Origin of the sequence: Paenibacillus montaniterrae, assembly GCF_018403185.1 — a bacterium.
Taxonomy (GTDB): Bacteria; Bacillota; Bacilli; order Paenibacillales; family Paenibacillaceae; genus Pristimantibacillus; species Pristimantibacillus montaniterrae.
Genome location: NZ_BOSE01000010.1, coordinates 115,344 through 228,882, shown reverse-complemented (window position 1 = coordinate 228,882; position 113,539 = coordinate 115,344). Strand labels below are relative to the sequence as shown.

92 protein-coding genes, 1 other RNA gene, 2 pseudogenes and 1 other annotated feature are annotated in these 113,539 nt (G+C 47.4%); of the genes and pseudogenes, 21 read left to right on the top strand and 74 right to left on the bottom strand.

The features are described 5' to 3' along the window. Nucleotides 1–302: 302 nt before the first annotated feature. From KJS52_RS22300 to rpoE, 13 genes are all read right to left on the bottom strand, one after another. Nucleotides 303–566, bottom strand: coding sequence for a pro-sigmaK processing inhibitor BofA family protein (locus KJS52_RS22300; RefSeq protein WP_213519499.1), 264 nt, complete (start codon nt 564–566; stop codon nt 303–305). Then, nucleotides 563–853: a hypothetical protein gene (locus KJS52_RS22295; RefSeq protein ID WP_213519498.1), complete on the bottom strand. Its 291-nt coding sequence runs from the start codon at nt 851–853 to the stop codon at nt 563–565. Before KJS52_RS22295 ends, KJS52_RS22300 begins: the two co-directional genes overlap by 4 nt. A gap of 213 nt (nt 854–1,066) precedes the next feature. Continuing rightward, the gene (recR, locus tag KJS52_RS22290; protein WP_213519497.1) at nt 1,067–1,666 is read right to left on the bottom strand and encodes a recombination mediator RecR; all 600 of its coding nucleotides are present in this window, start codon (nt 1,664–1,666) and stop codon (nt 1,067–1,069) included. A gap of 61 nt (nt 1,667–1,727) precedes the next feature. Continuing rightward, nucleotides 1,728–2,039 carry a YbaB/EbfC family nucleoid-associated protein gene (locus KJS52_RS22285; protein WP_213519496.1) on the bottom strand — a complete coding sequence of 104 codons (312 nt, stop codon included), beginning with the start codon at nt 2,037–2,039 and terminating at the stop codon, nt 1,728–1,730. 21 nt (nt 2,040–2,060) lie between these two features. Then, on the bottom strand, nt 2,061–3,803 hold the full coding sequence (dnaX, locus tag KJS52_RS22280; RefSeq protein WP_213519495.1) for a DNA polymerase III subunit gamma/tau: 1,743 nt from the start codon (nt 3,801–3,803) through the stop codon (nt 2,061–2,063). Between the two features lie 196 nt (nt 3,804–3,999). Further along, nucleotides 4,000–4,267: signal recognition particle sRNA large type (gene ffs / locus KJS52_RS22275), an RNA gene on the bottom strand. A 192-nt stretch (nt 4,268–4,459) separates the two neighbouring features. Beyond that, nucleotides 4,460–4,657 (bottom strand): 50S ribosomal protein L31, encoded by a 198-nt coding sequence (gene rpmE / locus KJS52_RS22270; RefSeq protein ID WP_213519494.1) that lies wholly within the window; start codon nt 4,655–4,657, stop codon nt 4,460–4,462. A 106-nt stretch (nt 4,658–4,763) separates the two neighbouring features. Further along, nucleotides 4,764–6,020 carry a radical SAM family protein gene (locus KJS52_RS22265; protein ID WP_213519493.1) on the bottom strand — a complete coding sequence of 419 codons (1,257 nt, stop codon included), beginning with the start codon at nt 6,018–6,020 and terminating at the stop codon, nt 4,764–4,766. Between the two features lie 108 nt (nt 6,021–6,128). Next, nucleotides 6,129–7,502, bottom strand: a complete 1,374-nt coding sequence (rho, locus tag KJS52_RS22260) for a transcription termination factor Rho (RefSeq protein ID WP_213519492.1) — start codon at nt 7,500–7,502, stop codon at nt 6,129–6,131. Nucleotides 7,503–7,604: 102 nt separating this feature from the next. Next, on the bottom strand, nt 7,605–8,858 hold the full coding sequence (gene murA, locus KJS52_RS22255; protein ID WP_213519491.1) for a UDP-N-acetylglucosamine 1-carboxyvinyltransferase: 1,254 nt from the start codon (nt 8,856–8,858) through the stop codon (nt 7,605–7,607). A 306-nt stretch (nt 8,859–9,164) separates the two neighbouring features. Next, on the bottom strand, nt 9,165–9,548 hold the full coding sequence (locus KJS52_RS22250; RefSeq protein ID WP_213519490.1) for a response regulator: 384 nt from the start codon (nt 9,546–9,548) through the stop codon (nt 9,165–9,167). 136 nt (nt 9,549–9,684) lie between these two features. Continuing rightward, a complete protein-coding gene (gene pyrG, locus KJS52_RS22245) occupies nt 9,685–11,283 on the bottom strand; it encodes a CTP synthase (RefSeq protein ID WP_213519511.1) in 1,599 nt (532 codons plus the stop codon). 259 nt (nt 11,284–11,542) lie between these two features. Beyond that, nucleotides 11,543–12,100 (bottom strand): DNA-directed RNA polymerase subunit delta, encoded by a 558-nt coding sequence (gene rpoE, locus KJS52_RS22240; protein ID WP_213519489.1) that lies wholly within the window; start codon nt 12,098–12,100, stop codon nt 11,543–11,545. A gap of 385 nt (nt 12,101–12,485) precedes the next feature. Here rpoE and KJS52_RS22235 point away from each other — a divergent pair, with 385 nt between their 5' ends. Beyond that, on the top strand, nt 12,486–13,382 hold the full coding sequence (locus KJS52_RS22235; RefSeq protein ID WP_507763535.1) for a S8 family peptidase: 897 nt from the start codon (nt 12,486–12,488) through the stop codon (nt 13,380–13,382). Nucleotides 13,383–13,451: 69 nt separating this feature from the next. Here the strand turns inward: KJS52_RS22235 and argS are convergent, their stop codons facing one another. The 7 genes from argS to KJS52_RS22200 all read right to left on the bottom strand — a co-directional run bounded on the left by argS (nt 13,452) and on the right by KJS52_RS22200 (nt 19,936). Beyond that, nucleotides 13,452–15,173, bottom strand: a complete 1,722-nt coding sequence (argS, locus tag KJS52_RS22230; RefSeq protein WP_213519487.1) for an arginine--tRNA ligase — start codon at nt 15,171–15,173, stop codon at nt 13,452–13,454. Continuing rightward, complete coding sequence (locus KJS52_RS22225) at nt 15,173–15,616, bottom strand: YwiB family protein (protein ID WP_213519486.1); 444 nt, start codon at nt 15,614–15,616, stop codon at nt 15,173–15,175. Before KJS52_RS22225 ends, argS begins: the two co-directional genes overlap by 1 nt. 210 nt (nt 15,617–15,826) lie before the next feature. Beyond that, on the bottom strand, nt 15,827–16,630 hold the full coding sequence (locus tag KJS52_RS22220; RefSeq protein ID WP_213519485.1) for a tyrosine-protein phosphatase: 804 nt from the start codon (nt 16,628–16,630) through the stop codon (nt 15,827–15,829). A 20-nt stretch (nt 16,631–16,650) separates the two neighbouring features. Then, complete coding sequence (phnE, locus tag KJS52_RS22215; RefSeq protein WP_213519484.1) at nt 16,651–17,409, bottom strand: phosphonate ABC transporter, permease protein PhnE; 759 nt, start codon at nt 17,407–17,409, stop codon at nt 16,651–16,653. After that, nucleotides 17,410–18,204: a phosphonate ABC transporter, permease protein PhnE gene (gene phnE, locus KJS52_RS22210; RefSeq protein ID WP_213519483.1), complete on the bottom strand. Its 795-nt coding sequence runs from the start codon at nt 18,202–18,204 to the stop codon at nt 17,410–17,412. Continuing rightward, entirely contained in the window at nt 18,204–18,983 is a 780-nt protein-coding gene (gene phnC / locus KJS52_RS22205) for a phosphonate ABC transporter ATP-binding protein (protein ID WP_213519482.1), read from the bottom strand. The genes phnE (KJS52_RS22210) and phnC overlap by 1 nt, the downstream gene beginning before the upstream one ends. Before the next feature lie 44 nt (nt 18,984–19,027). Next, nucleotides 19,028–19,936: a phosphate/phosphite/phosphonate ABC transporter substrate-binding protein gene (locus KJS52_RS22200; protein ID WP_213519481.1), complete on the bottom strand. Its 909-nt coding sequence runs from the start codon at nt 19,934–19,936 to the stop codon at nt 19,028–19,030. Nucleotides 19,937–20,112: 176 nt separating this feature from the next. On the opposite strand from KJS52_RS22200, the gene KJS52_RS22195 reads away from it, so the two are divergent. Next, nucleotides 20,113–20,748, top strand: coding sequence for a GntR family transcriptional regulator (locus tag KJS52_RS22195; protein ID WP_213519480.1), 636 nt, complete (start codon nt 20,113–20,115; stop codon nt 20,746–20,748). 123 nt (nt 20,749–20,871) lie between these two features. On the opposite strand, the gene speE is transcribed toward KJS52_RS22195, so the two are convergent. Further along, a complete protein-coding gene (gene speE, locus KJS52_RS22190) occupies nt 20,872–21,699 on the bottom strand; it encodes a polyamine aminopropyltransferase (RefSeq protein ID WP_213519479.1) in 828 nt (275 codons plus the stop codon). Nucleotides 21,700–21,847: 148 nt separating this feature from the next. Here speE and KJS52_RS22185 point away from each other — a divergent pair, with 148 nt between their 5' ends. The 6 genes from KJS52_RS22185 to cyoD all read left to right on the top strand — a co-directional run bounded on the left by KJS52_RS22185 (nt 21,848) and on the right by cyoD (nt 28,492). Next, a complete protein-coding gene (locus KJS52_RS22185) occupies nt 21,848–23,959 on the top strand; it encodes a transglycosylase domain-containing protein (RefSeq protein ID WP_213519478.1) in 2,112 nt (703 codons plus the stop codon). Between the two features lie 109 nt (nt 23,960–24,068). After that, nucleotides 24,069–24,356: a hypothetical protein gene (locus KJS52_RS22180; RefSeq protein WP_213519477.1), complete on the top strand. Its 288-nt coding sequence runs from the start codon at nt 24,069–24,071 to the stop codon at nt 24,354–24,356. A 240-nt stretch (nt 24,357–24,596) separates the two neighbouring features. Continuing rightward, nucleotides 24,597–25,520 carry a ubiquinol oxidase subunit II gene (gene cyoA / locus KJS52_RS22175; RefSeq protein ID WP_213519476.1) on the top strand — a complete coding sequence of 308 codons (924 nt, stop codon included), beginning with the start codon at nt 24,597–24,599 and terminating at the stop codon, nt 25,518–25,520. Between the two features lie 41 nt (nt 25,521–25,561). Beyond that, nucleotides 25,562–27,556, top strand: a complete 1,995-nt coding sequence (locus tag KJS52_RS22170) for a cbb3-type cytochrome c oxidase subunit I (protein ID WP_213519475.1) — start codon at nt 25,562–25,564, stop codon at nt 27,554–27,556. Further along, entirely contained in the window at nt 27,556–28,161 is a 606-nt protein-coding gene (locus KJS52_RS22165) for a cytochrome (ubi)quinol oxidase subunit III (protein WP_213519474.1), read from the top strand. Before KJS52_RS22170 ends, KJS52_RS22165 begins: the two co-directional genes overlap by 1 nt. 1 nt (nt 28,162) lies before the next feature. Continuing rightward, complete coding sequence (gene cyoD, locus KJS52_RS22160) at nt 28,163–28,492, top strand: cytochrome o ubiquinol oxidase subunit IV (RefSeq protein ID WP_213519473.1); 330 nt, start codon at nt 28,163–28,165, stop codon at nt 28,490–28,492. A 381-nt stretch (nt 28,493–28,873) separates the two neighbouring features. On the opposite strand, the gene KJS52_RS22155 is transcribed toward cyoD, so the two are convergent. From KJS52_RS22155 to KJS52_RS22060, 20 genes are all read right to left on the bottom strand, one after another. Continuing rightward, entirely contained in the window at nt 28,874–29,440 is a 567-nt protein-coding gene (locus tag KJS52_RS22155) for a hypothetical protein (RefSeq protein WP_213519472.1), read from the bottom strand. A 23-nt stretch (nt 29,441–29,463) separates the two neighbouring features. Then, complete coding sequence (locus KJS52_RS22150) at nt 29,464–30,207, bottom strand: spermidine synthase (RefSeq protein ID WP_213519471.1); 744 nt, start codon at nt 30,205–30,207, stop codon at nt 29,464–29,466. 201 nt (nt 30,208–30,408) lie between these two features. Then, nucleotides 30,409–31,614: a glycerate kinase gene (locus KJS52_RS22145; RefSeq protein WP_213519470.1), complete on the bottom strand. Its 1,206-nt coding sequence runs from the start codon at nt 31,612–31,614 to the stop codon at nt 30,409–30,411. Nucleotides 31,615–31,658: 44 nt separating this feature from the next. Next, nucleotides 31,659–32,687, bottom strand: coding sequence for a Gfo/Idh/MocA family protein (locus KJS52_RS22140; RefSeq protein ID WP_213519469.1), 1,029 nt, complete (start codon nt 32,685–32,687; stop codon nt 31,659–31,661). 17 nt (nt 32,688–32,704) lie between these two features. Beyond that, nucleotides 32,705–33,613, bottom strand: a complete 909-nt coding sequence (locus KJS52_RS22135; RefSeq protein ID WP_213519468.1) for a sugar phosphate isomerase/epimerase family protein — start codon at nt 33,611–33,613, stop codon at nt 32,705–32,707. 30 nt (nt 33,614–33,643) lie between these two features. Next, complete coding sequence (locus tag KJS52_RS22130; RefSeq protein ID WP_213519467.1) at nt 33,644–34,522, bottom strand: NAD(P)-dependent oxidoreductase; 879 nt, start codon at nt 34,520–34,522, stop codon at nt 33,644–33,646. Between the two features lie 17 nt (nt 34,523–34,539). Further along, nucleotides 34,540–36,558 (bottom strand): alpha-amylase family protein, encoded by a 2,019-nt coding sequence (locus tag KJS52_RS22125; RefSeq protein ID WP_213519466.1) that lies wholly within the window; start codon nt 36,556–36,558, stop codon nt 34,540–34,542. 62 nt (nt 36,559–36,620) lie between these two features. Beyond that, entirely contained in the window at nt 36,621–38,636 is a 2,016-nt protein-coding gene (locus KJS52_RS22120) for a family 10 glycosylhydrolase (RefSeq protein WP_213519465.1), read from the bottom strand. A 23-nt stretch (nt 38,637–38,659) separates the two neighbouring features. Then, on the bottom strand, nt 38,660–40,297 hold the full coding sequence (locus KJS52_RS22115) for a response regulator transcription factor (RefSeq protein ID WP_213519464.1): 1,638 nt from the start codon (nt 40,295–40,297) through the stop codon (nt 38,660–38,662). After that, a complete protein-coding gene (locus tag KJS52_RS22110; protein WP_213519463.1) occupies nt 40,294–42,054 on the bottom strand; it encodes a sensor histidine kinase in 1,761 nt (586 codons plus the stop codon). The genes KJS52_RS22115 and KJS52_RS22110 overlap by 4 nt, the downstream gene beginning before the upstream one ends. A 68-nt stretch (nt 42,055–42,122) precedes the next feature. Next, on the bottom strand, nt 42,123–43,001 hold the full coding sequence (locus KJS52_RS22105; RefSeq protein ID WP_213519462.1) for a carbohydrate ABC transporter permease: 879 nt from the start codon (nt 42,999–43,001) through the stop codon (nt 42,123–42,125). Between the two features lie 15 nt (nt 43,002–43,016). Further along, nucleotides 43,017–43,970 carry an ABC transporter permease gene (locus KJS52_RS22100; RefSeq protein ID WP_213519461.1) on the bottom strand — a complete coding sequence of 318 codons (954 nt, stop codon included), beginning with the start codon at nt 43,968–43,970 and terminating at the stop codon, nt 43,017–43,019. Between the two features lie 85 nt (nt 43,971–44,055). Continuing rightward, nucleotides 44,056–45,795 (bottom strand): extracellular solute-binding protein, encoded by a 1,740-nt coding sequence (locus tag KJS52_RS22095; protein ID WP_213519460.1) that lies wholly within the window; start codon nt 45,793–45,795, stop codon nt 44,056–44,058. Between the two features lie 196 nt (nt 45,796–45,991). Then, nucleotides 45,992–47,917: an asparaginase domain-containing protein gene (locus KJS52_RS22090; protein ID WP_213519459.1), complete on the bottom strand. Its 1,926-nt coding sequence runs from the start codon at nt 47,915–47,917 to the stop codon at nt 45,992–45,994. A 21-nt stretch (nt 47,918–47,938) separates the two neighbouring features. Beyond that, nucleotides 47,939–49,303 (bottom strand): asparaginase, encoded by a 1,365-nt coding sequence (locus tag KJS52_RS22085; protein WP_213519458.1) that lies wholly within the window; start codon nt 49,301–49,303, stop codon nt 47,939–47,941. A gap of 360 nt (nt 49,304–49,663) precedes the next feature. Next, nucleotides 49,664–50,383, bottom strand: a complete 720-nt coding sequence (locus KJS52_RS22080) for a YidH family protein (RefSeq protein WP_213519457.1) — start codon at nt 50,381–50,383, stop codon at nt 49,664–49,666. Next, the gene (locus KJS52_RS22075) at nt 50,383–51,510 is read right to left on the bottom strand and encodes a hypothetical protein (protein ID WP_213519456.1); all 1,128 of its coding nucleotides are present in this window, start codon (nt 51,508–51,510) and stop codon (nt 50,383–50,385) included. The genes KJS52_RS22080 and KJS52_RS22075 overlap by 1 nt, the downstream gene beginning before the upstream one ends. A gap of 44 nt (nt 51,511–51,554) precedes the next feature. Next, the gene (locus KJS52_RS22070) at nt 51,555–52,055 is read right to left on the bottom strand and encodes a hypothetical protein (RefSeq protein ID WP_213519455.1); all 501 of its coding nucleotides are present in this window, start codon (nt 52,053–52,055) and stop codon (nt 51,555–51,557) included. Continuing rightward, nucleotides 52,052–52,612, bottom strand: a complete 561-nt coding sequence (locus KJS52_RS22065) for an RNA polymerase sigma factor (RefSeq protein WP_213519510.1) — start codon at nt 52,610–52,612, stop codon at nt 52,052–52,054. Before KJS52_RS22065 ends, KJS52_RS22070 begins: the two co-directional genes overlap by 4 nt. A 180-nt stretch (nt 52,613–52,792) precedes the next feature. After that, nucleotides 52,793–53,317: a YwhD family protein gene (locus KJS52_RS22060; protein WP_213519454.1), complete on the bottom strand. Its 525-nt coding sequence runs from the start codon at nt 53,315–53,317 to the stop codon at nt 52,793–52,795. A 103-nt stretch (nt 53,318–53,420) separates the two neighbouring features. On the opposite strand from KJS52_RS22060, the gene KJS52_RS22055 reads away from it, so the two are divergent. Then, nucleotides 53,421–55,451 carry a M1 family metallopeptidase gene (locus KJS52_RS22055; protein WP_213519453.1) on the top strand — a complete coding sequence of 677 codons (2,031 nt, stop codon included), beginning with the start codon at nt 53,421–53,423 and terminating at the stop codon, nt 55,449–55,451. Nucleotides 55,452–55,627: 176 nt separating this feature from the next. After that, a complete protein-coding gene (locus KJS52_RS22050) occupies nt 55,628–56,458 on the top strand; it encodes a hypothetical protein (RefSeq protein WP_213519452.1) in 831 nt (276 codons plus the stop codon). 160 nt (nt 56,459–56,618) lie between these two features. On the opposite strand, the gene KJS52_RS22045 is transcribed toward KJS52_RS22050, so the two are convergent. From KJS52_RS22045 to KJS52_RS22030, 4 genes are all read right to left on the bottom strand, one after another. Then, on the bottom strand, nt 56,619–57,374 hold the full coding sequence (locus tag KJS52_RS22045) for a response regulator transcription factor (protein ID WP_213519451.1): 756 nt from the start codon (nt 57,372–57,374) through the stop codon (nt 56,619–56,621). After that, nucleotides 57,356–57,748, bottom strand: coding sequence for a Fur family transcriptional regulator (locus KJS52_RS22040; protein WP_213519450.1), 393 nt, complete (start codon nt 57,746–57,748; stop codon nt 57,356–57,358). Before KJS52_RS22040 ends, KJS52_RS22045 begins: the two co-directional genes overlap by 19 nt. Nucleotides 57,749–58,432: 684 nt before the next feature. Continuing rightward, complete coding sequence (gene cls / locus KJS52_RS22035; RefSeq protein ID WP_213519449.1) at nt 58,433–59,884, bottom strand: cardiolipin synthase; 1,452 nt, start codon at nt 59,882–59,884, stop codon at nt 58,433–58,435. Between the two features lie 32 nt (nt 59,885–59,916). After that, complete coding sequence (locus KJS52_RS22030; RefSeq protein ID WP_213519448.1) at nt 59,917–60,801, bottom strand: M15 family metallopeptidase; 885 nt, start codon at nt 60,799–60,801, stop codon at nt 59,917–59,919. A gap of 214 nt (nt 60,802–61,015) precedes the next feature. On the opposite strand from KJS52_RS22030, the gene KJS52_RS22025 reads away from it, so the two are divergent. Beyond that, nucleotides 61,016–62,896, top strand: coding sequence for an LTA synthase family protein (locus KJS52_RS22025; RefSeq protein ID WP_213519447.1), 1,881 nt, complete (start codon nt 61,016–61,018; stop codon nt 62,894–62,896). Between the two features lie 72 nt (nt 62,897–62,968). On the opposite strand, the gene KJS52_RS22020 is transcribed toward KJS52_RS22025, so the two are convergent. From KJS52_RS22020 to KJS52_RS21995, 6 genes are all read right to left on the bottom strand, one after another. Then, complete coding sequence (locus tag KJS52_RS22020) at nt 62,969–64,030, bottom strand: asparaginase (protein ID WP_213519446.1); 1,062 nt, start codon at nt 64,028–64,030, stop codon at nt 62,969–62,971. A gap of 15 nt (nt 64,031–64,045) precedes the next feature. Beyond that, nucleotides 64,046–67,168 (bottom strand): MMPL family transporter, encoded by a 3,123-nt coding sequence (locus KJS52_RS22015; protein ID WP_213519445.1) that lies wholly within the window; start codon nt 67,166–67,168, stop codon nt 64,046–64,048. A 19-nt stretch (nt 67,169–67,187) separates the two neighbouring features. Continuing rightward, nucleotides 67,188–67,637 carry a MarR family winged helix-turn-helix transcriptional regulator gene (locus tag KJS52_RS22010; protein ID WP_213519444.1) on the bottom strand — a complete coding sequence of 150 codons (450 nt, stop codon included), beginning with the start codon at nt 67,635–67,637 and terminating at the stop codon, nt 67,188–67,190. A gap of 222 nt (nt 67,638–67,859) precedes the next feature. Next, entirely contained in the window at nt 67,860–69,857 is a 1,998-nt protein-coding gene (locus tag KJS52_RS22005) for an ABC transporter ATP-binding protein (protein WP_281425675.1), read from the bottom strand. A 21-nt stretch (nt 69,858–69,878) separates the two neighbouring features. After that, nucleotides 69,879–71,624, bottom strand: a complete 1,746-nt coding sequence (locus tag KJS52_RS22000; protein WP_213519443.1) for an ABC transporter ATP-binding protein — start codon at nt 71,622–71,624, stop codon at nt 69,879–69,881. A 473-nt stretch (nt 71,625–72,097) separates the two neighbouring features. Continuing rightward, nucleotides 72,098–72,625, bottom strand: a complete 528-nt coding sequence (locus tag KJS52_RS21995) for a YceI family protein (protein WP_213519442.1) — start codon at nt 72,623–72,625, stop codon at nt 72,098–72,100. Nucleotides 72,626–72,832: 207 nt separating this feature from the next. Between KJS52_RS21995 and KJS52_RS21990 the strand changes: the two genes are divergently transcribed. Further along, entirely contained in the window at nt 72,833–75,130 is a 2,298-nt protein-coding gene (locus KJS52_RS21990; RefSeq protein WP_213519441.1) for a sensor histidine kinase, read from the top strand. A 106-nt stretch (nt 75,131–75,236) separates the two neighbouring features. Further along, a complete protein-coding gene (locus tag KJS52_RS21985) occupies nt 75,237–75,806 on the top strand; it encodes a beta-class carbonic anhydrase (RefSeq protein WP_213519440.1) in 570 nt (189 codons plus the stop codon). Between the two features lie 73 nt (nt 75,807–75,879). Here the strand turns inward: KJS52_RS21985 and KJS52_RS21980 are convergent, their stop codons facing one another. The 3 genes from KJS52_RS21980 to KJS52_RS21970 all read right to left on the bottom strand — a co-directional run bounded on the left by KJS52_RS21980 (nt 75,880) and on the right by KJS52_RS21970 (nt 78,118). Continuing rightward, the gene (locus tag KJS52_RS21980; RefSeq protein WP_213519439.1) at nt 75,880–76,806 is read right to left on the bottom strand and encodes an NAD(P)/FAD-dependent oxidoreductase; all 927 of its coding nucleotides are present in this window, start codon (nt 76,804–76,806) and stop codon (nt 75,880–75,882) included. A 66-nt stretch (nt 76,807–76,872) separates the two neighbouring features. Then, complete coding sequence (locus KJS52_RS21975; RefSeq protein ID WP_213519438.1) at nt 76,873–77,484, bottom strand: alpha/beta hydrolase; 612 nt, start codon at nt 77,482–77,484, stop codon at nt 76,873–76,875. A 169-nt stretch (nt 77,485–77,653) separates the two neighbouring features. Further along, entirely contained in the window at nt 77,654–78,118 is a 465-nt protein-coding gene (locus KJS52_RS21970; protein ID WP_213519437.1) for a MarR family winged helix-turn-helix transcriptional regulator, read from the bottom strand. 134 nt (nt 78,119–78,252) lie between these two features. Continuing rightward, nucleotides 78,253–78,505, top strand: a binding site (T-box leader). Nucleotides 78,506–78,556: 51 nt separating this feature from the next. Between KJS52_RS21970 and trpS the strand changes: the two genes are divergently transcribed. Then, entirely contained in the window at nt 78,557–79,540 is a 984-nt protein-coding gene (gene trpS / locus KJS52_RS21965) for a tryptophan--tRNA ligase (RefSeq protein ID WP_213519436.1), read from the top strand. Nucleotides 79,541–80,221: 681 nt separating this feature from the next. Here the strand turns inward: trpS and rlmN are convergent. The 8 genes and pseudogenes from rlmN to KJS52_RS21930 form a co-directional block, all read right to left on the bottom strand. Then, nucleotides 80,222–81,286 carry a dual-specificity RNA methyltransferase RlmN gene (rlmN, locus tag KJS52_RS21960; protein WP_213519435.1) on the bottom strand — a complete coding sequence of 355 codons (1,065 nt, stop codon included), beginning with the start codon at nt 81,284–81,286 and terminating at the stop codon, nt 80,222–80,224. 135 nt (nt 81,287–81,421) lie between these two features. Beyond that, entirely contained in the window at nt 81,422–82,729 is a 1,308-nt protein-coding gene (locus tag KJS52_RS21955; protein ID WP_213519434.1) for a DUF4179 domain-containing protein, read from the bottom strand. Continuing rightward, nucleotides 82,729–83,232, bottom strand: a complete 504-nt coding sequence (locus KJS52_RS21950; protein WP_213519433.1) for a sigma-70 family RNA polymerase sigma factor — start codon at nt 83,230–83,232, stop codon at nt 82,729–82,731. The genes KJS52_RS21955 and KJS52_RS21950 overlap by 1 nt, the downstream gene beginning before the upstream one ends. Nucleotides 83,233–83,830: 598 nt before the next feature. Next, nucleotides 83,831–84,274, bottom strand: a complete 444-nt coding sequence (locus KJS52_RS21945; RefSeq protein WP_213519432.1) for a DinB family protein — start codon at nt 84,272–84,274, stop codon at nt 83,831–83,833. 3 nt (nt 84,275–84,277) lie between these two features. After that, nucleotides 84,278–84,769 (bottom strand): annotated as a pseudogene (locus KJS52_RS27945) (HugZ family pyridoxamine 5'-phosphate oxidase); the annotation flags it as partial. A 209-nt stretch (nt 84,770–84,978) separates the two neighbouring features. Beyond that, nucleotides 84,979–85,603, bottom strand: a pseudogene (locus tag KJS52_RS27940) (ABC transporter ATP-binding protein); the annotation flags it as partial. A 1-nt stretch (nt 85,604) separates the two neighbouring features. Further along, nucleotides 85,605–86,600: a FecCD family ABC transporter permease gene (locus KJS52_RS21935; protein WP_246563868.1), complete on the bottom strand. Its 996-nt coding sequence runs from the start codon at nt 86,598–86,600 to the stop codon at nt 85,605–85,607. Nucleotides 86,601–86,752: 152 nt separating this feature from the next. Continuing rightward, a complete protein-coding gene (locus KJS52_RS21930; protein WP_246563866.1) occupies nt 86,753–87,499 on the bottom strand; it encodes an HNH endonuclease in 747 nt (248 codons plus the stop codon). A 106-nt stretch (nt 87,500–87,605) separates the two neighbouring features. Here KJS52_RS21930 and KJS52_RS21925 point away from each other — a divergent pair, with 106 nt between their 5' ends. Continuing rightward, a complete protein-coding gene (locus KJS52_RS21925) occupies nt 87,606–88,178 on the top strand; it encodes a DoxX family membrane protein (RefSeq protein ID WP_213519430.1) in 573 nt (190 codons plus the stop codon). 82 nt (nt 88,179–88,260) lie between these two features. On the opposite strand, the gene KJS52_RS21920 is transcribed toward KJS52_RS21925, so the two are convergent. From KJS52_RS21920 to KJS52_RS21895, 6 genes are all read right to left on the bottom strand, one after another. Then, on the bottom strand, nt 88,261–90,420 hold the full coding sequence (locus KJS52_RS21920) for a family 78 glycoside hydrolase catalytic domain (RefSeq protein WP_246563864.1): 2,160 nt from the start codon (nt 90,418–90,420) through the stop codon (nt 88,261–88,263). Between the two features lie 63 nt (nt 90,421–90,483). Then, a complete protein-coding gene (locus KJS52_RS21915) occupies nt 90,484–91,881 on the bottom strand; it encodes an ABC transporter substrate-binding protein (protein WP_213519429.1) in 1,398 nt (465 codons plus the stop codon). 118 nt (nt 91,882–91,999) lie between these two features. Then, on the bottom strand, nt 92,000–93,628 hold the full coding sequence (locus tag KJS52_RS21910) for a response regulator (RefSeq protein ID WP_213519428.1): 1,629 nt from the start codon (nt 93,626–93,628) through the stop codon (nt 92,000–92,002). Next, nucleotides 93,628–95,466, bottom strand: coding sequence for a sensor histidine kinase (locus tag KJS52_RS21905; protein ID WP_213519427.1), 1,839 nt, complete (start codon nt 95,464–95,466; stop codon nt 93,628–93,630). Before KJS52_RS21905 ends, KJS52_RS21910 begins: the two co-directional genes overlap by 1 nt. A 147-nt stretch (nt 95,467–95,613) precedes the next feature. Next, nucleotides 95,614–96,447, bottom strand: a complete 834-nt coding sequence (locus KJS52_RS21900; protein ID WP_213519426.1) for a carbohydrate ABC transporter permease — start codon at nt 96,445–96,447, stop codon at nt 95,614–95,616. 16 nt (nt 96,448–96,463) lie between these two features. Continuing rightward, a complete protein-coding gene (locus KJS52_RS21895) occupies nt 96,464–97,372 on the bottom strand; it encodes a carbohydrate ABC transporter permease (protein WP_213519425.1) in 909 nt (302 codons plus the stop codon). Nucleotides 97,373–97,652: 280 nt separating this feature from the next. Between KJS52_RS21895 and KJS52_RS21890 the strand changes: the two genes are divergently transcribed. Further along, entirely contained in the window at nt 97,653–98,339 is a 687-nt protein-coding gene (locus KJS52_RS21890; protein ID WP_213519424.1) for a hypothetical protein, read from the top strand. 27 nt (nt 98,340–98,366) lie between these two features. On the opposite strand, the gene KJS52_RS21885 is transcribed toward KJS52_RS21890, so the two are convergent. From KJS52_RS21885 to KJS52_RS21865, 5 genes are all read right to left on the bottom strand, one after another. Next, a complete protein-coding gene (locus tag KJS52_RS21885) occupies nt 98,367–99,203 on the bottom strand; it encodes an SPL family radical SAM protein (protein WP_213519423.1) in 837 nt (278 codons plus the stop codon). Between the two features lie 144 nt (nt 99,204–99,347). Next, the gene (aguB, locus tag KJS52_RS21880; protein WP_213519422.1) at nt 99,348–100,229 is read right to left on the bottom strand and encodes an N-carbamoylputrescine amidase; all 882 of its coding nucleotides are present in this window, start codon (nt 100,227–100,229) and stop codon (nt 99,348–99,350) included. Between the two features lie 527 nt (nt 100,230–100,756). Next, nucleotides 100,757–101,800, bottom strand: a complete 1,044-nt coding sequence (locus KJS52_RS21875; RefSeq protein WP_213519421.1) for an agmatine deiminase family protein — start codon at nt 101,798–101,800, stop codon at nt 100,757–100,759. 58 nt (nt 101,801–101,858) lie between these two features. Next, nucleotides 101,859–103,601 carry a sensor histidine kinase gene (locus KJS52_RS21870; RefSeq protein ID WP_213519420.1) on the bottom strand — a complete coding sequence of 581 codons (1,743 nt, stop codon included), beginning with the start codon at nt 103,599–103,601 and terminating at the stop codon, nt 101,859–101,861. Nucleotides 103,602–103,605: 4 nt separating this feature from the next. Further along, entirely contained in the window at nt 103,606–105,153 is a 1,548-nt protein-coding gene (locus KJS52_RS21865) for a response regulator transcription factor (RefSeq protein ID WP_213519419.1), read from the bottom strand. A 256-nt stretch (nt 105,154–105,409) separates the two neighbouring features. Between KJS52_RS21865 and KJS52_RS21860 the strand changes: the two genes are divergently transcribed. The 5 genes from KJS52_RS21860 (at nt 105,410) to KJS52_RS21840 (ending at nt 111,252) form a co-directional block, all read left to right on the top strand. Beyond that, nucleotides 105,410–106,720 (top strand): ABC transporter substrate-binding protein, encoded by a 1,311-nt coding sequence (locus KJS52_RS21860; RefSeq protein ID WP_246563862.1) that lies wholly within the window; start codon nt 105,410–105,412, stop codon nt 106,718–106,720. 23 nt (nt 106,721–106,743) lie between these two features. Further along, on the top strand, nt 106,744–107,619 hold the full coding sequence (locus KJS52_RS21855) for a carbohydrate ABC transporter permease (protein WP_213519418.1): 876 nt from the start codon (nt 106,744–106,746) through the stop codon (nt 107,617–107,619). Then, nucleotides 107,616–108,422 carry a carbohydrate ABC transporter permease gene (locus KJS52_RS21850; RefSeq protein WP_213519417.1) on the top strand — a complete coding sequence of 269 codons (807 nt, stop codon included), beginning with the start codon at nt 107,616–107,618 and terminating at the stop codon, nt 108,420–108,422. The genes KJS52_RS21855 and KJS52_RS21850 overlap by 4 nt, the downstream gene beginning before the upstream one ends. Before the next feature lie 26 nt (nt 108,423–108,448). Further along, the gene (locus tag KJS52_RS21845; RefSeq protein WP_213519416.1) at nt 108,449–110,500 is read left to right on the top strand and encodes a beta-galactosidase; all 2,052 of its coding nucleotides are present in this window, start codon (nt 108,449–108,451) and stop codon (nt 110,498–110,500) included. 188 nt (nt 110,501–110,688) lie between these two features. Beyond that, nucleotides 110,689–111,252, top strand: a complete 564-nt coding sequence (locus KJS52_RS21840; protein WP_213519415.1) for a GNAT family N-acetyltransferase — start codon at nt 110,689–110,691, stop codon at nt 111,250–111,252. Nucleotides 111,253–111,279: 27 nt separating this feature from the next. Here the strand turns inward: KJS52_RS21840 and KJS52_RS21835 are convergent, their stop codons facing one another. After that, nucleotides 111,280–113,430, bottom strand: coding sequence for an ABC transporter transmembrane domain-containing protein (locus KJS52_RS21835; protein WP_213519414.1), 2,151 nt, complete (start codon nt 113,428–113,430; stop codon nt 111,280–111,282). Nucleotides 113,431–113,539: the final 109 nt, after the last annotated feature.

The following is a 113,539-nucleotide window of genomic DNA, read 5'->3' as shown; positions in this document are numbered from 1 at the left end:
CAATGTTGACCGACGGGGCGGCAACATTGATGGCAGTTCTTACTCGTTGTTCAGTTTTCAAGGATCAATTTCTTTTCCCTCGTCACCAGCAATCTCTCGCGGCGACAAGAAATAATATATCATAGGGCTCGCCCATTGCGCAACCCCCTTTTTAAACTTTTTTTATTTTTATTTAAAAAATGATTTCCAATGCAAAAGGTATCTCCAGAATGTCCACATTCCACAAAGGAATAGAAAGTCCTGGCGATACCTTTTTTATCTGCCTTATCCATGATTAGTTATACCCGCAACGGCTTGCTACGCTATACAATAAACTGCTGCACGCCAAGCAGCAAAGCTAGCCCGGGAACGCCAAGCACGGCAGCAGTCCCTATCGTAAGTGGATTAATTGGCAATGCGTAAGCCTGTGTAAACTCCAAATAATTCAATAAAAATAAGGCCGTCGCTGCAAATATCCAGTGAACAATTACTTTTTTCAAGCTAATGCGCGAGAGCGGCCGTCGCAGCAGAACGAACAACAATGCTAATGTAGAAGCTGCGAAAACAATGAGCCAAACCAGCTTCATATTACAAACCCCCGAATCTTTGTCCAGTCGACATCCATTGCTCTCGCTTTATTCAGCAGCATACGATAGCGCTGTTCTGCAGCAAGCTGTTTTAATATAGCCCACTCAACCTCGTCATTGCCTTTTGCATAATGAAACATTTGCTCTGTCGCCCTTTTATCAGCCAGCGCTTGCTTGATTTCCTGACGCAGCTTGTCCATTTCGCGTCTTTTCAGTATCGAATAGCTCCTATCTTCCGCTTTAACTCCTTGATCCCTATGCCATCTTCCCATTATGTCTCGCAACATCCGTAACGCCTCCTTGCATGAACTTTCTTGTTACATATGTATGTCCAAGCATGCAAATTAGAACAACAAATTGGTTTAGCAGGGCTTCGAGCCAGCAATATCCATCCGAGCTCAAAAAAAGGGTCCGCCTAGCTCACAAGCTAGACAGACCCTTTAACCTTATGCGACACGCAACATATTAATCACTTAATATTTAATGCCATTCATATGAAATTATAATAATTCACGTCTTCCTTCAAGCGCTTTGGATAAGGTGACTTCATCAGCATATTCCAAATCTCCCCCTACAGGCAGGCCATGGGCGATTCGCGTCACCTTTAAACCAAATGGTTTGACAAGTCGGGAAATGTACATAGCTGTCGCTTCGCCTTCAATATTGGGGTTCGTCGCTAAAATGAGCTCCTGAACAGTATCATCGCCCAGCCTCTTTAATAATTCAGCTATGCGAATCTGGTCAGGACCAATTCCTTCCATTGGAGAAATTGCCCCTTGCAGCACATGATAGTAGCCGTCAAATTCCTTTGTACGCTCCATTGCAATTAAATCCTTTGATTCCTGTACAACGCAAATCACTTCAGCATTTCTGCTTTTATCTTGACAAATGCGGCAAGGATCGGTATCCGTAATATTGCAGCATACAGAGCAGTAAAACAAATTGCGTTTGACGCTAACTAGCGCTTTGGCAAAATCAATAACCTCATCTTCCTTCATCCGCAGCACATGAAACGCAAGGCGTGCAGCTGTCTTAGGACCAATCCCAGGCAAACGAGTAAATGAATCAATCAATTTGGCAATAGGCTCTGGGTAATGCACGTTGTAGGTACAGCTCCTTTCGAATAGCTAGAGCTATCCTATCTATCCGCCATGTGGAATATTAGAACAAGCCTGGAATTTTCATACCGCCTGTGTATTTACCCATATCCGCATTGGCCAGCTCTTCTGCTTTGTTAATGGCATCATTAACAGCAGTAAGCACAAGATCCTGCAGCATTTCGATATCATCCGGATCTACTACCTCTGGCTTGATTTCAATGCTAAGCACTTTTTTATGTCCATTCGCTACGACGGTAACGACACCGCCACCCGCGCTGCCTTCAACTGTTTTTTGCTCCAGCTCTTCCTGTGCCTTAAGCATTTGCGCTTGCATCTTTTTAACTTGCTTCATCATTTGATTCATATTGTTCATTTTTCTTCACCTCATAAAAATTTATTCTTTGACAACAACTAGCTCCTCACCGAACAGCTTATATGCCTCTTCGATCCATTCAGGCTGATTATTGCCATTCTGATTATTGCCTATATTGGCTTCTGGCCCAGCAATATGCTCAGGCTCCAGCTCAAGCGACTCTACTGCCGGCTCTTGATTGCCGTCAACCGCTGCTTGCCAATCCTTCAGCATTACTGTGACCAATTGATACGGACGGTTCATTACTTCCGAGGCCACCTGCTCAATAATTTCACGATGAGAAGGGCGCTCGGTCATTTCGCGATGCATATCATTTTTGAAGGTAAGCAGCAGCTGTCCCTCAACAGCAGCAACCAGCTCACTGTCCTTCAGCCATGCCTGCACCGTTACTTTGCGATCCTTGACCCGCATCATAATGTCGCCCCACTTCATGCGGGCTTCTTGCGTCTCCTGCCCCTGCAGTGCTGAAATAAAGCGGTCCAGCTTAACTTTGGGACGATTGATTCCGCTTGCAGCAAAGCTTCGCCGCGGCGCTTGCCGCTCTTGCTGCTGCTGTGCCGGAGCAGCGACAATCCCTTGCTTTAACAGCTTGGCCAGTTGGCTCTCCAGCTGCTGCACCTGCTGACGAAGCTGAGCAATCTCCTCAGAGCCCGCTTCAGCAGCGCGCTGAGCACCACCATCACTTGAAGCACATAGCTTTAATAGCGCTACTTCGAGCAAGGTTTGCGGCTGTGCGGCATGCTTAAGCTCCTGCTGATAATGATTGAGAATTTCAATCATTCGAAACAGCTCGTCAGCCGAGTAAGCTGAAGCCATCGCGCGAAAGCGTTCAGCATCGACAATCCGTTCAGTCGCAGTATCTCCGCCATTTGCTAGCTTGAGCACTAACAAATCACGGAAATAATACATTAGGTTTTCCAGGCATTTGTCCGGGCTTTTGCCAGCCTGCATCAAGCTTTCTACAAGAGACAGCATTGAGGCGGCATTTTTATGCTGTATCGCCTCTGCCAGCTCGTAAAATTGCTCAGCAGCAATTCCGCCAGTGACATCAACTGCAGCTTCAAGGGTAATTTGCCGATTGGCGAAAGCCGAGGTTTGCTCCAGCAAGCTGATTGCATCACGCATTCCACCTTCAGACAGACGAGCAATATACGATAGAGCCTCGTCTGTCGCTTCAATGCCTTCCTCCTGGCAAATCTCGCGCAAACGAGCTACCTGCTCCTCTGTAGATACCTGCCTAAAATCAAAGCGCTGACAACGAGAGATAATCGTAGCAGGCAGCTTGTGCGGCTCGGTAGTTGCTAAAATAAAAATAACGTGTGCGGGCGGCTCCTCCAGCGTCTTCAGCAAAGCATTAAAAGCCTCCGCTGTGAGCATGTGAACCTCGTCAATAATGTATACCTTATACCGCACTTCTGTTGGCGCATAGCGTACCTTATCGCGAATATCTCTTATTTCATCAATACCACGGTTGGATGCTGCATCAATTTCTACTACATCCATAATATGTCCTTCAGTAATTCCAATGCAAGTTGCACATGCATTACATGGCTCAATCGCTGGACCGTGCATACAGTTTACAGCTTTAGCCAACACTTTGGCAGTCGTAGTTTTTCCAGTACCGCGAGGACCATTGAACAAATAAGCATGTGACACACGCTGTTCACGTATCGCATTTTGTAGCGTCTGTATAATATGCTGTTGTCCGACCATATCCTTGAACATCTGCGGACGCCAAGAACGATATAGAGCTATATGTGACACGTTACGATCTCCCTTGCTTCTGGTTCAATAGCGAATGCTATTGCGCCATTTTATTATACTACATGTTGTTAATGTACGCGAAGTGACATTTTCGATTAGTGCAATTTGGTTAAATAATAGCAAAATACCTGCCCAGACAAGCAGCGCTTGCACCCGGGCAGGTAGTATGAACTTTACTATGATCATTATGTAGGAACCGTGCACCTATCGTCGATAGAAACGATCCGAGCGACCTTCCTGCTGCATAGCTCGAGCAAGGCACTCCCTCGGCACATGAACTAACTTACTTATGGCTGCTTCCTTCCGGACCTGACCAGGTTCATAAGCGTCCATTGCGAAGGACCCCACTGTCAACACTACTTGCAGACGTCAAACCTCACATCGACAACACCTAAGATAGGAATTCAACCTCGCTATAGCGGATTGCGAGTTACAGGGCACCGCTACCTCCCCATCTAGCACGGCAAGAAACAGTATATTACAATATGACTAAAAGTGCAACCTTTCATCTGTTGTTACATATATTTGGCTAGCTTGAACCAGGATAAAAGCCCGCCAAATATGCTGGCTTGTCCAACAACAAAAAGCCTTTAGCTCATCATAGAGGACTAAAGGCTTTTTTATGTCGCCCGATTCAGGCACACTTACGAAATCTATTACATTCCGTATTTCTTTTTGAAACGATCTACACGGCCGCCCGCGTCTACAAACTTTTGCTTACCAGTGAAAAATGGATGACATGCGGAACAGATCTCTACACGAATGTTCTGTTTAACAGAACCTGTTTCGAACGTGTTGCCACAAGCGCAAGTAGCTGTAACGGCGTTGTATGTCGGATGAATACCTTGTTTCATCTCGTTCACCTCTTTCTGCCCTGGATCTCATGCGGACCAGAGTTATATGCACATAAAAATATATTAACAGAACGGTCATGCAATTGCAATGAAAAAGATGAGCCGCTTATTTCCTTCTAAACTGTGCTGGCGGTACATGGGAATAAGAGCCAATAACGACATCAGGCAGCTCCTCGCGGAAAATTTGCAGCATTTGCTTCATGCCATAAATTTCGCCTTGTGCCTTCGGAATAAGGCTGAGATAGCTCTCCGGATCAATATTCAAATTCCGCATCTGAATAAGCTTAAGCTTTGTTCGCTTGCAGAAATCAATCATCGCCTCCATCTCTTCCTCACGATCTGTAACACCCGGGAAGATCAAGTAGTTGATAGAGGTATAAACCCCTTGCTCCGCAGCATAAATAAGCGATTTTTCCACATTTTTCAGCGTATAGCCGCGCGGACGATAGTAAGCGTTATAATGCTCCTCGATTGCGCTAATGGTACTTACGCGCATTAAATCAAGGCCCGCATCGACGATTGCCCGAATAAAATCAGTCAAGCCTGCATTGGTATTAATATTAATATAGCCCATCTGAGTCTGACTGCGTACCTGCTTCATCGCTTCCACGATTATTTTAACCTGTGTGCTCGGCTCGCCCTCACAGCCTTGTCCAAAGCTGATAATCGAATCCGGATGCTTGAGATGCTCCAACATAACCTGGGCAACCTCCTCAACGCTTGGACGAAAGTTCATCCGCGTCTGGGGAGCCGGAAAGCCGCTATCATCCGGCTGCTCGGAAATGCAGCCAAAACAGCCCGCGTTGCAGGAATAGGATACGGGCACGCCGCCTTCCCAACGATTGAGAAAGGTATTGGAAGCCGTCAAGCATTCATACCCCAACGCACAGTTGGACAAATGCTGATACAGCCGATTTTCAGGATAAGTCGTAAGCAAGCGATCGACTTCCAGCTTCAGCTCCTGGCGATCGCAATTTTCGGGATCCCATTTCTCAGGATCATCGCATTGCTCTGCTGTGACATAAAACTGGTCATCCTTCCATACAACAGCTGTGTAGCCGAATAACGGAAGCTTCTCGTTCGGGTCGGATTTTACATACGCTGGCACATTCAAGCGAGTATAGCCTTGCGGCAGCAGCGCGCCGACAGCTTGCACATCATCCTCAACAACCTGCATCTCACCCGTCTCAGGGTCAAGCGCAATCGGCTTGCTGAAGGGCAGGCTTACCAGTGTAGCGCCATCCGGCAACGGAATCAGCTCATCCTCCATAATTTCAACGATCATATCACCGCTGCGAGCTAACCCGACATAATAGGGATGATCATATACATTTCCTTGCTTATCTGCATATACGAGATTCATGTTGCCCTCCTAAACATCCACCGCAAATATGCATGGCAGCGGCAGACGGCATTTAAACAACAACCATCAGAAGAGGCATGTCGGCATATGCCCGTTCGTTCAAAGCGACTACTTCGTTGAATGAGTCGATGATGTTGTTTTTGTTGTTGTTGTCGTTTTGCGTGCAGTCGTTGTAGTTGGCCGCTTCAAAGCCGTAGCATCTGTCTTTTTCAAGCTTTCTACTTTAGGGCCGTCAGAGGATACATCCAATGACATTAAAAACTGCTCGTTGTTTTCCGAGTCTCTCATCTTCTTCAAAAATTGATCGACAAACTCGAAGGAGTCGTTCATATTTTTACGAATCGCCCACACTTTATCCAGCTCTTCCTGGGTAAGCAGCATCTCCTCACGACGCGTGCCTGAACGACGAATATCGATTGCAGGGAATATACGGCGCTCCGCCAGCTTGCGATCCAAATGAAGCTCCATATTGCCCGTGCCTTTAAATTCCTCGTAAATGATATCGTCCATACGAGAGCCCGTCTCAATCAAGGCTGTTGCTAGAATCGTTAAGCTGCCGCCTTCCTCGACGTTGCGCGCCGAGCCGAAAAAGCGCTTCGGACGGTGAAACGCCGCTGGATCAATTCCACCGCTAAGCGTACGTCCAGATGGAGGCACATGCAGGTTGAACGCTCTTGCGAGCCTCGTAATACTATCAAGCAAAATAACGACATCCTTTTTATGCTCGACAAGACGAAGCGCTCGTTCAAGCACAAGTTCAGCTACCTTAATATGATTTTCAGGCAGCTCATCAAAGGTAGAAGCAACTACTTCACCTTTTACAGAACGCTGCATATCTGTAACTTCTTCTGGACGCTCGTCAATAAGCAATATAAAAAGCTCGATATCTGGATGGTTGGTTGAAATACTGTTGGCAATTTCTTTTAAGAGTAGTGTTTTACCTGCTTTTGGAGGAGCCACAATGAGTCCGCGCTGTCCGAGGCCTACAGGGGCAAGCAAATCCATAATCCGCGTGGAAAGATTACTCTTTTTCGTTTCCAGCACTAGCTTCTTCTCCGGATAGAGAGGTGTAAGCGCAGGGAAGTGCAACCGTTCTGCCGCGGTTTCCGGACTTTCACCGTTAACTGCATTTACTTGAAGCAATCCGTAATAGCGTTCAGATTCTTTAGGCAATCTGCATTTACCTGAAACCAGGTCGCCATTGCGCAAGTCAAACTTTTTAATTTGCGAGGCTGAAATATAAATATCTTCTTTACTTGGCAAGTAATTGATAGGACGCAAGAATCCATAGCCGTCTGGCAATACTTCCAGTATGCCTTCCATAAATAAAAAACCGCTCTTCTCTGCCTGAGCTCGAAGAATTGCAAAAATAAGTTCCTTTTTCTTTAATTGACCATAATAAGGAATCTGGTATTGTTTTGCGAGCTTATACAGCTCCGTCAACTTCATGTTCTCCAAATCCGCAATTTGAAGATCTGACATGCTCTCACCACTTTATAATAAAATATAAAACTTGTTACTGCTGTTTAAATAGCATTGCCCGAATCTATGAAATCTATTCGGGCAATACCAATTCAAGCTAGATTAATCGTGCTCGCGCCATACGTCTGCACCCAGATTTCTTAAATTTTCTACGAGCCGATCATAGCCGCGATCAATATACTCTACATTAGTTATTTCGGTAACTTCATCCTGAACTGTTAGTGCCGCCACGACAAGTGCAGCACCCGCGCGCAAATCAGCCGCCTTTACCTTGGCTGCAGACAGCTTTCCGCCTTCGATGATCGCTGTACGGCCCTCTACGCGAATGTTAGCGCCCATAAGCGTCAGCTCCGGCACATGCTTAAAGCGCGTGCCATACACATAATCCGACAGCAGGCTCGTCCCTTGCGCACAAGTGAGCAGCGAAGTCATCGGCGACTGCAAATCAGTTGGAAAGCCCGGGTAGACTAGCGCCTTGACATCGACAGCATTGTAGGACGGCTTGCCGATAATGCGAATCGACTCATCGTACTCCTGTACCTCAACGCCCATCTCTTCGAGCTTGGCTGTCAAAGCCTCAAGATGCTTCGGGATCACATTATCTACCAATACATTGCCGCGAGTTGCAGCAGCCATAATCATATAAGTGCCTGCTTGAATTCGATCTGAAATAATAGAATGACGACAGCCTTTCATTTCCTTAACGCCTTCAATACGAATCGTTTCAGTTCCTGCGCCTTTTATTTTAGCGCCCATTGCTGTTAAAAGTGTAGCAACATCAACGATTTCAGGCTCCTTGGCAGCATTTTCAATGACGGTTACGCCATCTGCTCGCGATGCAGCCAGCATAATATTAATTGTAGCACCGACACTTGCTACATCCAGGTAAATTTTAGCGCCGCGAAGCTGCTTTGCCCTGATATGTAGCGCGCCCTGCTCATTGGTTACGACTGCGCCAAGCGCCTCGAAGCCTTTAATATGCTGATCAATTGGCCGGGGCTCAAAATTACAGCCACCAGGCATGCCAATTGTTGCTTCCCCAAAGCGCCCTAGCAGCGCTCCCATCAAATAATACGATGCACGCAGCTTTTTTACTTTGCCATTGGGCATCGGCTTGGATACAAGCTGTGATGGATCAATGCGAATCTCATCATCTCGGCGCTTAACCTTGGCGCCTAACTCTTCTAATAGTTCACTATAAATCGCAACATCGCTAATATTCGGCAGGTTGTCAAGAATTACCTCTGTATCAGCCAGTACTGCGGCAGGCAGTAGAGCAATCGCGCTGTTTTTGGCACCGCTAATGGTTACCGTTCCATGTAGTGGCTTTCCGCCGCGTATCATTAATTTCTCCATTAATCTATTGGTCCTCCCGTTAGCCTGGAAGTCAACATAGTAAAAACCGCCATAAAGCGTGCTCCACGGTCAACTTAACGAGACGAATGAGGCAGCGCGCTGACAATAGGCGGTTTACATGTATCCCTTGTCCTTGTTTCTATTACACATATATCTATCGAAAAATAGTCTATTATTTCGCTCTATTTTATTTCAACGATATTATAGCATAGTGTGTTGCGATTTCCTACCGCTTGTTGTCCCAAAATGACAAAAGCATCGCTACGATCAATGTAGCGACGCTTCTCACCATGACCTTTCAGCTATTCAAGAATTCAGCTTGCTTCGTCCGCTTAGCTGATAATTTACTTCCAGACGAAGCTCATCGATGTCGAACGGTTTCGTGAAATGCTTGACTGCACCCAACTCTGTCGCTTGATTGATCATATCAAGCTCCCCGTATGCTGTCATCATAATGACAGTAATGGTCGGGTCGAACAATTTGATATGCTTGAGTATTTCCAAGCCATCCATTCCAGGTATTTTCATGTCCAACAGCACTAGATCCGGGCGCTCATTGCGTACAATCTCCAAAGCCATCCTGCCGTTGGAGGCTTGATAGGTCTGATAGCCTTCACTATTAAATACTTCCATCAGAAGAAGTCTGATTCCGTTCTGATCATCGACGATGAGTACTCTTTGCTTTTCCAAACAAATTCTACCCCCTAAGCTTGCACAGCCCGTGTACCACTAAGTGGCTATAATACGAAACACGTTATAATAAGTGTATTCGCTGCCCAATGGTAGAATCCTTCTTAAATGGAAATTACTCTTGAATTTTAAATAATTACTGCTGATTTAACGAAGCCTCTACAAATCGGTGGAAAAGTCGCTGAGGACGATTCGGTCTTGATGTAAATTCCGGATGGAATTGCACAGCTAGAAACCAAGGATGATCCTTCACTTCAACCATCTCGACAAGACGACCATCTGGAGATGTTCCGGAAATGACTAGCCCTGCTTCCTCGAGTGCTTCACGATACTCATTGTTGAATTCGTAGCGATGGCGATGACGCTCGTATACAAGCTCTTCATTATAAGCAGTAAAAGCATTGGTGCCTTCCATCACTTTGCACGGATACAAGCCCAAACGCATTGTTCCGCCCATATCAGCAATATCCTTTTGGTCCGGCAGCAAATCAATGACCGGATAAGGCGTTGATGCGTTAATTTCCGAGCTGTTCGCACCGGACAAGCCAAGTACATTGCGAGCAAATTCGATGACCGCTACCTGCATGCCAAGGCAAATGCCAAAGAAAGGAACCTTCTGTTCACGCGCATGGCGAATCGCAGTAATTTTCCCTTCGATTCCTCTGTCGCCGAAGCCGCCAGGCACAAGAATGCCGTCTACGCCGTTCAGCAGGTCAGCAACGTTGTTATCGTTAACTTCCTCTGCATCAACCCAGCGAATCGACACATCGGCATCAAGCGCTATTCCAGCGTGGCGCAGCGCCTCTGCAATACTTAGATAAGCGTCATGCAGCGCAACATATTTGCCGACAATCGCAATCTCTACATTGTTTTTAAGCGATTTTACACGCTCAACCATAGCAGTCCATTCCGTCATATCAGCTTGTGGAGCCTGGATTTTCAAATGATCAAGCACGATTTGATCGAGCCCCTGAGCCTGCAGCATCAATGGAACCTCATAAAGAGTTGAAGCATCGAGACATTCAACAACTGCATTCGCATCAATATCACAGAAAAGCCCGATTTTACGCTTAAGATCTTCCGCTAGCGGATATTCTGAACGGCATACAATTACATTTGGCTGAATGCCGATTGAACGCAGCTCTTTTACGCTGTGCTGGGTCGGTTTTGTTTTCACTTCGCCAGCCGCTTTAATATATGGAATCAAGGTAACGTGCACGTACATAACATTGTCGCGACCAATATCGCTCTTAATTTGACGAATTGCTTCTAGGAAAGGCAGGCTTTCGATATCGCCCACAGTGCCGCCGATTTCAGTAATGACGACATCTGCACCCGTTTCTTTGCCAGCACGGAAGACACGCTCTTTAATTTCATTCGTAATATGAGGAATAACCTGTACCGTTCCACCCAAATAATCACCACGACGCTCCTTCGTAATGACATTGGAATAGATTTTCCCTGTAGTTACGTTGCTGTTTTTCGATAAGTTAATGTCAATAAAACGCTCATAGTGACCAAGGTCAAGGTCAGTTTCCGCGCCATCATCTGTTACGAAAACCTCACCATGCTGGTATGGACTCATTGTTCCCGGATCCACATTAATATAAGGATCAAATTTTTGAATCGTAACCTTGAGTCCTCTATTTTTAAGCAGCCTGCCCAGAGAAGCGGCAGTAATCCCTTTTCCTAATGACGAAACAACGCCACCCGTTACAAAAATATATTTGGTCACTGTGATAATACCCTCCATGCTTTCATTATGTTTTAGCTTTTCCCAAATGCAAAAAAATCAAGCCAAACAAAAAAAGTGACACCCGTAGCACGGGGGCACTTTTCTCATTTGGTATATAAATGAACGAATAATATGTTAAGCTGTTTCTTTAGCCCATAGGATAGTTTACTCTGCCCTATAGCTTGTGTCAAGCCTATCTGCGAACAAGTCACACAATCGAAAAGTTTTATTGCTGAAGTCAATCAACAGGGATGGAAAGCTACTTTTCTTCCTCTTCCTCGAAGTCCTCGTATTCTTCCTCTTCTACCTCTTCAAGCGAAAGATCTTCCTCTTCCAGCTCATCCTCGTCAATTTCTTCTTCATCAATTTCCACATCGTCTTCGACTTCTGCGTCTTCATCACTGAATACTTCATCATCGTCGTAGCCATCGAAGCCGTCTTCTTCGCTGTCATATGTTTCCTCTTCGTCTACATACAACTCATCGTCTTCATCGAGATCATCATCATCGTTAATGATGCGAGTACGCTTTGTATTGCCAACCGGATCCTCAGCACGCTCTACTGGATACCAGCGTTTCAAGCCCCATACATTGTTGCCGACACAAGCAAAGCGGCCGTCAATGTTAATTTCCGTATAGACTTGCGCTATAAACTGGTTAAGATCTTCTGCGCCAACACCGCGAATTTTGGCAACCTCCATAATGAGATCACGGTAGTAGTATGGAGTATTCGCAGACTTCAATACCTCAAAAGCCAGATCAACCAAAGGCATTTCACGAATTCGCTCCGGATCTAGTTTCAAAGTGATACCGCTCATCCTGACACATCCTCTCTTGCTAACTGAATAAGTTAAACATCGTCATCGTAGTAACATTAGTCAAACTATAGTAAACATTATTTCCTATAAAAATGCAAGTTGTATCATGGAGATGAAAATATTTTTTTGAAAGATCCGGCAATCACACAAAAGCGGCAGGAAAATTCCTGCCGCCTTGACTGTATCCTTTTGCCAGCGTCTGGCCCGATCTGGCAAAGTATAGGAGCTTGCTGCTCTTCCTTTATGTTATGAAACGATCAATAAAATGACACGGCTATCTGCCTAATCTTTGCAAAAAAGGCAGCTGCATATACACGCTTTGCCTGCCCCTCATACAATAAGTGAACATTGTACTGAGGAGGATTACTATGCCATGAGAACAGATATGCAAGATGAATCGAAGATTCAGCTTCAAACCTCCGCAATCAATAGTAAATTAGTTCATAATGGCATTCCCTGGGGAGTTGAAAAAATAAACGCTCCGCAGGCATGGCAGTATACGACTGGGCGCAATGTTAAAATCGGTGTCATTGATACAGGCATCGATTTTCATCACCCTGCATTAAATGGATCTATTTTGCCTGGCATTAATTTCGTAGAGCGCAATCGCCCGCCGATCGACGACAACGGACATGGCACACATATTTCAGGGACGATTGCAGCCTCTAATCCAAATCACGGCATGATTGGAGTTGCTCCACACGCAATGATCGTGCCGGTCAAAGCTTTCGATCAGCAGGGAAGCGCCTATGTATCCGACATCGCGCATGCAATTGATTGGTGCGTCCGCAACAAAGTTAATGTCATTAATATGAGCTTTGGCATGCGAACAAAAAGCAAATCGATGCTTAGCGCCGTTAATCGCGCCTACCAAAAAGGCGTGATCGTGATCGCTTCTTCAGGCAATGACAGCAAGCGAAAAGCGATTGACTATCCTGCCCGCTACACCAACACCGTAGCCGTCGGCGCCACCAATTCATTTCGAAAAATTGCCCCCTTCAGCAATCGAGGTATATATATTGACATCTATGCACCAGGAGACCGAATCGTGTCAGCATGGCTCAACAACAGCTATAATGAAATGAACGGCACCAGCATGGCTACCTCGCATGTAAGCGGCGCGATAGCCTTATTGCTCGAGCTCTACCCTTCGCTGCGTCCTAGCGAAATTAAAGCCGTTCTAAGGCGTTCTATGCAGCCGTTAAAGTACGCTAAAGCTCGCAAGGCAGGCGAGCTGGATGTAATGAAGATGCTGTATGCTGCTAAAGAGCTGTATGGTTAAGCTGATTAACAACTAAAAGGCTATCGTCCGCGGACGATAGCCTTTGCTGCTACAGATGCTTCAACCATATTACTGCTGCTCTGCTCCGTCTTCTGTCGCATCCGGCTGCTTGTGCATTTGCTCTGGCGCTGATACGCCAATTAGCGTTAACGCATTAACAAGCGTCGTTTTAACAGCTAGCAAAAGCAGCACACGAGCATCGGTCAGCTCTTTATTGTCAGTTAAAACCTTTTCAGCGCGATAGTAGCTGTGGAATTCAGCCGCCAGCTCATATACGTAGCGCACAATGCGATGCGGAGCAAAATTAGCCGCCGCTTCGCTAATTTCCTGCGGGAATTGTCCCAGCTTGCGCAGCAAATCATACTCCTGTTCAACAGCAAGGACGTCCAGCTTCACATTTGCCGGGCTAGGAATTGCAATTCCTTGCTCCTGTGCTTGACGCAGCACGCTGCAAATACGCGCATGTGCATATTGAACGTAAAACACCGGATTTTCGTTCGAGGTGGCAACAGCCAAATCCATGTCAAAATCAAGATGCGAGTCCATGCTGCGCGAGGTGAAGTTGTAGCGAATTGCGTCTACGCCTACCTCGTCCATCAAGTCCTGCATCGTTACTGCCTTACCGGTACGCTTGGACATCTTTACTTTCTCGCCGTTTTGGAACAGGCTGACCATTTGCGCAATGAGCACAGTAAGCTTCTCAGGATCGTTGCCGAGCGCCTCCATAGCTGCCTTCATACGCGGGATATAGCCGTGATGATCGGCTCCCCAAATATTGATCATGCGGTCATAGCCGCGGCTGTACTTGTCCAGATGATAAGCGATATCAGGCGTCAAATACGTATAGGAGCCGTCGTTTTTAATAAGCACGCGGTTTTTATCATCGCCAAATTGCGTCGTGTTCAGCCATGTCGCGCCTTCCTCCTCATATACATGCCCCGAAGCCTTCAGCTTCTCCAGCGCCGCTGTAACCTTGCCGTCCTCATACAACGAAGTTTCGCTGTACCAAATATTAAAGCCGACACGGAAACGCTCAAGATCACGCTTAATTTTATCCAGCTCGCGCTCCAGCCCATAGCTGCGATAAAAAGCGAACTTTTCCTTATCCTCAAGCTGCAGCAGCGAGTCGCCTTTTTCTGCTACTAGCGCTTTAGCAAAGCCTATAATGTCGTCTCCATAGTAGCCATCCTCAGGCATCGCCGCATCCTGGCCCAGCTCCTGCAAATAGCGTGCTTCGATTGATAGCGCAAGGTTTTCAATCTGCTTGCCTGCATCATTAATATAATATTCGCGTGTTACCTCATAGCCGGCAAAATCGAGCACATTGCACAAGGCATCGCCAACTGCTGCACCACGTGCATGCCCCAAATGCAGGTTGCCGGTCGGATTAGCGCTGACGAACTCAACCTCAACGCGCTTGCCCTTGCCATCCTCGACTCGCCCATAGCGATCATTGCTGCTTAGCACCTCGTCAATGACCCCATATAAATAGCGATTGTCCATACGGAAGTTAATAAAGCCTGGCCCGGCAATTTCCGCACTTTGAACCGACGCTGCTTCCAGATCGAGATTCTCAATAATCGCCTCGGCAATTAGACGAGGATTTTTTTTGGCGATCTTTGTCAGCTGCATCGCAGCATTGGTAGCCAGATCACCATGAGCTTTGTCCTTCGGCACTTCAAGCACAATCGAAGGCAGCTGTCCCTCTTCTACAAGTCCCGCCTTCAACACAGCACTTGCAATTGCATCCTTCAGCGCCGTATAGGTACGCTCCAACACATAGCTTGTCATTACTTTGTTGCCTCCTTTAATAATAAACGAAGTTTGAACCTTCCTGTCGCCTGCTCGCCAACAAACAAGTCATATTCCCAAATGAGCGAAAACGGCAGCTTGCTCGGCAAGCCCAGCACGACTTGATCATATTGATCGCGAATAGCAAGCTGATGCGTATAAGCCTGCAGCTCCAGCTTTACAATGCGATTGTCGTAATAGCCTTGCCGCCGCTCGTGCATACGGTAAATTTGCTCCGACTCCAGCGCTCCCTTGCGCATCACCTTCAGCTCCGATGGCTCATAGCGCAGCAGATGCCTGATCGTCCCCGCTTCAGTCTGCTCCTCATACGTTATGTAAAAGGCTTTCCCTTTTATATACCATTCCCCTGCCATTTGCTGTGAAACCTTCTCGTTGTCCTGCGTGCTGTCAAATTCGATCCATACATGCTGCTTGTGATTCATACCGGAATCTCCATATCCTTACTCAATTATATGTATAACTATATACAGGAACCATAGCAATTTCAATGTTCCTGCTTCTATTTATTGCAGCTTGCAGAAGTTGGCATTGTGCCGATCAACAAATATTAAGGCTGTCCAAGTCAGCTGGCGGCAGCCAACAGCTTGAACAGCCTGGTTCATTCACTATCTAGTTTTTGAAGCTCTTGCAAGCTATTCCACATACCAAGTGCGCAGCTGCTGCAGCTCAACCTCTGTGAAGCCCAACGTCTGCTGCCAGTAAAGCTCAAAGCCGCCGAAGCGCTGGTCGATTTCATCCATTGCCGCTGCGATATAAGCTTCTCTCGCTTCCATTAATGCCTGAATGATGGCAGGCGACATTTGCTTCATCATCTCAAGCTGGCTGTCGTTGGCTTGCAGCAGCCCTTTCGTATTCAAATATACATTGGTCAACGCATAGTCCTGCTTGATTTGCTCAAGCGGCACGCCCAGCGCTCGCAAAATAAATGCGCCGATAAAGCCTGTGCGGTCCTTGCCAGCCATACAATGAAACAAAAACGGTTTGCCTTCAAGCGACAGCCAGCGCTTCACAAAGCTTCTAATCACCTCAATACGATGCGCCATTTGTCGATTCAGCTCGACCAGCAGCTCCTCGCTTAAAGCCTGCTGTGATTTCAGCATGGCATTAGGATCGGCAGAGTCCAGAAAGGAGAGATGCTCATTCACCTCCGCTGCAAATACTGGCGTCACATTGCTTGTGCGCTCTCCAAGCGTGCGCAAATCACAAATCCAGGCAAGCTGCAGCGAAGCAATTTTTTCAATATCTTCAGCTGTTGCTCTGCTTAAATCGGCCGAACGAAACAGCTTCCCCCATTTCACTGTACGCTGATCTTCGGTTTCATAGCCGCCCATATCGCGAAAGTTCGATACCCCTTGCAGAGCAACTACTCTCTCTGCTGCTGGCGTTATGTGCTCAGCATGAGCTTGCATAGCGTCTGTATTCGATTGTGGTTGCATTCTCTATCTATCCTCTCAACTTATAATCGTTTAGCCATTTTTAATTTTAAACGGTTGGCAACCAGCTCTACACTGAACACCATTACAAATATAACAATACCTACAAATAATGCCTGATCATAGCGGTAGCCACGCATCGCATGCGACAGCTCGTAGCCGATCCCTCCAGCACCAACTGTACCTAAAATCGTTGATTCCGCCAAGTCGCCTTCAAAGCGCATTACGCACCAAGCCAACAAGGCAGTTAGCGCGCATGGCAGCACACCTTGTATAACGATGCCCAGCCAGCTGGAGCCTGTCGCACGCAGCGCTTCGATTACTCCCTCATCCACTTCTTCAATGCTTTGAGCGAATACTTTAATCAGACTGCCAATCGCACCAATCATTATCGCCAGAACGCCTGGCAGCGGCCCCAGTCCTACCGCGACAATAAAGATCAGCACCCAGATTAATGTCGGAATCGAGCGCAGCAAGGAACAGATGCCGCGAATCGCCCAGCTTAACGCTGGATGAGGCGTAATATTGCTTGCCGCCAAAAATGATAGAAAAAAGGAGCATACGATTGCCAGCACAGTACCAATTATCGCAACCTGCACCGATTCAATCGCAGCCGACAATACATACTGCCACTGTGAAGCATCGGGCGGCAGCATTAGCGAAATGGTATTGCCCAGCTTGAACAGCCCTGACCATAGCTTGCTGTAGTCAAACTGCAATTGCAGCAGGCATAGTACAAATACGACTAGACAAGCAGAGAAATAAAGCTTTAATTTCCCCATTTAGATCAACCTCTCTCTTACGCGACCTGTTAGCCATTCTGTAGCAAGCACGATTACGATAACAAGGATAATCGCCATACTTACCTGCTTGTATTGAAACAGCTTGATGCCTGACTGTATCATAAATCCCAGGCCTCCGCCGCCAACCATGCCAACGATCGTCGAGGCGCGAATGTTGATTTCCAGATTAAATAACGACCAGCCGATAAAGCTTGGCATAAATTGCGGCAACACGGCACTCGTAATCATTTGCAAATGAGAAGCGCCTGTCGCCTTTAACGCTTCAAGCTGGCCGCGATCAATTTCCTCCAGCGCCTCGGCAAAGCATCTGACGAGCATTCCGATCGATACAATAAGCAGCGACAGCGTACCGACAAGATTGCCAAGCCCAAAGCCGGAAACAAGAATAAGCGCCCATATAAGTACAGGAATATTTCTTAGCAAGGCGGTCGCAGCGCGAAAAAAGTAGCGAAGCCGCGGAAATGGTGTCGTCGTTACTGCTGTAAACATCGCAATAACTGCCGCGATGATGCTGCCCAAAATCATCGCGACAAAGCTCATGCAGATCGTATCCAGGGCAGCGTCAAGCAAGCTTGGCAAAGTGGCCGGGCTTGGCGGCAGCAAATCATGAAATAAGAAGCTGAAGCCTTCCGACAGTCCGGAAAAGAGCACAAACAAATTGAAATTGGTGCCGATTGCTGCCCATACCGTCAACGCCAGCAGCACAACAATAAATACAAACCATTGGATTCGCTGCTTGCGCACCTTTTGCATATACTGCTGCTCGATATTCATTAAGCCGTCTCCTTTCGGCCTACTGCTTCCTCATGCTTTGCACCTTCGTAAATATACGAGATCATTTCGTCGGTCAATTGCTCAGGCGCACCATCGAACACCTTTTCCCCGGCACGAATGCCAATAATGCGCGTTGCAAACTTTTTCGCTACCTCGACCTGATGCAAATTGCACAAACAGGCTATCCCATCCGCTTTACATGCTTCATAGAGCGTCTGCATTACCGTTTGCGAGGCGGCAGGGTCCAGCGAGGCAATTGGCTCATCCGCCAATATAAGCGCAGGACGCTGAGCGAGGGCACGCGCAATGCCTACACGCTGCTGCTGCCCGCCGCTTAGCTCATCGGCACGCTTGTACATTTGCTCCGACAAGCCAACCTTGTTAAGCAGCGCTTTCGCCAGCTCGGTATCCTGCTTGTTAAACAAGCCTAGCGCTCCTTTCAAGCTGTTCATATAGCCTAATCGCCCATGCAGCACATTAGTCAGCACCGTAGAACGCGCGACTAAATTATAGCCCTGAAAGATCATTCCCATTTTTCTGCGTACGGCTCTCAGCTGCTTGGCCTTTACCTTCGTAATAGTATTCCCCTGCAATGTAATCGTCCCTGATGAAGACTCTACCATGCGGTTCAGGCAGCGCAGCAGCGTGCTTTTGCCGGCTCCGCTTGGCCCAATCACCGCAACAAATTCTCCCGCCTCCAGTTCAAAGCTGATGCCCTTCAAACCAACTGTCCCGTCTGGATATACCTTTTTCAGCTGTTCCACTTGCAGCAATGTCATCGCATTTTTCTCCCTTCTATTCCGTTTGCTTGCCAGATGTCCGATTATTGGCTCAGCATTTCCTCTGGAGACATATCCAGCAGCTCGGCAACCTCGCGAACTCCGTCAAAATCCGAATCTGCAGCCTCATAGAAGCCTGTTGCACCCAAGCTTGTAAAATAGTCCGGATTAACCTCATTGTAGGACAACGCGAATTCCTTAATCGCCGCAACAAGATCCTCTGGCAAACTTTCACGATAGGCTAGCGCTCCACCGCCTGGAATCGGATCAGAGTAGCCAATAACCTTTACCTTGCTGGCATCAACAAGACCAGCTCCCGCAATCATATCTATACATGTACCGCAAACTGCTGCTCCATCTGCATCGCCATTGGCAATTGCCAGAATCGACTTGTCATGTCCACCTGAAAACGATACGTTGCTAAAATACGTCAACACTTCCTCAGAGGTTATGCCCAGCTCCTTCATCAGCTTGGCGCGCGGGAAAAGATGGCCCGACGTTGAAGCCGGATCTGCAAACAAGAACGTTTTGCCCTTCAAATCTTGAATCGATTCTGCCTCTGAATCGCTTGGTACAATAAATGCGCTGCCGGTACTGGGAGCTGAGTCATTGCCCAAGGAAGCCATTAGCTTGGCGCCGCTTCTTTCAACTGCAATAATATATCCGAAAGGTCCGTAAGTCGTTAAGTCGATTTTACCTGAACGCATCGCCTCAATCATCGTGTTGTAATCTTCACCTTCGAACAGTTCAACATTTATGCCAAGATGTTTGCTTAAATCCTCGGTAAATTGATTACCGCCGCGGCCCATCTCTCCATCCTCCATTGGCAAGCTTCCAAAATAGATCGTCGTCGGCCATCCCTTTTCATTAACCTCTTCATTTTTCTCGGCACTGCAGCCAACGATAAGCATCATTAATCCTGTTAATACTAGCAACCACTGCTTTTTAAGCATAATTTTCGTAGCCCCTCCCAAATTGGAATATCATTTGTACACAACTAGGATACAAGCGATATGTTAATAGAGCATTTTCCCGGGTTTGAGTTTTTGTAAACATGTCTAAAATTGTTTTACCTCAGCCGCATTATCCTGTTAAGATAAAGTAAATTTGCTGTATGGAGGTCACATCGATGTCAGAGCATTTATTGTCTCAACAAGCGTATGAGATGATTAAGCATCAAATTATTACGATCCAAATCAAGCCAGGCAGCCTGATCTCGGAAAATGAACTGGCCGAGCAATTAAATATGAGCAGGACGCCGATCCGCAAGGCGACAGCAAGACTGGAAAGCGAAGGATTTATCGAGACGATTAAAAACCGCGGGATGTATGTGAAGCTGTTTACAGAGCAGGACATGAGGCATATGACAGAAACGATTCTCTCCTTCCTTTTCTATAGCATTTTGCTGCACCGAAAAACGAATGTGGAGTACAACTATGAGAAGCTGAAGGCAATTCTCGACCTGCAGATGAAGGCTGAAGAAAATGACAATTATTTAGACTATATTCATGCGCATTTGCAATTTCAGCGAGCGATTATTTCGATTACTCAGAATGAGGTCTTTCTGCAAGTATTCGATCAGCTGACCGATAAAATTGTACTGACGACCTATAACCGCTACCTCAACACGCCGTACTTAAAGCATTACAGCGCTAATCAATTCAATAAGCGGCTTTTGGAAGCGTTGATGAAGCAGGATATAGAGGAAGCGCAAACACTCATTTTGAAAATGGGCTCATTATATCAAATGAACGTCAAAATTTAGTCGAGCTGCGCACTTGTACGGGGAAAAACAAAAAAGCTTGCGTCGGGCACAATAGAGAAATTCTGTGCCAAGCGCAAGCTTTTTATTATATGCTAAATCATACGCAATGCTTCCAGCAGTTGATTACTTTACTAAATCCTCGACAAACTTCGGCAAAATAAAAGCTGCTTTATGCAAGCGAGGTGTATAATATTTCGTATCCAGCTCAGGAATGGCCGCAGTATCCACTTCAAGCGGATCATACTTTTTGCTGCCGATCGTAAACGTCCACAAGCCACTTGGATAAGTAGGAATATTCGCCCCATATACGCGAACAATCGGAAATACTTGCTTCACGTCGCGGTTTACTGTTTGAATAAGCTCTGCCTTGAACCATGGATTGTCCGTTTGCGCAACGAAAATACCGTCTTCCTTAAGCGCTTCGTAAATCCCTTGATAGAAGCCGCGAGTAAACAGATTAGCCGCAGGGCCTACAGGCTCAGTAGAGTCGACCATAATGACATCGTATGTATTTTTATGGTCATGAATATGCATAAAGCCGTCATTCACGATGACTTCCACACGCGGGTTGTCCAGCTCGCAAGCAATGGTTGGCAAATATTTTTTGGAATATTCAATTACCTTACCATCAATATCGACAAGCACTGCCTTCTTAACCTTCGGATGCTTCATAATTTCACGAATAACACCACCGTCGCCGCCACCTACGACAAGCACATGCTCCGGATTCGGATGGGTGAACAGGATGGGATGAGCAACCATTTCATGGTATACAAACTCATCTTTAACCGTTGTCATCACCATACCGTCAAGAACAAGCATCGTACCGAATTGCTCGGTTTCAATCATATCCAGCTGTTGAAACTCTGTTTGCTCATCAACATATGTTTTCGTAATTTTCGCTGTAATGCCAAAGCTTTCGGTTTGTTTCTCCGTATACCATAGTTCCATGTCCAATACCTTCTTTCTATCAGTGGTTCACCCTGTAATTATAATGATTATTTTTCTCTTTTGTAAATGCTTTTTGAATATCCTCGGGCCGATCGCTCCATACTAATTTAGTAGAGCTAATATTTGGCAAACAGCGAGGTGAGAAGCTATGTTGAAATCGTCCCATTCAAAAAAAAGGAAGAGACCGCGCTTTCCGCTGCTGGCCGAGCGCTTCCTGTTTTTTATGCTCCGCTTCAATCGCTGGCTGCGCAGAGGCATCATTGCACTGCTAATCGTCATGGTGCTGCTGTTTGGCGGATTATATTATTTAAAGCAGCAGGAGCTGCCTGTATCAACGATTAGTCAGTCCAGTCAATTGGTGGATCGCAACGGTGAATTGCTTGGCTTCTTCCATACTGGTGTTAACCGGCGGGCTGTAGCGCTCAATGAAATATCTCCTTATGTGCAGCAGGCTACGCTGGCGATAGAGGATCGACGGTTTTACTCGCATTTTGGCTTCGATCTGAAAGGCCTTGCCCGCGCCGTATTGGTAAATATAAGCAGCCTGTCCGCCAAGCAGGGCGCCAGCACGCTAACGCAGCAGCTGGCACGAAACCTGTACCTGACGCATGAGAAAACCTTTGAGCGCAAAATAAAGGAAGCCGTATATACAGCCCAACTGGAAATGAAATATTCCAAGGATGAAATTTTGGAAATGTATTTGAACCAAATTTATTACGGGCACGGCGCCTACGGGATCGAAGCTGCCGCGCGCTATTATTTCAACAAAGGGGCTAACGAGCTAAGTCTCGCTGAAAGCACCATGCTGGTAGGCATTCCCAAAGGTCCGAAATATTATTCCCCGTTGAACAATATGCATAATGCCAAACGCCGCCAATCGCTCATTTTGCAAGCGATGGTTGATAACGGATATATAAGCGAGCAGCAAAAAGAAGCTGCATACAATGAGGTATTGAGCTTTACAACCTATGAAGAAACAGAATCTGCCAGCGATGCTTCCTACTTTAAGGATTATGTGATCAACGAGGCGATTCATAAGCTGGGCATTGACGAGCAATTGCTCTATGAGGGCGGCGTAACGATTTATACTACGCTTGATCATACAATGCAGCAGCTTGCCGAGCAAAAGGTTGCCGAAGGCATTCCGTCCAGCAGCGAGCAGCAGGCTGCTCTTGTTGCCATCGACCCGCGCAACGGCCACATTAAAGCAATGGTTGGCGGACGGAGCTACGAGCAGAATCAATTCAATCGCACGACTGCGACAACGAGGCAGCCCGGTTCGACCTTTAAACCTATTTTATATGCGACTGCGCTCGGTCAGCGCAAATTGACCGTCATGTCCACCTTCAAAAGCGAGCCGACCGTATTTACATATGATGAGGGCCGCAAAACGTACGAGCCGCAAAATTATGGCGACAAATATGTCAATGACTTCATCGCGATGCGCAAGGCGATCGCCAGCTCGGACAATATCTATGCTGTGCATGCAATGATGGAGGTGGGTCCGGAAGCGGTGATCGACACGGCACGCAAGCTTGGCATAACGTCCAAGCTGGAGGCAGTACCATCCTTGGCACTTGGCTCCTCGCCAATTAGCCCGCTTGAAATGGCATCTGCATACGGTGTTTTTGCCAATCAAGGCATTTATTATAAGCCAACCTCGATTTTGAAAGTCGTCAACAAGCAAGGAAAAACGATTTATGAAGCAGATTACGAGCCGCAAGCGGTTTTAAGCGAGGAAGAGGCATTTTTAATGACGTCGCTACTGGAGGATGTATTTGAGGTAGGAGGAACAGCACATCGCGTGCAATCGATCATCCACCGTCCTGTTGCAGGCAAAAGCGGCACAACGCCTGTCGACGCCTGGATGATTGGCTATACGCCAGAGCTTAGCGCCGCCGTATGGGTAGGCTATGACAAGGATCGCTACTTGACAGTAGCCGAGGCGCATCGTGCAGCACCGATCTTTGCCCACTTTATAGAGGATGCCTTAAAGGATGTTCCTCCAAAAATGTTTCCGATTCCTGAGGGCATAACGGCAGTATATATAGATGAAGCGACTGGTTTGCTCGCATCAGAAGCATGTCCATCCGAGCATCTTGAATATTTTCTCGATGGAACACAGCCAACGCAATATTGCGAGCCGCAGCCTGAGCCGCTTGAACCCGAGGGTGTAAATGTGCCGCAGGAGCTGGAATTGAAGGATCATAAAAGCTATCGCAACTGGTGGGAGCAAATCAAACAATGGTGGCTGAATTAAACTTTTGTCCAAATTTTGATGAAAAAGTGAAAAAAGTTTGAACAAAGTGACAATTTTGTGTTATATTAATACCAAGAAAACCCTTACAAAGTGTTGAGGAGTGATTGGTATGAGTTCCAATACAAAATCAGTTCATATAAACGAATTAAAATCGTCTCCGCCCGATGCTAGCCGCATCGTGAACATTATGACCATTATCGCCTGGCTTGTGTTGGGCATCGGCGTTGTTATGTGCCTAGCCAATATCGCCGATTTTAATGACCGCAATTGGGGGTTAATGATCGGAATCGGATTCCTGGTAGGAAGTGTTCATATTTATGTCATTGGCACTGCTATCGGGCTCGTTCACAAGCGCGCTGTAAATCAATACAGCAACAAGTCGGATGACGCCAACTAAATTTAGCTCATAACCTTCATATTAGGAGGCAAAGCATCCCTTTTATTGGGAGCTGCTTTGCTTCCTTTTTTTGTGTTTTATCATTGATTTCCCGCAATTGAAGGATGTTATGTCTAACTAGTGAACGATATTTGACGAATATAAGACGAATTATTTACGGAATAGTAAACCATAAGGTCTTTTGACAAAAGATTTGCTATCTTTAGACGTAAGTCAACTAATTCAAGGAGTGAAAATGTCATGAGACCTGTTTTTCGCAAGCTGTCGGCTTTACTAAGTGTTGCGTTCTTGCTTGTCCTCTCAGGCTGCAGTGAGCAATATTTGGTGCTTGATCCAAAAGGTCCAATAGCCTCAGCGCAAAAGGATTTGATCCTGATAACCGCCTTAATTTGCGCCGTGATAGCAATTCCGGTTTTTGCTATTACTGCAGTTATTGTTTGGCGCTATCGCGATCGTCCAAATCGTAAAGCTTCCTACAAGCCAGAATGGGAGCATAGTACGAAGCTGGAATTAACGTGGTGGGGGATTCCAATCATTGCGATTGCTATTTTGGCAATTGTTACTGTCAACTACACATACAAGCTGGAACCTTCCGTCGCCATTGAATCGGAGAAGGAACCAATTGAGATTCAAGTGACTTCACTCGACTGGAAATGGTTATTTACGTATCCTGAGCAAGGCATTGCAACCGTCAACTATTTCAAAATGCCAGTAGACACGCCTGTGCGCTTTAAACTGACTTCTGACATGACAATGAATTCATTCTGGATTCCGAATCTTGGCGGTCAATTATATACAATGAGCGGAATGGCAATGACATTGCATCTAATGGCTGATGAAGAAGGAAGCTATTACGGTTCCGGAGCAAACTTCACTGGACTTCATTTTGCGCAAATGACCTTTACGGCCGATGTGACATCTCAAGATGAATTTGATGCTTGGGTAAATGAAGTGAAGACTACGGAGGAGGAATTGACTGAAGCAGGTGTTGAGCAACTTAAGATGAAAGGTTCGCATCAAGTCGCACAATATTCCAGCTTCCCGGACAATCTGTTCTACGACATCATGCTGCAGTATGTTGAGGAAGGCGAAACAGGCGCGCACGCGCATCATATGTCTTCTGAAGACAGCGGTCAAGATGCAAGTTCCGAGCACAACCATTAATGCTTAAAATTATGAACGTTTCTGAAAGGAGTTCTTACTCGATGTTAGATACGGTGAAAGAGTTTGCATCCGAGTTTTTCGTCACGGGCGATCCGCTGATTCTTGGTGCACAAGTCTCGATTGCTCTTGCTCTCGTCGCTATTGTGTTCGTGCTGACCTACTTCAAAAAATGGCGGTGGCTTTGGACAGAATGGCTGACGACAGTTGACCATAAGAAAATCGGGATTATGTACATCATTTGTTCGATTCTGATGCTGTTCCGTGGCGGTGTGGATGCACTGCTCATGCGCGTGCAGCTCGCTGTACCAAATCTTGAATTTTTGCATGCGGATCACTATAACGCCATCTTTACAACACACGGCGTCATTATGATTCTATTTATGGCAATGCCGCTCATGTTCGGTTTGTTCAACATTATAGTGCCATTGCAACTTGGCGCGCGTGACGTTGCCTTTCCATTTTTGAACTCACTCAGCTTCTGGCTGTTCTTTGCTGGAGCGATGCTGTTCAACCTGTCCTTCGTTATCGGAGGCTCGCCTGATGCAGGCTGGCTGGCTTATCCGCCGCTTTCTGGAATTGAGGGAAGCCCTGGCGTTGGCCAAGACTTCTATATTTGGGGGATCCAGATATCCGGTATCGGTTCCTTGGCATCAGGAATTAACTTTGTCGTCACGATTTTGAAAATGCGCGCTCCTGGTATGAAGCTGATGAAAATGCCGATGTTTTCCTGGTCGGTGCTTGCTTCATCCGTTACCATTATGTTCGCATTCCCGATTCTAACCGTTACTTTGTTCCTGCTGTTCCTGGACCGTTATCTGGGCGCGCATTTCTTTACTGTAGATGCTGGCGGTAACCCGATGATGTACTTGAACCTGATTTGGATGTGGGGACATCCTGAGGTTTATATCGTTATTCTTCCAGCGTTCGGGATCTTCTCGGAGGTTGTTGCGACCTTCTCGAAGAAGAAAATTTTCGGATACAAATCAATGGTATTCGCGCTTATGTCGATCAGCTTTTTCTCTTTCTTTACATGGGCGCATCACTTCTTTACGATGGGCTCCGGTGCAAACGTCAATGCGTTTTTCGCGGTAACGACGATGATTATCGCCATACCTACCGGGGTAAAAGTGTTCAACTGGCTGTTTACGATGTATCGAGGCAAGCTGTCGTTCCCTACACCGATGCTATGGGCTGTTGCGTTCATCCCGTGCTTCGTTGTCGGCGGGATGACGGGAGTGATGCTGTCGGTAGCGCCTGCGGACTTCCAGTTCCATAACAGCTACTTCCTGATCGCGCATTTCCATCAGGTGTTGATTGGTGGCGTCGTGTTCGGTTACTTTGCAGGTCTGTACTACTGGTGGCCGAAAATGTTCGGCTTCAAGCTGCATGAAGGGCTTGGCAAATGGGCATTCTGGTTCTGGAATATCGGCTTCTATGTCTGCTTCATGCCGCAATATGCGCTTGGCTTGATGGGTATGACACGCCGCTTTAACGAGTACAATTTTGATATGGGCTGGCAGCCGCTTAACGTTGTGTCCACCGTCGGCGCATTCTTGATGGGGATCGCGTTTATCTTCCAGGTATGGCAAATTGCACACAGCATTCGCTTCCTGAAGAAGGACAACAGTGGAGACAACTGGGGACAAGGTCGTACGCTTGAATGGTCTACTGCTTCACCTGCACCATTCTATAACTTTGCACGCATTCCACAGGTTGTTGCACAGGATGACTGGTGGGAGAAGCAGCAGCGCCGCGAAAGAGGCGAAGCAGAGCCGGCGGAAGTCGCTGCAGCAGAAGCTGCGCCGCTTGAGCCAATCCATATGCCGAAAAACTCCGGCATTCCGATCATTATGTCAGGCTTCTGGTTTCTTGCAGGCTTCGGCTTCGTATGGGATTGGAAATGGATGATTGTGCTTGGTCTTGCTGGCGTAGCCGTAACGATGCTTGCTAGATCCTTTAATTACAATGATGACTATTATGTACCGGTCGAAGAAATAGAACGTATTGAAGCCGCTGCAGCAAGGGGGGCTAACTAATGGCACAAGCACATTCACATTCACATTCTCATGATCACGGCCATCATGACCAAGAGTCGTTGAAGCAGTTTGGCTTCTGGCTGTTCATGATTACTGACGTAATTCTATTTGCAACCTTGTTTGCTACCTTCATCGTATTGCGCGACAATACGGCGAGCGGCCCTGTCGGGGCTGATTTGATCGAGATGAACGGCATTATTATTTCGACGTTCATCCTGCTTACGAGCAGCTTCACAAGCGGTCTTGCACTGCTGTCAATGAATAAGGGGGATAAAAGGGGACTCATTTTATGGCTTGCTGTTTCAGCGCTGCTTGGTCTTTCCTTTATCTATCTTGAAGTAAATGAGTTCATTCATCTCGTTCATGAAGGTGCAAAAATTTCAACCAGCGCTTACTGGTCTGCGTTCTATACACTTGTAGGCACGCACGGACTTCACGTTTCGATCGGTATCGTCTGGATGACGGCAATCATTATCCAGCTTGCCAAACGCGGCATTACACCGGTAACGAAGCGCAAAGTCAATATCATTAGCTTGTACTGGCATTTCTTGGACGCAGTGTGGATTTTCGTCTTCTCGCTCGTCTACCTTATGGAGGTGATGTAGTATGGCATCTCAAAATCAATCTCATGAAGAAACGGGCCATACTCATGGCTCATTGAAATCCTATATAATCGGGTTTGTGTTATCGATTATTTTAACGATTATTCCGCTTGTAGCGGTATTGAACGACTTGTTTAACCGCAGTACAACGATTGCTGTTATTTTGGTTACGGCAGCGTTGCAGTTTCTCGTTCAGCTTATTTTCTTCATGCATATTCGCGAAGAGGATAAGCCGCGTTATAACCTGATCTCGCTTATTTTCGCAGTGCTTATCCTGCTAACGATTGTAATCGGCTCGATCTGGATTATGACTTACAACAAAGTCGCTATTTAGAAGTCAATGTTAGTAGGCAAATAGGAAACGGCTAACCTATGATAGCCGTCACATAAAGGCAAGGGGCGTATCCTTTAGTCATAAATATGACAGGATACGCCCCTTCGTTGTAAAGAATGATCCTTGTCTGCCCGCCATGACGCGTATTATAATAAGTTTGCAACAAATGTTACGGTAGATGTATAAATTGTTATAGCTCCTGCGTATCATGCAAAAAGGAGCCGTGCTGCTAACACGACTCCCGTTGCAATAGCCGCTTTTAAGGGCGGTAGGCTTCACTTAAAGGACAGATCAAGTAGACCGAATCCTTCCCTAGGGCGGTCTATTTGTCTTTTGAGAACAGTATCATCACGATAAGCGTACCGAAGGTAAGCATTAATATTAGTGCTTAGAGTAAGCAGCGAGCGTATGCTGGAACAAGGCTTCAATTTCCAGTGCTTGAATAGCTAAAAGCAGCTGTTGCATGTCTTCCGCAAAAGTCGAACTCTCCTTAACAAGCTCAACAAATTGCTCGCTGCTCCAGCCTCCGTTTTGGAACGACTGCAATATGCTTGATGCGCGCGATCCATCTGTCTGGCCGTTCCAGTGCTGCTGAAGCCACTCGGCGATGCGCTGCTTGGCCTGCTGCATAGCGGGATGCTGTCCGGCCTGCCAAAACCAGTATTTAGCGTTAGAAAAGTCGCCTTCCATGCGATGCATAATGCCATGCCAGTAAGCTCCCGTAGCGTCATGCTCGATCTTCTGTGCGTAAGAATGCGATAAGTCCAGGCTGTCATTGCGCAGATGAAGAGCAGCGATTAACGTGATCATTTCTATGCTGCTGCCCAAATTGTTCAAAGCTTCAATTTTCCCTTCCAATGAAGCATTCCAGGTTTTCTTAGGAAAGAGCGGCTGAGGCTCGCTTCTTTGCTCTAACCATTCAATAATAGCTTTAATATCCGAATTCATCGTTATGCTCCTTTCATACTAACCTAATCATACATCACATATCCCGCTTCAGGAATATAGGGCACAAAGCCTGCCATGCTCCGCAAGCGATAGCGCATTATGACGTTGCTGCCGATTAATATGCTGTTGCGAATATCGCGTTCTTTTGCTGACTGTAGTGTAAACGCATATGTATGCGGAAAAGCCGATTGCAAGGTACTGTAAACTGCATTGCTTCTTACATCCTGTTTTCCTTTGCTTGTAACATTAATAAGCAATGCCCCATTTTGTTTCAGCTTGGAGCTAGCCAGCTCAAAAAACTGCACCGTGGACAAGTGCTGCGGAATGCCTTTACTTGTGAAGGCATCCAGTACAATATAGTCATACTGTCGCTGCTCTTGCTCCAGCAGCAATCGCCCGTCACCGATCAGCATATGATTTCCGTTCCAGCCAAAATACTCTCGGCTTAGCTGCACAACTGTTTCGTTAATTTCAGCTGTGACGCAGCTTTGCTTGGAGAAATAGCTCGATATCGTACCTACACCATGACCGATAATAAATAGATCGCTGCTTTCATGCTTATGATTGCGATTATGCTCGATTAAGTGAATCAAAGCGCGCGGGTATTCAAACAGAATGCGCTCAGGCTGCCGCAAATCAATTGCCCCCTGCACGGCTTCATCAGCAAATTGCAGGACACGAAAGCTGCCCTTTTCATCGAATAGTGTATTGGTTTCATATACAAGTATCTGTTCTTCTCCCGTTCCGTGTGAGGCTAGCAGATTCATAACAGCCCCCTTTCCATATTCAAGTCTATCAACCCTTTACAGCTATTATTATGAAAAGCAGCACAAAGCACAACACTTTTATTAAATAAAAAAGCGAAGCGTCCCCAGCTGCGCTTGCAGCTATGAAGCGCCTCGCTCCAAAGTTTATTAGTCGCACCAGACTGCGACTGCACGCCCTTGTCTTTTCCCTCTCGCCTGACTTCATCTATTCAAAAAATGAATAAGCCGAAAAACTTCACGGACGGTTCGTTCCAGGAGCGGCTCAGCCAGCTCCATGCAATGCTTTAGCTCGCTTGGCTCCTGTACAATCGAGAAGCAGCCATGAAAGTAAGGCGCAAGCTGCTCGATGCCGTCACCGAGGCTGCCGGATATAAGAATGCAGCCTGTTCCTGCTCTTTTTGCTGCCTCAGCAACCTTAAGCGGCAGCTTGCCGTACAGCGTCTGATGATCGCTTCGGCCTTCGCCGGTAATTACCCAATCCGCTTGAGCGGCCCGATCTGCCAGTTGAGACGTCTCGATGATCCAATCAGCACCGCTGACTGCCACGCCTCCAATTGCCATTAGAGCAAAGCCTAGACCGCCAGCTGCGCCTGCTCCCAATCTGTTCTGCAAGTTGGAGCTGACCTCTTTTCTAGCGGCTGGAAAGGCTCCAGTGAGCTGCTGGAGCGTGTGATGCTGATTCTCGGTTAGCGCCCGCTCCACCATTTGAGCATAGCGATTCATCGCTTCATCTAACGCAATCTCCAGCTCATCTGTAACACCCTTTTGGCGGCCGTACACCATCGTTGCGCCCTGCCGACCGCAAAGCGGATTGCTGACATCGGTAGCGATCGTGAAGCGACACTCCGCAAGCCTCTCATCCAAGCGATCAAGCCTTACTGAATCAATTCGCAGCAAATCACCGCCTGAACCAGCCAGCCTCACTCCGTCAGCATCGCGAAATTCCGCGCCAAGCGCAGCCAGCATTCCCATACCTCCATCATTCGTCGCGCTTCCTCCCAGCCCTATGACAAAGCGTCGCAGACCCTTATCCAGCAAATGTACGATAGCCTCGCCAACGCCAGACGAGCTTGCCGCCAGCGGATTAGGTCCACTCTCGCCGACCATCGTTAAGCCGCATATGCCGGCAACCTCGAGTACCGCAGTAAGCTGACCTTCCTTATCGCAAATAAGGCCGACTCGCGCATCAGCCTCCTCGCCAAGCGGGCCGCTAATGCGGATCGTCTCGTACTTGCCGCTTGTCGCTCGGACGACCGCTTCTACAGTTCCTTCGCCTCCGTCAGCCATCGGCACAATTTCACAATCTGCATCTGGCACAACCGAACGGATCGCCTGTGCAGCGACGCTGCCGGCCTCCCAGGAAGCAAGGCTGCCCTTATATGAATCAAATGCCAGCAGCACCTTCATGATGCCACCTCCTTATTTCATCGCTTCTCGTTGGCTTGATTATACTATTCGTTCAAAAGCTCGGATAGCATGATCTTCGTTTGCCGCTTCGCGCTTTCTATCGCACCAAGCATCATCGACACACTATAAATGTTATCGCGAATATCCGTTTCAGACCGCTTGCCCGACTGCAGAGCGGCAAACATCTCATTCAGGCATGCTTCGCGGCGCTCCTGCCCTTGCCAATGAATGACACCCTCGGATGTAGAGAGTGCATCTGCGCTTGCATCAGCCTCCAACTGCTTCACTTGATATAGCGCCGGATGATTGCCGTCCCATAGAGCTGAGCCCCTTGAACCATGTATGCGCCATTCGCCTTCCCAGGATGTTGCATGGCCAAGTGCACTCCAGCTTCCATTGTAGGAGAACACCGCGCCGTTGCTGAATTCGAATATGCATATGACGGATGCATTCCCCTCATACCAGCTGCCCTCAGGGTTGAATTCGTGACAGTATACGGATACGGGATCTGCGCCAATCAAATATCTGGCTGCATCAAAGGTATGAATCGCCATATCCAAAATTAGCGGATGCTCCATCAGCTCGCGAAAGCCGCCAAATCGGGGACCAAGAAAAAAATTAGCCGCAACAAATCCTGGCTTGCCAATTATTCCTGCGTCCAGATCCTGCTTGAGCGATCTGATTTCCTTCGTATACCTTCTGTTCTGCATAACAGCGCAGAAGCGGCCTGTTTGCTCGGACACTTCGATCAGACGCAACGCATCCTCCATTGCGACGGCCATCGGCTTTTCCATCATCACGTTTGCTCCGCGCTGCATCGCGGCAATCGCATTGCTCGCATGGGCATCTGGAATCGATGTATCGAGCAGCAGCTCTGCTCCTGTCCCCTCGATTGCCTCAGCTACCGAGCTGTACACAGGGAGCTGCAGACCGTGGCGCTCATTCATCGCTTGCGCATTGGCGGCAAATATATCAACGAGAGCAACCATTTCCACATCCTCGCGGTCAAGCGCGTACTCCAGCCAACGATTGCCCATGCTGCCGCAGCCAGCAAGCACTGCTCTAAGCTTCATTCGACTGTCTCCTCCTTCTACAGCATCCCATTCCCGTACTGAATGCGCGGATTCGGCACATAATCGCCACCGCGACAACGCTTCAAATAGTGCAGCGCGCTGACTTGAGCGCTCATTTCAAGCTCGTCTCTGAATACTGGATCATGCCGACCTTCGATGTCGATACTGCCTTCATAGCCGTTTTGCATTAGAATCGTTACGACATCACTCCAATTGGTATCGCCAAAGCCAGGCGTTCGGTGCCAGACGAACGGATGCGGGCCATGAATGCCATGCTCGCGCACGACATCCCAGGCGATTGTTGCGTCTTTGCCGTGCACGTGAAAGATTTTGCCTGCCCATTTGCGCAGCTGGGGAATCGGATCAATCAGGCTCACCATCTGATGGCAAGGCTCCCATTGCAAGCCGATATTGTCGTTCGGCAGCGTATTGAACATCATTTCCCAAGCCGCAGGATTATGGGCGATATTCCAGTCGCCTTTCTCCCATGTTCCATGCATATCACAGTTTTCGAATGCGAGACGGACACCGCGATCCTCTGCACGACGTGCAAGCTCGCCGAATACTTCACCAAACTTCGCCAAGGAAGTCGGAATCGGCTCATCTGTAAGTCTTCCAGTAAACCCGGATACGAGATCAGTGCCGAACAAATGCGCATGATCAATCGCGCGCTCCCAGCTTGCCACCGTGTCTGCATTATCGCCCGTACCAGTCAATGGATTGCCGAATACCGTCAGGCTGGAAATGGTTGCGCCGCTGTCGCCGAGCAGCTCTCGTACCCGCTTTGCTTGCTCCGCCAAGTCGATTGTGCCCGTCGTCTGCCAATACGTAATACCAAAGCTTTCAAAGCCATGCTGCAAATAATACGGAATTACTTCTTCTGCATAAACTCCCTTGATCAGTGCGCCAATCGGCAGCTGCTTCATCTTGTTTCCCTCCGCTCCAAGCGATTCGAATTAGTCCCAGGCCAAATACAGTGCATGCGTCCCTTTGTCTGCCAGACCAGCATCAGCGATTCGTCCATACAGCTCTCTCGCCAACGACAAGCCCGGCAGGTCAATCCCCATCTCTGCGGCTGCATCCAATGCAATGCCCATATCCTTAATAAAGTGCTTCACATAAAATCCCGGTTCAAAATTTCCAGCGATAATGCGCGGAGCCAAATTACTCAGCGACCAGCTGCCCGCTGCGCCCGACTCAATGCTGCGCAGCACATTGTTCAGATCAAGCCCGGCATTTTTCGCGTAAATTAGCGCTTCGCACACGCCGACCATACCCGATGCGATGGCAATTTGGTTGACCATCTTCGTATGTTGCCCCGCTCCCGGACCGCCCTGAAGCACAATATTCTTTCCCATTAACGCCAGCAGCGGCTCAATTGCGGCAAACGCCTGCTGATCGCCGCCCACCATAATTGACAGCGCCGCATTGCGCGCGCCAACGTCTCCGCCCGATACAGGAGCATCAAGTGCAAACTGGCCTTTTGACGCTGCCGCTTCGTGAATACGGACTGCCAGCGCAGGGCTGGACGTCGTCATATCAATCAAATACGCGCCGCATTGCGCGGATTGTATAATGCCGCCCTCGCCCAAATAAATCGCTTCAACATCACTTGGATAGCCAACGATTGTAAAAACAACATCGCTTGCCGCCGCGACCTCGCCAGGTGTATCATGCCATACCATGCCCAGCTCCAGCAGATCCTGGGCCTTTGCTTTCGTTCTGTTATAAATATGAAGCTCATAGCCCCCGCCCATCAAATGCTTGGCCATGCTGCTTCCCATTACACCCGTACCGATAAAACCAACCTTTGTCTTACTTGGATCAATCGCCATTATGCTCTCTCCTTTGCCTAGATAATTTTAATCATTTCCCATACATCGATTTTCGGCAGCATAAATACTAATTCCTCTTCGTTCACCGTGAAAGGCAGCTCCCCATTTTCAAGCATTCCTGCAACTGAAGCCGTGTTCGGCAATAACGAGCGCGACAAGCGAACCTCGATATTGTGAAGCGGCACTGCATTAGTCAGCGGCCTTCTGCCTGTACCGTTAACGAGATGCAGCAGCAGAGCATCACCATTACGGTAAAGGGTTGCCTGTAAACCTGTAATCGGCGTTACTCTCATTAGCCTTTCCTTGCCCGCAGTCATGTCCACTATATTATCAAGCAACTGGTAATGCTCCCCAAGCTTAAATTCATCAATCAGTTCGCTTAGCGAGAAAGGCAAATAAAGAACGCTGCCGCTTCCTTTGTCGTGCTGAACAGCAAGCGGAATATCGGTCCGTTCAACTGACATGGAGGCTCGCTCTGGCGGAGCGCCGACACTTTCCAGCGGCGAGAATGGCGGGACAAGCGTCGCAAGCACGCGCGAGCCTGCAGCTGGCTTGCAATAAACAACATGACCTCTATGCGGAATGAGCTCTGTATCCTCCATCCCTTTCTGCAGCGGATTGTCCACCCCTTCGAATCTTAAGTAGCTGGCTGCAAGCCGCTCGCTAATCGTGACACGCGGCTGAATGCCCAGCAGCTCGGCTAACTGCTCCTTGTCGCCGCCCGACAGTCTGCCTTCTACGATTAGACGACCGCCTTGCTCAACATATGAGCGCCAGCGGGACAGCACATCAGCGCCGACCGGATAATGCTCAGGAACAATGACGACGCGATATCGCTTCAGCACTTCGAGCTCCGCATTTTCCTCCGGAATAATATCAAATGGCACCTGACGATTAACCAAGCCGTCCGCCCAGCCTTCTGTCGACTTGCCGCTGCGCCATAGCAGCGCGATTCCGGCAAGCGACTCGGCGCCATGCATCTCACCAGCAAGCTTCGCTTCCTTGCGGTTATGCTCTGTTACAGTTTTCAATATCCGCTTGTCGCGTATCGTATCCGGCACGCCAGTAAGCGAGTGCCAAATTTGCCCGCCATAGGCCGGAATTTGCGCCAGCCAGAAAGCATAGTCTGCCGGCGGCAAGCCAGTATGGCGCCAGTCCATGCCCGGACAGGAGTGGACAATGCCAAGCGGTGCCGCTTCCTCCGCTCTGGAGCGGCCAAGCTTGATGCTGAGCGCCGGCTTCCAAAACTCCGGAATATTTTGGTGACCTTGCGACAACACATTTTGCGGTTCTGTACAGAGCAGATCAGTGCCCGCTTTGCGGTCAGCCAGCCGTTCGTTAAATAAATTATAGTAGCCAAGCACAGGTACATCGTGCCGCACGCTTTTGATTGCATCGTTCAGCAGCTCAATATTATGACGCATACATACTGACCACCAGGAGCGGTCATACTCCGCGCGCTGCTCCGGCATCTCCTTGCCGAACATCGCCTTGTATTTGTCGCGACAGCTGCCGCATTGGCAGGTGATCGTACCGGGATTATTGAAGAACACGCCGTCAATGTCATAGCGGCTTAGCGATTCCTTCAGCACGGGCACCGCCAGCTCTTCGTTGCGATAACCGGTATTGATGCAGGTCGACATTAGCAGCGACCAGTTGCCTGGCCGCTTGGCGCCGATAATTTCGGGCTCGCCATTTGTGTCTCTAACGAACCATTCCGGTCGCTTCTGGTAGACATAATCGTCTGCCTTGCTGAAATCATATCTGGCGACAAAGCGAAGACCTTCCTTATGGAACGCCGTAATCATTTCCTCCAGCAAATCTCTGTTCTCCGGCAAATATTCATTAATATGATGATACGGAACCTCTGACCGATACCAGGCGTAAATGCCCCCTACGTTGAACACAACGGTATTAGCATGCATCTCCTTCAGCTGTCGCGCTAATCGCTGCGGATCTATTTGATCAGTATCCCTCACCTGCATGTTGGGCTGTATAATTCGAAGCGGATATTTCCACCAGCTTGCGCTGCTCATTGGCTGCAACCTCCTATTTGGAATATTCGATACCAAGTCCTGCTTTTGAACTACTACCTTTACTAAATCAGATGATAGGCCGCGTACGTTTCGAGCCTTGGAATATGCAGCTTGACTGAACAGCCCTCCTGTCCCTGCTGTTGCGACAGCTCCTCCAGCGTTGCTTCAGCCGCATTCCCAAGCGCATGTGCCGCTGTGACCGAGTCGATCCGTGCAAGACGAACCTCGATATCGCTGATCGGCAGCGGTTCCTCGTAAGTAACGCCGTTAAAGCCTGATAAATTAAGCAGCTGCAGCATGTACGATCCGTCCGGCAGTCGATACAATGTCATCTCTACACTCGGATGCGCAGATGAGAACAATGTTCGCTCGCCACGCAATCCGTGATCGATTGCAGCAAGCACAATCTGTTTGTGATCGGCAAAGCCATGCTCATAGTAAAGCTCGCCGACACTCCAGGCAATATATGCGCCGATACCGCCGCCTTCCTTACGTGCCGGAGCAATACCCAGACCATAATGCGGCGTTCGCTCATGCCCATAGGCGCGCTCTGGCGGGCCAAAGCTCGCCGCCGCTATATACGGCAGCTTGCGAGCTGTGTTAGCAGCAAATTCAACAGCGGCAAACGGGCCATGCACGATCACCCAATCCCTTTGCTGCAGCTCGGGAAACATCATCTTATCATCGGTCAGCACATAGGAAGCGGTCGTATCTTCAATCCATGTTCCAGGCTTGGCAGCAAACAGCGCTGCAAGCGCCTCTTCCTGTGCTGCCAGCGCTCCCCCTGTAGCCAGTACAGACATGCCGCGGTTTTGAGCAGACTCAACAATGCGCAGCTCTTGCTGCGAAAGCTGCTCAATGCCAGGCAAGATCACAAGCCTTGCCGAGCTGTCTGTAAGCCGCTCCAGCCGCTCCTGCTTGATCACCTCGAAGGTTATATGAGCTTCCTTCAGCATTTTGAACACGCCTAAATATTCCTTCTGCGCATTGCGGATTGACGATGGCGAAGGCTTGACGAGTACAACATCGGCCATCGCTTGAAAGCGGCCGAACAAATGCTCATATTGCTTGTGAAAACGGAATACTTTGGCTACGCTTGCCAGGTTTTCCTTGTCGGGATAGCCTTCAAATGCGCCGATAATGCAGAAATCAAGGCCAGAGCCATTGGCGATATTTTCATATAAACGAATTTCCGTCTCATAACGCGACACGCCGGTAAAGCGATAGGTTAAATCAATCGCATTAATCGAGCAATTGCTGGTCAGCTTACCTTCATAGCTGCCGCTAATCGGCATAATGTTCTCCGCAGCGGAATACAGCCATTTCGGATGCGGCCGGTTCAGCGCCGTATTTGATTCGTGGCGCACGATATCAACCTTGTGCGGATGGTAGGTGCTAATCGCGGCATTCGGCTTCAACCGCTTAATATGCGCGTGAATTTTCTCTAAAATGTCAACGGATGTTACTTCCTGAAATTCACGATACTTGCGAAACTGTTCCGAACGGTGATCATCATTGTCTGGCAGCTCCATGCCGTACATTTCCTTGAAGCGTGTACGGCAGCTGTCACAATAGCAAATGCCGTAGTAGTTGCCGCTGTAATCCCAGTTTTGATAGCCGAACATGTTGAAAAATACGCCGTCTACGTCGTATTGCGTTAGCACTTCCGTCAATATATCGAGCGAATACCGCTGCTGATACTCCCCATTCAAGCAAGTATGCACGATGCCGTAGTAATTGACTTCACGACCATCCTTCGAGCGATAAAACCATTCCGGCTTCTGCTCGAAAATCGTTTCATGGGCCTTGCTGAAGTCAAAACGAGCGATGAAGCGAATCCCGTTCTCATGAGCTTTCCTGATCGTTTCGCCCAGCAAGTCCTTTTTCAAGTAAGGCGTGACATATTGATATGGCAGCTTCGATGGATGAAAGGCAAATATGCCTCCGGCATTCATCATCAGCACATTCGCCTGCAAATCCTTGAGCTGTTTCATTAACAAATCTACGTCCATATCCGCGTCGATCTCACGCAAATTATTTTGCACAAGACGCAGCGTATTGCCGCTCCACCAGGTCATAGCTCTCTCTCCTCCCGATTGGCTTATGGCTGCCGCTTGCTGCCGATTTGGCGGTTCCGATACTGCTGCGGCGTTACGCCATAAAAATTTTTGAACAGCTTAATGAAATAATGAGTTGTCTGGTAGCCGGTCTGCTCCGCTACCTCATAAATTTTGCAATCCGTTTTCCGCAAAAGATCCGCTGCATGCTCCATCCTTCTGTTCAGCAAATAATCACTTAGCGTTTGGCCCGTTTCCAGCTTGAACGCCTTGGACAAATAGGCAGGATGAAAGCCAAGCTCTTCTGCAATCATCGGCAATGATAAATCCTCATGCAAATGGCTCTCCACAAATTGCCGCACACGCTTTGACAGCGACAATGCAGCATTTCGGTGGGCTGGTGCCTCTTCCTCGGCAATTTTGCATAAAGAGCGAAGCGCCCACTCGCGAAAGGTTGGCAAATCCCAGCTTTCATGCTTTTCCAGCATGCCTTTGTACAGCGGTCCGATGGTCTCCTGCAGCTGCTTGCCGCGCTTATGGGTAACAAACTGATAGGACCCCGCAATAACAAAAAATACCTCCTGCGCATACTCCGTGGAATCGGTCCATTTCTCCTCCAGCTCCTGGAATATTGCTCGCAGCTTCTTCTCAGCGTCGTCCCACCGCCCCATCTCCATCAGATTAGCCAGCGAAGGCGGCTGATATAGCGAGTCGATAGAGCCGGACAGCCTCGGCTGTGGAAGGTCGCTGATCGTGGCAAATAAGCCTGCAACCTTGTCTTCTCGATTGCGGAACAGCAGTCTGCTTTTTTGAAATGCCTCGTGCAGCTCGTCGGGGAAGGCGACCGGACTGTTGACGATGCCAACCGATATCATATGCTTCAAATAGCGGTAGACGCTGCGCTGCATTTCCTTAGCGCGCCGCTCCATCCGCTCAAGTGCATAATTGCCTTTATGCTCCTTTGGCTTCAGGACAAATACGGTGTTGCGCTCGCCGATTGCAGCATGCCAGACATGGAACGAATCCTGCAGCAGCTCTTCGCCGATATTGGCCATGGCGTAATTAATTAACGTCTTGTCATGCTCGTTGTAACCGGACAAATCGTCCTCCATCTGCACCGCCAAAAACAAAACATTATCGCCAATTGCAAAGGGAAGCTCCAGCGTGGCTAGCCGCCGCTCCAAATCTCGTCGCATAATCGCTTTTCCCTGCACCAAATCCTGCAGCAGCCCGCCTTTGACGAGCGGCATATGCTCGCGCATCGCATCGATCGTCCGCTCCTGCTGCTGAAGGCTTCTTCGTTCCGCCGCAATTTCTTCGCTTAACGACTCCAGCGTAGCCAGCAGCTCGGCCTTCTGCACAGGCTTCATCAAATATTTCGAGGTTTGCAGCTCCATCGCTCGCTGCGCGTATTCAAATTCCGCGTAGCCGGACAATAAAACGCATTTAACCGCGCTCGACTTTTCCCGCAGCTTCTCAATCAGCTCGACACCGTTCATTTCAGGCATGCGAATATCGGTTATGACAATATCAATCGGATCACTGGCAAAGCGCGCCAATGCCTGTTCAGCGGAATACGCTTTGTAAATCGCGCCCATAAACGGCAAACGCGCCTCCGCAACTACATGCTCGATGCTGTCGGCTTGATGTGGATGATCATCTACAATTAACAGCGATATCATGCTGATCCCTCCGATTCATTGATGTTGTCAGATGGTCCATTATCCTTTATGCGAAAGAACAGCTCCACTTTAAGTCCGCCGAGCGCGGATGCTCCGAATGCGAGCCCTTGACCGTCTTCATTGTACAGAAGCAGCCGCTGATGAATGTTCCACAGCCCGAAGCCCATTTCATCCTGCATCGGCCTTGCCATCGCAGCACGAAGCTTCTCAAGCTCCTCCTCCCGCAGCCCTTTGCCATTATCCTCGATCACGATAACCGCATACGGCCCATCCTCCTTGCCTGTTACACGAATAAGGCCGGACTTCAGCGACCTTTCGATGCCGTGCACGATTGCGTTTTCTACAGCAGGCTGGATGATCAGCCGCGGAATTTCCAGATCGAGCAAGGGCTGCGGCACATGAATGTCATATTCCAGACGGAGCATTTGCATTTGTTGAATTTCAAGATAGTTTTGAATCAGGTTCAGCTCTTCATAAAGCACCGTCGAAGTCATTTCTGTACGTGTCGTGTAGCGGTAATATTGACTAAGATGCTGCGTAAAGGCAATGACCGCATCCTTGTTGCCCATCTGCGTCATGCTTTGAATAAATGCAAAATTGTTGTATAAAAAATGAGGATTGATTTGCGATTGCAGCTGCTTAAGCGTAGCGTCTCTCACCCTTAGCTGACTGACAAACACTTTCTCGATCAGCTGCTGCGTCTCTTCGCTCATCCGATTGAATTCAGAAAACAAATAGTGAAACTCGCTATGCTCCTTAACGGCGATCCGAAACGAATAATTGCCTTGCTTCAGTCGCCGCACACCTTTTATAAGCTCAACAATTGGTATTTGCACGCTGCGGTAAATGACGACCGCGAATACAACGCCAATCAGCATAAGCAAGCCCATAATGTAATAAAACGAGCGCAGGCTGTGATCCAGCGGCGCTACAACCGACTTGAGCGGTACGAAGTCGATCAAATACCAGCCATGCCAGGTCGATTCCGTATAGTTCATAAGATACTGCTCGCCTGAGGCGCTTACAATATCGTAGCCTCTTGATCCCAGCTCGTGAGCCTCCAGCACTTCCTTAAATGCAACCGTTAGCTCGTGGTCGGCCTCCTCAAGCGCAATCATGCCTTCCTGTGGATGATAAAATAGCGGCTCGCCTGTTCTGCCCGTCGTAAATTGCTCCAGCAAATAAGCAATATTGCTTGCCGGAATCGCGACCTCCAGAATAAGGCCCAGCTCCTCCGGGTTATGCTCCAGCGAGAATGGCTTAGTCATATGGCGCACGAAGTAATAATCGTCGCTGTCTCCATGCTCCAGCTTTACATAGGACCAGTTCGTATAGAAATGCCGCTGGAAATAGTCCAGATCGAATTTGCGCTCATCTGTCGTAATGTACGCCCCCGTCACAGGTGAAAACAGTGTCAGCTCGTATTGCCAGCTGTAAGACGTGCTTTCAAGGCGCAGATGATGCTCCAGCGCCTCGATAATTTTGAAGTTGTCATACCCGGGCGTTGTAATCGAATCATGCTGCAGCATAAGCGCATTCGTATCCGACATCGTAATGTATGCAGATTTCCATAGCTGCTCGCTGATCATATCCAGCTGCTCGACGAGAAAGTCCTGCTGATTGAGTGTCAGCTGAATCAGCTCGTTCTTGATGATCTCCATACTATTGCGATTTGAATACGTATAAATCAAAATGACGGGCAGCAGCAAAATCGACAGCATTATAATAATTTTCTGGAATGTATTGAGCCGCTTCATAGTAAAACCTCCGCTCCTCGTAGATGTTCAAGTCTAGTTTACATGAAAATCGGCGAAGAGCGTTATGCTTACCCTTTTACTGAACCCATTACGATGCCCTTCACAAAATATTTTTGTAAAAACGGATAAACAAGCAGGATTGGCAGCGCTCCGATAAAGATTTGCGATGACTTAACGGTGCGGTTCGAAATTTGGTTTAAGGCCGCCAGGTCAACTCCGACCTCGGAAAAGTTCTCCTTTACAACAATCGTATGAAGAAATGATGCAAGCGGATAATCCTGTATTTTCGTCATATAAATAATGCCATCAAACCAGGAGTTCCAGTGCATAACCATCGTAAACAGCAGAATAGTTGCGACTGATGGCATCGAAACTGGAATAAATATGGAAAATAATGTACGGAAATGCCCCGCGCCATCGATCAGCGCTGCTTCCTCCAGCTCCGGCGGCAAATTACGGAAGAAGTTGAGCATCAAAATCATATTCCATACATTTACCGCTGTCGGAACAACAAGCGCCCAAATCGTGTCCATCAAGCCAGTATTGCTTACAACCAGATAGGTCGGAATAAGACCGCCGTTGAACAGCATAATGACGATGAAGTACCAGGAATAAATGTTTCTGCCGCGGAACCGATAATTTTCCTTGGATAATGAGTAGGCCGCCATCATCGTAATTCCGATTGACAGAACGGTGCCAAGCACAGTGCGCTGTACGCCGATCCATAAGGCGCGCAGGAAATTGTCGTTGCCCAGCGTCTCCTTATAAGCCGCCAGCGTGAAATCTATTGGTATAAAGTTGACGATATTGGCTGTTGCCGCATCGCGAGAGCTGAGCGACACCGCCAAAATATGAACGAGCGGCATAATGCATGCCAAGCTGAGCAGTCCAATAAAAATATAGTTGAACACTTGAAATACTTTGTACGTATTGGAGTAATATCGCATGTCGCACCTCCCTGTCTAGAAGATTCGGTAATTCGCCAATTTATAAGCGAGCCGATAACTGATTACGATCATAATGAAGCCGATAATCGATTTAAAGAAGCCGATTGCCGTCGCAAAGCTGTACTGGCTGCCCAGCAAGCCGACTCGATAGACGAACGTATCAATAATATCGCCTTTATTGTAGACAAGCGGATTGTACAGGTTGAATATCTGGTCAAAGCCTGCATCCAGCACTCGACCGAGTGACAGAGTGGCCACTACGATAAAAATTGGCGTAATTGCAGGCAGCGTAACGTGAATGACCTGCTGCCAGCGGTTCGCTCCATCAATTTCAGCCGCTTCATACAAGGAAGGACTAGTTGCAGCAATCGCCGCAAGGAAGATGATCGCAGAGAAGCCGAAGTCCTTCCACGCGTCGGACACGACCACTGTAACGCGGAACCAATCGCCATTAGATAGGAATGAGATCGGGTCGATGCCAAACATACCTAAAAATCGATTGACAATGCCGCCGCGAATCGACAATATGTCGACGAATATGCCGCCGAGAATAACCCAGGACAGAAAGTGAGGCAAATATACGAAGGTTTGAGCGGTACGCTTAAACCATTTTATTCGAATCTCATTTAGCAATAAGGCAAAGATTACGGGAATAAACATTTGCGTAACGATTTTGGCAAACGCGATAATCAATGTATTGCGAATAATTTGCATGCCGTCGGGATATTCGAACAAATATCGGAAATGATCGAGACCTACCCACGGCGAACCACCGAGACCAAGCCACGGCTTGTAATCTTTAAACGCGATCACAATTCCCATAATCGGGATGTAATTATAAATGAATGCAATAACGACTGCAGGCAGCAGCAGCACATGAAGCGGCCATGTTTTGCGTATATACGATTTGAATCTGCTCCGCTTCGGTTGTCGCTTAAGCGTATCGGCAGCAACTGTTGGATTGCTCATCCTCTTCCACCTTCCAATCTCTAGCAGTTCTTATGAATGGGGAGGGGGATATCCCCCTCCTGTCTATCTATTAGCGAATATTTCGTTACTGCGTCACGCTCTTATACCATTCATTTACTTCTTTCGTTATTTCATCTCCGCCGTTTTTCTTCCACTCCTGCACGAATGTATCAAAGTAGTCGATCGGTTCGTTGCCGTAAATGATTTTCAAATAGCTTTCAGTCATCAGCTTAATTAGCAGCTCGCCTTTAGATACCATCGTTTTCGTAGGCGGGCCGTTGAAGTAGTTGACGATTGTATTTTCATTTTGCGAAATACGTACAAGACCAGCCTCCAGCATGCGCGGTTTTGCTTTCGATACGCTAATTTCCGCCATATTGGCCGGCTCTGCATCCGGATTATCGAGGAACTTCTGGAATGCAGCGTCACTTTGGAAAGGCACAATTCCGTTCAGAAACGGCAGTGTCAAACCGTACGTTACGGTGTCATCGCCAGGCTTCGGCCATTTCTCGCTTGGCACGCCATGCTCGGCAAAATTGCTGCGATAAACCTTTCCTTCATGCGTTACGTAGTCGTAGCCTTCCATCCATCCGTGACGCAGCGATTCATCGAAATGAGGATCCTCCTCGCCGAAGTACGCAGCATAAATCTTGTTAATGTAGCCGAAGATCGCGTCCACATTTTTGAAGTCCTTGTTGAAAATGAGATAGTCTCTAACCATCGTTTTTTCAGCACGCGCTTGCTGTCCGTCAGGACCTGACGGAAGCGGATATGCCTTGAAGCCTTCTACGCCGCCTAGCGGATAACCGTCCATCCATGGCGGTCCGAATATAATTCCGGCTTGACCGCTTGCCGCAATCTCACTCGCTTTACCTGCATCCTTAATGCCCGCTTCCGGATCAATATATCCTTTGGACATCCAATCTCTCATTTGTGCCAGAAATTGTTTAACACTCGGTTGGATGGCATTGTACACGAGCTCGCCATTTTCATCAGGATTCCAATACTCCCAAATATACTTGGAAGGCATATGATTGCCGAATGCGCCGACAAGTCCATCTGCCGTAGACATCCAGTTATATGGACCTTCCTTCAAGGAAACGGCCATGCCAAGCGTGTCGTCCTGATTGTTGCCGTCAGGGTCATCCTCCGTGAAGGCGCGCAGCACCTCTGTCAGCTCATCAATCGTTGTAGGCGCTTCCAAGTTTAGATTTTGCAGCCAATCCTCGCGCACCCACATAACTGTGCCTTCGTCCATCGCGTACAAGTTTGGCAGTCCGTAAATTTTGCCGTCACGCGTAACAGGATACAAGACATCCGGATATTTCTCGTAAATCGCTTTCAGATTGTCGGACAAGTATTGATCAATATATTCATCAAGCGGCTGAATTTTGTCAGCAGAGATCATATCGCTTACCATTTCAACCTTCGAGGTGAACACATCCGGCAGCTTCTGGTTGCCTGCCATCATCAAGCGAAGCTTCGTCTCGTAATCTTCCAAATTAGGCACGACAAAGTCAAAGCTCAGGTTAATGCCCATTGAATCGCGCATCCAACGTGTATGAAAGTTGTCCTCGATCGTTTCCCCTTCCTTGAATTCATTTTCTCCTTGTGCCGACCAGCGAATTCCTGTCGATACATTTACAGGCGGATCAAATTTGAAGTCTTTCGGATTCGTCAGAACTGGACTTTCAGTCGTTGCGTCTCCTTGATTTGAAGCGGATTCATTGCCCGCATTGTTTGTACCGCCGGCGCAGCCTGTAACAGCCAGCGCCACAGCCAGTGCAGCAACAACCGTCTTCGTTCCTTTAACAGTTCGCTTCATTATTGCTACCCCTTTCTTGTATATGTCTTGCTTGCATCCTTATTGTATGGACTAATGAAACGACATCAAATACAACAGTTTTTAGATTATAACAATAATTTAATGTTACCCTATCCGCATCAATCTATAAAAAAATCGTCCTTTCTTTGAAATGGAAGCATATTGCAACCATTTTGCGAAAGGACGATTCTATGCGTTATCGTGCGTTGTTTATATTTAGTATAATCGTGATGGCTTCAGCGCGGGTTGCTGTGCCGGTCGGGTCAAAGCGATTATTTGCTTTGCCTTGAATAATGCCCTTGCTAGTTGCAGCGGCTACCGCTGGCTTGGCCCACGCCGCAATTTGCTGATCATCGGCAAATGTGGTCGAGCTGAATGACGAGCTATCCAGCTCCATCGCTCTTGCAGCCATCAGGACAAGCTCCATGCGGTTAATATTGCGATTCGGCTGGAATGAGCCGTCGCTGTATCCGGTAATAATTCCTTTGCTTACCGCTGCAGCTACCGCCGGCTTCGCCCATGGACCGATTGCTGTCTCATCAGTAAATGCGGTTGGTGAGACGGAGTCCTCTGTCGTGCCCAGCAGACGCATCAGCATAACTGTATACTCGGCTCGAGTAACATCGCCGTTCGGTCTAAAGCTGCCGTCGGCATAGCCTTCTACAATTTTTAAACTGACCGCTTCAGCTATCGCTTGTTCAGCCCAGTGCCCCTTCGTATCCGTAAAGACTATATCCGGGATTTCTTCTCCTGGATCAGGGCTTGCTGTTGGCGTTGAGGTCGGCGTTGGCGTCGGCACTCCTTCACCAGGGGTAGTCGGTGCCGGGCTTGTCACTGGCGGACTCGTAACAGGTGGACTCGTAACAGGCGGAGCAGTCGGCGTTGGCGTTGGCTCTTCTCCCTGCTCGACATTAACTTCCACCTCCTGTGTTCCTACAGTGGCAAACCATGCTTTCATTTGCTCAAAATCATCGGTAAACGCCAAAGTTAACATTAGCATAATCCGTGCATGCTGCGGATCCAGATTGTCGCCGGAAATGATGCCATTGCCGGAGCTGTACACGGAGCCTGAGCCCGTCCGCGAGGTAGAGACGAATACGACGCCATTGTCGCGAACAGCGGCTGCGCGTGCTGCTGAAAGCGCGGAGCTGATGCCGCCTGCTCCTGTTCCAGCAGTAACAATTCCTTTTGCACCTTCCGCAACAAGCCCTTTTATCGCTCCACCACCTGCTTCCTGATAGTTGTACACAATCCCTACTAGCGGCAACTCACTTTTATTAATTGTCTTCAAATTAAACGGCGTCTTCCATTCCTCAGTGCCCGCTTTCATCGCTCGTCCGTTCAAGCGATACATGCGTACACCTGCGTCATCCACATAGCCAAGCGCGCCGAACATAGCAGTTTCGAATGTATCCATGCGATGCGTATTGGACTTGGTAACCTCACGTGCTGCATGAATGGTATCATTCAGCATAATGACAGTGCCATACCATTTGGTTTTGCCGCTTGCTGCTGTTTTAATCGCTTGATACAAATTGGCAGGCCCGTCTGTGCCAATCACATCCCATGGTCTCATTGCGCCCGTCACAACGACCGGCTTTTCACTTTGCACCGTCAGATCAAGGAAATAAGCGATCTCCTCCATCGTATCAGTGCCTGTTGTCACAACAGCGCCATCGTACGTTTCCAGCGCCTGCTCGACCGCTAGCGACAAATCGTACAAATCAGCGATCGTGTAGCCGCCTGAGCCTTTGTTGCCAAATTGATAAGTCGAGACATCAGCAATTTTTTCCTTGCCCGGAAGCTGATCCACCATATCCTGAATCGGATACGTACCGGCACGATAGCTTTGAAAGCTTGTTTTATCTCCATTCGTTGCCGCACCAGCCAATGTGCCGCCTGTGCCGATTACGATCACGTTCGGATTTTCATTGGCTTGATGCTGGGCGCTTATTGCCGGAATTGGAAAGGCGGGTACCGTCACCTCCGCTTCCGCTGCTGCTGTGTCTGTTGCTGCAAGTACGTCGCTAACTTTGCCAACGCTCCATGTAGCTGCTAAAAGCGCAGCGACGAGGAGAGAAAGAAAGAGACGCTTCCTAACGCTTGTGCGAGTCATGCTCATTTCCTTCACGCTCCTCTTTCATTATGGTGCTGCCGGCGCTTCTGCTTGCTCCTCTTCTACAGCAGGCTGCTCGCTTTCCTCGGCTTCAGTTTGCTGCGAGCCTTCAGCTTCAGGAGCCGTCTCTACCGCTTCAGCCTCTGGTGTAACAAGAACCGTAGTTTCCGCGTCAACCGAAATTTCAACCTCTTGCGTGCCAAATGTCGTGAACCATTCACGAACCTTCGTTACTTTATCAGCATAAGGAAGCTCATTCGTAAAGGCCAGCGATAGCAGCAGCATCATGCGCGCATGCTGCGGATCAAGATTATCGCCTGAAACAATGCCGTTTCCAGAGCTGTACACGGAGCCTGAGCCTGTGCGGGAAGTCGATACGAACACGACCTCATGCTCACTGATAGCTGTCGCTCTAGCTGCGCTAAGCTTGCTGGAAATACCGCCTGCTCCTGTTCCCGCAGTGACAATCCCTTTTGCTCCTTCAGCAACAGAGCCTGTAATAGCTCCGCCACCTGCTTCCTGATAGTTGTATACAATTTCTACTGCCGGCAAGTCCTCCTTGCTAATTTGCGTCAAATCAAAAGGCGAGGACCATTTGTCCGTTCCTGCATGTACGGCGCGTGCTGGTGCGCGGTAAATGCGAACGCCGGCATCGTCTACATAGCCAAGCGCGCCTAGCATCGGAGAATCAAATGTATCCATGCGATGCGTGTTGGACTTCGTTACATCGCGAGCTGCAAAAATAACATCATTCAGCATAATGACCGTACCGAACCATTCTGTTTTGCCGCTGGCTGCTGTTTTGATCGCTTGGTACAGATTGGCTGGGCCGTCGGTGCCAATGACATCCCACGGTCTCATTGCGCCTGTTACGACAACCGGTTTTTCACTTTGTACCGTTAGATCAAGGAAATAAGCGATCTCCTCCATCGTATCGGTGCCTGTTGTGACAACCGCTCCGTCGTACATTTCCAACGCTTGATCAACCGCTAACGAAAGATCGTACAAATCAGCGATTGTGTAGCCGCCTGAGCCTTTATTGCCGAACTGATAGGTCGATACGTCCGCAATTTTTTCTTTGCCTGGGAGCTGATCCACCAAATCCTGAATCGGATACGTGCCAGCACGATAGCTTTGAAAGCTTGTTTTATCTCCATTGGTTGCTGCACCAGCCAATGTACCGCCCGTACCGATTACGATTACGTTCGGATTTTCATTTGCTTGATGCTCTGCACTAACCGCGGGAATTTCAAAGTTTGTTGAAGCTGGACTGGTTGCTGCCTTTACATAGCTGCTTATTGCAGAAAAGTTCATCGATACAACTAAAGCGGCCGCTAAAACTGCTGGAACGACCGCCTTCTTCACCCATGATTTTTTACCGATACTTTCCATAATCTGAGTCCTCCCATTGTCTAGTAATCTATCAATCTGAGGAGTACTATAAATTATGTTAGATAAGTTAACAAAGTTAAATAACCATCAAATAAGCGTATTCAAATGATATTATCTTTCATTTTCTATATTTTTCTTTAAATTAATACGCTTTTTATTTTTGTATTCGGCTTATAATCATTAAGAATTTATTTATTAACACTTAACAAATCTATTAATTTGCGTTATATTAATTGACACACACTTTACTTTCTATTAGGTCAGGATAAAAAAAGAGCGGCTGTCCAGAAAATCCCTAAAAAGGCTACAAGTGAAGGTTGCACTAGCCTCTCGATTTTCAGACAGCCTCAACAGGCACAACTACTCTTCTACTTCCAGGTGGTCAGGCAAGTTCAACACAAGCTGACTGCGAACATAGCTGGAAGCAAAGTGATTGCTTTCATACTCCAAATTTTGAATGAAAATGTACAGCACATTGCCGACCTGTTTAGTCTTTAGCAGCTGCTGATCGGCCAGCTTAACCGGATCACGCGCTTCATACTGTACAGTGCCGAGCAAGGAAATTTCATTAATGTCAGGCTGCTGCCGAACTTCATAGCCCAGCTGACTTCTTATGACAACCTTTTCTATCGACTGATCGCTCAGCTCTGCGCTTTCTTCGATATAAATGCTGCGATCTTTTATGTTAAATGCCTCGTTAACCTCATCCAGCACACCCGTTGAAAGAACAGCAGCCAAAATAAGTGCTCCTACCCCTACACAGCCAACAAAAAACAAGCTGAGCCAGTTGTATTCTATTTTGTATTTGCGTGAAAATCGTGGAGCATGGATAATCATCAGCTCTAGTCCCAGAACAATAAATATAATAGGCGCCAGCCACAGCAGCAGCTCGTAGGCTGTTACAGCCTGCCATAATGAAGCTGCAAAGGCAAGACCAATCCCGATTAATGTTATCCCCATGGAGTAGGTGCCAATTTTCCATACTCTGTCCTTGAGCAGTATATTTTTATCATCTTCCATTGTATGGTGCCCGGATGTTTGCTGCCGGGAAGTATGCTGCTCCGAATAAGAAGTCTGCATTACTGTTCCCCCTTATTCCTATATTTTTTGCTGGAGCCGGATGTTCCAAACAACAGCTTGATGCCCAGCAAAATTAATATAAACGCGATCACGACCGTCGGCAGCATATATTTAATTTCGTAATATTGCGACATCCATGCAGGAAAGTAGTGTTCGATCCAGCTTCTTGCCACCCGATCCAGCAAATAATAAATGCCGACTACTAACAGTCCGGCGCCAATCCAGCGCTGATATGGAGCAATTGACATAACGATAGGATCGTCCTTGATCTGATCTTCATCAAGCCTGCGCAGTTGAACCATTACATCAAAAAATGCATAGCACCACAGCATCGGCAGCAAAAATAAAAATAATGTCAAGCGAAGCTGATCCATAATAAATACCCCTAGCAAAAACAAGCCCATTAGCTGCAGGCCGCGCTGCTGCAAGCCGATATATAAATGTCCCGCGCCGGGAAAAATCGACAACACCATCGCTGCGCCGCGGCTTTTTTTGCCGCTTGCCAGGTGCTGCTCAATGTATACAAATAGCGACTGGTCTACCAAATCTTCTCCTTTTTGCTTGCGGTTAAGCAGGCTCATCGCATCAAATATGCCGTAAATCCATATGATGGGCAGTGCCAGCCACAGTATAAGGAGTATTGGCGCGTCCAGCACAACAGCGGTAAACAGTACAATACCAAAGCTTGCTGCGAATGTAATCAACAGGGTGATGCCGCGCTGTAAAAGCCCCATATACATATGACCCAGCCCCGGCACAATGGACAGCATCATCACCTTCGCTTTTTCCTGCTGCTCAATATAGGTCAGCGGGTCGGCCTCCACCATTATGCCGTTGTGCAGCTCAGCTTGCGGTCGAAAGGCGCTATGCTTGCCGCCTGCAATGGTAACCAGCATGTCGAGAAAATTAATCGCGCCGAAAAACACCGAAATCAATAGCATCACAAAAATGAATGTTTCATCAGTATAGCCTTCCATTAATGCGATGAGCAGCAGAAAAGCGATTGGAGCCGAGAATCCGCCCGCATATAATATAAAGCGAAATACTCTGCCGATATAAAGATGCCCGACTCCGGGAATAAAAGATAGCAAAAATGCTACCAGTGGGCTTTTCGCCTCCGTTCTCATAATTCACTCTCCTTGTCTACATGTTATCTTTATTCATTCTCAAGCTATTTATCAAAGCGGATCGAATGAAGCTTTTCAATCCAGCTCTTCGCTTTGTTCATCCAGCGCTCTGAATTGGAATGCTGATCGAGCTCCTCTTCAGATATTGGATTCTGCTCATCATCAATTTTTTGCTCAATCTGATGCTGCAGCCGTTGTTCTTCCAGCATTGATAAAGAGGACGAAATATAGCTTAAAGCACCCGAACCAACAAGCAGTAATGTGATGGCGGCTGCGACTGCAACTTGAGCAAATGGATGCTGAATCCATTTTCGCTTCCCGCGCTTTTGCTCGGTTTGAATGATTAGTGAAATCTGTTCAGCAGCATGTTCAGACTGAGGAATAGAAGAAAGCTCCTCATGGCAATTCCAATATATAAATCGCTCCAGACAAGTCTCGCACAACTGAATCTCCAGCTCGACCCGCTGCCTGTGATGATCGGATAATTTATTCCTAATATATAATTGCATTTCTTCATCCGTAATGTGCAGCTTCGCTTCCTTCATTCAAAGTCCTCCCTTCTCCAATGCCGCTTTAACCATAATCTCGCACGATAGAGGCGCGATTCAACTGATTTCTTTTCCAAGCCATGCTGAACTGCAATTTCCTCGTAGCTTTTTTCTTCCATATAAAAGGATTGGATCACTTCCCTGTAATGCTCGGGCAAATGCTCCAGCTCCTCCTTTATCATCGCTTTTCGTTCCTGCAGCAGCACCTGCTGCTCGAGCGAAAGCGCTTCATTCCATTGCTCTTCTGCCTGCGTATGGAAATCTTCCTCATCCTTTGCAACGATCACCTTTTGCCTGTTCTGCTTTCGGCGTGCATCAATCGCACGATTAACGGTTATACGCGTAATCCATGTTTTCAAGCCTTGATTGCGATACTCGGGGAGAGCACGATAGATTTGAACAAACACTTCCTGCGCCACATCTTCAGCATCCTGATGATGATGCAGCACTGCATAAGCCGTTCGGTATACATAGTCATAGTATGACTTAACAAAATCTTTATAGGCTGCCGCACCACCTGTAAAAATTTTGTTTAACCACTCCTGCTCATTAATCTTGCTCTCCCCCCTTTCTCATCGTAATAGACGAATCTCAACACGAGTACCACTGCGCATTTTTTCAAAATAAATAAAAAAACTTCTTTTGCTTAAGGCTGCTTGTGCTTTCCTTAAGCAAAAGAAGAAGTAGAATGCGCTATGATGATACAAAACGATACGAATGCTGGACGAAACAGATTATTCGGCAAGCAAGCTTTTAAGCTCCTCTGGCGAACGATCCCACCATTCAATATTATGCTCCATTAGCAGCTTGCGCAGTGCTGCTTTTTCCTCCGGGCCTATATTATCAAGCATAAAGCGGCGCTTAATCGCAGCATCAAGGCGATTGACATGGTCGGCAAGAATTTTCCAGCCTCGTCTAGCCTCGCTGTCAATTAGCATTTCACAGGAAGTTGCGCCAGCATAGTAGGCACCTTCCTCTGAACGTTCAACCGCTACCCATACAATCCAGCAAGGGCGGCCATTGGGCGTATCCTCTTTGTTGGGCGTAAACTTAATGCCGCGCTCGATTTTGCTTTTGGCATGCATAGCGCCAACATCAATATAAGCAACGCCTTGATCAATCATAACACAAGCTACATCACTTAAATCGATAGAGCCTGCTCCAAAGCCTTTATGTTTTTTATTGCCCACTACGTTCAGAGCAAGATTTTTCTTTTCCTTTTTCTCTGGTTGTGCGGATTGATTTTTATCTTCAGTCACTTTTCTCACACCTTCCCATACAATAATTCTATTTTAGCTAATATTATTGGAAAAGCCAACATATACATGCTGTAGATGCTTGTCAACGGGAGGGAATCATACGATGTCTGAAAAGCCACACTCTTTTCTATTGCTTGGTTTACTCATTGTTGTATTCTTGTTTGCTACTTGGCCGTATCAATTTCAGCATGCATGGCAATCAGGATATACGTATGCGCTGACGCCAGTCAACATAGAAGCGGCGCCTGCAATGGCTGCTGTTGCTTCCAATGAGTCCAAGCCCTCTACCTCGCTGCCGATTAACCATGAATTAGGAACTATTAGCTCTCAACCGGCGCTAAGCGAGCGTATCGTTAACTATCACATACAAGTCAGTCTGAATGAAGAGCAACGCATGTTAGAAGGAGAAGAAATTTTCACCTGGCGCAATCCAGGCAAAAAGCAGGTAACCGATCTCTACCTGCATTTATATGCCAATGCCTTCCAATCATCAGAAACGACCTTCATGAAGGAGTCTGGCGGCAAGCTTCGTTCTGATCAGGCAACGGCAAACAGCGAGGGCTATATTAACCTGACAAGCCTTGAAACGCTTGAAGGGGAAAACCTGCTGCCGCGACTAAAATACGTTTCGCCTGATGATGCCAATGAACAAGATCGGACCGTCGCTACCTTCCGCCTGATCGAACCGCTTGCGCCTGGCGAGGAGGTTACGCTGCGGCTCAAGTTTGAGGTCAAGCTTCCAGAAGTTTTTGCGCGTATGGGCTATTTCGGAGATTTTATTATGGCCGGACAATGGTTCCCTAAAGTTGCCGCATATGAAACTGCCGGCACGAGAAACCGCGCAGAGGAAGGCTGGAATGTACATCAGTATCACGGGAATTCAGAGTTCTACAGCAATTTTGGCGTCTACAGTGTAAAAATCCACGTTCCTGAGCATTATGTCGTAGCAGCGACAGGCATGCAGACAAAGGTTGCCAATCTTGGACAAGGACGCAAGGTTGTTCATTTCTATGCCGAGGACGTGCATGATTTTGCTTTTGCGCTTTCGCCTGACTTCATTACGCATGAAACCTCCTTCTCAACTGAAAGCATACCGGGCGTAAAGATCAAGCTTTATGTCGATCCGGAGCATGAATCGTTGGCAGAGCGGTATTTGCACGCCGCCAAATCAGCACTCGCTTATTACGGCAAGCATTACGGCAGCTACCCATACAACACGCTTTCGATCGTGGTTCCGCCACGAGGCGCTTCCGGGGCAGGTGGCATGGAGTATCCGACACTCGTTACAGCACTGGCTGCTGACGAAAAAAGTCCAGGCTATGAGCTGGAGCGGACGGTTGTGCACGAAATCGGACATCAGTACTGGTATGGCATCGTCGCCAACAATGAGTTCGAGGAAGCTTGGCTGGATGAAGCCTTCACATCATACGCCGAGGAAAAGGTTATGGAAAATGCGTATGGCGTCACTACCAATCATCGTATTGAAGCCGTCTATTTGACTGACCCTGCACCGCTGAAGCTCAATGCATGGGAATATAAAGACCATCAGCATTATGCTGAAAATGTGTACATGCGTGGCAAGCTGCTGCTGCTCGACATTGAACAAATCATCGGCTCTGATCAAATGAACCGGGTCATGCGCAGCTATTTCCAGGCCTACCGCTTCAAGCATCCAACAACTGCGCAGTTCCAGGCGCTGCTTGAGCAAGTAACGAAGCAATCATGGCAGGACTATTTTGACCGTCATGTTTACTCCAGCGAAACCAATGATCTGGCTGTTACGAAAATCGAAGCGCGGCAGAAGGAAGAAATGAACAAGCAGTTTTATGAATACACCATCCTGCTGCAGCAAAACAGTGCAGTGAACCGCAATGTGCCGATAGAACTGGTATATGCCGACGGCTCGATCGTACGCAAGGCGTGGCAAATTGGTGAGGAAGCTAATGTTCACTTTGTCGAGCGTTCAGAGGTGCCATTACTTTATATTCAACTCGACCCTGACCAAAGCAATATGCTGGACACTAAGCTTAATAACAATTTTATTCGTGCAGAGCTGCCGGAAAAGGAACGCAAGTCGGTAGCCATTACTACGACTTCCTTGCTCGATGCTCTTCTTCGCTTGTTAAGCTGGTAGAGCATATCCAAAGGATTACATGAAAAGTTTAAGCTTATGCTTCCGATGTACTTTTCATTTACAGGAAGCATATCCAGTTGATTACATGAAAAGTTTGAGCTTATGCTTCCGATGTACTTTTCATTTACAGGAAGCATATCCAGCTGATTACATGAAAAGTTTAAGGAGGTGATTATATGTCTCAAAAGCTGCGTCAGGGCTGGAGCATTACAAGGCGGCATTTCAAAATTATTGTGCTGAACTTTATGTATCAAGCAATCTGGGGCATTGTGCTGTTTCGAGCTATCGACCATATCGTAACGCCGCTGCTACAGCGTTATCCAGCTGTCTCGATGAATGCAGACGCGCTGCAGTTATTTTGGGCGGAGATTCAATTCCAGCTGCTGAAAACAGATATGATTGTGCCTTATTTGTACGCATTAATCGCGCTGCTGGCGTTGCGTATGCTTATTACTCCAATTCTACAAAGCGGGATTTACTATAGCATACATGGAATGAGCAGCGGCGAGCCGCATACCCGATTCCGCAAAGGAATTGCCGCTTGCTGGAAGCCAATGACAATCATCTATTGGATAAAGAGTGTTGCAATTATCGCGCCATTCCTATGGCTTATTCGTCCCTTGTTCTCCATTCAAGCCAATCCATCAGCCGTGTACGCGATTTTACAGAAGCCTGGCTGGGTTTGGCTGCTGTTTCTGCTGTGGGTTGTCACAATTAGTCTAATTAGCTACTTAATTCAGCTCGGCATCGGTGCCCAGCTGTCGCTGCTGGAATCGCTGCAAAAAGGCATGAAGCATGTCGTTAAGGTAGTTGTCATTGGCGCTGTTATTGTGATGATGTACGGCCTGATTAGCCTGTCCGTCCATGCTCTTTCGATGATATGGATTAGCTTGATTAGCTTTATTCTGTATCAGCTGCTGCCACTGCTGCGCTCTATCTTTAACTTCTGGCTCGTATCCTCGCAATATGCGACGATTGGCCATGATCTTAATTCTTCACCGCAATAAGCAGTATTCCTCATATATAGCAAATGATCAGCATAATTCCGCTTATACAGTAAAAAGAGCATTTCTTATCCGCGGCCGCGGGCAAGAAATGCTCTTTTTCGTATTTGAGCAGCTGCTATGGAGTTGCAGCTGAGAAATGGCTATTGCGCCGCTCTGCATTTTATTGATCAGCCAAACGGTAGCCGACACCTCGCACCGTCGCGATATACTTCGGATCTACAGCACTGTCCTCGAGCTTTTTACGCAAGCTTTTAATATGCACATCCACAACATTGCTGCCCGCATAAAACTGCAGCCCCCAAATAATATCTAGCAGCAGCTCTCTTGTTTGCACGGAGCCGTCCGAGGTTAGAAAGTGCACGAGCAAATCATACTCTGTTTTCGTCAATTCAATTCGCTCGCCTTCCTTGCTGACAATCATCCGCTTCAGATCGACCTTAAGATCCTTATACAGCAGCACATCCTGCAAGCTGGTCAGGCTGGCCTGGCTCTCAAGCAATCGATTGATCCGCTCTATTGCCTGTTCAGCCTCAGCTGGCCATACCAACCACTCGCTTCCCGTCACCCCTAGCTGCTCACGCTCGTTAAAGGCATGCTCATCCAGCAAAATAAGGAGTGGAATATGATTGTTAACCACATTGCGCAGCAGCGCTTGATCTCGCTTCAGCTGCTCCAGCTCATGCGAGGAGTTCATCATCGGCAAGGCATCATAGATGATCAGCTCCGGCTTGAGCGATGACAGCAAGCTCTCGTTAAATTCATGCAAGGAAAAAACATCAAAGCAAGCAATCGAAAGCGAAACGAACAGACCATTCACTCGTTCAGGCAGCGGACTAACGAGCATAACTCGCTTCGTCAAGTTGCATACCTTATTGTCTTCGAGAAGTCGATCAGCGTCTATTGCTTGGTCGCGCATTGCTCACACAACCCTTCCATCACAATATGGGGATGCTGAATGCGGTATTTCGTTTGCTCGGAAACTTGATCAAGCCATGCCTGCGGAATATCTACAAGAACCTCCTCTACCTTGCCGCAGGAGGTGCATACAATATGCTGATGCTCCTCCGTACGCGCATCATAACGACTTACCGATTCGCCCAGCTTCAACTCCTGGATCAACTGAACCTCAGTTAAATAGCGTAAAGAGTTGTATACCGTACCATAGGCAAAGTTAAAGCCTTTTTCGCGCAAACGCTCAATAATATCAGCCGCAGTAGGATGATCATGTGATTCCTGAACGACTTCAAGAATTGCTCTTCGCTGTACCGTCAAATTGAGTTTTTGAGCCATAGTTTTGCCGCCTTTCAAAATATTAGACTTAGTATAAATCTAATTAGAGGTCACGTCAATGCAATAAACTTCCTGAATGCATCATTCGACATCATTTCCCAGGAAATAGTATAAAAGCTGCGTCAATCGCCATATTTTGCGCGACAATTGACAGCAGCATATCAGCGCTCCGGAGCTAAGCATCCTACAGTCGCTTTTTAAATCGTAATGCTCTCATATTGGAATTTGTAAGGTAGCATTACGATGTTAAAGGCGACCCACTGCGTTTTTCGGATGCTTAGCTCCTCCGCTGTAGCTTTTGAGTGCTGGACCAAGAAGATGGTACGATACTAGATGGAGAGGAGCGCAGCGTAGGCACAAAGCTACGTGAGCACCTAAAATGTTTCCGTAGGAAACATACTACAGAAGCATAACCTTTCGCTAGCGTCCAAGATTCGCCGCCGACTAAGCGACAGAGAAGTTACATCGTCATCAAAGTCGGATTTTTAAACATCCTCTCTTCCAATAAAAGTTTAAAAATTCGGCTTTCAGGACCAAGAAGCTTGGACGCTAGTAGAAAACGAGGAGCGCAGCGTAGGCACAAAGCTACGTGAGCACCGGAGTTTTCGCTAGCGTCCAAGATTCGCCGTCGAATCCACGACAACGCAATTACATCGTCATCAAAGTCGGATTTTTAAACCACCTCTAAAGGATTGGGCTTAATAGTCTTGATATCGACTCCTTAAACCGATTAAACAGCGGCCTCCGCTGATACTCCTCTAGAGTAAGCAAATGAGAGGCCTTCATGTCTTCGATAAAGATATTTTCCAGGCGGGTGGCTACCTCTTGATTATAAATAAAGGCGTTCATTTCAAAGTTGAGCTTAAAGCTTCGTATGTCCAGATTTGCCGTGCCGACTGAGGCGACCATGCCATCGACAACCAAGGTTTTGGCATGGAGAAAGCCAGCTTCATACAAATAAATTTTAATTCCGCAAGAAAGCAAATCCTCCAAATAAGACTGCGTCGCCCAAAATACGAAGAAATGATCCGGCTTGCTAGGAACCATAAGCCGAACATCCTTGCCGGACAGTGCCGCCGTTCGCAAGGCGTTAAGCAGGCTGCTGTCGGGAACGAAGTATGGCGTTTGCAAATATACGGTCTGCTTTGCTGCGTAAATCATTTTTATATAGGAGTTTTTAATTTCCTGATATTCAGAATCAGGTCCGCTGGCGACAACTTGAATGCCGATATGATTGGAAGGCTGTGGATAATCACTTGGAAAATAAGCAGGGCTAAATTCAATCTTGTTGGAAGATGCCATGCTCCAATCAATAATAAATTGGGCCTGCATTTGCAGAACGGCCTCTCCTCTAATCCGCAAATGAGTATCTCTCCACTTGCCAAAGTGCTTGTTCAAGCCCAAGTACTCATCGCCAATGTTAAACCCTCCGATATATCCAACCTGTCCGTCCACCACGACCAGCTTGCGGTGATTGCGGAAATTTATTTTAAAGTTCAGGTAAGGAATGCGTGACGGAAAAAACGCAGCATCCAGCCCGCCCGCCGCACGAAATTCTTTAAAGAACTTTTTAGGCAGATTAGAGCTTCCTATATGATCATACAAAAACCTGACCTCTATGCCTTCCCGCGCTTTTTTCGTCAACGCTCCCATAAGCCGTCGTCCCAGCTCATCATCCCGAACGATGTAATAAACGAGATGAATATGATGCTGGGCTTGTTCAATATCTTTAATTAAAGCATCAAATTTTTTATTGCCATCGGTGTAAATATCGACTTCATTGCGCGAAGTGAACAGCGAGTAACCCGTTGTAAGATTCATCGAAATAAGGTCCGCATAGTGCTCAACCTCAGGCCCTGCAAAATCCAATTCGCCCGATTTGAGCTGCCGATGCTGCTCCTTAACCAAATCACTGATCATGCTTGGCGTAATCCCTAACAGCTTGGCGAGCTTGCGCTTTTTAAATTTCTGACCAAGGATAAGGTAAAGAATGAAGCCTACAACAGGAATAAAAAATAATACCATTACCCATGCCCATGTCGAACTAATATTGCGTCGCTCAAGAAAAATGATGGCCATGGCAAGAATAATATTAAGAATTGTAATGATCATATAAATCTGCTGCCAGATAATCATTCACTAATTCTCCTTCACAGGTAGGATGCAGTTCAACGCTTTACTGGCTCGGCACCGTAATACTCTTCCAAGGTTAAACCTTCTTCATCAATTTGCTGTGCCAGCTCCACTCCTACATAACGCAAATGCCAAGGCTCATATTTATAGCCTGTTATATCCTCTTTGCCCTTAGGATAGCGAATGATGAATCCGTAGTCGGCAGCATTGTTTTCCAGCCAGATCGCTTCTACTGTTCCGCCGAAGCAATCCTGCGCCGCGCATTTGCCGTCGCTGCTTGTTACGTCAATTGCCAGTCCTGTCTGATGTTCACTGGTGCCAGGCTCTGCACTGTAGGTTTTTGCTTTATCATAGCCGTCTCGCTCGACATAGCGATTGAACAAGGCGGTTTGCGTGCTCTGTGAACGATAGCCGGATACACCAGCCAAATAGATGCCGTCCACCTCGGCTGCTTCAAACAGCTTTTCGAGCGCCTCTGCTGCTTCCTCGCGCAACATTCGTTTTTCGATCTTTTCTTCAAAAATAAAGCGGACATTCGGATAAACGAGATCCTCTGGCTCGTAATTATCTGGCAGCTTGTAATTCGGATTAACGATTACACTTATGCTTTCTGCATCTGTATCCGGTTCAATCTGCTGCGGCTGATCCGGTTCTTCTGTTGCTGGCTGCTCCGTAGAATCAGGTTCATTAGTTGCTGGCTGCTCCTCCTGCTTGCCTGAATCAACTGAATCAGTAGGCGTTGGATTATCTTGTCCATCAGGTGAAACTTTATCAGGCGTTAACTCGTTATTAATATTATCTTCCGACTCACTTACAGGAATATCTGCCGTTTGTTTCTGTTTTTGATCTACAAAATAAACCACTACTGCGATTAATATGGCTAGAGATAGTAAAAATAATAATAGCTTGCCTAATTTCATGTCTATGTTGCCTCCTTGTGCGATCACCCGAAAAGCCGAGCACATTTAAGAAAAGTGCGGCGATTCTTATTATTTCGTTGCTTGCTTTGCTAAATTGTGAGCAATTTACAATTAATTGATTTTGACATTGCCGACACATAACAGCATAATAAGTAAGTATTATATCATCTATGAAGCTTTCATGAATATATAAGTTAGATGAAGGGTAGGATGTATGGTGTTAAACGATAGCTATAAACGCCTTCTTAGTATGCGGCCGATTTTATTCTTTTCGTTGATCATGCTGCTAAAAAGTGCTTTGGCTTGGTTCGTCATTTTTGAGAATGGCGCGTCTTGGGCACTGCTCTTAAAAGAGCTGCCATTTGTGCTTATTGTTTTCTGTTTAATTGAAGCTTTCGCGAAGAAGAGAAAGATGCTTTATTATTTGATCGCGAATTTGCTCATGACTACTATTTTATTTGCCGTGATCATGTATTACAAGTACTATGGTGTCATTGTAACATACTTTGCACTTGCACAAGTCAATCAAGTAACTGCGGTAAAAAATAGTGTGTTTTCATTGATGGATCCATACTTCTTATTTATTTTTACAGATATCGTATTTTTCGCTGTCCTCTTGTTTAAGAAAAAAGGCGATATGGACTGGAAGATGAAGGTTAACAAGCCTAGCAGCCGCAAGGTAGCGCTGTCGATTATGACTGTTTCGCTAATTGCTTGCTTATTTAATATCGTGCCAAACCGCGCAAGCATGAATGAAATCGTAAAAGCTGAGCAAATGGGCATTCTAAACTACGAAGCATATATGATCTTTTCTAACAAGGATCAGGAATTTGTTGAACCAGAAAAAATTACCCAGCAAACTATTTACGACATTAAAAACATTAAGCCGTCTGAGCAGCCAATACTAAAGGGCTCGGCCAAGGGCAAAAATCTTATTATCATCCAAATGGAATCATTGCAAAATTTTGTTGTTAATCTTAAGGTTGAAGGACAGGAAATTACTCCGAATTTCAACAAGCTGATCAATGAGAATTATTATTTTAATAAGTTTTATCAGCAGGTAGGTCAAGGCAATACATCCGATGCTGAGTACGTTGTCAATTCGTCGCTTTATATTCCGCCTCGCGGCGCTGCTACTCAAATGTATGCCGATCGCGAGCTGCCTAGCTTGCCAAAATTGCTTAAGCAGCACAATTACGAAAGCGCGACGTTCCATACGAATGTCGTAGAGTTTTGGAATCGCGGCGAGCTGTACGAATCACTAGGCTTCGATCATTATTATGATGCTAAATTTTTCGGCGAGGAAGATACCGTATTTTTCGGTGCATCCGATGATGTGCTTTATCGCAAAACCGTCGACAAGCTTGTGGAAATGGATGCAGCAGACAATCCGTTTTATGCTCAGGTCATTTCGATGACTGCGCATCATCCGTACACAATGCCGGACGACAAAAAGCTGATCACATTGCCAGAGCGATATGAAGATACGCTTGTTGGCGACTATCTGATTGCACAAAATTATGCCGACAAGGCGCTTGGCGAGTTCGTCGAGGATTTGAAGGAAAAAGGCTTATGGGAAGACAGCTTGATTGTTATTTATGGCGATCATCTCGGCTTGCCAATTTACTCGCTTAATTCAGGCGAGCTTGAGCTAATGAAGGAAATTTATGGACGTGACTACACGTATACCGATATGATTAATATTCCGCTCGTTGTCATTAATGATGGTGTTACGGAAGGCAAGGTTTTTGAGCAAATTGGCGGCCAAGTCGATCTATTGCCGACAATTGCCAACTTGATGGACATTTCGCTTGAGGATCAAATTCATTTCGGACAGGATATATTCAATAACGAGGATAATCTATTGCCACAGCGCTACTATTTGCCAACAGGCTCATTCCTGACTAGCGAGGAGCTGTTCCTGTCAGGCAGCGGCTACGATGATGGCAAGCATTATTCGCTTTCTGGCAGCAGCTCAGAAAACGGAATCGCAACCGAAGAGGAATTCCAGCGCGCGCTAGAGCTATTGCAGCTGTCAGACAGCTACGTCAACAGCCTGCCGCTTAAGCCGGATGAAGTGAAAAACACAGATTAATAGGATGCAAAAAAACGGGGTGTTCAAAGAGTCAGTGAAAGCTGACTTTCTGAACACCCCTTCTTCTTTAAGCTACGACTGTTGCTCGCGATGCAGCTCGTAGTAGAGCTCCTCGCCTATCATAAAGGCTTTAATGTCATCACTGCTTGACAGCAGGGAGTATCCCAGCATGAGCTTGGTCAGTGCCGCTTCAGGCCCGATGCCTGGCAGCAGCACAGCACCCGCTTCCAGCAGCGCAGTGGTCGAAGCATACTGCGCTTCACTTTCGCTTTTGACCGGCGTCAAGTACACGTCGATGCCCTGCTGCTTGCAGCGGCGGATAAAAGCGGGCAAGGATGCCGAGCCTTGCGGCAGCGAGCAAGCCGTAGCCGAGTGGTACAGATCATGTACGATCGCCTGCGGTTTCCGCTGCTCCCATTGATAGTAGTCATAATTCAAGCCCGGATAAGGCTTAATATAAAGGATATCGCTAGCCAATTGCTGCAATTCAGCAAGCTCATCGACCCAGCGATGCTGAGCCGGCGCCAGCTGAGCAAGAGAAGGATTGCGCGCGTCTGCCTGTGGAAGCAGTTTGCCTTCCTGCAGCGTGCCAAGCGTCAACTCGTACGGGCTGCGAAACTGGTCGGTAAAGGTCTCGCATTGCATCACTCTTGTCGCCAGGTAGAGCTTGCTCTCGCCTTTGTCATTTTCATATACGACGAACACGCCAGCAGGCGCCTCCTGCTCGATCCATTGCACCGCCTGTCTGAAATTGCGCATGCCGTTGGCGCGCTCATCCTCCAGCGGATAGTTGCTTGCTATTAACACAATCGGAATTTGCGTCGCTGACAATAAGTAGCCAAGCATCGCCGCACTGTATGCGAGCGTATCGGAACCATGCGTAACAATAATGCCCGCATATTGTTCCTGCGGTATGCTGCGAATGCTTTGCGCCAAGCTCAACCACTGCTCTACCAGCAAATTTTCACTTAAAATGTTCATTGGCTGCATCGAATCGAATGCCGCCTGCCCATCATACAGCTCCCTATACTGCTCAATGATCGTATAAGAGCCTGAGCTATTCACATCAATGGCATGCTCTTGTTTCGTGCTGCCAATCGTTCCTCCAGTAAACACAACCATGACTGGTTTCATCCATGCAACCCTCTTTTACTTTTTGCCTACAAACGGCCACCAGTTATATTTCCCAAATAGCTTTACGGCTACAGGTATAAATAATGGTAGCATAATTAGCGCGTACAATAAAAGTCCGCACAGGACAAGCGTCGCAATTTGCAGTAAGCTCATAACTCCCGAAGGCAGCATCGCTGCGAATGTACCGCCCAAAATAATCGCCGCAGACATAATGACTGAGCCCATGCTTTTCATTGCCTCGTGAATCGCTGTTGCAGGCGGCATATCGGCATTTTCCTTAAAGCGATCCATGAGGAAAATACTGTAGTCAACACCTAGCGCGATCAGCATAACAAAGCCGAAGAACGGCACGGCCCAGCTTACGCCTGACAAGCCGGCAATATCTACAAAGATTAGCTCGGTTACAGCCAGCGAGGTCGTATACGTAATAAGCAGTGACAATACGACATAAATCGGAATAACAACAGAACGGAACAATAGCAGCAAAATAATAAAAATCCCGATCAGCATTAACGTTACAGTACGGGAATAATCCTCGCCGCTCATTTCCTTCAAGTCATGGTTCATGCTCGTCACGCCGCCGATCTGAACCTCAGCGTCTTCATGCTCAGTTCCAGCCAGCTGCTGCTCTACAGTTGCAGACAGTCCTTCAATTACATCAATGGAGGCCAGTGAATAAGGATTATCCTCCATAATGACATCTAGCGTAATAATACGGCGATCCTCGGACATATACTGTGCCAGCACTGGCTCGAAATCTTCACCTGTAATGACTTCAGGCGGCATATACCACCCAGCCAGCTGCTTGTCTGGAGCCTCAATCAATCCTTGCAAATAAGCCTCCGCCGAGCTAAAGCCGTCCGTGACTTGACCCAGACCATCAACGCTTTGCGCCAAGCCCTCAGTCAATTCCTCGAGCTGCGTTTGGATATCGACAAAGCCCTGCTGCAGCTGCTCGCCGCCAACAGCTATGCCGCCAAGCCCTTCAGCTAATTGCGGTACTTGCTCGCTGCCCTGCTTGGAGCCTGCCGCAAGCTGCTGCAGTCCTTGACGCAGTGCGCTCATCCCGCTTGTCACTTGCTTCATGCCCTCTGAAAAGGCCTGCTGTCCGCCGCTAGCAGCCTCCAGGGCTGTATTCGCCTCGCTAAAGCCGTTGAGAATGCCCTTCAAGCCTTGATTCAGCTCGTTCATGCTAGCTGATAACGCAGCCGCGCCGCTTGACAGCTCTTGCAGCGAGCTCGCAAGAGCAATGTAGGTTGGATCCTGCTCAAGCTCAGGATGCTGATCCTTCAATGCTTGCATGCCTTGCTGCACCCCAGTTAGTCCTGTAGCGAGCGCTTCCTGCTGCTGTGCAATTGCGGTATAGCCAGTTGACAGCTCCTGCGTGCCGGAATAAAGCTCACGATAGCCCTGCAGCAATTGATCGCTTGCATTGGCCAGCTGAGCCGCATTAGTTTCCAGCTCTTTAAGACCTGCTTCCAGCTGCTCGGCAGACTGTGTGCCTTGCTGCATGCCTGTGCTCAGCTCAGTCAGTCCCTTCGACAGCTCATTAACGCCTGCCTGCAGCTGCTTGCTGCCTGAAACAAGCTCATCCGCTCCTGTAATTGCCGTATCCAGCTGCGGCGTATGCTCGGATAGCGCCGTTTCTGCTTCAGCCAAGCCATCTCTTATTTCCACCAGGCCGTCCTGGCCTTGCGCCAAGCCGTCCTCAAGCAGCTCCACCTGATCGGCAACAAGGAATTCTTCCATCTCCTCGCCTAACGGTCGCGTTGCACTGCGCACAGCGGATATGCCTTCCTGCTGCAGCAACGCGCGTGATGTCCGCTCAATAATCGACATGCCTGCTGAGTTGTCAAACGGCTTATCGCTTTTAATGACAACCGTTGTTGGCATCACTTCACCAGGTGCAAAATTGTCGGCGATAATGTTAAAGCCTTTAACCGAATCGTATTTTTCACCGATTTCATCGAGTGAATTGTATGAAACAAGATCATCCTTCGTTAACAGCAGCGGCACAATAATAATCGCTACAATTAATAAGGCTGCCATTGGCCTGTTTAACGAAAATGCGCCTACTTTATCCCATAGCTTGCTGTGGCCATGCTCCAGCTTGCCCTTCATCGGCCAGAACAGCTTGCTTCCGAGTACATAAAGGAAGAATGGAACAACCGTATAGATCGCAACCAGCATAACGGCAATGCCGACTGCTACCGCTACAGCCGAGCGGTACAATATAAATGTAGAAAATCCGATCGCACTGAAGCCAACGAGCACCGCAATGCCAGAAACGATAACGGTGCGCCCAGCTGTGCGATATGTCACTAATATAGCTTCCTGCTTGTCGCCATGCTTGCTTAGCTCTTCCTTAAAGCGACTAATAATGAGAATGCAGTAGTCGGTTCCAATCCCGAACATAACCGCCATCATAAAGATTTGAGTAAACGTCGATAGCGGAAAATCTGCGCGATCTGCCAAAAAGGAGACTACGCCTTGCGATACAAGATAAGACAAGCCCACTGTCAATAGCGGCACGATTGGCGCGACGAGCGAGCGGAATACAAGGAATAATACAATTAAAATAAATACGATTGTTATCAGCTCGGTACGCTTAAGTCCTTCCTCCGAGCTAAGCACAACATCCTGGTTAATGAGCCAGCTACCTGTATAGTAATGTTCAACCTCGATCGAGCTTAATGCCTCATAAAGCTGCTCGACTGCTACTTCTATTTCCTTTTCCCCCAGCTGCACATCAAGCAGAACAATAATGGTCGACTCATCCTCTGACATCATCTGACTGGCTAACTGCTCGTCGTCAAAATGCGTCGTGATCGACTGTATGCCCAGCTCGTTCTGCTGTGATTCCAGCAGCTTTATAGCCTGCTTGACCTCCTCCTGCTGACCGCTCGACAAGCCGCCCTGCTCATAAAAAACTAGCGCCGTAGAGTTGCCGCCACTTGCGTCGCCGCCTTTTTCCTGCAGCAGCTTTTCAGCTAACGAGGAAGAATACTGCTCAGGTACTGTAATCTGTCCTTTTTCTCTAACCAGCTCTGCCAGGTTAGGTGCTGCGAACAGCATGACAACCGCTGCAACCAGCCAAGCGGCAAGCATTAACCATCTCGCTTTTAATATTGCCTTCAATCCTTTGCCCTCCTATCTCCTATTCCACATCATACTTCAACACTTCAGCGACATATTCAAGCACCGCAATAAATTCAAACCCTTTTTGCTCCCCGATTCTGTCCAAATAAGGCTGAATGATGTCGTAGATCGCTCTTTCTATTACTTCGCATTCACTGTAGCCTGCCTCCGTCAGCGCCAAATAGAGCACGCGCCGATCCTCCTGACTCGGGATTCGCTTAATGACGCCTTTGTCGACCAGCCTGTTACAGATGGAAGTAATTGTGCTCCTGCCAACACACAGCATATCGGCAAGCTCTGACGAAGTTACAAGCTCATTGCGCATCAGATAGCGAATAATAAATAGCTGTTCCGGCGTCATATCATTGGGCAGTGCATCTTTAACCTTGCTAAAGAGACGCCTTTCAATTAAAAACGTGGCTCGTTCATACCGCTCGACAATTTCAGCCATTACGCGATCTGACGTCATGTTCAACACCTCCTTCAAAATTAGTTTGATAATGAAACTATTCTATCACCGAATAGTTTGTTTATAGAACTATATTTACTTAGTTTTCACAAACCATTCACAATTTCAAGTGGCAAATAGGTATAGCATTCCCCGCCAAACGAAGCTTTAATATGGTTAACATATGACAAAAGCTGCTTCAAGCCTCGCACAGCATGCGATGCTCAAAGCAGCTCCTTCTGTTTATGATGAAGTTAGCGCGGGACTGCCCGCCTGCAATTGATACATTAAATAGTACTTGCCGCGCTGCTCCATAAGCTGATCATGATTGCCGCGCTCAACGATCACTCCACGGTCAAGCACGAGAATTTGGTCAGCAGCACGGATGGTCGACAAGCGATGGGCAATGACAAATGTTGTCCGTCCACGCTTTAATACATCAAGCGCAGCTTGAATAATCGCTTCCGTTTCGGTGTCAATACTTGCTGTCGCTTCATCAAGAATGAGAATAGCAGGGTCATAGGCAAGCGCTCTTGCAAATGAAATAAGCTGGCGCTGTCCTGCCGACAAGGTGCTGCCCTTCTCGATGACCTCGGTGTCTATCCCTTTAGGAAGCGACATGAACATATCGTACGCGCCAACATCTTTAAGCGCCTTAATGACACGCTCGCGACTTATCGCCGGATTGTTCAAGCTGACATTGGAAGCGATCGTGCCTGTAAACAGAAAAGGATCCTGCAGCACGATGCCCATATGCTCGCGCACCTGCTGCTTGGAATATTCGCGCAGGTCGACTCCGTCAATCGTTATGCTTCCTTGCTTAATGTCATAGAAGCGGAACAGCAGGTTCAAGATCGAGCTTTTGCCTGATCCCGTATGGCCTACCAGCGCAATCGTCTCACCTTGCTTGGCTGAGAAGTTTATATTTTTTAACACATACTCATCATCTTTATAAGCAAAGGTTACGTCGTTAAAGGCAACATCTCCACGATAGCGAGGCATATGCTGCTCATCCACCTCAAGCCCTGGCTCATCCATCAGCTTGAAGACGCGCTCTGCTGAAACGCGAGCGACCTCAAGATTGGACAGTTGGTTAACGATGCCGACAATCGGGTTAAACATCCGATTAATATAATCGACATAGGCAAACAAAAGACCTACTGTAATTGCTGCGCTAAATTGATTGTTGAAAAATAGTACAATGACAACGATATAAATAATATTACGCAATACATTAAGCAAATTATGCGAGGTAAGCGAGTTAAGGCTAAGCATCTTATTCTGATACTTGAAATAGTAAGCATTCAGCTCATCAAATTCCTTTTTCATCGCTTCTTCCTTGCGAAATGCTTGAATAATCGACATGCCTTGAATCGATTCATTGACATTCGCATTAATCTCGCTCAGCTTGGCACGCAAAACCCGGTTGTACTTCGCTGCATAACGGCGATAAATGTAAATCCAAAGGATAAGAATCGGAATAAGCGGCAGCGTAATTAAACCAAGCTGAACATCCATTATAAAGATAGCTGCATAAATCCCGATTACATAGACGATCCCCATGCTGAAGTTGGCGATAACGCCAACGTAAAGCTCGCGAATCGCTTCGGTATCATTCGTTACGCGCGAGACGATTTGGCCCGCTGCAAAATGATCATAGTATTGCACCGGAAGCCGCTGCGTATGAGCATAAACGTCACGGCGCAGCTTTTGCACAATGCGGTTGGCCGCGGTTTGCAACAGCAGGCGCTGACTGTATACAAAAATGGCCGACACGGCAAGCAGCGCCAAATAAATTAGCGCCAATCTAATAATCGGCTTAATTTCCGGCTTGTAAAATTGATAAAGCTCCTCTTTAGTCAGCTTCGTTCCTTGCTCAGATGAGCTTCCTTCATCTACAAGATAGAAGGTTAAGCCTTTCTGCTCAAAGCTTGCACGTCCCAGTGATTGCTGCTGGTCCGCAAGCTTATCCTCGCGCACCAGCCATTTATCCTGATAAGGAACAGCCTCGGCAGTTCCTTCTGCAACATAATGCCATGCTTTATTAATGCTGGTCACGTGCTGGTCAATCATTTGCTTCGCTATCAATGGACCAATAACCTCTGCACCAACTGCGATAATTAGAAATAGTAGTGCTACAATAATCGTTTTCTTATATAGCAAGCCGTACTCCAGCAGCCGCTTTCCTGTGCTGGACGCTTTAACCGGCGTTTGCTTGTGATGCTGTTCATGCATCGTCATGCATTCTTCACCTCTCTACCCCTATGAGCTCAGCTCCAGCTCAATTTGCTGACGATCAAACTGTTCTTTGTACCAGCCGCCTAAGGCTAATAGCTGCTCATGTGTTCCTTCTTCTATAATGACGCCTTCGTCAAGCACAACAATCCAGTCCGCATGCTGTACCGCTGACAGGCGGTGAGTCGTAATAATCGTCGTTTTCTGCTGACGCTCCTGCTTAATGCTATTAATAATTTCAGTTTCTGTTTTAGCGTCAACAGCCGACAATGCATCGTCCAGCAGCAGGATTTCAGGGTCTGCGATTAACGCGCGTGCTATGCTGACACGCTGCTTCTGCCCACCTGAAAGCGCCACGCCACGCTCTCCGACCATTGTTTCAAGTCCTTCAGGCAAAAAGACGATGTCCTTGGCGAACGAAGCGCGCTCCAGCGCATGCTGCAGCTCATCTTCTGTCGCATCTGCCTTGCCGAACAAAATATTATCGCGAATCGAGCGGGAAAACAAAAACGGCTGCTGCGGCACGTAGCCCATATAGCCAATCGCGTCGTTGAGCTTCAGCTCATCAATGCGGTGCTCCCCAAGCTTTAGCTCCCCTTGGCCAAGCGGGTATTCACGCAGCAGCTGCTTCAAAATGGTCGTTTTGCCGCTGCCCGTCTTGCCTACAATGCCAAGCGTTTGCCCTTGCTTGATCCGGATATTTAATGCGCTTAAATTAACCTGAGACGAGCTTGGATATTGGAATGAATACTGGTCAAAGGCAACTTTGCTTGGAGCATGATCAGCTGTAGTATGCTCTTTATCCTGCACATCCGCTTTATGGGCCAGCGTTTCGTTGACACGATCTAGCGAGGCATTACCGCGCTGCATAATATTAATAAGCTCGCCCATCGCAATCATCGGCCAAATGAGCATGCCTAAAAACATATTAAAGGTAACGAGCTGCCCTAACGTAAGCTCACTGTTGAAGACGAGATAAGCGCCATAGCCGATCCCGATCAAATAGCTGATTCCAACAATGATTTTAATAGCCGGCTCAAACAAAGCATCGATTCGCACAACGGCGAGGTTTTTATCGAGCACTTCCTCTGTTTTCGCATGAAACTTGCGCTCGCTTGCCTTCTCCTGCACATAGGCGCGAATAACGCGTACGCCCGATACCGACTCCAGCACATCATCATTCAGCTCGCCAAATGCATCCTGAGCTTCCGTAAAGCGTTGGTGAATTTTGCTGCCCAATACTGAGAGCACTAATGCGATAAAAGGCAGTGGCAGCAACGCGGCAAGCGTCAGCTTCCAGCTAATCGCTACCGCCATCATCACAACGATACAAATCATAAAGATTGTAGAATCGAACAACGTCAATATGCCGAAGCCGGCCGTATTGGAGACTGCCCCTAAATCATTGGTCGCTCTCGCCATCAAATCGCCAGTACGGTTGCGCTCGTAAAAGGATGGCTTCATCCGCAAAAAATGGACCATCAGCTTCATCCGCAATGTGCGTTCCAACACAAACGCGCCGCCAAACAATAAATAATGCCAAATATAATTTACGCCATAAGCAATAATGGTAATGGCGATCCAGCCCGCAATCATCCATTGAAATTCCTTAGACGTAAACAGGCCCTGCTGGATCCCGTCAATGACGACCCCAATTAGCCATGGTGGCAGCAAATCAACCAGTCCGATTAAAAACAGGAGGCTGATTGCCCATATATATCGCTTCCGCTCCAGCTTAAAAAACCAACCTAACTTTTTTAAAACACTAAGCATGTTGCCTAACAACCCCTTGCTTTCCAAATTAAAGCATGCAAAAAGAGCATGCCTATCGTAGGCATGCTCTTTTCCCGAAGGCCGCCGCAATCACTAAAAATGGTGACAGCTAGCCCTTATGTAAAGAAAAGGCGCATGACTACGCTACGTAATCATGCGCCGTATAGGTTTATACGTGAACGACGCGGATTACGTAATCATTTTTATTAGTCATATTAATAAAATGCATAAAGTCAATTGCTTTCATGATACGTAACCCTCCTCTCTTATCGTTAAAATCTTTTTCAACAATAGCATTGGTTAAATGTTATTGTCAATCAAATTTGTGCCGCTGGAATGAAAATATTTTCCGACAAATCCTTTTTTGAGCATCCTCTCTATATATGTAAAAAGGCTGTACCCCTCTGTTGAATGCTTCTAACAGTAGAGGTACAGCCTTGTATGGTATTTATATGATCGATCCGTTTTTCGTATTAGGCCTTTTGTGCTTCAAGCTCGATGTTGACTTTTACATCGTCGCCAATTAGTACTCCGCCAGTTTCCAGGGCGGCGTTGTAAGTTAAGCCGTAGTCGCTGCGTTTAATAACGCCTGTTGCGCTGAAGCCTGCTTTTTCGTTGCCCCAAGGGTCTGTGGAAGAGCCCTCATAAGTAAGCTTGAACGTTTCCTGCTTTGTCACGCCATGAAGCGTAACATCGCCCACTACATCGTATTCGTCATCACCTGTTTTTGTGATCGAGCTTACGACAAACGTTAGGCTTGGCGTATTCTCAACATCGAAAAAGTCTGCTGAACGCAAATGATTGTCTCGATCCTCGTTGCGAGTATCTACGCTTGCCAGGTCGATATTCACAACAACTTTAGCAGATGTCAAGTCGTTAAGATCCGCTTCGATCTCAGCGTCAAACTTGTGGAAAGAGCCTTTAACCTTTGCAATCATTAAGTGCTTTACGGAAAACTCTACAGAGCTGTGAGAAGCATCTACAATCCATTTTGTCGTCATTTCAAAAACCTCCGTATATTAATTAATTATATCAACTTACAAATTTAAAGTATGTATCATTATTTTATATCTCTATTTTCCTGTTGTCAATACTATATTTTATAAACTATACTTATTTACTAGGAATTGCGAAAATTTTGTCGATATTTGTCTTTATATCCCAATACAACAAACTTCGAACTAAAGCTAAGAATTGGAGGGATACTGTTGTCTATTCGCACAAAATTATCAGTCGCTATCTCTCTAATTGTTTGCGTTGTACTTATTCTGAACGTCTTTTTTTCACAAATTAATGCGGTTCGTGTGCAAAATGAAAATGTTGAACAGCAAATTACGACGATGGCTCAGCAGCTGGCAGTGTCAATCGAGCTTATTGAAAGCACGAATCGCAGCATTGAGAAGGAGCTGTCGCAGCGCTTAAAGGCTACCGCGCAGGCGGCAGAGCAGCTGCTTGATCCGGACATCTCCAACATTTCGCTGGAGGAGCTTCAGCAGGTGCGTGATACGCTGCAAATAACCGACATTACACTGTGGGTGCTCGATAATGGCGAGCTCGTATCCGCGCTGTCGTCCAATCCTGACGAAATTAATTTGCGCTCCAAAACATGGGATTACTGGGACGTCGCGATGAAGGATATTATCCATATGCGTCCAGTAAGTGTGGAGCAAGGTGAGCATGCTGACCATTTCTATTCCGGCCCGATTAATTTTTCAGTATCAGACCCCTCGAAAGTAAACAAATGGGGCTATTACTATTCCGGAAAAACCAATTACATGATTAATACGATCCTGAATACCGATTCATCGTTTCCTGATGGATATGTAAAGGGCAAAGAAAATATAGTAGCTGAGCTAATCGCCGAAAATGAGTCGCTGCTGGAAATTACAGCGTTCGACCCTAAATATTTTGGCAAGGAAAAAATAATTAAGCTTAAAAAAGGACAGCCGGTCTACAATCTCGATGTGCGCGATATTAAATTCGGCTCCTACGAGTACAGCAATGCTAAAAGGGACGTCAAGCTTGTCAAGCAAGCAATGCACTCCAACAGCTTTATTACATCAAATTTTGAGCTTAACGATAAAAAGCTGACGCGTACCTTTACGCCAATTGCAGGCAGTAAGCCATACGTCATCAGTATGGTTTTCGACCATGAGCAGCTTCTGTCCAGCACGACAAAGCAGCTGCTCGATCATACTGTAATCAGCATTATTTTGCTGCTTATTACGATTGCAGGCAGCTATTTAATCGCAGAGCTGCTGACAGCGCCGCTTACGAAAATTATGCTGAAGGTAAATGCGATTTCGATGAATCAGTTCAACACGCCGCTGGAGCATTCCAGCAAGGATGAGCTGGGCTTGCTTGCCTCTCAAGTCAATACGATGGGCAATAATTTATATCGTTATACAGAGCAGCTGAAGCAAACTAATCTCGAGCTGCTGAGCACCAAGCAGTATTTGGAATCCTTCTTTAGTCATACGAAGGATGCGATCCATATTATGGATTTGGACTTCAAGCTGATCCAGGTCAACAAGGCGTTTGAAGATATGTTTGAATTCAACAGCAGCGAGCTGCTCGGCCGACCGCTGTTCCCTGACTGCTCTGAGAAGCAGCGCAGCTACACCGAGCTGTTGATGCAGGTAATGGATAACAACGGCATTTCCAACTATGAAACAATTATGCATACGAAGTCAGGCAAGCCAATTGATGTCAGCATTACCCTATCGGGCATTATTGATGAGCATGGCGATACGGTCGCCTTTGCCTCGATCACGCGCAACATAACTCAGCGCAAGCAAAATGAAGAGCTGCGCCGCAACAATGAGAAGCTGTCTGCCATCGGACAGCTTGCAGCCAGCATTGCTCACGAAATTCGCAATCCGTTAACAACTGTGAAGGGCTTTTTATCGCTTAATCACAGCAACGGCAACCTTCCGGAAAAGCATGCGGAGCTTGTTATGAAGGAAATCGAGCATATGGAGCTGATTGTCAGCCAGTTTTTGAGCATGTCGCGACCGCAAATCGAGCAATGGGGACCTGTTCATGTTGAGCGGTTAATCCGTGATATAGTGATGCTGATGCAAACCTCTGGCAAGCTCGACAAAGTCGAGGTCAGCATTGACGCTCTAACGCTGCAAAGCGTCATACATGGCTCCGAGCAGCATTTAAAGCAGGTATTCGTTAACCTCATTAAAAATAGCATTGAAGCGATGCCAGACGGCGGCAACCTGTTGATTTCAATCGACAGGCAGGAAGCAGCGACCGAGCCTGCTCAGCTGGTGATCGCCATTGAGGATACTGGTGTCGGAATTTCAGAGCAAGAGCTGTCTCATATATTTAATCCTTTTTATACAAGCAAGCAGGATGGCAACGGTCTTGGTCTGCTTGTTACGCAGCAAATTGTATCCAACCATTACGGCAGCCTAAGCTTTGCAAGCGAGCTTGGCAAAGGGACAACGGCAACTGTGCTGCTGCCTGTTGAAGCAGCTGACAAATTATCAACATAAATTTTACAATTATTCAAGAATTGCTATTTGACTTCAATAAAAAATAGGAGAATAATAAAATATAGTGTTGATTTTGATTAACTTAATAAAGTAGGAGGAATATACAATGAGCATCGTTTCTCAATTAATGGAATTCAACAAAGCGTTTGTCGAAAACAAAGAGTATGAGAGATATATTACGGATAAATATCCTGAGAAAAAGATTGCGATCTTGACATGCATGGACACTCGCTTGATGGAGCTGCTGCCTAAAGCATTGAACTTGCGCAACGGCGATGCCAAATTCATTAAAAACGCGGGGGCTGTTCTGACTCAGCCGTTCGGTTCCGCTATGCGCAGTATTCTGGTTGCAGTTTATGAGCTGCAAGCAAAAGAGGTTGTCGTAATCGGTCACCACGGCTGCGGCATGACGAATCTTGACAGCAAGGGCATGGTGCAAAAATTTATTACTGACGGTGGCATCGACCCGCTTGTTATTGATACATTAGAGCGTTCCGGCATTCGCATGGATAAATTTTTGCGCGGCTTCTCTGCGCCAGAGGATGGCGTTATGCATAGCGTGAAAATGATTCGCAACCATCCGCTGTTCCCGGCTCATGTCCCGGTGCACGGCTTTATTATGGATCCTACAACTGGCTCGCTAGAGCTTATTGTTGAAGATTATCGCGAGGAATAGCAATTATTTTAGATTAGGGCGTGCTTTATGCTGCAGCTTGCAGCGTAAAGCATGCTTTTTATGTTTATGTTCCTCACGATCTCCGTACAGAAGCAGCATGTCGATCCAGCCGTCTTTGCACAAGATCCTGATTCAGCGTAATCGCCGCTCTGACGCCATCGCCAGCCGCCAGTACTGCCTGCGCAGGAGATATGCTCATCGCATCGCCTGCTACATATACACCCGCTACACTCGTTCTTCCATGACCATCCTGCCAAATTCCCCCATGCTCAGCCAATCTGCAGCCCAATTGCTGCGCCAGCGAACCAGCATGCATCCAATAGGTTGATACGAAGCCGCCCGTGCAGCTAATGCGCTGCCCACTCGCGGTTACAATCGCCCGCAGCTTGCCGTTTTCTCCTACTAAGGCGTGGATCGGCGAAGTATGTATTGCTACGCCCATCAGGCGCAGCATCTCCTTGTCTGCAGCCGTTAGACTGCCTCTGCCATTTGTAAATAAATGCAGCTTGCGACTCCACTGCCCTATTGTTGCTGCCAGCGCTACTGCATTGCCGCCTTCGGTTATAATTGCAAGCGATTGGTTGCTCAGCTCATAACCATCGCAGTAAGGGCAGCTGAACAGCGAGCGTCCGTAATATTGCGACAAGCCCGGCACGGCAGGCAGCGCCTCCTTAATGCCTGTAGCAAGCAGCAAGCGATCGGCTAATATCTGCTTGCCTCGCTTCGTCTCGAGCAAGAAATGCCGTTCACTTGCACGAGTGGCGGAGCTGACCGTGGCGCGATACACCTTCACATTTGAAAACTGGTTCAACTCCTGATGCGCAAGCCTGCGAAACTTGGCAGGCGCAATGCCTTCACGCGTAATAAAGCCATGCATATGCCCCGTTACCGCGTTGCGGGGCTTCTGGTTGTCAAACAGCAGCACCTTGTGCTTGGCTCGAGCCAAAACCAATGCGGCATTCAGCCCGGCCGGTCCGCCTCCAATAATTGCAATAACCATAGCGCTCACACCTTTATCTCATTTGTATAAATGTATGAGCTGTCCGCTGCAAATAGATATGTTTGCTTATTGTTTAAAGCTGGCCTCGTACCATTTTTTTGCTGCCTCCACTTCGCTGCGAGTTAACTGGTGACCGCTATTTTCCCATAGCAGCTCCACGCTTGCTCCTGCTCCCTCCAGCAGCTCTCTCAGTTCTTCTGATTCCTGCGGCGGACAGATTGGATCATTTTTGCCCGCTGCCATAAATACTTGAGCACTGTTAAGATCAGGCAGTGCGATGTCGCGCAGCGGAACCATCGGATGATGCAGACTGGCTCCCATTAGTGCGTCCTGATAGTGGAACAGCAGGCTAGCGGCAATGTTGGCGCCATTGGAATAGCCAATTGCGACGACTCGCTTGCGATCAAAACCATACTGCTCCGCCGCCTGGTCAATAAATTCGTTCAGCTCAGCAGTACGGAACTTCAAGTCCTCAATATCAAAAACACCTTCAGCAATCCGTCTGAAAAAGCGGGGCATGCCGTTTTCCAGCACATTACCGCGCACGCTTAAAATAGAAGCGCTGCTGTCAATGTATTGGGCAATCCCCAGCAAATCGCGCTCTGTACCACCTGTTCCATGCAACAATAGCAGCACTGGCGCTGCTGGATCTGAACCTGCTTCATAAATATGCTTCATCATTATTCCTCCTTAAACTTTTCATGCAGCTTCTTAACAAGCACCCTGTAAATGAAAAGTGCTGCGGAAGCCACATCTTAAACTTTTCATGCAGCTTCTTGAATAGTTCTTATTTTATCTTTAAATTAAGATTTATATGCAAAAAGCAGCCACAGTCTGCTGCCTGTGGTCAGCTTTCCTTAAACGCTCGCTCTGCATAGATGCCAAGCTTTTTTAACAGCTCAATCGCCTGCTTTTGCTCCTGACGATCAAGACCAGCAACGGCCGCCTCAATGACCGTCGCATGCTGCGGGAAAACCTGCTCGATAAAAGCCGCTCCAGTCTCTGTAACCTCGGCATAAATAAGTCTGCGATCCTCGGTTGACACTCTGCGTCTGGCATAGCCTTTCTTCTCAAGCTTATCGACAACATACGTAATATTGCCGCTGCTCATCAGCACCTTACTGCCAATTTGCTGCAATGGCTGTGGACCTTTATGATAAAGCAGCTCCAGCACGCCGAACTCTGTGCGATTCAAGCCATGCTTGCGAATATCGCGGTCAGCATGGGCCAGCACCCACTGGCTCGCTCGAGACAGTCCAATATATAAATCAAGCGCATCCTCGTATTGCTCATAGCGTTTTGTTTCACTCATACTGAAGCCCTCTCAAACTCAAATAATGTAATAATCTTAAAATTAAGATAACAGAATGAACGACCACTGTCAACCATCGTTGCACTTCTTGACTTGTATGTGAAATATCAGTATGCTTGACATAATAAAATAATGCGAAAGCGATGAGCAGAAGGAGTAGTTCTGAGCTGCATGTTATAGCGAGCCGATGATTGGTGTGAAGATCGGTACATGCTGCAGAATGAATGGGTCTGCTCGCTACAATCTGAACCTTGCCGTCTACCGGCAGGCAGTAGGCATTGTCGGCGCTCGCCGTTAACGAGCTTCTTTGGCACATAGGCTAAAGATCAAGTGCGACATGATGTCGAATTTGGGTGGTACCGCGGAGTTACAAGCTTCGTCCCTGTTAAAGCAGGGATGAGGCTTTTTTTATTTTCAGAAAATATGAGGTGAAAAGAAATGAAACGAATTTTATCAGGCATTAAACCGAGCGGCGTGCTGAATATTGGTGGCTATTCTGGAGCGCTCAGCCAATTTGTACGCAATCAGGAGCAATTCGAATGCTTTTTCTTTATTCCTGATTTGCATGCCATTACGGTGTATCAGGACCCGAAGGAGCTGAACGAACGCACGCGCGAGCTTGCTGCGCTTTACATCGCTGCCGGCATCGATCCGAAGCGCTCAACTGTATTTTTGCAATCACAAGTATCTGCCCATGCTGAGCTTAGCTGGATGATGGAAACTCAAGCGCATTTCGGTGAGCTGAGCCGTATGACGCAGTTTAAAGATAAGTCGGACGGCAAGGATGTCGTCAGCTCCGCGCTGTTCACGTACCCTGCTTTAATGGCAGCGGATATTTTGCTGTATCAGGCTACGCATGTGCCTGTCGGCGACGATCAGAAGCAGCATGTCGAGCTGACGCGCGACCTGGCCAACCGCTTCAATAATCGCTACGGCGAAACCTTTGTCGTGCCTGAACCAATTATTCAGGAAACAGGCGCCCGCATTATGGGGCTGGATGATCCATCGAAAAAAATGAGCAAATCCAATCCAAATGTAAGCAGCTATATTTTGATGACCGATGAGCCAGCTGTTATTCGCAAAAAGTTTTCCCGCGCAGTAACCGATTCCGAAATGTCGGTGCGCTATGACTGGGATACGAAGCCTGCGGTAAGTAATTTGATTGAAATTTACAGCGTGTTTTCAGGCATGTCGATTGCTGAGGTAGAAAAGCATTTTGCAGGCCAAGGCTATGGCAACTTCAAGAAGGAGCTTGCTGAGGTAGTAATTGCCAAGCTGGAGCCGATTCAGCAGCGCTTCCATGAAATTGTCAACTCCTCGGAGCTGAATGAGATATTGCGTGATGGAGCAGAGCGTGCAGCAGCCGTTGCCAACGAAACGTTGATGAGGGCTAAGCGGAATATGGGATTCCTAATAGTCTAATTTTTAGAGGATGTTTAAAAATACGACTTTGATGACGATGCAGTTGCATTGTAGCTTAATCGACGGCGAATATGGCACGCTACCGAAAGCTCCGGTGCTCTCGTAGCTTGTGCCTACGCTGCGCTCCTCGCTTTCTAGTATCGTGCCATCTTCTTGGTCCTGAAAGCCGAATTTTTAAACCTTCATTGGATAGGTTGTTTAAAAATACGACTTTGATGACGGGGTTACTTCTTTGTAGCTTAGTCGACGGCGAATCTTGAACGCTAGCGAAAATTCCGGTGCTCTCGTAGCTTTTGCCTACGCTGCGCTCCTCATTTTCTACTAGCGTTCAAGCTTCTTGGTCCTGAAAGCCGAATTTTTAAACCTTCATTGGATGGGTAGTTTAAAAATCTGAATTTGATGACGGGGGTATGCGTTGTAGCATAGTCGACGGCGAATATGGCACGCTACCGAAAGCTCCGGTGCTCACGTAGCTTTTGCCTACGCTGCGCTCCTCGCTTTCTAGTATCGTGCCATCTTCTTGGTCCTTCACTCAAAAAAGCTACAGCGGAGGAGCAAAGCATCCGAAAAACGAAGTGGGTCGCCTTTAACATCGTTATGCAACCTTAAAAAATTTAATTAAGAGTATTACGATTTAAAAAGCGACTGGAGAATGCTTTGCTCCGGAGCTTATTCGACGTGTTAGCCGTTTGATGCTTTATCGAGCTGCTTGCTGCGCAGCTGCCCGCAGGCTGCATCAATGTCTGTTCCGTGCTCCATTCGTACGCTGACGCTAATTTTATGCTTTTTCAAAATATCATAAAAAGCGCGAATGTCCTCTGCCGTACTGCGCTGATATTGGCTATGCTCGTCAACCGGATTGTACGGAATTAAGTTGACATTGACCATTTGCTTGCGTGTTTGCAGCAGCTCAGCCAGCTCAACAGCTTGCTGCGGCTGATCATTTACACCCTTCAGCAAAATATATTCGATCGTCGCACGACGATTGGAATGCTGCAAATAATAATCAATGGCTGGCATCAGCTTTTCCAGCGGATACGCCTTGTTAATTTTCATAATGCGCGAGCGCAGCTCATTGTTCGGCGCATGCAGCGAGATCGCTAGGTTGACGCCTAGATCGCTGTCAGTGAAATCCTTAAAGCGATTTACAAGTCCGCTCGTCGAAACGGTAATATGACGCGGACCAATCGCCATGCCTTGATGATCCTTAACCGTACGAATAAAGTTTGACATGTGCTCGAAATTGTCAAACGGCTCGCCAATGCCCATTACAACGATATGGCTGACACGGCCGCCTTTGCCTTCCTGATCAAGGAAAAATTGCACCTGCATCAACTGCTCTGTAATTTCTCCGCTCGTCAAGTCACGGCTTTTGGCAATCAAACCGCTGGCGCAGAAGCTGCAGCCGATGTTGCAGCCAACCTGAGTCGTAACACAGACCGACAAGCCAAACTTGTGACGCATTAGTACCGTTTCAATCAAATTGCCATCAACAAGCTGAAACAGAAACTTCACCGTTCCATCCTGCGATTGCTGACGTGTATGCTCTCTCAGCGTTTCAATTGTGAAATGCTGCTTAAGTAGTCCAATTGTAGCTTCATTGACGTCTGTCATATCGTCAAAGCTGCGTACGCGCTGGCGGTACAAGCCTCGCCAAATATGCAGCGCACGCGAGCGTTTATCTCCTTGCTCCTGCAGCCAATCAGCAAGCTGCTCGAAGGTTAGTCCATAGATTGATGACTTCATGCTTCTTCCTCTTTTCGCTTAAGCGGCAGCTCGGCCCCTCAAACTCGTAATGTCTTTATCCGCTCTCTATTTTCCCAAAATATTCGCCACAATACAAGTAGCTGCGCTCAGCTTTCTCGCGAGCCGCACCTGCTGCTACTGTGTCAGCGGAATTTCCAGCTCCACCGTATCCGGCAGCATATGCGGATAAGAGCTGATCGCAAAGCGCACAGGATTGACAACCCCTTCTAAATTATACCAAATATTATGCTTCGCTTCAGTATCGCTGGACGTGTAGGAGCCGCCGCTGCTGAACACCTCTTTGCCGGCAGCATCAATGCCTGTGCTGAACAGCTGCCTGTTGAACTGCTGCACATTTTCCGTTGCGGTATACACAACCGATTTGGGCAGCACGGTCAGCTGCAAATCAATCTGTTCAGGCTGGTACAACACCTTTTGCTGGGCAAAATCAATCTCAATATAATCCTCGCCCTTAGGCAGCGCTTGAAATTGTCCAAGCCGCAGCGTCAGCTGCTCAGGATTGCGGAAGTAATTGCTTTGAAAATAAAGTCCCGCCTCGCCATCTCTTAACGTGCCCCATCCTACCATGCCATTATTAATTGTTCCCCACTGCTCGCCATGCTCATCGATCAGCTCGGCCGAGTCAATTTGCAGCAGCTGCCAGCTGTTTTGCTCATCGATTTTAAGCGTCAGCTGCGCCCTTAGCGGAGAAATACTCAGCTCCTCCAGCCATATGCGCTGTCCGCTGACAAGAACCTCCTCCTGCAATGGATAGCGCTTAGTTGGCGCAATCGGCTGCTTCAGCTCAAATGGTATCGTGATGACCGTTTGATGCTCATCGGTGAACTTCATCTCCAGCATAAATTGCTTGGACGAATAATCGAATGGCTTCATTACATTAATCGTAACTTGATCGTCTACGCTTTTCTCCCCTTCTCTAACGAAAAAGGAAGATGAGATGCCGCCCTCTATTTCCTGTCCATTATGCGTCACATTGAGCTCGGACACATTAATGCCCTCCAAGCTTTCTGAGGAGCTGACGCGGTAATAAAGCACAAGCCCATACTCATCGGCAATCGCGCCTTTTAGCGTTAATGACAAATTATTCGCAGTAATCGTTTTGTCGATGACCTCATAATATTGATGTTCAACAATGTCCTGCATCCCTTTGTTGCCGGCAACAAGCTCGACCAGCTCGGATACAAACGGGATTTGCGACAGCGTACTGGCCAGCGCAGGAGACCAGCGCGTGCCTACAAGCAAGGAAGCGAAAAGCACAACTACAACGGAAGCCGCAATAAAGCCGCGCTTTACGCTTCTTATGCGCTGGGCTCGCTGCTCGGCCCGCACCTTGCGCCGCCCCTCCAAAATCGCTGTCTCAAGCGGCGGCACGGCAATGCTGTTCAGCAGCTTGACATAACGCTCCTGATCGATTTGATTCATTACATTCTCTCCTCTCCAAACATTCTCCGCAGCTTGCGCAGCGTATAGTAAAGCCGAGACTTTACAGTTCCTTCCGGCAAATTCATCTGCTTTGCAATCGCAGCATTGCTTTGATCATTGACGTATTTCAGCAAAATCAGCTCGCGCTGCTGCTCATCAAGCGCCTGCAGCGCATCGAGCCATTCAATATCATGCGCTTGCTCATAGCTTTGCTCCAGCTCATAAGCGGACAGCACCTCGCGCTGCTTTTTGCGCAGCATGTCGCGGCATATGTTCATCATAATTTTAGTTAGCCATGTGCCGATATACTGCGGCTCTTTGACCGTATGAATGCTGCGGAAGCAGCGATAGCTAAGCTCCTGCATCGCGTCAATCGCATCATGCTCATGCCGCAAGTAGCTGTAGGCAACTCGATATAATGCGGCTTCATAATGCCGCAGCACGGCTATAACCGCTTCGTCCTGACCTTTGGTTGCAGCGCGAAGCAATTGTTCATCCAACATCCCGTTCACCTCTTTCTATATACTAGACGCAGCAACCCCTCATTTCGTTCAAATAAAGGATGTTTAAAAATTCGACTTTGATGACGATGATTGGCGTTGAAGCGTAATCGACGGCGAATATGTCACGCTACCGAAAGCTGCGGTGCTCACGTAGGTCTATCTACGCTGCGCTCCTCGCTTTCTAGTATCGTGCCATCTTCTTGGTCCTGAAAGCCGAATTTTTAAACTTTTATTGGAAGAGGTAGTTTAAAAATTTGACTTTGATGACGATGATTGGCGTTGAAGCGTAATCGACGGCGAATCTTGAACGCTAGCGAAAGGTTATGCTTCCGATGTATGTTTCCGCAGGAAACATTTTAGGTGCTCACGTAGGTCTATCTACGCTGCGCTCCTCACTTTCTAGTATCGTGCAAGCTTCTTGGTCCTGAGGCCCAATTTTTAAACTTTCATTTGGAAGTGGTGGTTCCACACCATATTTAAAATAAAAAAAGCCAGTCTCTGAGCTGCACGCTCTATTTGGGTGCAGCAGCTCACTAGACTAGCTTCTATTTTTACATATTTTTTATGCAGCATGACAAATGCGGCAGGCTCAACATCCTTAGGCATGCTTTTGCATTAGTGAAATTTGCCCGGCATGTATGCCAGTGTGGTACATCAGCTGTGAAATGGCATCAAGCGGTGTAAAGGTGCCGCGCGGTGTTGTTACTTGCTTGCTCCACTCCGCTTCCGGCAGCGTGCGAATCGCCTCGAGTATGACGGCATTTGATGCCTCGAGCAGTTCCACCAGCTCGGCCAGGTTCGTAAATTCAACAGCAGCATTTGCCGGTCCGCGCAGCGTGTAATAGTGCAAATGCTCAGGCTTCGGCTTGCCGAATACCCACTCGGCATATACATACTCTACTTCTGCGCTATGGCGAATCATATAACCGATAGAAGCAGGGCCAATCGCCAGCTTCAATGCTTCCTCAGGCAGCTCCTTCACCATTTTGTGAAAGCGGCTTTGCAGCGACTCCCACATTGCGATAATCGTTGCTGTATCCATGTCCTACTCCCCCTGTTTCGTGCTCGGCTTTACGTCGAGGCCGTGAGCGTCACGATTGACATGCTCAAAATGCTCGCCAGCAAAATCTACGTCAAATGCTTGACCGAAGCCTACCACATAGCGCCCTTTGGCTAGCGTCAGCTCGAACAAGGAAAAGTCCAGCGTGCGCAGCATTTTAAAGGTAGGCGTGCCGAATTTGGCTTCGAATTTGGCAAATACGTCCTCATAGCCTTCGTTGCCGACATTTTTCGCCTGGCCCTTGAAGCGCGCGCGCTCGCGGGCAAATATGTTTTTCGTAGCCGACTCGTCTGCAACAAGCATCACGTCCACTGCCGGATTGGCCTCGAGATTGCGATAATGCTCGGCAATTTGGCTCAAATAGACATACACTTTGCCGTCATGCTCAACAAACGGCGCATAGGATAGAAACGGAGAGCCGTCCAACGCGATCGTGCTTAAAAATACCGACTGCGCGCCGCCTACCAGCTTCTGATAGTTTTCCTTCAGCACTGCGATATCCATCGGCTTAATATTCATCATTTTTGACACATCCTTTACATTGCTTTTTTTAATAATATGAATGCGAGGCACTCCGCCAACTTGCTCAATCTCCGCTTCAACCCCATAAACTTGCCCAATCAGCTGCCTGGTCATGATGTCTGCAGGCTTGCCATAAGCATGCACTGCTCCCCTATGTATGACGCAAATTTTATCGCTATATTGCACCGCATGATTCAAATCATGCAGCACCATAATGACGGTTAGCCCCAGCTCCTTATTCAAGCGCTTGATCAAATCAAGCACCTCCAACTGATGGGCGATATCCAAATAAGTCGTAGGCTCATCGAGCAGCAGCATTTTCGGCTGCTGAGCAAGCGCCATCGCAATCCATGCGCGCTGCGCTTCTCCTCCTGACAAACGCTGCACAAGCCGTTCGCGATAGACCTCCATATGCGTCTGGCTAAGCGCCCACTGTACGATTTCCTCATCTTCCTTGGACATGCGCTCGTACCATTTCTTATAAGGCAAACGTCCGTAGCTGACCAGCTCGCCAACGGTCATATCATGCGGGCTTGAATTCGATTGAGATACCATGCACATCAACCGCGATATTTCCTTAACACTCATATCCGTCAAATTCTGATGATTGAACATGATCGAGCCGCCTGCAACTCCAATTCTCTTTGAAATTGCCTTAAGGATCGTCGATTTTCCCGTCCCGTTTGGTCCAATAATCGAGACAATCTCTCCTGCGTGAACGTCAAGCGATACATCCTTAATGATGCTGCGATTGGCATAGTTAATCGTCACATCCTTTAATGCCAGCATGCTACGCGCCTCCCTTCCGCATCAGATACAAGAAATATGGACCGCCAAGCATCGCCATGACGATACCTGCAGGGATTTGCGTTGCGCTGAACAAGGAACGGCCAATCATATCGGCAAGCAATAAAATAATTGCGCCAAGCAGGATGCCAAGCGGCAGGCTGTAGCGATAGTCCGAGCCAATCAGCATGCGGGCAATATGCGGCACAACGAGTCCGACAAAACCAACCAGGCCAACCATAGAGACCGAAACAGCAGCCAGGCCTACAGAAAGCAAGCTGAGCATCAGCCGCACTCTGTTCATGTTCTGTCCCAAATTATGAGCAGTCTGCTCCCCAAGCCGCAGCACATTAACTTGACGGATCGAAAGCAGCGCAATGATCCAGCCTGCAAGCGAATAAGGCAAAATCATCAGCACATCGCTCATTTCCTTGCCGGCGAGACTGCCATTCATCCATTGAATCGCCGATGGCAAGCGGTCGCTGTACAGCAGCGACAACAAGCCGATCACACCGCCGAATATCGCATTGACGGCCACACCCGACAAGATGATGCGCACAGGCTGAAAGCCTGTTGCGCGCTGCCATGCCATCATATAGACCATCGCCGCAGCAAGCAAACCGCCAGCAATCGCTACAATAGGTACGTAAACGCTAGCGCCTGGATAGGCAAGCATAATAAACAATGCGGCAACTGCAGCGCCGCTAGACACGCCTGTTACACCTGGATCAGCAAGCGGGTTTTGCACCACAGCCTGCATCAAAGCGCCAGAAATAGCAAGATTGGCGCCAACAATTAAAGCAAGCAGCACCCTTGGTATGCGAATATCCCATAAAATAACTGAGCTTGTATCATCACCATAGCCAAACAATGTTTGCAGCGTAACAACAGGATTTACGCTCACACTGCCAATACCAATCGCAATGAGTGTGGAAAGGATCAGAAGCAGCAACATGATGACCAGCAGCATTGACTTACGGGCTGTCGATCCTTTGAACACCGAGCTGCACCTCCTATTGCCGAATCAATATTTTACTAGATTTACTATCTCCCCCATTATATCGATATTGATAATTATTATCAATACATATATATGCAAGCTGCCATAAAAAAGACTTTCACACTCACCGCTTGAAGCAAGTGAGATGAAAGTCATTTCAAGTGTGGCTCCTTATGCTGTTCCAATAAAAATTGCATAAACTGCTCCGGCGTTAAATTCCCTTTTTGCTGATTGCAGCTTAGGCAGGCGCATACGCAATTAACAGGCGTCGTATATCCGCCTTTGGCGCGGGGCAGCAGATGGTCAATCGTATCGCCATACTCGCCGCAGTAATGGCAGGTATGATGATCACGTGCCAAAATAAATTTGCGAAACTCCTTGCCGCTGTATATCATCCGAATCGTATACGGATTAATAATGATCGCCGCGCCTTCCTTCACAAGCTGTCTGGCCTGCGCCAAATCAACCTCCTGAATCCAGCGCCGTCCCGTATCCGACCTGCCGCGCATGCGCACGACACCGCGCCAGGTCGGACGCAAATCGTCCGCACGCAGGCTTGAGCCATTAATCGCATGTGTGGGTCTGACATAGAGGATGGGCTGACGCTTCTTGCGGCTCCATCTGGCGCGGCCTGGAGCTGGCAGGTGAGCGACGGAGACGGTCGTTTGCTCCGAATATTGACCGGCAGCAGTTCCTGCTTGCCTGCATTGCTTGCAGGTTCCGCGTCTGCTGTCAGGGCGCTCTCGTCTTCCTGTACGGCGAAGAAAATCATTGATTGGCTTCTCTTGCCCGCAGCTTATACAATATTTCATCTTAGCTTCCACAATCGTCCCTGCTTTCGTTCCGTTCATATCGCTTCCTAAATTATAGCATAGATCATTCAACGTATTGTACTTCACAGCTAAATTGAAAAAAGAAGCACTGTGACAAAAATCACTTTCATTGCATGGGGGGTACTTTATAGTAAGGTGGAAATGATCACCACTTATCTGGGAGGAACCACTCATGTCCAATAAAATGATTCATATTCCCGAGAACCCGGTTTCCCGTTTTCTGTTCAGCAGCACTGGAGCAGGCTGGATCTGGCTTATCGTTCGCTTGTACGTAGGTTATACTTGGCTTACTTCCGGCTGGAAAAAGGTAAACAGCGATGCATGGACCGGCGAAAATGCGGGAGCCGCTGTAACAGGCTTTATGCAGGGGGCACTGGCTAAAGCAGAGGAAGGCAAGGATGTTTCCAGCTGGTATGCAGCCTTTTTGGAGAATTTCGTTATTCCAAATGCCAAAGCTTTTTCCTATGTTGTCGCATTCGGCGAGGTTTTGGTCGGATTAGGTCTTATTCTTGGCCTGCTAACGGGTATTGCCGCATTTTGTGGCGGTTTAATGAACGTCAGCTTCCTGTTCGCTGGTACAGTCAGCTCCAACCCGCTGCTGTTTGTTCTTGCTACATGGCTGGTGCTCGCATGGAAAAATGCAGGCTGGTACGGGCTTGACCGCTGGGCGCTGCCGCTGCTAGGCACGCCATGGAGCGCCAAGAAAAAGCACAGCACTGACAGCTCTGAATCGATTGGCAGCTAGCGTGTTGCCGAAGCTGTTCATACCGATGCAAAAAGGATCTCCTTCCCTCATAGCTGCAGGGATAGAGATCCTTTTTTCTTGCTCATATTTGCTTCTGCACCAAGCTCAGCTCGCCTTGCTTATATTCCACGCAGATCACTTCACGCACTGTGCGAAATTCAAGCTCAAAATCAGGCATTGCTTCAGGAATGCAAGGATTGAAGGCAACCTCCGACCAGCCTGGCGCCGCAGGCTTAATGCCAATGATCTCCTCAATCAATAAAGGAATGGGCGAGCTAGCCCAGCCATGACATAGGCTTGTATTCCACTTCTGCTCCTTGCCCCATGCTTCAAAGCATGCGGTCGCCCCTTCATTGATCATATTGACCCATGAGCGCTCATCACGGCAAGTAATCAGCTCATAGAGCAAATCGCTCTCCCCGCACGCAGCCAATGCTTTAAGCAGGAAGTACGACATATATACGCCGCAGCTCATTCTTTTACTGCGTACCATCGCCACAAAGGCTTGCTTGGCCTCATCAGGCGCAATACCAACATAATGCGGCAATATATTGGCATGCAGCGAATGATGAGCTGAATCAACAGCATCGACAAACAGCCCTGTTTCTTGCCGGTAAAACACATCAATAAACGCTTTGCGCAAAGCTGGCAGCTCGTCGGAATAAGAGATGCCGAGAATATCCTTCATTTTCTGCACAGCGGCAACACAGCCGTAATAAAAGGCGTTCACAACGTTATGACAGCCGTCGCTCACCGGTCTTGTCAACGGAAAATCATAGCCGTCGCGCAAATTTTCAGGCCAGTCGACCAAGTTCCATTTTTCCTGCACACTTTCCAGCAAGCCGTCGCTGCGGCGATATTTTTGGAAATAAGCCAGCACATTTTCAGCATACGGATACATTTCTCTTAAAAATTGCTGATCGCCGCTATGCTCATAATAAAGCAGCACCTGCTGCGGCCATTGCAAGGAAAAATCAGCGATTTCCTGCATAAAGTTGCCCGGCGCAACCGCCATCAGCCCTGGGCAAATTGCAGAAGATAGCGCAAAGTCATAGATCGCCTTCTTGAACAGACGCAAATCTCCGCTTATATACATATGGGTATGTCCCATAATCGTATTGTCGCCCAAATATTGCCCTTTTTCGCGTGATGGACAATCGACATAGCTTTCCTGAGCGCATAGCTGGACGCCTCGCTTGCATATATCCCAAATTTGATTGAGCATAGCATCAGATGATTGAAAGCTGCAGGCTTGCGGATCGAGTGGATAATGTCTGACAATAGCTTTAAAGCTGGCTGGCAGCAGCACCTCTGGCGGTCCGATGACCTCAACATAACGGAACGCTTTATACTCGAATGGTTCAAACCAATCTTCCTTGCCTGATAAAATCCATATTTCCTTATACAAGCAATTGCAGCGCATATCATATCGAACCGCCTGCTGGTCCTCCTGCAGCTCTTCTCCATAGCGGATTTCGAGCTCTTGACCTTCCAGCCCGCAAGCCTTCAGCGTAAACTGTCCTGTCAGCTCCATCCCAAAGTCGATTAAATAATGCCCCTTATCCAGCTCCACTACCTGCTTGGGAGCAAGCTCATAAACAGAAACGGGCGGCGTTTGCTGTGCAGCCAGCTTATAATCAGCAGCCTGCTTTTCCGCCACAAATGCCCAGTGCCCGTCAGCGTAATCCAACGCTTTCCACTGCGGCTCGGCCAGCCTTTGATCGATATGCTCCAAATATTGCGTCTCATAGCCTACGGTCTCGCCATCGCCATAATGCTTCGCAACCCGGTACTTCCATGAGCTGTCGCTTATAAGATGTAGCCGCTGATTGACGTACAGCTCTGCAATCATACCCTGCCGCAAATCCCCGCTGTTGTAGGAGCGATTGATATGCCCCTGATAATAGACATGCACCGCAATGACATTGTTCCCGGCTTGCAAATAAGAAGCAACCTCCCACTCATTATAGTTGTAATGAAAAGGATAGCCTTGGGCCGGACCTTGACCAACAAATTGGCCGTTTATATAAAGCTTGTAATAATCATCACCCGTAATCCGCAGATTAGCCTGCAAGGGCTGCTGCTCAAGCACGAACGCTTTTCGCACAAGCATATGTCTGTTGCGCAAATGCGCTGGATGATGCGCCTCTTCCCACGCCTCATATTCCTTATGAAAGACAGCGAGCGGCTGACAGCTTGCAAACTCCGGGTCTGTAATCCATTTAGCTTGCCATTGTTGCACAATAATCCCCCTTACGCCAAAAAGAGCTCAGCATAAGCGAGCCTTTTTGATTGTTTATACGATTTACTGTCCGAACACCTTGCCTGGATTAGCCGGATCAAAATCCGGATATTGAATTCGTTCAACCTTATTGTCTGCAATCGCCTTATCGTATGCAGCATTGTAGCGTTCATTCAAATCTGCAAGCCCTTTGTCAACATCCAGCGAGCCTAAAATAATGGCGTTGAAAATAAAATACATATCATTTCCTTCAGGAATAACGCCTGTTGGCAGCGGCGGCCAAATTTTATCATGCTCAGTAAGCGCCAGCTCAGGCCAGTTTTGAATGGTAGTCGGGTTTTCCGCTACTTCAAGCACAGAAGGAACCATAACAAGGCCAAGTCCATTTTCATGATAGCCGGCCAGCAGCTCATCACTGTACAGAAACTCCATAACCTTCCACGCCTGATCCGGATGCTTTGTATTCGCATTCATAAAATACCAGCGTCCTGCCAGATTAAGATGCTGAGAGCCTGTCACCGTTTCCTCGATGGTTGGAAGCTGTGCGACACTCCAATTTTGCTCGGTAGGGAACTGATTCATATATACGCCTGGCTCTGAATGATTCCAGGAAATATACATGCCGATCTTGCCTGCGGCAAATTGCGTGCGCAGCGGATCAATATCCAGCGACTCGCTGCCTGGAAATGCTGCGCCGGATGTAAAGATTTCCTTGTACGCTTCCAGAATCGGTTTATAGCCGCTGAAATCATATTTGCCGTTGACAAAATCATAGCCGGCCTCGACTCCGCCGCTTCTCATTAAAATATAGTCTACCGAACGAGACAATGCTTGAGCGGGATTTTTAAGATTTGCTGCAAAGCCATAAATGCCCTCACCTTTTAATTGGTCAGTAATAAGCGTTGCAACCTCTACCATCTCGTCTAGCGTTTTAGGCGGCTCAGTTACGCCAACCTTGTCAAATATATCTTTATTATAGAACAATCTAGGCGTTGTGCTAATAGCTGGAAGTGAATAAATGTTGCCGTCTATCACGTTAATGCCCTCTACAAACGCGCCCTCGCCAAATCTCTCTTTAAACGCTGGCGTTACGAAATCGTTAAGCGGTGCCAAGTTCCCTTTTAGCAAATGATCATTAAAGGCTGTCGCCCCATCAAAAAATACATCCGGTCCTTCGTTGGTCGCCATTGCAATATCTAATGACTGGGTGTAGTTGTCCGAATAAATTTGATAGTCGATTTCAATATTGTGTTCGTTTTCCGCATTAAATGCTGCGATTTTTTCATTCATATACTCTTGATCGGCGCGATTCATCGTCCATACTTTAATTACTGTTTTTTTGCCTTCGGTAACGCTTTCATTTTCCTGTGAAGAAGAATTGCCGTTCCCTGAATTGCTTCCACATGCTGTAATAAGCGACAACACGAGCATCGTTGCCAGCAGTGCCATTGACTTTTTCATTGACCTCACCTTTCTGGTTGTTGCCTGTAGTAGTTTGTTTGTTCATGTAGATTCTATCAAACTACTACATTCGCTATAATCCAAAAAACGCAGATTCCATGTTAAGAAAACACAGGTTTTACAGCAAACCGCTTTGCAGCGCTTCCCGGTACTCGGACGGAGTCATCGCATAATACTTTTTAAAGCAGCTTGAGAAATAGCGCTGCTCCTCAAAACCGACCTTTTCGGCAACATCCTGTATTTTCAGCAGCGGGTCCTTCAGATAGACGACAGCATGCTCCATACGGATTCGCGTTAATTGCTCCACAAACGATTCCCCTGTTTCCTGGCGAAAGAGCTGACGCAAATAATTTGGGCTTAAAAACAGTCTGGAAGCCACCGCGCTAATGGAAAGGCTGCTGTCTGAAAAATGCGCCTCGATATATTGCTTCACCTTTTCCACATGCGAAACACCCTTATGCAGCGCGCTTTTTTCCATCTCTGCAATGCATCGCCCTACAAAATGCTCCAGCCACCTTTGCAGCTCGGAGACGAGGTCCAGACGATAAACATTAACATATGGATCAATATCAGGCTGCTGCAGCAGCGGACTTAAATCAAGCTTGGCATCCTGCATAATTCTTAATAAGGACATCGCCAGCTCCAGAATCGATAATTTCACCCAATGGGGATGTGCGCCTTGAATCGAGGTAATGTCCTCAATATAGTTATGAATGCATTGCATAGCGCGCGCTTTATTTAATAGCTTCACCTGCAAAATCAGTTCCTCAGCGCGGCTTCGCTCCTGCGTTTCCGGTACAGATAACGAGGCCAGCTCCTCGAAGTTCAGGATGACCTGATTTTTGACTGACAAGCGGTAAAGCATCGCCTCCTGAGCTTGCTTATACGATAATGCCAGATCGGCAATTGACTGCGAAATCGAACCAAGCGCAATATTCAAATGCTCCAGCTGCAAATTATTATGCAGCGCTTTTTCCAGTCGCAGCAAATATTGATTGATAACAGCAAAGCTTAGCTCCTTCGTGCTTTCGCTGCTGCCGATAAGCAGAACAAGCTCGCGATCTCTAACAAAAAAGCTGTGCACGTCGAGATCCTGTATAAATCGGCTCGCCGCTCCGGCAACAATATCAGTCATCATCGCATCGGCAAGAAATGCGCCCGCAGCATGCTCCTCGCTTATATGGTAGCGAATTAGGGCAGCCGCATAGTAGCTCCGATCAAAGGAAATACCAAGCTGATGCGCTCGTTCTATATATTCGCTACCGTCCTTTCTCCCTTCAATCAGATTGCGATAAAGCCGTTCGCGGTACAGCGGCAGACTCTCCTCGACAATGCGCTGGATTTCAGACTGATTTTTATGGAACAAATGCTTTTGATCCAATTCATCAGCAATTTGCTGCAAGCGTGCGGCAAGGTGATCAGATTCGACCGGCTTTAGCAAGTAGTCGTTCACTGCCAGCCTTAAGCCTTGCTGCGCATATTCAAAATCATCATATCCGCTAATAATAACGATCGCTGCATCCACATTTTCAGCCTTCACCTGCTCAATAAACTCGAGACCGTTCTGGATCGGCATTTGAATATCTGTAATAATGAGATCAGGTGCATATTCCAGCGTCATGCTTAATGCCTGCTCGCCATTATGCGCCTCGTAAACGCGATTAAACTGCGGGCATTGGGTGCGAATGACGCGTGCAATGCCTTCCCTTATAAATTCCTCGTCATCAACGATAAGCACGGAATACATTATGCTTCTCCCCCTTCTTCAGCTTGCAATGGAATACAAGCGGTCACCTTCGTTCCCTTCCCAGCTTCGCTCTCCACATGAAGTCCGTATGCTTTGCCAAAATAGAGCTTGATTCGATCATTCACATTAAATAAGCCATAGCCGTCCGCCGTTTCCTCCTGAACCGCTTGTAAGTGCTTACAAATCAACTTTAGCTTTACCGGATGCATGCCGGGTCCATTGTCTTCAACCGACAGCTTCATGCAAGCTGCGTCACGCTCCGCGCGGATCATGATCCGCCCAGGGCGATCAAGCTGCTTAATGCCGTGATAGATCGCATTTTCCACCAACGGCTGTAAAATGAATTTGACCGTTTTACAATGCTCAATCGCTGGATCGATATATACCTCATAGCTGAATTGGTCATGATAGCGCGTTTGCTGGAGCGATAGATAGCTCGCAATATGCGCCATTTCTTCCTTTACGGTAATGATTTCTTTGCCACGGCTAAGCGATATGCGGAAGAAAGCAGCAAGCGTTGTAATCATGCCGGCAATGTCGGACTTGCCTTCCTTCTCTGCCTTCCATTTAATCGTATCCAGCGTATTGTATAAGAAATGCGGCGTCATTTGCGACTGAAGCGCTTTAAGCTCAGCTATTCGCTTCAAGCGCTGCTCTTTCTGCACCTGTTCCTTTTCCGCTTGCAACTGCGCAATATAGTTGTTTTTTTGCTCGATCAAATCATTGATTTCCTCAGTCATAAAATTGAAGGCACGCCCCAAGTTTCCTACTTCATCTCGGTGAGCATATTCAAAGCGACTATTAAATTGCCCTCTTCGCACCCTTTGCATAGATTTCTCCAGCATGCGCAGCGGCTTGCTTATCGTAGACGCCGTCAGCAGCGCAAATACAACACCTGCGATTACGCTGACCAAAATAATGACCAAGGAGTACAGCTTAATATGATTGAGCTTGTCCAGCAAACTTTTCTGCGACTGTATATTGACGAGCGTCCAGGGAGCAACGTTCATTTTCACATAATGGATCATATAGGAATCATTTACATAGCTTTTGCTCATCATGCCCTGCTGCTCGTTCAGCAAGCTGTCCCATACCTCTGAAGCAGAGAGCAGCAGCTCTTTGGACTGCGCATCTCCTACGATAATTTCCCCAGTAGCATTGTCAACAATAAGCATGGAGCTGCCCTCGGCAGACAAAGAATCTATTAAATACTGCATCATTCTCTCTTCCTTCAAATGAACGACCATATACAGCTCCTCGCTATAGCCGCTGATCGAAAAACGTACAACAAATGAAATGACGTCATCATTGCTGCGATACAGCTCGCTTTTCGAGCTAGGAAACCAATAGACGAAGGAATTGGGCTTCTCCATTATTTCCTTGTACATCTCAGTCTCCGAAAATTGAACCGTGCTATTGTAAGGCAGCGACAGATCATAGAAGCTTTCCTTGGGCGTATATAAAAACATGGATGCGATAAACGGCTCTGAGTAGCGCATTTCCATAAACACATTGGAAAAATAGCTTAACGCAGATGCATGATGCCTCGGATCGCCATCTATTAAAAATCTTGCCGCCGTTTCATTGAACAGACTGTCCGTTCTTAAGGAGAAAATGCGCGTAATAATGCCCTTTAGCTTTTCATTGAGATAGTTGTTGACCTGGGTTACCATTTTGGAAGCATGCACCGCTTCTGTTTCTGTCGTCACCTCCGCTGCATTGCGGTATAGAAAATAGCCTGATATGACAGTTGAAGCTACGATAAGCGCCGTACATAATAGAGCGATTTTGCTGCGTAAGCGCATACTAAAAAAATTGGAGCTCAATCTTTTTTTCATCTTAACGACCCGCCTTTAACTAAGTAGCACAGCAGCATATTCAATGCCGAAAACGCCGCACCCTATTGGAAAATAAAGGACGCGACGTTATGACTAATCATTCAGCTGAAAAAGTCAGGCTTGCAGCAGCGAGAGAGGTTAGAGCGGTTAGCCCTTCACTGCTCCGGCAGTAAGCCCGTTAATAAACTGACGGTTGGCAAATATATAAACGATAATGATCGGAATAATGGCGATCGATGCGCCTGCCGTCATAATGTGCAGCTCTGCAGCCGCATTAGCGGAATAGCGCAAGCCAACTACAGCAACCGTAAGAGTTTTAATGCTTTGGTTGGAAATACTAAATACTAGAGACGTAATATAATCATTCCATGCGAGACGGAAGGAAAACAAAGCGACAACGCCAAGAATTGGGCGTATTAAAGGCAAAATCAACGACATATAAATTTTGAAATAGCCTGCTCCGTCCATTATTGCCGATTCATCCAGCTCTTTCGGAACCGTTTTAATAAATCCGATCGTTAAAAATATATTGCTGGCCTGCCCGCCTGTTAGCACCAGGGCTAGTCCCAGCAGGTTGCCAGTCAAGCCAAGATCATTCATGAGCATATATTGAGGGAACAGCGTAATCGGACCCAACGCTACAAACATAACGGATAAGTATGCGGCCAGCAACACTTTTTTTCCTGTAAAATTATGTCTAGCGATTACATAAGCGGCCATGGAAGAGGTGATTAGCGAGAAAAGCATCGTTAAGCCGCTTAAATATAGGCTGTTCCATGTAAATTTTAAAAATTGCGCTTTTTGAAAAGCATCGACATAATTGGAAAAGTGCCATTCTGAAGGAAAAAACTTTCCCCCTCCCTGCAATTCCAAATTTGTCTTAAATGATCCTAAAATCGTGTACAGCACCGGGTAGACGGTAAATATGATCATAACTGCCAGAAATATAATAATGAGCAGACGAGTTGCCGTTTTCTTCATATGTGCGCCTCCAATCCTAGAAGATGTCGTCGAGCTTTTTAGATACAAACAAATAAATCGCTGTAATGATTCCCAATATAATTCCCGTCACGACGCTGGCGGCAGCCCCGTAGCCAATTTGCGGCTGAATTGCGGAAGTCGTGCTAATAGGGAAGAAAAGCTGGTACAAATAAAGAAATACGACCTGAGTTTCTCCGAGCGGACCGCCTTCCGTCATAACCATTATGCTTTGAATATCCTGGAATGCCGCCAAAATAGCGAGCATAAGCACGATTCGGAGCACCGGTCCCAGCATCGGAAGTGTTATTTTAAACAGGCGCGGCCAATAAGTAGCTCCGTCAAGCTCTGCGCTTTCATAAATATCTTTAGGGATCGTTTGCAGTCCGGATAAGAAATAGACCATGTAATTTCCTACCCCGCCCCAAACGGCCACCAAAATAACCGACACCATCGCGAGGGAAGTGCCGAGCCAGTTAATCGGCTCCTGAATAATGCCGATCGACAGCAGCAAGCGATTCAAATCCCCGTTATATACATTGAGCAGCAAATAAAACATTAACGCCATTACAGCAGAGCTCATAATGGTCGGGCTAAACACAATCGCTTGCACAAGCGTATTCCCCTTGAACGGGATATTCAAAATCATCGCCAAAATTAAAGCTAGTGGAATAATTAAAACAAGCTTGCCCGCTGCATACTCAAAAGTGTTAAGAAGAGAGCTCCAATACACATCATCCCTCGTAAACAAACGTACAAAATTGTCCAAGCCGACAAAGCTTGCAGATCGTATGCCGTCGTAATCGAACAGCATATAGCGCAATGACCAGACGATCGGATAAACCGTTAAGCTAATAAACAAAATTAAATTCGGGAGCAGCATGGCATACAGCTGAGAATTCAATTTGCTTCTTGATTTCGATTTCATATCATCACCTCAGTAGTAGTAGAAGTTCCGTCCTTTTTTGATTGCGTTTACATTTCATATGCACTATATCACGCAAGCCTTGAGGCTGATAATCGAAAAAATGCAGGTTATATGTATAAAATCAATAGGATGTAAGTGTAATAAACGGTCCAGCGTAATTTCATTGGGACCCAGCCAAATGAAATTGGGATTGGTATAAGCAAGCAAGTTACTTTATTGGTAGATTTAGAATATACTGTAATAGTTGAGGTGATAATTTTTATCAGAGGGATGAGGTAGAATGAAAGCGAAATTAGTAGGGGGAATTGCGGTTGTAGTTTTAATACTTGGAGCAATGATATATAGTTTTTATAGCAGTAACAATTTAAACAATAATAGCCAAACCTTAACTGGTTCATTGGCTACGCCGACACCAACGCCAACAGCGACTCAATCTTCTGCACCAGTGGTCACAGACAAAGAAGTTGATCTTATGCCAGCAGCTAGCCCAGCCCCTGGTTTGGACCCTGCCTCTTCCTCTTACCTTGATTCCATCACAAACGATGAGCATATTCGAGAACAACTATATCGGATGTATGGACGTTTTAATGGTTTGATCGGCAATTACGATAATTATAAGACGACTACAGAAGAAGAATGGAAGGAGCTATTAGGCTATACGTTTTTGAGCGTAGCAGTCTATGAACGATTTGCTGAAGTAACAAGCAGCGAGGAATTAAAAAAAGACTTCACTAATCTCGCTGCACTAGTCAGTTTTGTTCGTGATGGCTTAGAGGACGGTACATACTCAGAAGATCATATCAAGGCGTTGCGATACGCCTATGAAATTATTAATGATATACAAGCGTGGTCATTGCCTCAACCAGGTGATGATTTGAATGTTCGCCACAAATTTGGAGCCTCCTTTGCACTGACAAACCACGAGCAAGCAAGCCTGATTGACGATTGGATCATCAACAACCTGTAAACGAATCAACTGCCAGAAATTCATGCTTCACGCTTTCGGAAAAGCTTGCTGCTTGGAAACATGGATCATCGCTTGCGGGAAGCTTTTTTTGAAGTAGCTTTCAACTCGCGTATGAATGTCGCTGCGATACCATTCCTCCAGCCCGTGTGCGGCAAATAATTGAGGCATGCCTAGCCGTTCCGAGCGCTTACCCTTCATGCCGTCGCCAAGCATAAGCGTATCGATCCAAATGCGATCGACAATACCCTGCAAAGCAGCTGGGAAGTTCGGCGTAAATGGAAGCACCGGTGAAATTGCAGCCTGTGTCCGGATTCCCGCTTGATGCAGTGTGCTTAATGCTTTCAGGCGCAGCTTAATTCCTGGTGCATATGGTGCAAACACTCGCTTCATATCCTCGCGGTCTGTTTCAACGGTGATCGAAACAAGCAGCTCGCATTTTTTACTTAGCTGAACTAATAAATCGAGATCCCGTGTAATGAGCGGGCTTCTGGTCTGGATTTGCAACAGGTCTGGCGGATCTTCAAGCATAGCCTGCAAAATCGCCCGGGTCACTTCCGCCTTCCGCTCAATCGGCTGGTACGGATCGGTGGCCGAGGACATAAAAAGATTGACGGGCTTGCTGGCACGACGAAGTCTGCGAAGCTCGGAGCGATAAATTTCCGCAGCATTTGTTTTAAGCTCCAGCCACGTACCCCAAGGCGTATCTTTAAACGTTTGAATCGGCATCTCTCTTACATAGCAATAGCTGCAAGCAAAGATGCAGCCGCTGTATGGATTGAGCGAGTGTGTAAAGCCAATATCCAAATAGCCTTGCGCCTTGCTTAATATGCTTTTCGATACAATATTTTTTACCGCAATATCCATGCCAGTCCACCTCCGTTCGTCTCCAGCTGCTATTCCTTCAAGCAGAAACACCTTCAAGCCGCCAATTCTGCTTCGGCTGCGAACCTGAGCATGAACGACTAATCTTGAAGGTGTATAATTGCTTAACGATTGTTTATCTACGGCCTATTTTACAAAACGCTCACTGCCATCGTATGTGCCGATAATGCCATACAAATCAGGACGGCGGTCACGGAATACGCCCCATTCAATGCGCATCGTTTCAATTTGCTCGAGGTCAAATTCAGCAACGAGCACCGTTTCCTCGCTCCGTCCAGCCTCAGCCACCTTGTTGCCCTGTGGACCAGCAATAAACGATGAGCCATAGAAGGTAATTGTTGAATCCTCGTCGCTTTCTACGCCAACGCGGTTGGATGCCACAACAGGCACCAGATTGGAGCCTGCATGTCCCAGCATGCAAACCTGCCAGTGATCCTTGGAATCGATGCCGCTATCCTGCGGCTCCGAGCCGATCGCGGTTGGGTAGAACAAAATTTCCGCGCCCATCAACGCCATGCAGCGCGCCGCTTCAGGATACCATTGATCCCAGCAAATGCCGACGCCAATTTTCGCGTACTTTGTATCCCATACTTTAAAGCCGGTATCGCCAGGATTAAAATAAAACTTTTCCTCATAGCCAGGACCGTCCGGAATATGGCTTTTACGATACTTGCCCAAAATTTCACCATCGGCATCAATAACGACTACAGAATTGTAGCGCGCATTGTTCTTCTTCTCATAGAAGCTGATCGGCAGGACAACGCCAAGCTCCTTCGCTACTTGCTGAAAGTGCAAAATCGCCGGATTTTTTTCCTGCTCAGTAGCATAAGCATAATAATCCGCCTTTTCCTTCTGGCAGAAATAATACGTTTCAAACAGCTCCTGCAGCAAAATAATTTGCGCACCCTGCGCTGCAGCCTCACGCACAAAACGATCAGCCTTCGCAATATTCTCTTCACGAGTTGCCTCACAGCTCATTTGCGTAGCTGCCACCTTAACCTTTCTCACAACGAATCTCCTCCAATCATTTATATTGTAAATCACGTATCTGCTTTGTAAATCAGCGCTCCGGAGTAAAGCATCCTCCAGTCGCTTTTTAAATCGTAATGCTCTTATTATATTTTTTTAAGGTTGCATTACGATGTTAAAGGCGACCCACTGCGTTTTTCGGATGCTTTGCTCCTCCGCTGGTGCCCTTTCTTGGCAGCCATTCCCAAGAAGCTTGCATGCCAAAGAAAGCCAGGAGCGCAGCGTAGGCACTTGCTACCTGAGCACCGTAAATTTCGGCTGAGTTTCATATTCGACGTCGACTATGCTACAACGCCCAGCATCGTCATCAACTTCGGACTTTTTAAACTTCCGCTTACAATGAAAGTTTAAAAATTCGGCTTTCAGGACCAAGAAGCTTGGACGCTAGTAGAAAACGAGGAGCGCAGCGTAGAGCAGAGCTACGTGAGCACCGCAGTTTTCGCTAGCGTTCAAGATTCGCCGTCGACTATGCTACAGCGCGTAACATCGTCATCAAAGTCCAACTTTTACACAACCGCTACAGAGGGGAGCTGTTGGGTTGTGCAGTGCACATTCCCCCCTTCACTCACCACTCCCATACCGTTAACCGTGCGAATGCGGCGGTCAGGGAATGCTGCTGCCAGTGCAGCAATCGCTTTTTGATCGGTTTCACTGGCTGCTCCGCCAAACACTGGCAAAATGATGCCGCCGTTGACGAAGTAGAAATTCAAGTAGCTGAGCGTCAAGCGCTCGCCTTCATAATAAGCCGCAGGCGGCTGTTCGATTTCAATAATGTCCAGCTTGCGTCCTTTAGCGTCCACCGCCTGCTGTAAAATTTGCAGGTTGCGATGGGTAATTTCGTAGTTTTCGTCGCTTGGATCGTAGCACATTTGCAAAATAACTTTGCCCGGTGCAGCGAAGCAGGCAATATTGTCGACATGTCCGTCTGTTTCATCGCCGCTTAAGCCTCGCTCAAGCCAAATGATGGTGTCAATGTTGACATATTGCTTGAGCAGCTCAAAAATTTGCTCGCGCGTCAGCTCCGGATTGCGGTTTGGATTAAGCAAGCACTCTTCCGTTGTAAGCAGCGTGCCTTCGCCATCAGTATGAATCGAGCCGCCCTCCATAACGAGCGGCGCATCAAATTGCATTGCTCCAACATGCTTTATTATTTGCGGTGCTACAGCATCGTCCAAATCCCATGGCGAATATTTGCCGCCCCACGCATTAAAGCCCCAGTTCACTCCCGCCAGCTTGCCGTCCGGCGATGTCAGGAAGGTTGGCCCATTGTCGCGCAGCCAAGCATCATTATGCTCAATGACTAGCAAATCAACAGGATACGGATGATCGCTGCCAAGTTGAGCTCGCACAGCTTGCTGATCAACAGCATTGACCAGTACGGTCACTGGCTCAAACTCAGCCATCGCTGTAATAATTTCAGCATACGCCGCGCTTACCTCTTTATAGTTTTGCGGATGGCACATTGACGATTGAATCGGCCATGAAATAAAGGTCCGATCATGCTTTGCCCACTCCGCCGGCATTGTAAATTGTTGCGTTCTTGGATTCATAGTTCCCTCCACCATCTACATATAATCAGCTCGCCTCATTATACAGCAAAATTCGCTACTATTCGATGCTAATATTTTGCAAGATCGGCAGGCTAATTTTCACGGCTGTTCCGTACTCGCTGCTGTTCATTGTTACCCCATATTTCGGTCCATGCAGCAGCACGATCCGATGATGCACATTTTCAATGCCAATGCCGGATACGGGCCGCTTTATTTTCTTTTGTGCGGCTGCCTGCGAGCCTACGCCATCATCGAGCACTTCTATAAGCAGCCGATCCTCCTGCTGTCTGACAAAGACATAGATATTGCCCTTCGCGACGCCTGGAAATGCATGAAAAAAGGCGTTCTCGACAAATGGCTGGATAATGAGCTTCGGTACAAGCAGCTCCAGACAGTCTGGCTGAACATCGAAATGCACTTGAATTTGCTCGCCGTAGCGGATCTGATTAATGTACACATAATGCTTCAAGCTCTCAATCTCGCTGTGCACCGAAATGGTGTCCTCCGTTTTGCCAATCGTGTTTTGCAGCATCGCGCTCAGGCTTGTAATCGTTCGGTCAACATCGTCAATCCGATTCATTTTCGCCAAGTATTTTATAGAGGTTAGCGTATTATATAAAAAATGCGGATTGATTTGCATTTGCAGCGCGTTTAGATCAGCCTTGCGCCGTTCGTTTTGTTCAAAGACAACCTGCTTCGTATAGTTGTCGATTTCCTTGACCAAATGATTGTACGTCTTCGTCACAACCTTGACCTCATAGCTCGTATTTTCCTGCAAAGGATGCGGCTGCAGAGCATCAATTCTGCTTGATTGCATCGTATCGACCAGCTCATAAAGCGGCTTCGAAATACGTCTTGTAATGACATATACCGCCACCATTATAGCTACGCTAAGCACGAGCACGACCTGCACAATGCGAATAGCAATTTGCTGCAGCGGCGCAAAGGCGACGCGCTGGTTAATTTCCTGCAGCAGATAGGCATCGAATTCCGGTATATAAAGCGAAATATACGTATAGCCGTCCTTCGTTTTCATGCCGTAATAGCTCTCGGTATTCGCGATCGCAGCGTGCTCAAGCAGCTCCGGCTGCTGCGTGCTGGTCAACTCCCGCTCGCTGCTGGAGAGCGCATAGCCGCCTGCAGACACAAGCGATATGCGTGAGCCCGGTGTCAAATACGAGCTGTAGCGATTATAAATCGTTTGCTCGTCCATAATGACGATTGCATAGCCGTACATCGTGCGCCGATCCATTAACGGCTTCGTGGCGAAAATGTATCGCTCATACGGCACCGTGTCGGCAAATAAATGCTGGCTGCCATGATACAGCACCTTCTGTGCGACAAGCCCGTCCTCCGTCATAAAATCCTCGACGATGTTTGGCGGAATCTGGTCCCATTTTAAAGCGTTGCTGGAATAATTGCGGTTTTGGTTAGCACCAATGCCCGACACGATAAAATGCGTATTGTCCGGGCTTAAATAATCTTTGTACGTCTCAATATATCTGCCAAGCTCAATAATAATGTTCAAGCGGTCCAGCGTAGATTCGGCAGGACGCGTCAAATATTGCTTGAAGGCGTCACTGGTGTTGATTTGCACCATCGTATTTACGATTTGCTCATTGTATTTTAGCAGCTCGTCCTTTACAAGCCGCAAATTGACGGTAGCATTTTGCTTCGTCTGCTCCAGCAAAATGCGCTCGGAGATTTGCGAAGCGGCAAGCGTCAGCACGCCGGAAATAATAATCGTCGCAACGAGTACGACGATAAAAAACTTCATAAATATACTATTGCGCTTTAGCATGCGATCACCTTGGCCCGCTATTAGCATGGCGGTATTCAATTGGCGTCATGCCAACAAATTTTTTAAATACTTTGGAGAAATAGTTGTGCTCGGAAAAGCCGATCTTTGTGCTGATTTGCGAAATCGTCTCGTCAGTGTATTTTAGCAGCTCCTTCGCCTTCTCCACTCGCACCTTATTAATGTAGGCGGTTAAATTTTCATTCGTGCGCTGCTTGAAATACCATGACAAATAGCTGTAATTCATATGAAACCGCTCAGCCAGCTCGGCAAGCGAAATATCCTGCTCATAGTTGTCATGAATGAAATCAATGATTTGATTCAACGTATTGGCCTGACTTTGATCCTGATGCTCGCTCACCTGCTGTTCGACCATCGCCATAAACTGCTCGATGATATCTGTTAGCTCAGCCAGCGTTGTCGCCAGGTCAATCCGTTTAAACCAAACGAGCTTCTCTGTGCCCAGCTCCGTAAATGGCAGATGCAAATGCTCCAGCGTGCTCATAACTGTATAAATAATATGCTGAATAAAGCGCTTGAGCGAATATTCGTCCAGCCCCTGCACCATTTGCAGCTTGCTGAAATAATCGACAAGCTGCTCCTTTGCCTGATTAAAGGTCAGCCATTTTAAAGCGTTGACGAAGGCGTCATGGTCAAACGGCACATCGACATGCTCCAGCTTGATTTCATCCTCAATAATAAAGCGCCGCTCATTAAAATAGAGCGCCTTGGCGAACAGCTGCTGCTGCCGGGCATAGCTCATCTGCAAATCATCTATTTCTTGCATGCTGTCGGATAAAATAAACGTTAGCGCAGGATACTGCTTATTGATGGCTTTAACAAAGGCTAGCAGCAGCGGATGCAGATTCGGTTTCTCTTCCGCATCATAATTCAATACAACCGATACATACTGCTTCGTAAATACTGCAATATGCGTCGTTCGTGCAAAATACTCATAGCACTGCTGCAATATATATTGCTCCAGCTCATACTGGCTCGCATTGGTCAAGCTTTGCAGCACCGCAACATTCGTCACAAGCAGGCTGAATTGCGCCTTCGGCAGCTGCTGCTGCAGCTCTTGTCGGTCGTTTGCCGCCAGTTCCTCCTGCTCAAACCATTGGCTGAGCATAATCGAAGGCTCCTTCAGCAGCGGGCCGCTCGTATCTCGCTTGACCGCAGTCGGCTTGCTGGAGCTGCGAATAAGCGCGACCAGCTCCTCAGGGGTCACCTTTGGCTTGAGCAAGTAATCGTCCACTCCATATTTAAACACTTCACGCACCAGCTCAAATTCACTATAGCTGCTTAAAATAATGATCTTCAGTTCGGGATGCGTTTGGCGTACAATTTTCACCAGTTCGATGCCATCCATAATCGGCATCATAATATCTGTTATAAGCACATGCGGCTGTACGGCATGAATGAGCTCCAGCGCCTCTGCGCCATTGGCAGCCTGCGCAACGATTTCTATGCCTTCACGTGCCCAATCATGCAAATGTGCCAAGCCTGTACGAAAGATCGCCTCATCATCTACGATCATTACACGATATGCTGTCAATTATCGTCACCTTCTTGAAATTAGGTCGTTTTATTCCTTTAACATAAAGGATTTTAGGAAGTAAGTACACTATTCCACCGCAAAAATTCGCGTTATCCAAATTTTTTACTAACGAACAAAATTAATACTAGAAGCTGCTGCGCTTTTGTCAAACCTCTATAATTTGTAGCACATAAGAACAAAATTGTTATTATACAGAGATGTCCGATTTCCCTAGAATGAAGAGGTATTCAAAAACAAAAAGGGGTTGTAGCAATTGAAGAAGAAAGCACTTTCAACATTGCTCGTTACTGCGCTAATGGCTGGTGCGCTTTCCGCATGCGGCAGCAGCGACAACAGCACAGGCAATACAAGCAACAGTGAAGCAGAAGGCGGCAAGCAAAAAGTTGTAGCATGGGCATGGGATCCTTCCTTCAACGGAAAAGCATTGAAAATTGCTGAAGAAATTTTCAAGCAGGAGCATCCTGATTTCGAGCTTGAGGTAGTTGATATGGCGAAAACAGACCTTGAGCAAAGACTAAATACGAATTTGGCGGCTGGTGTAACAGAAGGTCTTCCAGACATTCTACTCGTAAATGATCCAAACATTCAAAAATACGTTAATTCTTATCCTGGCACTTTTGCTGAGTTTACGAACAGCTCTGTCGACTTCTCCCAGTTTTCTCAATACAAGGTTGACGCGCTTACCGTTGACGGCAAAATTTACGGCGTACCATTCGATATTGGCGTAACGGGCTTGTTCTATCGTACAGACATTCTTTCCGAGGCTGGCTTCTCTGCTGAGGACCTTGAAAACATTACGTGGGATGAATATATCGAAATCGGCAAAGTCGTAAAAGAAAAAACAGGCAAATATATGTCGACGATCAATCCTAACGATGAGGCTTGGACTTCTATCCTGCTGCAATCTGCGGGCAGCTGGTATATTACAACTGACAACAAAGGCAACTTTGTCAATAACCCGGTTATGACTGAAACGCTTCGTCTATACAAAGCTATTTCTGATTCCGGCATCGCGAAGCCTGTTACTGGCTGGAGCGAGTTTGTAGGCAGCTTCAATGCTGGCGACGTTGCAACGGTTGTTTCCGGCGTATGGCAAATCGCATCGATTATGGATGCAGAGGATCAAAAAGGTCTATGGGCAGTTGCGCCAACGCCTCGTATTAATATCGAAGGCGGCGTAAATGCTTCCAACGAAGGCGGTTCCAACTGGTTCGTATTTGATGGCTCGGCTAACAAAGAGCTGGCAATGGACTTCCTTGGCAGCACAATCGGCGGCAGCAGCGAGTTTTATGAGCGCTTCCTGACCGAAGCCGGCGGAGTTGGCTCCTACATTCCAGCCTTCTCAAGCGAAGCGTATCAGCAAACCTCCGAGTTCTTCAGCAACCAGGCGATTTATGCTGACTTTACAGAATGGTCTACTAAGGTTCCTGGTATTTCTCTAGGCATGTATACACAAGAAGCAAAGGATGCCTTGAAAAATGAGCTTCCTAACATTCTGAATGGTGCAGATCTTGAGAAAAGTCTTGCTAACATTCAACAGCTATTTGAGCAGCAGGTACAATAATTTAACAGTTAGCAGGTGATAAAATGAGGGGCAGCTTGAATAAATCCTCTCTAATCGGATGGCAGTTTGTATTACTGCCATCCGCATTAATTCTATTGTTCAGCTTCTTTCCGATGGTTCAATCGTTCATTCTCAGCTTTGAATCCGGTAAGGGCAATGTGTCCGAGTATGTCGGACTTGGCAATTATTCCAGACTTTTGTCTGATCCGATGTTTCGACAAGCACTGTTCAACACGATTCTTTACTTAATCGTGCAGGTGCCGATTATGCTGTTTATGGGCTTAATTATCGCGCATTTGTTAAACTCGCCAAAGCTAAAGCTTAGAGGCTTTTATCGTACAGCTATCTTTTTACCTTGTGTCACTTCACTCGTTTCTTATTCAGTTCTGTTCAAAAGTATTTTTGCAGTTGACGGTATTTTCAATAAACTGCTTATGAATTTGCATATCATCAACGAACCTATTGCATGGTTAATGGATCCCGTCTGGGCTCGTGTTGTTATAATTTTGGCCATTACATGGCGCTGGACAGGCTATAATATGATTTTCTACCTGTCTGCAATGCAAAATATTGATCCAAGCGTATATGAAGCTGCTTCTATTGATGGCGCATCCAAGTTTCGTCAGTTTTTCTCGATTACGATTCCGATGGTGAAGCCAATCATTTTGTTTACAGCGATTATTTCAACGAACGGTACTTTGCAGCTATTTGATGAGGTCGTAAATATTACAAACGGCGGTCCTGGTAATGCAACAATGACAATTTCCCAATATATTTACAACCTGAGCTTCGTTTATACGCCTAACTTCGGCTACGCGGCAACGGTATCGTATGCGATTGTTATTATTGTCGCTATCCTTGCCTTCCTGCAAATGAAAATTGGAGGTGAGAAGAAATGAGAAAGCTAGGCGCTATCGGCAAGCATGCGTTTTTGCTCATCGTTTCTGCCGTATCCCTGTTTCCGTTTCTATGGATGATTATTGGCATGACCAATACATCAAGCGATATTGTTAAAGGGAAATTCAGCTTTGGCTCCGAGTTTTTCAACAATGTCAACCGTTTGTTTGAACAGGCCAATGTCGGCACGGCGTTTCTAAATTCCTTACTCATTGCAGTTATCGGCACGCTGCTTACGCTGCTGCTCTGCTCCGTCGCAGGCTATGGCTTTGAAATTTATCGCACAAAGGGCAAGGACCGGCTGTTTGGCGTGCTGATGCTGTCGATGATGATGCCATTTGCTGCGATTATGATCCCGTTGTTCCGCTTGTTCAGCCAATGGGGCTTGCTTAACTCGGCAGTGGCCGTTATATTGCCGACGATGACAACCGCGTTTATGATTTTCTTCTTTATGCAAAATACTAAGTCATTCCCGCGCGAGCTGCTGCAGGCCGGGCGTGTTGACGGGCTGAATGAATGGAAGCTGTTCACCCATATTTATATGCCAACGATGAAGCCGACCTATGCGGCGGCTGCAATCATTACATTTATGTCCAACTGGAACAACTTCCTGTGGCCGCTAATCGCGCTGCGCACAGCGGAGAAAAAGACGCTGCCGCTTGTTGTTTCGTCTTTGGCATCGTCATACAATCCAGACTATGGTATTATTATGGTGGCAATTGTCATTACTACTTTGCCTACAATATTAATTTTCTTCCTGCTGCAGAAGCAGTTTGTTCAAGGTATGCTTGGCTCTGTTAAATAGCAGCACAAACTAAAGGAGATTATGAGATGCAGCAATTATTTTCTGATCGATTATTACATGGAGCTGATTATAATCCAGAGCAGTGGCTACATGATCCGGAAATTTTAGCAAGAGATATTGAATATATGAAGGCAGCAGGCTGCAATGTGATGTCTGTGGGCATTTTCTCTTGGGCCAAGCTTGAGCCTGAGGAAGGCGTGTTCAATTTTGCATGGCTGGACAACATTATTGATTCCTTATATGAAAATGGCATTTCCGTATTTTTAGCGACACCATCCGGCGCAAGACCGATGTGGCTTGCAAGAAAATACCCTGAGGTGCTGCGCGTTGCAGCGAATCGCCAGCGCAATTTATTTGGTGCTCGCCATAACCATTGCTACACATCGCCCGTCTATCGCGAAAAGATCGGCATCATCAATGCCAAGCTGGCGGAGCGCTATGCCAAGCATCCAGCGGTGAAGCTATGGCATATTTCCAACGAGTATGGCGGCGAATGCCATTGCGATTACTGTCAGGAGGCATTCCGCGGCTGGCTGAAGAACAAATACGGCACGATTGAAGAGCTGAACCTGCAATGGTGGACAACGTTCTGGAGCCACACCTACAGTGACTTCTCTGAGGTGGAATCACCTGCTCCGCACGGCGAAAATGCAATTCATGGCATGAATCTTGATTGGAAGCGCTTTGTCTCTGACCAAACGCTAGACTTTATGAGACATGAAATTGCTGCCGTTAAGCCATTCAATGCTGAGCTGCCTGTTACAGCCAACTTTATGTACTACTTTAACGGCTTGAACTATTTCAAATTCAAACATGATGTTGATATCGTTTCCTGGGACAGCTATCCGGTGTGGCATAAGCGCGATGATGTTTCAATCGGGCTTGATACAGCGATGATGCATGATCTGATGCGTTCGATTAAAAAGCAGCCTTTCTTGCTAATGGAAAGCACGCCATCGAGCACCAACTGGCAAAGTGTATCGAAGCTGAAAAAGCCTGGCATGCATGTGCTGTCCTCGATGCAAGCGATCGCGCACGGCTCCAATTCGGTGCAATATTTCCAATGGAGAAAGAGCCGCGGCTCGAGCGAAAAGCTGCATGGCGCCGTTGTTTCGCATAACGACCGTTCGGACACACGCGTTTTCAAGGAGGTTGCTCAGCTTGGCGATTTGCTGGCTCAGCTGCCGCAGCTTGCTGCTACCAATACTCGTGCACAGGTAGCAATCGTCTATGATTGGGAAAATAAATGGGCGGTAGAAGACTCGCAAGGCCCGCGCAACAAGGATATGGGCTATATCGAAGAGGTTCAGGCGCACTATCGCGCATTTGCCAAGCAGGGCATTTCCGTAGACTTTGTCGATATGGAATGTGAGCTGGACGGCTATAAAATCGTCGTTGCCCCGCTGCTTTACATGCTGCGCGCCGGCTTTGAAGGCAAGCTGCGCAAATTTGTAGAGACTGGCGGTACGCTCGTTACGACCTATTGGACTGGCGTTATTAATGAGAATGACCTGATGTTTATGGGCGATACGCCGCATGCTTTAACTGATGTGCTGGGGCTTGTCAGTGAGGAAATCGACGGCTTGTACGATCATGAGCGCAACTATGGCGTTGTGCAGCAAGCGATGACTACTGGCGCGCTGTCAGGAAGCTATAGCTGCAGCATGCTGTGCGATCTTGTGCATTTGCAAGGCGCTGAAGCGTTGATGACGTACCGCGATGATTTCTACGCCGGACGCCCGGTGTTGACGCGCCATGCCTTTGCTGGCGGGGAAGCGTATCATATCGGCAGCCATTTCGAGGATAAGTTCTATGAGGATTTTTATAACGAGCTGGCGGCTAAGCTTGAGCTGGAAAAAGCACTTCCAGTGCAGCTGCCTGAGCCAGTTTATGCTGTAGCTCGTGAAAATGAATCGACCAAATATGTATTCATTCATAACTTCAGCAATGCAGCAGCACCGATTCCAGCGCTTGGAGAAGCTTACAGCCTCGTTGCCCGCACTCGTCCAGAGCTGGCGGAGAACAAGTGGACGCTTGCTCCTTATGAAATGCTAATCGTTGCGGCTGCTCGAGCATAAGCGGCTGCCGTATGACATTAACAGACCAAACGGATTAAAAATAAGCGCGAGAGTCAAGGCATGGAGGCGAATGAGCCTCTAGCCTTAAGCTCGCGCTTTTTTACATATGCACAGCATAATTTTGTATAATGGATGACAACAATAGCCTGTAACCTATTTGATTAAGTTGAAAAAGGGGGAATTGAAAAATGATTAGGCAGGCCCAGACAAATGATGCAGAGCAGGTTGTCTCGCTCATTCTTTCTGCGATAGGTGAAGAGCTGGCGGCTGTTTATACAGGCGAGTCCGAGCCCAGTGAGGCGGCGCCAATACTGGCGCAATATTTTGCTCAGCCAGGCAATCGCTTCAGCAAGGAGCTGATCAGAGTTTACGAGCAGGATGGTAAAGTGGCCGGCATGATTCTATGCTACAGCGGCCAGGATGCGGCTGCGCTCTATGCGCCGATTGAGCAGCATCGCTCGCAAGCGCTAAAGCAGGCTGTGAAGCATCAGCTGGAGTCGGAACAGGGTGAATATTATATTGATGCGCTAGCGGTTGATGAACGCTATCAAGGCCAGGGCATTGCCGCCAAGCTAATGCTTCAAGCCGAGCAGGACGCGGCTGCAGCTGGCTTGCATAAGCTTAGTCTGCTTGTCGATGTCGATAATACTCATGCCTTACAGGTGTACCTGCGCAAAGGCTTTATTCAGAAAGGACAAAAAATGCTCCACCAGCAGCCTTATTGGCATATGGTGAAGCAAGTGAATGTCTAGCTTAAATTCGATAGCATAATACTCGGCTTAGCTCATACGATGAACGATCGCTTCTTCAAGCTGCTGTTTAAGATGCGGGTAACGCTCGATAAGCGGCATAAGCTGCTGCGAGGTTAATGTTAGAAAGACGCTGTCGCTAACTGCCCGCACATCAGCGGTACGCGGAATATGACGCAGCAGTGCAATCTCTCCGAAATACTCTCCATCCTGCAAATGAGCTACTGTTTGCTCCACGCCGTCCTCAGCGCGTTTAATGATCGCTACATGGCCGCGTACAATAATGTAAAACTTATGGCCGCGCTCTCCTTGCCGAATAATGATTTCATCTCTGCTGCGCCGCTCCATAACAAACGATTCTGCCAATGATTCCAGAACAGCAAGCTCCATATTCGCAAAAAATGGCAGCTGGCTCAGTCTTTCCCCTGTAATATGGACAGAGCTGCGATCCGAGCTCCACTCAAAGCCATGCTGGCGACGCCATAGCTGCTCATAAAGGCCGCCTTCAGCGAGCAGCTGCTCATGCGTGCCCGAGGCCACAATTGCACCGTGATCCATAACATAAATCAGGTCAGCCCCTGTAACACTCGTCAAGCGATGAGTAATATGAACAAGTGTCCTGCCCTGACGCAAGCGATGGAGGCAATGGTTAATCGTTTCCTCCGCTTCAATATCCAGCGTTGCCGTAATGTCATCGGCAATAAATATTTGCGGATTGTGCAAAATCGCCTGTGCAATAGCCAGACGCTGTTTTTCGCCAGTCGACAGATTCTGCCCTTGATTAACGAGCGGCGTATCCAGTCCCTGCGGCAATGCTTCGACAACGTCGAGCAGTCCTGCCATTTCCAGCGCTGCATTTAACTGCTCCTCAGCTGCCTCGCCTGCTGCCAGCAGCAAATTTTCACGTATAGTCGCGTTGAACAAATACGGCTCCTGGAACACAACACCGATCGCCTGAAACAAGCTGTCCAGCCGAATTTGCTCCAGCTCGCGGCTGCCGACTGTGATGCTGCCCTGATCAATTTTATAAAATCGCAGCAGCAATTGCACCAGCGTGCTTTTTCCGGAGCCGCTGGAGCCAACAATCGCAACATACTGCTGAGGCGCAATATGCAGGTTAATATTCGATAGCACCCGCTCCTCCTGATAGCTGAAGCTGACTGCGTTAAACTGCACCGCAAGCGGCTGTCCATCCAATGTCTGTGCGTCGTCTGCTTGCTCCAATTCAGGCGAAAGCTGCTCAATTTCCTTAATGCGGCGCATTCCGACCTCGCCTTCTATAAAAATCGGCATCATCTGCATAAAGGAGGTGATCGCGAAGTTGAACGTAATAAAAATCGAGTTGAACGCGGTGTAATCGCCAATCGTCATTTCCTGCTGAAACGTAAAATAGCCGCCCACCGCCAAAACCGCTACATTGACCAGCGTCAAAATCATAACCGGCAGGCGCTCCAGGTTGGAATTAATGAAGCTGCGCTTTACACCAAATCGGTACAAATGATCCATCTGCTTCATAAAGCGTTTATGAAAGCTGTCCTTGAGGTTGAACACCTGAATCGTGCGATAGCCTTTAACCTCTTCCTCGACGGCATTGGAAAGCTGCTCCATCCCGTCTACGTAGCTTTGATTGTAGCTTTTGGCGCGCTTGTTAAGCAGCAGCTGCGGCAGCATAACAAGCAAGGAGCCAGCGACAGCGATCAGCATCAGCTTCCAGGAAATCGAAAACATTAGCACCATTCCGACGATGACGCTCATGATCGAATAAAGGCCCATAATAAAAACCTGCTGCAAAGCATATTCCACTGCCGGCATATCAAGCGTAAAGCGAGCCAGCAAATCGCCGCTGCGATATTTCGAGAACGCTCGCGATGATAGCAGCTGAAACCGTGCATACATGTCGCTGCGCACATTTACCATCGTTTTTTCGGTCAGCTTGGCCAAGGAATAATCTCCGCCAACACCTACGAGCAAACTAAGCACGCCGCCCACCACAAAAATGATCAGTACGGCAAAAAACATCGTCAAATTTTGCGGTATAATCGCAAGATCAATTAAATATTTCATGCTCATAGAGGTGAAATATTCAAAGGCCAGCTCAAACATAATGGCTAAAACAACGACGAATACAAGCAGCTTGTGCTGCAGCAGGTATTTTTTCAAAGCCCGTAGTAAATAAAACAACGCCGCTCCTCATTTCCCATGAAATGCTCTTTGCGGTTAATTATAGCATTGAACAGCGGCTAACGGACGATAAACCTTTTACTGCATTGTTCATTTATAGCTTAAAATT

Bases quoted from the DNA above. Each gene is read 5' to 3' on its own strand.
- KJS52_RS22125 (WP_213519466.1), bottom strand. From the start codon at position 36,558: ATGAGCAGCGCAAGCTGGTGGAAATATCCGCTTCGAATTATACAGCCC.
- KJS52_RS22140 (WP_213519469.1), bottom strand. From the start codon at position 32,687: ATGAAGCTTAGAGCAGTGCTTGCTGGCTGCGGCAGCATGGGCAATCGT.
- KJS52_RS22070 (WP_213519455.1), bottom strand. From the start codon at position 52,055: ATGAAGGAAGCGAAGCTGCACATTACGGATGAAGAAATGCAATTATAT.
- KJS52_RS22235 (WP_507763535.1), top strand. From the start codon at position 12,486: ATGCAAGATGAATCGAAGATTCAGCTTCAAACCTCCGCAATCAATAGT.
- KJS52_RS22145 (WP_213519470.1), bottom strand. From the start codon at position 31,614: ATGAAGGTGCTGCTGGCATTTGATTCATATAAGGGCAGCCTTGCTTCC.
- KJS52_RS22150 (WP_213519471.1), bottom strand. From the start codon at position 30,207: ATGAATCTGCTAGCCTCACACGGAACGGGAGAAGAACAGATACTTGTA.
- phnE (WP_213519484.1), bottom strand. From the start codon at position 17,409: ATGGGGAAATTAAAGCTTTATTTCTCTGCTTGTCTAGTCGTATTTGTA.
- KJS52_RS22170 (WP_213519475.1), top strand. From the start codon at position 25,562: ATGTTAGATACGGTGAAAGAGTTTGCATCCGAGTTTTTCGTCACGGGC.
- KJS52_RS21955 (WP_213519434.1), bottom strand. From the start codon at position 82,729: ATGAATCAAATCGATCAGGAGCGTTATGTCAAGCTGCTGAACAGCATT.
- KJS52_RS22075 (WP_213519456.1), bottom strand. From the start codon at position 51,510: ATGAGAACGGAGGCGAAAAGCCCACTGGTAGCATTTTTGCTATCTTTT.
- KJS52_RS22135 (WP_213519468.1), bottom strand. From the start codon at position 33,613: ATGAAGCAGCTGCCGATTGGCGCACTGATCAAGGGAGTTTATGCAGAA.
- KJS52_RS21970 (WP_213519437.1), bottom strand. From the start codon at position 78,118: ATGAGTGAAACAAAACGCTATGAGCAATACGAGGATGCGCTTGATTTA.
- KJS52_RS22045 (WP_213519451.1), bottom strand. From the start codon at position 57,374: ATGCGCGACCAAGCAATAGACGCTGATCGACTTCTCGAAGACAATAAG.
- KJS52_RS22300 (WP_213519499.1), bottom strand. From the start codon at position 566: ATGAAGCTGGTTTGGCTCATTGTTTTCGCAGCTTCTACATTAGCATTG.
- KJS52_RS22020 (WP_213519446.1), bottom strand. From the start codon at position 64,030: ATGAAACCAGTCATGGTTGTGTTTACTGGAGGAACGATTGGCAGCACG.
- KJS52_RS22115 (WP_213519464.1), bottom strand. From the start codon at position 40,297: ATGATATCGCTGTTAATTGTAGATGATCATCCACATCAAGCCGACAGC.
- KJS52_RS21910 (WP_213519428.1), bottom strand. From the start codon at position 93,628: ATGTATTCCGTGCTTATCGTTGATGACGAGGAATTTATAAGGGAAGGC.
- KJS52_RS21890 (WP_213519424.1), top strand. From the start codon at position 97,653: ATGAAAGCGAAATTAGTAGGGGGAATTGCGGTTGTAGTTTTAATACTT.
- KJS52_RS22110 (WP_213519463.1), bottom strand. From the start codon at position 42,054: ATGAAGCGGCTCAATACATTCCAGAAAATTATTATAATGCTGTCGATT.
- KJS52_RS22085 (WP_213519458.1), bottom strand. From the start codon at position 49,303: ATGGAAAGTATCGGTAAAAAATCATGGGTGAAGAAGGCGGTCGTTCCA.
- KJS52_RS21875 (WP_213519421.1), bottom strand. From the start codon at position 101,800: ATGAATCCAAGAACGCAACAATTTACAATGCCGGCGGAGTGGGCAAAG.
- KJS52_RS21915 (WP_213519429.1), bottom strand. From the start codon at position 91,881: ATGAAAAAGTCAATGGCACTGCTGGCAACGATGCTCGTGTTGTCGCTT.
- KJS52_RS22295 (WP_213519498.1), bottom strand. From the start codon at position 853: ATGTTGCGAGACATAATGGGAAGATGGCATAGGGATCAAGGAGTTAAA.
- KJS52_RS22265 (WP_213519493.1), bottom strand. From the start codon at position 6,020: ATGAATCTCGTATATGCAGATAAGCAAGGAAATGTATATGATCATCCC.
- KJS52_RS21885 (WP_213519423.1), bottom strand. From the start codon at position 99,203: ATGGATATTGCGGTAAAAAATATTGTATCGAAAAGCATATTAAGCAAG.
- KJS52_RS21905 (WP_213519427.1), bottom strand. From the start codon at position 95,466: ATGAAAAAAAGATTGAGCTCCAATTTTTTTAGTATGCGCTTACGCAGC.
- rpoE (WP_213519489.1), bottom strand. From the start codon at position 12,100: ATGAGCGGTATCACTTTGAAACTAGATCCGGAGCGAATTCGTGAAATG.
- cyoA (WP_213519476.1), top strand. From the start codon at position 24,597: ATGAGACCTGTTTTTCGCAAGCTGTCGGCTTTACTAAGTGTTGCGTTC.
- KJS52_RS22155 (WP_213519472.1), bottom strand. From the start codon at position 29,440: ATGAATTCGGATATTAAAGCTATTATTGAATGGTTAGAGCAAAGAAGC.
- KJS52_RS21985 (WP_213519440.1), top strand. From the start codon at position 75,237: ATGAGCATCGTTTCTCAATTAATGGAATTCAACAAAGCGTTTGTCGAA.
- KJS52_RS22025 (WP_213519447.1), top strand. From the start codon at position 61,016: ATGGTGTTAAACGATAGCTATAAACGCCTTCTTAGTATGCGGCCGATT.
- rlmN (WP_213519435.1), bottom strand. From the start codon at position 81,286: ATGAAGTCATCAATCTATGGACTAACCTTCGAGCAGCTTGCTGATTGG.
- phnC (WP_213519482.1), bottom strand. From the start codon at position 18,983: ATGACATTGCTGCAAGTGGAACAGCTGAAAAAGGTATATCCAGACGGG.
- KJS52_RS22220 (WP_213519485.1), bottom strand. From the start codon at position 16,630: ATGCAACCACAATCGAATACAGACGCTATGCAAGCTCATGCTGAGCAC.
- speE (WP_213519479.1), bottom strand. From the start codon at position 21,699: ATGGAACTATGGTATACGGAGAAACAAACCGAAAGCTTTGGCATTACA.
- KJS52_RS22080 (WP_213519457.1), bottom strand. From the start codon at position 50,383: ATGCAGACTTCTTATTCGGAGCAGCATACTTCCCGGCAGCAAACATCC.
- KJS52_RS21975 (WP_213519438.1), bottom strand. From the start codon at position 77,484: ATGAAGCATATTTATGAAGCAGGTTCAGATCCAGCAGCGCCAGTGCTG.
- KJS52_RS22105 (WP_213519462.1), bottom strand. From the start codon at position 43,001: ATGCGATATTACTCCAATACGTACAAAGTATTTCAAGTGTTCAACTAT.
- KJS52_RS22165 (WP_213519474.1), top strand. From the start codon at position 27,556: ATGGCACAAGCACATTCACATTCACATTCTCATGATCACGGCCATCAT.
- KJS52_RS22180 (WP_213519477.1), top strand. From the start codon at position 24,069: ATGAGTTCCAATACAAAATCAGTTCATATAAACGAATTAAAATCGTCT.
- KJS52_RS21840 (WP_213519415.1), top strand. From the start codon at position 110,689: ATGATTAGGCAGGCCCAGACAAATGATGCAGAGCAGGTTGTCTCGCTC.
- KJS52_RS21895 (WP_213519425.1), bottom strand. From the start codon at position 97,372: ATGAAATCGAAATCAAGAAGCAAATTGAATTCTCAGCTGTATGCCATG.
- KJS52_RS21995 (WP_213519442.1), bottom strand. From the start codon at position 72,625: ATGACGACAAAATGGATTGTAGATGCTTCTCACAGCTCTGTAGAGTTT.
- KJS52_RS21870 (WP_213519420.1), bottom strand. From the start codon at position 103,601: ATGCTAAAGCGCAATAGTATATTTATGAAGTTTTTTATCGTCGTACTC.
- KJS52_RS22010 (WP_213519444.1), bottom strand. From the start codon at position 67,637: ATGACGTCAGATCGCGTAATGGCTGAAATTGTCGAGCGGTATGAACGA.
- KJS52_RS21850 (WP_213519417.1), top strand. From the start codon at position 107,616: ATGAGAAAGCTAGGCGCTATCGGCAAGCATGCGTTTTTGCTCATCGTT.
- KJS52_RS22285 (WP_213519496.1), bottom strand. From the start codon at position 2,039: ATGAACAATATGAATCAAATGATGAAGCAAGTTAAAAAGATGCAAGCG.
- argS (WP_213519487.1), bottom strand. From the start codon at position 15,173: ATGACAAGCTATGTGTTGGAGCGTACCTATACGGCGCTGAAGGATGCA.
- KJS52_RS21945 (WP_213519432.1), bottom strand. From the start codon at position 84,274: ATGGATACAGCAACGATTATCGCAATGTGGGAGTCGCTGCAAAGCCGC.
- KJS52_RS22040 (WP_213519450.1), bottom strand. From the start codon at position 57,748: ATGGCTCAAAAACTCAATTTGACGGTACAGCGAAGAGCAATTCTTGAA.
- KJS52_RS22130 (WP_213519467.1), bottom strand. From the start codon at position 34,522: ATGGCGATTGATCCAAGTAAGACAAAGGTTGGTTTTATCGGTACGGGT.
- KJS52_RS22055 (WP_213519453.1), top strand. From the start codon at position 53,421: ATGTCTGAAAAGCCACACTCTTTTCTATTGCTTGGTTTACTCATTGTT.
- KJS52_RS21950 (WP_213519433.1), bottom strand. From the start codon at position 83,232: ATGTTGGATGAACAATTGCTTCGCGCTGCAACCAAAGGTCAGGACGAA.
- phnE (WP_213519483.1), bottom strand. From the start codon at position 18,204: ATGAATATCGAGCAGCAGTATATGCAAAAGGTGCGCAAGCAGCGAATC.
- rpmE (WP_213519494.1), bottom strand. From the start codon at position 4,657: ATGAAACAAGGTATTCATCCGACATACAACGCCGTTACAGCTACTTGC.
- KJS52_RS21925 (WP_213519430.1), top strand. From the start codon at position 87,606: ATGTCCAATAAAATGATTCATATTCCCGAGAACCCGGTTTCCCGTTTT.
- KJS52_RS21845 (WP_213519416.1), top strand. From the start codon at position 108,449: ATGCAGCAATTATTTTCTGATCGATTATTACATGGAGCTGATTATAAT.
- KJS52_RS22185 (WP_213519478.1), top strand. From the start codon at position 21,848: ATGTTGAAATCGTCCCATTCAAAAAAAAGGAAGAGACCGCGCTTTCCG.
- KJS52_RS22100 (WP_213519461.1), bottom strand. From the start codon at position 43,970: ATGAGCAATCCAACAGTTGCTGCCGATACGCTTAAGCGACAACCGAAG.
- KJS52_RS22120 (WP_213519465.1), bottom strand. From the start codon at position 38,636: ATGACCTGGTGGAGCGGCAATACGCTGCGTCTTGTGCAAAATAATTTG.
- murA (WP_213519491.1), bottom strand. From the start codon at position 8,858: ATGGAGAAATTAATGATACGCGGCGGAAAGCCACTACATGGAACGGTA.
- KJS52_RS22200 (WP_213519481.1), bottom strand. From the start codon at position 19,936: ATGCTTAAAAAGCAGTGGTTGCTAGTATTAACAGGATTAATGATGCTT.
- KJS52_RS22030 (WP_213519448.1), bottom strand. From the start codon at position 60,801: ATGAAATTAGGCAAGCTATTATTATTTTTACTATCTCTAGCCATATTA.
- trpS (WP_213519436.1), top strand. From the start codon at position 78,557: ATGAAACGAATTTTATCAGGCATTAAACCGAGCGGCGTGCTGAATATT.
- KJS52_RS22000 (WP_213519443.1), bottom strand. From the start codon at position 71,624: ATGCTTAGTGTTTTAAAAAAGTTAGGTTGGTTTTTTAAGCTGGAGCGG.
- KJS52_RS22095 (WP_213519460.1), bottom strand. From the start codon at position 45,795: ATGAAGCGAACTGTTAAAGGAACGAAGACGGTTGTTGCTGCACTGGCT.
- KJS52_RS22050 (WP_213519452.1), top strand. From the start codon at position 55,628: ATGTCTCAAAAGCTGCGTCAGGGCTGGAGCATTACAAGGCGGCATTTC.
- cyoD (WP_213519473.1), top strand. From the start codon at position 28,163: ATGGCATCTCAAAATCAATCTCATGAAGAAACGGGCCATACTCATGGC.
- KJS52_RS21980 (WP_213519439.1), bottom strand. From the start codon at position 76,806: ATGGTTATTGCAATTATTGGAGGCGGACCGGCCGGGCTGAATGCCGCA.
- KJS52_RS22005 (WP_281425675.1), bottom strand. From the start codon at position 69,857: ATGACGATGCATGAACAGCATCACAAGCAAACGCCGGTTAAAGCGTCC.
- KJS52_RS22225 (WP_213519486.1), bottom strand. From the start codon at position 15,616: ATGAATCACAAGCAGCATGTATGGATCGAATTTGACAGCACGCAGGAC.
- rho (WP_213519492.1), bottom strand. From the start codon at position 7,502: ATGTCAGATCTTCAAATTGCGGATTTGGAGAACATGAAGTTGACGGAG.
- KJS52_RS22090 (WP_213519459.1), bottom strand. From the start codon at position 47,917: ATGAGCATGACTCGCACAAGCGTTAGGAAGCGTCTCTTTCTTTCTCTC.
- KJS52_RS21900 (WP_213519426.1), bottom strand. From the start codon at position 96,447: ATGAAGAAAACGGCAACTCGTCTGCTCATTATTATATTTCTGGCAGTT.
- KJS52_RS21855 (WP_213519418.1), top strand. From the start codon at position 106,744: ATGAGGGGCAGCTTGAATAAATCCTCTCTAATCGGATGGCAGTTTGTA.
- cls (WP_213519449.1), bottom strand. From the start codon at position 59,884: ATGATTATCTGGCAGCAGATTTATATGATCATTACAATTCTTAATATT.
- KJS52_RS22195 (WP_213519480.1), top strand. From the start codon at position 20,113: ATGTCAGAGCATTTATTGTCTCAACAAGCGTATGAGATGATTAAGCAT.